103 protein-coding genes, 3 tRNA genes and 1 riboswitch (1 of these 107 cut by a window edge) are annotated in these 115,343 nt (G+C 55.9%); of the genes, 63 read left to right on the plus strand and 43 right to left on the minus strand.

What is annotated here, in order from left to right; genetic code table 11:
* Positions 1–138 precede the first annotated feature (138 nt).
* Entirely contained in the window at positions 139–699 is a 561-nt protein-coding gene (locus OHL19_RS04070; RefSeq protein ID WP_263356307.1) for an RNA polymerase sigma factor, read from the minus strand.
* Between the two features lie 360 nt (positions 700–1,059).
* On the opposite strand from OHL19_RS04070, the gene ppc reads away from it, so the two are divergent.
* Positions 1,060–3,921, plus strand: coding sequence for a phosphoenolpyruvate carboxylase (gene ppc / locus OHL19_RS04075; RefSeq protein WP_263356308.1), 2,862 nt, complete (start codon positions 1,060–1,062; stop codon positions 3,919–3,921).
* Positions 3,922–4,016: 95 nt separating this feature from the next.
* Here ppc and OHL19_RS04080 read toward each other — a convergent pair whose 3' ends face one another.
* From OHL19_RS04080 to tldD, 8 genes are all read right to left on the minus strand, one after another.
* The gene (locus tag OHL19_RS04080; RefSeq protein ID WP_263356309.1) at positions 4,017–5,576 is read right to left on the minus strand and encodes an outer membrane protein assembly factor BamD; all 1,560 of its coding nucleotides are present in this window, start codon (positions 5,574–5,576) and stop codon (positions 4,017–4,019) included.
* A 118-nt stretch (positions 5,577–5,694) separates the two neighbouring features.
* A complete protein-coding gene (gene rpe, locus OHL19_RS04085) occupies positions 5,695–6,366 on the minus strand; it encodes a ribulose-phosphate 3-epimerase (RefSeq protein WP_263356310.1) in 672 nt (223 codons plus the stop codon).
* A gap of 166 nt (positions 6,367–6,532) precedes the next feature.
* Entirely contained in the window at positions 6,533–7,429 is an 897-nt protein-coding gene (locus OHL19_RS04090; RefSeq protein ID WP_263356311.1) for a TIGR03435 family protein, read from the minus strand.
* A 16-nt stretch (positions 7,430–7,445) separates the two neighbouring features.
* Positions 7,446–8,765 carry an excinuclease ABC subunit UvrC gene (locus OHL19_RS04095; RefSeq protein WP_263356312.1) on the minus strand — a complete coding sequence of 440 codons (1,320 nt, stop codon included), beginning with the start codon at positions 8,763–8,765 and terminating at the stop codon, positions 7,446–7,448.
* Positions 8,766–8,776: 11 nt separating this feature from the next.
* Positions 8,777–10,177: a TldD/PmbA family protein gene (locus OHL19_RS04100; protein ID WP_263356313.1), complete on the minus strand. Its 1,401-nt coding sequence runs from the start codon at positions 10,175–10,177 to the stop codon at positions 8,777–8,779.
* Between the two features lie 122 nt (positions 10,178–10,299).
* Positions 10,300–10,608 carry a hypothetical protein gene (locus OHL19_RS04105; RefSeq protein WP_263356314.1) on the minus strand — a complete coding sequence of 103 codons (309 nt, stop codon included), beginning with the start codon at positions 10,606–10,608 and terminating at the stop codon, positions 10,300–10,302.
* A gap of 185 nt (positions 10,609–10,793) precedes the next feature.
* Positions 10,794–11,060, minus strand: coding sequence for a hypothetical protein (locus OHL19_RS04110; RefSeq protein WP_263356315.1), 267 nt, complete (start codon positions 11,058–11,060; stop codon positions 10,794–10,796).
* 43 nt (positions 11,061–11,103) lie between these two features.
* Positions 11,104–12,567, minus strand: coding sequence for a metalloprotease TldD (gene tldD, locus OHL19_RS04115; protein ID WP_263356316.1), 1,464 nt, complete (start codon positions 12,565–12,567; stop codon positions 11,104–11,106).
* Positions 12,568–13,036: 469 nt separating this feature from the next.
* On the opposite strand from tldD, the gene OHL19_RS04120 reads away from it, so the two are divergent.
* The gene (locus OHL19_RS04120; RefSeq protein ID WP_263356317.1) at positions 13,037–13,567 is read left to right on the plus strand and encodes a YfiT family bacillithiol transferase; all 531 of its coding nucleotides are present in this window, start codon (positions 13,037–13,039) and stop codon (positions 13,565–13,567) included.
* An 8-nt stretch (positions 13,568–13,575) separates the two neighbouring features.
* Positions 13,576–15,192, plus strand: a complete 1,617-nt coding sequence (locus OHL19_RS04125; RefSeq protein ID WP_263356318.1) for a hypothetical protein — start codon at positions 13,576–13,578, stop codon at positions 15,190–15,192.
* A 27-nt stretch (positions 15,193–15,219) separates the two neighbouring features.
* On the opposite strand, the gene OHL19_RS04130 is transcribed toward OHL19_RS04125, so the two are convergent.
* Complete coding sequence (locus OHL19_RS04130; RefSeq protein ID WP_263356319.1) at positions 15,220–16,368, minus strand: hypothetical protein; 1,149 nt, start codon at positions 16,366–16,368, stop codon at positions 15,220–15,222.
* 338 nt (positions 16,369–16,706) lie between these two features.
* Here OHL19_RS04130 and OHL19_RS04135 point away from each other — a divergent pair, with 338 nt between their 5' ends.
* Positions 16,707–17,489 carry a hypothetical protein gene (locus OHL19_RS04135; RefSeq protein ID WP_263356320.1) on the plus strand — a complete coding sequence of 261 codons (783 nt, stop codon included), beginning with the start codon at positions 16,707–16,709 and terminating at the stop codon, positions 17,487–17,489.
* 102 nt (positions 17,490–17,591) lie between these two features.
* On the opposite strand, the gene dusB is transcribed toward OHL19_RS04135, so the two are convergent.
* Positions 17,592–18,842 carry a tRNA dihydrouridine synthase DusB gene (dusB, locus tag OHL19_RS04140; RefSeq protein WP_263356321.1) on the minus strand — a complete coding sequence of 417 codons (1,251 nt, stop codon included), beginning with the start codon at positions 18,840–18,842 and terminating at the stop codon, positions 17,592–17,594.
* Between the two features lie 117 nt (positions 18,843–18,959).
* Entirely contained in the window at positions 18,960–19,190 is a 231-nt protein-coding gene (gene rpmE / locus OHL19_RS04145; RefSeq protein WP_263356322.1) for a 50S ribosomal protein L31, read from the minus strand.
* Positions 19,191–19,489: 299 nt separating this feature from the next.
* On the opposite strand from rpmE, the gene OHL19_RS04150 reads away from it, so the two are divergent.
* Positions 19,490–20,263: an ATP-binding protein gene (locus tag OHL19_RS04150; RefSeq protein ID WP_263356323.1), complete on the plus strand. Its 774-nt coding sequence runs from the start codon at positions 19,490–19,492 to the stop codon at positions 20,261–20,263.
* Between the two features lie 49 nt (positions 20,264–20,312).
* On the opposite strand, the gene OHL19_RS04155 is transcribed toward OHL19_RS04150, so the two are convergent.
* Positions 20,313–20,450, minus strand: coding sequence for a hypothetical protein (locus OHL19_RS04155; RefSeq protein WP_263356324.1), 138 nt, complete (start codon positions 20,448–20,450; stop codon positions 20,313–20,315).
* Between the two features lie 296 nt (positions 20,451–20,746).
* Between OHL19_RS04155 and OHL19_RS04160 the strand changes: the two genes are divergently transcribed.
* The 14 genes from OHL19_RS04160 to OHL19_RS04225 all read left to right on the plus strand — a co-directional run bounded on the left by OHL19_RS04160 (position 20,747) and on the right by OHL19_RS04225 (position 37,479).
* Positions 20,747–21,352: a DUF2393 domain-containing protein gene (locus tag OHL19_RS04160; protein WP_263356325.1), complete on the plus strand. Its 606-nt coding sequence runs from the start codon at positions 20,747–20,749 to the stop codon at positions 21,350–21,352.
* 269 nt (positions 21,353–21,621) lie between these two features.
* Positions 21,622–22,509, plus strand: a complete 888-nt coding sequence (locus OHL19_RS04165) for an OmpA family protein (protein ID WP_263356326.1) — start codon at positions 21,622–21,624, stop codon at positions 22,507–22,509.
* A gap of 225 nt (positions 22,510–22,734) precedes the next feature.
* A complete protein-coding gene (rfbB, locus tag OHL19_RS04170) occupies positions 22,735–23,814 on the plus strand; it encodes a dTDP-glucose 4,6-dehydratase (protein ID WP_263356327.1) in 1,080 nt (359 codons plus the stop codon).
* 185 nt (positions 23,815–23,999) lie between these two features.
* A complete protein-coding gene (hemE, locus tag OHL19_RS04175; RefSeq protein ID WP_263356328.1) occupies positions 24,000–25,118 on the plus strand; it encodes a uroporphyrinogen decarboxylase in 1,119 nt (372 codons plus the stop codon).
* Positions 25,111–26,082 carry a ferrochelatase gene (locus OHL19_RS04180; protein ID WP_263356329.1) on the plus strand — a complete coding sequence of 324 codons (972 nt, stop codon included), beginning with the start codon at positions 25,111–25,113 and terminating at the stop codon, positions 26,080–26,082. Before hemE ends, OHL19_RS04180 begins: the two co-directional genes overlap by 8 nt.
* 5 nt (positions 26,083–26,087) lie before the next feature.
* Complete coding sequence (locus tag OHL19_RS04185) at positions 26,088–27,002, plus strand: carbon-nitrogen hydrolase family protein (protein WP_263356330.1); 915 nt, start codon at positions 26,088–26,090, stop codon at positions 27,000–27,002.
* A 112-nt stretch (positions 27,003–27,114) separates the two neighbouring features.
* Positions 27,115–28,497: a Xaa-Pro dipeptidase gene (locus tag OHL19_RS04190; protein ID WP_263356331.1), complete on the plus strand. Its 1,383-nt coding sequence runs from the start codon at positions 27,115–27,117 to the stop codon at positions 28,495–28,497.
* Positions 28,498–28,762: 265 nt separating this feature from the next.
* Positions 28,763–30,355: a phytoene desaturase family protein gene (crtI, locus tag OHL19_RS04195; protein ID WP_263356332.1), complete on the plus strand. Its 1,593-nt coding sequence runs from the start codon at positions 28,763–28,765 to the stop codon at positions 30,353–30,355.
* A 55-nt stretch (positions 30,356–30,410) separates the two neighbouring features.
* On the plus strand, positions 30,411–31,910 hold the full coding sequence (locus tag OHL19_RS04200) for an aldehyde dehydrogenase family protein (protein ID WP_263356333.1): 1,500 nt from the start codon (positions 30,411–30,413) through the stop codon (positions 31,908–31,910).
* 25 nt (positions 31,911–31,935) lie between these two features.
* Complete coding sequence (locus tag OHL19_RS04205; RefSeq protein WP_263356334.1) at positions 31,936–33,474, plus strand: phytoene desaturase family protein; 1,539 nt, start codon at positions 31,936–31,938, stop codon at positions 33,472–33,474.
* Positions 33,475–33,509: 35 nt separating this feature from the next.
* The gene (locus tag OHL19_RS04210; RefSeq protein ID WP_263356335.1) at positions 33,510–34,325 is read left to right on the plus strand and encodes a lysophospholipid acyltransferase family protein; all 816 of its coding nucleotides are present in this window, start codon (positions 33,510–33,512) and stop codon (positions 34,323–34,325) included.
* Positions 34,322–35,524 carry a glycosyltransferase gene (locus OHL19_RS04215; RefSeq protein WP_263356336.1) on the plus strand — a complete coding sequence of 401 codons (1,203 nt, stop codon included), beginning with the start codon at positions 34,322–34,324 and terminating at the stop codon, positions 35,522–35,524. Before OHL19_RS04210 ends, OHL19_RS04215 begins: the two co-directional genes overlap by 4 nt.
* A gap of 155 nt (positions 35,525–35,679) precedes the next feature.
* Positions 35,680–36,339, plus strand: coding sequence for a hypothetical protein (locus OHL19_RS04220; protein WP_263356337.1), 660 nt, complete (start codon positions 35,680–35,682; stop codon positions 36,337–36,339).
* A 252-nt stretch (positions 36,340–36,591) separates the two neighbouring features.
* Complete coding sequence (locus OHL19_RS04225) at positions 36,592–37,479, plus strand: hypothetical protein (RefSeq protein ID WP_263356338.1); 888 nt, start codon at positions 36,592–36,594, stop codon at positions 37,477–37,479.
* Positions 37,480–37,602: 123 nt separating this feature from the next.
* On the opposite strand, the gene OHL19_RS04230 is transcribed toward OHL19_RS04225, so the two are convergent.
* Positions 37,603–39,786 carry an OPT family oligopeptide transporter gene (locus OHL19_RS04230; RefSeq protein WP_263356803.1) on the minus strand — a complete coding sequence of 728 codons (2,184 nt, stop codon included), beginning with the start codon at positions 39,784–39,786 and terminating at the stop codon, positions 37,603–37,605.
* 497 nt (positions 39,787–40,283) lie between these two features.
* Here OHL19_RS04230 and OHL19_RS04235 point away from each other — a divergent pair, with 497 nt between their 5' ends.
* A complete protein-coding gene (locus tag OHL19_RS04235; RefSeq protein WP_263356339.1) occupies positions 40,284–41,027 on the plus strand; it encodes a ComF family protein in 744 nt (247 codons plus the stop codon).
* 116 nt (positions 41,028–41,143) lie between these two features.
* Positions 41,144–41,740 carry an HNH endonuclease gene (locus OHL19_RS04240; RefSeq protein ID WP_263356340.1) on the plus strand — a complete coding sequence of 199 codons (597 nt, stop codon included), beginning with the start codon at positions 41,144–41,146 and terminating at the stop codon, positions 41,738–41,740.
* Between the two features lie 44 nt (positions 41,741–41,784).
* Here OHL19_RS04240 and OHL19_RS04245 read toward each other — a convergent pair whose 3' ends face one another.
* The 3 genes from OHL19_RS04245 to OHL19_RS04255 form a co-directional block, all read right to left on the minus strand.
* Positions 41,785–43,377 (minus strand): S53 family peptidase, encoded by a 1,593-nt coding sequence (locus tag OHL19_RS04245; protein ID WP_263356341.1) that lies wholly within the window; start codon positions 43,375–43,377, stop codon positions 41,785–41,787.
* Between the two features lie 287 nt (positions 43,378–43,664).
* Positions 43,665–45,302, minus strand: a complete 1,638-nt coding sequence (gene pgi / locus OHL19_RS04250) for a glucose-6-phosphate isomerase (RefSeq protein ID WP_263356342.1) — start codon at positions 45,300–45,302, stop codon at positions 43,665–43,667.
* A gap of 202 nt (positions 45,303–45,504) precedes the next feature.
* Positions 45,505–47,283, minus strand: a complete 1,779-nt coding sequence (locus tag OHL19_RS04255; RefSeq protein ID WP_263356343.1) for a M20/M25/M40 family metallo-hydrolase — start codon at positions 47,281–47,283, stop codon at positions 45,505–45,507.
* Positions 47,284–47,413: 130 nt separating this feature from the next.
* Between OHL19_RS04255 and OHL19_RS04260 the strand changes: the two genes are divergently transcribed.
* The 5 genes from OHL19_RS04260 to OHL19_RS04280 all read left to right on the plus strand — a co-directional run bounded on the left by OHL19_RS04260 (position 47,414) and on the right by OHL19_RS04280 (position 52,116).
* Positions 47,414–48,583, plus strand: coding sequence for an MBOAT family O-acyltransferase (locus OHL19_RS04260; protein ID WP_263356344.1), 1,170 nt, complete (start codon positions 47,414–47,416; stop codon positions 48,581–48,583).
* The gene (locus OHL19_RS04265; RefSeq protein ID WP_263356345.1) at positions 48,583–48,759 is read left to right on the plus strand and encodes a hypothetical protein; all 177 of its coding nucleotides are present in this window, start codon (positions 48,583–48,585) and stop codon (positions 48,757–48,759) included. Before OHL19_RS04260 ends, OHL19_RS04265 begins: the two co-directional genes overlap by 1 nt.
* Positions 48,760–48,776: 17 nt before the next feature.
* Positions 48,777–49,778 (plus strand): hypothetical protein, encoded by a 1,002-nt coding sequence (locus OHL19_RS04270; protein WP_263356346.1) that lies wholly within the window; start codon positions 48,777–48,779, stop codon positions 49,776–49,778.
* A gap of 95 nt (positions 49,779–49,873) precedes the next feature.
* Positions 49,874–50,818: a dihydropteroate synthase gene (gene folP, locus OHL19_RS04275; RefSeq protein WP_263356347.1), complete on the plus strand. Its 945-nt coding sequence runs from the start codon at positions 49,874–49,876 to the stop codon at positions 50,816–50,818.
* A 242-nt stretch (positions 50,819–51,060) separates the two neighbouring features.
* Positions 51,061–52,116, plus strand: coding sequence for an acyltransferase family protein (locus tag OHL19_RS04280; protein WP_263356348.1), 1,056 nt, complete (start codon positions 51,061–51,063; stop codon positions 52,114–52,116).
* A gap of 137 nt (positions 52,117–52,253) precedes the next feature.
* Here the strand turns inward: OHL19_RS04280 and OHL19_RS04285 are convergent, their stop codons facing one another.
* The 4 genes from OHL19_RS04285 to OHL19_RS04300 all read right to left on the minus strand — a co-directional run bounded on the left by OHL19_RS04285 (position 52,254) and on the right by OHL19_RS04300 (position 55,104).
* On the minus strand, positions 52,254–52,592 hold the full coding sequence (locus tag OHL19_RS04285; RefSeq protein WP_263356349.1) for a hypothetical protein: 339 nt from the start codon (positions 52,590–52,592) through the stop codon (positions 52,254–52,256).
* Between the two features lie 272 nt (positions 52,593–52,864).
* Positions 52,865–53,374, minus strand: a complete 510-nt coding sequence (locus tag OHL19_RS04290; protein ID WP_263356350.1) for a nuclear transport factor 2 family protein — start codon at positions 53,372–53,374, stop codon at positions 52,865–52,867.
* A 98-nt stretch (positions 53,375–53,472) separates the two neighbouring features.
* Positions 53,473–53,760: a putative quinol monooxygenase gene (locus OHL19_RS04295; protein WP_263356351.1), complete on the minus strand. Its 288-nt coding sequence runs from the start codon at positions 53,758–53,760 to the stop codon at positions 53,473–53,475.
* 27 nt (positions 53,761–53,787) lie between these two features.
* Complete coding sequence (locus OHL19_RS04300; RefSeq protein ID WP_263356352.1) at positions 53,788–55,104, minus strand: adenylosuccinate synthase; 1,317 nt, start codon at positions 55,102–55,104, stop codon at positions 53,788–53,790.
* A gap of 564 nt (positions 55,105–55,668) precedes the next feature.
* Between OHL19_RS04300 and mutM the strand changes: the two genes are divergently transcribed.
* Positions 55,669–56,559 (plus strand): bifunctional DNA-formamidopyrimidine glycosylase/DNA-(apurinic or apyrimidinic site) lyase, encoded by an 891-nt coding sequence (gene mutM, locus OHL19_RS04305; protein ID WP_263356353.1) that lies wholly within the window; start codon positions 55,669–55,671, stop codon positions 56,557–56,559.
* Positions 56,560–57,620: 1,061 nt separating this feature from the next.
* Positions 57,621–58,625: a response regulator gene (locus OHL19_RS04310; RefSeq protein ID WP_263356354.1), complete on the plus strand. Its 1,005-nt coding sequence runs from the start codon at positions 57,621–57,623 to the stop codon at positions 58,623–58,625.
* Positions 58,626–58,703: 78 nt separating this feature from the next.
* On the opposite strand, the gene OHL19_RS04315 is transcribed toward OHL19_RS04310, so the two are convergent.
* Complete coding sequence (locus tag OHL19_RS04315) at positions 58,704–59,042, minus strand: histidine triad nucleotide-binding protein (RefSeq protein ID WP_263356355.1); 339 nt, start codon at positions 59,040–59,042, stop codon at positions 58,704–58,706.
* An 18-nt stretch (positions 59,043–59,060) separates the two neighbouring features.
* Positions 59,061–60,386: a M48 family metallopeptidase gene (locus OHL19_RS04320; protein WP_263356356.1), complete on the minus strand. Its 1,326-nt coding sequence runs from the start codon at positions 60,384–60,386 to the stop codon at positions 59,061–59,063.
* A gap of 91 nt (positions 60,387–60,477) precedes the next feature.
* Here OHL19_RS04320 and OHL19_RS04325 point away from each other — a divergent pair, with 91 nt between their 5' ends.
* Together OHL19_RS04325 and OHL19_RS04330 are read left to right on the plus strand one after the other, a co-directional pair.
* Positions 60,478–62,238 carry a metallopeptidase TldD-related protein gene (locus OHL19_RS04325; protein WP_263356357.1) on the plus strand — a complete coding sequence of 587 codons (1,761 nt, stop codon included), beginning with the start codon at positions 60,478–60,480 and terminating at the stop codon, positions 62,236–62,238.
* The gene (locus tag OHL19_RS04330; RefSeq protein ID WP_263356358.1) at positions 62,238–63,887 is read left to right on the plus strand and encodes a metallopeptidase TldD-related protein; all 1,650 of its coding nucleotides are present in this window, start codon (positions 62,238–62,240) and stop codon (positions 63,885–63,887) included. Before OHL19_RS04325 ends, OHL19_RS04330 begins: the two co-directional genes overlap by 1 nt.
* A 55-nt stretch (positions 63,888–63,942) precedes the next feature.
* On the opposite strand, the gene OHL19_RS04335 is transcribed toward OHL19_RS04330, so the two are convergent.
* Together OHL19_RS04335 and OHL19_RS04340 are read right to left on the minus strand one after the other, a co-directional pair.
* Positions 63,943–65,283, minus strand: a complete 1,341-nt coding sequence (locus OHL19_RS04335; protein WP_263356359.1) for a voltage-gated chloride channel family protein — start codon at positions 65,281–65,283, stop codon at positions 63,943–63,945.
* Between the two features lie 12 nt (positions 65,284–65,295).
* A riboswitch (Fluoride riboswitch) is annotated at positions 65,296–65,366 on the minus strand.
* A gap of 66 nt (positions 65,367–65,432) precedes the next feature.
* Positions 65,433–66,248 (minus strand): septal ring lytic transglycosylase RlpA family protein, encoded by an 816-nt coding sequence (locus OHL19_RS04340; protein WP_263356360.1) that lies wholly within the window; start codon positions 66,246–66,248, stop codon positions 65,433–65,435.
* Positions 66,249–66,310: 62 nt separating this feature from the next.
* On the opposite strand from OHL19_RS04340, the gene OHL19_RS04345 reads away from it, so the two are divergent.
* The 3 genes from OHL19_RS04345 (at position 66,311) to OHL19_RS04355 (ending at position 70,115) form a co-directional block, all read left to right on the plus strand.
* Positions 66,311–66,499: a hypothetical protein gene (locus OHL19_RS04345; protein WP_263356361.1), complete on the plus strand. Its 189-nt coding sequence runs from the start codon at positions 66,311–66,313 to the stop codon at positions 66,497–66,499.
* Between the two features lie 176 nt (positions 66,500–66,675).
* Positions 66,676–67,626, plus strand: a complete 951-nt coding sequence (locus OHL19_RS04350) for a hypothetical protein (protein WP_263356362.1) — start codon at positions 66,676–66,678, stop codon at positions 67,624–67,626.
* A 395-nt stretch (positions 67,627–68,021) separates the two neighbouring features.
* Complete coding sequence (locus OHL19_RS04355) at positions 68,022–70,115, plus strand: radical SAM protein (protein WP_263356363.1); 2,094 nt, start codon at positions 68,022–68,024, stop codon at positions 70,113–70,115.
* Positions 70,116–70,407: 292 nt separating this feature from the next.
* Here OHL19_RS04355 and OHL19_RS04360 read toward each other — a convergent pair whose 3' ends face one another.
* Positions 70,408–71,307 (minus strand): hypothetical protein, encoded by a 900-nt coding sequence (locus tag OHL19_RS04360; protein ID WP_263356364.1) that lies wholly within the window; start codon positions 71,305–71,307, stop codon positions 70,408–70,410.
* Positions 71,308–71,648: 341 nt separating this feature from the next.
* Between OHL19_RS04360 and OHL19_RS04365 the strand changes: the two genes are divergently transcribed.
* From OHL19_RS04365 to OHL19_RS04420, 12 genes are all read left to right on the plus strand, one after another.
* Complete coding sequence (locus OHL19_RS04365) at positions 71,649–72,743, plus strand: A/G-specific adenine glycosylase (protein ID WP_263356365.1); 1,095 nt, start codon at positions 71,649–71,651, stop codon at positions 72,741–72,743.
* Positions 72,744–73,126: 383 nt separating this feature from the next.
* Positions 73,127–73,558 carry an OsmC family protein gene (locus OHL19_RS04370; protein ID WP_263356366.1) on the plus strand — a complete coding sequence of 144 codons (432 nt, stop codon included), beginning with the start codon at positions 73,127–73,129 and terminating at the stop codon, positions 73,556–73,558.
* 356 nt (positions 73,559–73,914) lie between these two features.
* A tRNA-Leu gene (locus OHL19_RS04375) sits at positions 73,915–74,001 on the plus strand.
* A gap of 129 nt (positions 74,002–74,130) precedes the next feature.
* Positions 74,131–74,937 carry an indole-3-glycerol phosphate synthase TrpC gene (gene trpC / locus OHL19_RS04380; protein ID WP_263356367.1) on the plus strand — a complete coding sequence of 269 codons (807 nt, stop codon included), beginning with the start codon at positions 74,131–74,133 and terminating at the stop codon, positions 74,935–74,937.
* 69 nt (positions 74,938–75,006) lie between these two features.
* Entirely contained in the window at positions 75,007–75,672 is a 666-nt protein-coding gene (locus tag OHL19_RS04385) for a phosphoribosylanthranilate isomerase (protein WP_263356368.1), read from the plus strand.
* A gap of 171 nt (positions 75,673–75,843) precedes the next feature.
* Entirely contained in the window at positions 75,844–77,073 is a 1,230-nt protein-coding gene (gene trpB, locus OHL19_RS04390; RefSeq protein WP_263356369.1) for a tryptophan synthase subunit beta, read from the plus strand.
* 20 nt (positions 77,074–77,093) lie between these two features.
* Entirely contained in the window at positions 77,094–77,918 is an 825-nt protein-coding gene (trpA, locus tag OHL19_RS04395; RefSeq protein WP_263356370.1) for a tryptophan synthase subunit alpha, read from the plus strand.
* 193 nt (positions 77,919–78,111) lie between these two features.
* Complete coding sequence (locus tag OHL19_RS04400; RefSeq protein ID WP_263356371.1) at positions 78,112–78,453, plus strand: chorismate mutase; 342 nt, start codon at positions 78,112–78,114, stop codon at positions 78,451–78,453.
* Complete coding sequence (gene aroF / locus OHL19_RS04405; RefSeq protein WP_263356372.1) at positions 78,450–79,466, plus strand: 3-deoxy-7-phosphoheptulonate synthase; 1,017 nt, start codon at positions 78,450–78,452, stop codon at positions 79,464–79,466. Before OHL19_RS04400 ends, aroF begins: the two co-directional genes overlap by 4 nt.
* Positions 79,467–80,339, plus strand: a complete 873-nt coding sequence (locus tag OHL19_RS04410) for a prephenate dehydrogenase (protein ID WP_263356373.1) — start codon at positions 79,467–79,469, stop codon at positions 80,337–80,339.
* A 186-nt stretch (positions 80,340–80,525) separates the two neighbouring features.
* A complete protein-coding gene (locus OHL19_RS04415) occupies positions 80,526–80,981 on the plus strand; it encodes a recombinase family protein (RefSeq protein WP_263356374.1) in 456 nt (151 codons plus the stop codon).
* A gap of 66 nt (positions 80,982–81,047) precedes the next feature.
* Positions 81,048–82,271, plus strand: coding sequence for a multidrug effflux MFS transporter (locus OHL19_RS04420; protein ID WP_263356375.1), 1,224 nt, complete (start codon positions 81,048–81,050; stop codon positions 82,269–82,271).
* Between the two features lie 61 nt (positions 82,272–82,332).
* Here the strand turns inward: OHL19_RS04420 and OHL19_RS04425 are convergent, their stop codons facing one another.
* The gene (locus OHL19_RS04425; protein ID WP_263356376.1) at positions 82,333–83,274 is read right to left on the minus strand and encodes a vWA domain-containing protein; all 942 of its coding nucleotides are present in this window, start codon (positions 83,272–83,274) and stop codon (positions 82,333–82,335) included.
* A 204-nt stretch (positions 83,275–83,478) separates the two neighbouring features.
* Here OHL19_RS04425 and OHL19_RS04430 point away from each other — a divergent pair, with 204 nt between their 5' ends.
* The 3 genes from OHL19_RS04430 (at position 83,479) to OHL19_RS04440 (ending at position 84,711) form a co-directional block, all read left to right on the plus strand.
* Complete coding sequence (locus OHL19_RS04430; protein ID WP_396126660.1) at positions 83,479–84,207, plus strand: ABC transporter ATP-binding protein; 729 nt, start codon at positions 83,479–83,481, stop codon at positions 84,205–84,207.
* A gap of 274 nt (positions 84,208–84,481) precedes the next feature.
* Positions 84,482–84,556 (plus strand) — tRNA-Gly (locus OHL19_RS04435).
* 80 nt (positions 84,557–84,636) lie between these two features.
* A tRNA-Cys gene (locus tag OHL19_RS04440) sits at positions 84,637–84,711 on the plus strand.
* A gap of 182 nt (positions 84,712–84,893) precedes the next feature.
* Here the strand turns inward: OHL19_RS04440 and OHL19_RS04445 are convergent.
* Positions 84,894–85,826: a hypothetical protein gene (locus tag OHL19_RS04445; RefSeq protein ID WP_263356377.1), complete on the minus strand. Its 933-nt coding sequence runs from the start codon at positions 85,824–85,826 to the stop codon at positions 84,894–84,896.
* Between the two features lie 258 nt (positions 85,827–86,084).
* Between OHL19_RS04445 and mdcA the strand changes: the two genes are divergently transcribed.
* From mdcA to mdcH, 8 genes are read left to right on the plus strand one after another with little or no spacing between them, the layout of a single operon-like run.
* Complete coding sequence (gene mdcA / locus OHL19_RS04450; RefSeq protein WP_263356378.1) at positions 86,085–87,737, plus strand: malonate decarboxylase subunit alpha; 1,653 nt, start codon at positions 86,085–86,087, stop codon at positions 87,735–87,737.
* The gene (locus tag OHL19_RS04455) at positions 87,737–88,660 is read left to right on the plus strand and encodes a triphosphoribosyl-dephospho-CoA synthase (protein WP_263356379.1); all 924 of its coding nucleotides are present in this window, start codon (positions 87,737–87,739) and stop codon (positions 88,658–88,660) included. The genes mdcA and OHL19_RS04455 overlap by 1 nt, the downstream gene beginning before the upstream one ends.
* The gene (locus OHL19_RS04460; RefSeq protein WP_263356380.1) at positions 88,647–88,943 is read left to right on the plus strand and encodes a malonate decarboxylase subunit delta; all 297 of its coding nucleotides are present in this window, start codon (positions 88,647–88,649) and stop codon (positions 88,941–88,943) included. The genes OHL19_RS04455 and OHL19_RS04460 overlap by 14 nt, the downstream gene beginning before the upstream one ends.
* Positions 88,940–89,812, plus strand: coding sequence for a biotin-independent malonate decarboxylase subunit beta (locus OHL19_RS04465; RefSeq protein WP_263356381.1), 873 nt, complete (start codon positions 88,940–88,942; stop codon positions 89,810–89,812). Before OHL19_RS04460 ends, OHL19_RS04465 begins: the two co-directional genes overlap by 4 nt.
* Positions 89,809–90,642, plus strand: a complete 834-nt coding sequence (gene mdcE / locus OHL19_RS04470; RefSeq protein WP_263356382.1) for a biotin-independent malonate decarboxylase subunit gamma — start codon at positions 89,809–89,811, stop codon at positions 90,640–90,642. Before OHL19_RS04465 ends, mdcE begins: the two co-directional genes overlap by 4 nt.
* 9 nt (positions 90,643–90,651) lie before the next feature.
* The gene (locus tag OHL19_RS04475; RefSeq protein WP_263356383.1) at positions 90,652–91,599 is read left to right on the plus strand and encodes an AEC family transporter; all 948 of its coding nucleotides are present in this window, start codon (positions 90,652–90,654) and stop codon (positions 91,597–91,599) included.
* A gap of 25 nt (positions 91,600–91,624) precedes the next feature.
* Entirely contained in the window at positions 91,625–92,275 is a 651-nt protein-coding gene (locus OHL19_RS04480; protein ID WP_263356384.1) for a malonate decarboxylase holo-ACP synthase, read from the plus strand.
* Between the two features lie 2 nt (positions 92,276–92,277).
* Complete coding sequence (gene mdcH / locus OHL19_RS04485) at positions 92,278–93,207, plus strand: malonate decarboxylase subunit epsilon (RefSeq protein ID WP_263356385.1); 930 nt, start codon at positions 92,278–92,280, stop codon at positions 93,205–93,207.
* A gap of 134 nt (positions 93,208–93,341) precedes the next feature.
* On the opposite strand, the gene OHL19_RS04490 is transcribed toward mdcH, so the two are convergent.
* The 9 genes from OHL19_RS04490 to OHL19_RS04530 form a co-directional block, all read right to left on the minus strand.
* The gene (locus tag OHL19_RS04490; RefSeq protein ID WP_263356386.1) at positions 93,342–93,833 is read right to left on the minus strand and encodes an RrF2 family transcriptional regulator; all 492 of its coding nucleotides are present in this window, start codon (positions 93,831–93,833) and stop codon (positions 93,342–93,344) included.
* 251 nt (positions 93,834–94,084) lie between these two features.
* On the minus strand, positions 94,085–95,500 hold the full coding sequence (locus OHL19_RS04495; protein ID WP_263356387.1) for a DUF418 domain-containing protein: 1,416 nt from the start codon (positions 95,498–95,500) through the stop codon (positions 94,085–94,087).
* A 13-nt stretch (positions 95,501–95,513) separates the two neighbouring features.
* Positions 95,514–96,449 carry an NADP-dependent oxidoreductase gene (locus tag OHL19_RS04500; protein ID WP_263356388.1) on the minus strand — a complete coding sequence of 312 codons (936 nt, stop codon included), beginning with the start codon at positions 96,447–96,449 and terminating at the stop codon, positions 95,514–95,516.
* Between the two features lie 8 nt (positions 96,450–96,457).
* Positions 96,458–96,940 carry a nuclear transport factor 2 family protein gene (locus OHL19_RS04505; protein ID WP_263356389.1) on the minus strand — a complete coding sequence of 161 codons (483 nt, stop codon included), beginning with the start codon at positions 96,938–96,940 and terminating at the stop codon, positions 96,458–96,460.
* Positions 96,941–97,154: 214 nt separating this feature from the next.
* The gene (locus tag OHL19_RS04510; RefSeq protein ID WP_263356390.1) at positions 97,155–97,610 is read right to left on the minus strand and encodes a DUF4126 family protein; all 456 of its coding nucleotides are present in this window, start codon (positions 97,608–97,610) and stop codon (positions 97,155–97,157) included.
* Positions 97,611–97,748: 138 nt separating this feature from the next.
* Positions 97,749–98,327: a TetR/AcrR family transcriptional regulator gene (locus tag OHL19_RS04515; RefSeq protein ID WP_263356391.1), complete on the minus strand. Its 579-nt coding sequence runs from the start codon at positions 98,325–98,327 to the stop codon at positions 97,749–97,751.
* Between the two features lie 197 nt (positions 98,328–98,524).
* Entirely contained in the window at positions 98,525–99,313 is a 789-nt protein-coding gene (locus OHL19_RS04520; protein WP_263356392.1) for an alpha/beta fold hydrolase, read from the minus strand.
* A 753-nt stretch (positions 99,314–100,066) separates the two neighbouring features.
* Complete coding sequence (locus OHL19_RS04525) at positions 100,067–101,236, minus strand: phosphatidylinositol-specific phospholipase C1-like protein (protein WP_263356393.1); 1,170 nt, start codon at positions 101,234–101,236, stop codon at positions 100,067–100,069.
* A 131-nt stretch (positions 101,237–101,367) separates the two neighbouring features.
* A complete protein-coding gene (locus OHL19_RS04530) occupies positions 101,368–101,991 on the minus strand; it encodes a hypothetical protein (RefSeq protein ID WP_263356394.1) in 624 nt (207 codons plus the stop codon).
* A gap of 158 nt (positions 101,992–102,149) precedes the next feature.
* Between OHL19_RS04530 and OHL19_RS04535 the strand changes: the two genes are divergently transcribed.
* Positions 102,150–103,934, plus strand: a complete 1,785-nt coding sequence (locus OHL19_RS04535; RefSeq protein WP_263356395.1) for a CocE/NonD family hydrolase — start codon at positions 102,150–102,152, stop codon at positions 103,932–103,934.
* A 3-nt stretch (positions 103,935–103,937) separates the two neighbouring features.
* Here OHL19_RS04535 and OHL19_RS04540 read toward each other — a convergent pair whose 3' ends face one another.
* Positions 103,938–104,159, minus strand: coding sequence for a DUF3185 domain-containing protein (locus OHL19_RS04540; RefSeq protein WP_263356396.1), 222 nt, complete (start codon positions 104,157–104,159; stop codon positions 103,938–103,940).
* Between the two features lie 199 nt (positions 104,160–104,358).
* Between OHL19_RS04540 and OHL19_RS04545 the strand changes: the two genes are divergently transcribed.
* The gene (locus tag OHL19_RS04545; protein ID WP_263356397.1) at positions 104,359–105,417 is read left to right on the plus strand and encodes a glycoside hydrolase family 43 protein; all 1,059 of its coding nucleotides are present in this window, start codon (positions 104,359–104,361) and stop codon (positions 105,415–105,417) included.
* Positions 105,418–105,423: 6 nt separating this feature from the next.
* On the opposite strand, the gene OHL19_RS04550 is transcribed toward OHL19_RS04545, so the two are convergent.
* Both OHL19_RS04550 and OHL19_RS04555 read right to left on the minus strand, forming a co-directional pair.
* Positions 105,424–107,379 carry a CocE/NonD family hydrolase gene (locus OHL19_RS04550; protein WP_263356398.1) on the minus strand — a complete coding sequence of 652 codons (1,956 nt, stop codon included), beginning with the start codon at positions 107,377–107,379 and terminating at the stop codon, positions 105,424–105,426.
* Between the two features lie 154 nt (positions 107,380–107,533).
* Entirely contained in the window at positions 107,534–108,733 is a 1,200-nt protein-coding gene (locus OHL19_RS04555; protein WP_263356399.1) for a pyridoxal phosphate-dependent aminotransferase, read from the minus strand.
* A gap of 215 nt (positions 108,734–108,948) precedes the next feature.
* On the opposite strand from OHL19_RS04555, the gene OHL19_RS04560 reads away from it, so the two are divergent.
* The 5 genes from OHL19_RS04560 (at position 108,949) to sixA (ending at position 111,874) form a co-directional block, all read left to right on the plus strand.
* Positions 108,949–110,154: a GTP-binding protein gene (locus OHL19_RS04560; protein ID WP_263356401.1), complete on the plus strand. Its 1,206-nt coding sequence runs from the start codon at positions 108,949–108,951 to the stop codon at positions 110,152–110,154.
* A gap of 20 nt (positions 110,155–110,174) precedes the next feature.
* Positions 110,175–110,402: a 50S ribosomal protein L28 gene (rpmB, locus tag OHL19_RS04565; protein WP_263356402.1), complete on the plus strand. Its 228-nt coding sequence runs from the start codon at positions 110,175–110,177 to the stop codon at positions 110,400–110,402.
* 3 nt (positions 110,403–110,405) lie between these two features.
* Positions 110,406–110,558 (plus strand): 50S ribosomal protein L33, encoded by a 153-nt coding sequence (gene rpmG, locus OHL19_RS04570; RefSeq protein WP_263356403.1) that lies wholly within the window; start codon positions 110,406–110,408, stop codon positions 110,556–110,558.
* An 18-nt stretch (positions 110,559–110,576) separates the two neighbouring features.
* The gene (locus tag OHL19_RS04575) at positions 110,577–111,191 is read left to right on the plus strand and encodes a hypothetical protein (RefSeq protein WP_263356404.1); all 615 of its coding nucleotides are present in this window, start codon (positions 110,577–110,579) and stop codon (positions 111,189–111,191) included.
* 125 nt (positions 111,192–111,316) lie between these two features.
* Entirely contained in the window at positions 111,317–111,874 is a 558-nt protein-coding gene (gene sixA / locus OHL19_RS04580; RefSeq protein WP_263356405.1) for a phosphohistidine phosphatase SixA, read from the plus strand.
* Here the strand turns inward: sixA and ppx are convergent.
* The 3 genes from ppx to OHL19_RS04595 form a co-directional block, all read right to left on the minus strand.
* On the minus strand, positions 111,826–113,400 hold the full coding sequence (gene ppx / locus OHL19_RS04585; RefSeq protein ID WP_263356406.1) for an exopolyphosphatase: 1,575 nt from the start codon (positions 113,398–113,400) through the stop codon (positions 111,826–111,828). The two genes, sixA and ppx, sit on opposite strands and share 49 nt — an antisense overlap.
* 253 nt (positions 113,401–113,653) lie before the next feature.
* Positions 113,654–114,616, minus strand: a complete 963-nt coding sequence (locus OHL19_RS04590; RefSeq protein WP_263356407.1) for a ferritin-like domain-containing protein — start codon at positions 114,614–114,616, stop codon at positions 113,654–113,656.
* Positions 114,617–114,627: 11 nt separating this feature from the next.
* Positions 114,628–115,343: the 3' portion of a ferritin-like domain-containing protein gene (locus tag OHL19_RS04595; protein WP_263356408.1), read on the minus strand. It continues 169 nt past the right edge of the window; only the last 716 of its 885 coding nucleotides appear in the window; its start codon lies off the right edge, out of view — the gene reads right to left on this strand; it ends in the stop codon at positions 114,628–114,630.

Consider the following 115,343-nt stretch of genomic DNA (forward strand, 5'->3'; position numbering starts at 1 on the left):
AACAAAGGCAAGGGCTAACAGCAGATTCCCTTCGGGAATGACAGACAGAACCGCAAGGGCAACTGCAACTGCTAGAGCAACAGGAACTGCAAGGGCAACTGCAACAGCAAGGGCAACGGTAACTCGCCTGAGATTTGCTTATGTGGCTTGGCTTGGGTGGCAGGTGCAGTCGAGGCAGCCGTGTTCGGCGCAGGTGCCGCAGCAGCGGATGAGCTGCTTGCGCAATGCGGTTCGTGCTCGATGGGCGCGGACTGCGGCATTGCCGGGAGTGATGTCGGCTGACCTGGCGTAGGTGGATAGAGCGGTTTCTCCGAGATCTACTTCGCGTAACAAGGTGGCGTAGGCAGGTGTGAGCCGGTCCAGCGCACTGGCGATACATTGACACGTCGTTTCGTGCAGAAGAGGCTCGAAGTTCTGAGATGGACTGGGCTCCGTTTCGAGCTCCTGTACCCAGCGTTCCAGAGCGGCTCCTTCGCTGGTGCGGCGGCGGTAGTGATCGATGATTGCATTGCGCAGAATGCGATAGAACCAGGCGACAGATGACTCCGCTGCGCGCAACTGGTTGCCTGTTTCAAGAGCGCGCAGATAGGCGATCTGCAGAATGTCTTCGGCGGTGGCGCGGTCGTTGACGCGGCGCTGGATGAAGCCGAGGAACTGGCGGCGCAGGCTGAGCAGCGAGTTGATTGGGCTTCCGGTCATTGAGTGTTCGTGATGCATCCTGGTTCAGAGGTCGGTTTTGGGGTTAGGTTTCGAGTTCAGTTCCGGGGTTCATTCAGGTTACGGCAGGAGGATTGGCTCCTGCCGTTTGTATTTGATGGTTGAAGGAAGCACCTAGTTGCGAGTGGGGCAATTGCAGATCGGGCCACATTCACAAGCTGAACCGCAGGGGCAGATGGTTGATAGATTTGTTCGCATGATGATTTCTCCTTGAACGTATTGAATTGGTTGGTACGTTCGAAATGGCTGACGCAGCGGGGCAGTAAACATTACACCCCTTCACGCCGGTAGTACCGATATTCAGTTCGAGGGGTACGGGGCATCAGGCATAATCAAGATACGATGGCGCTTTTGTGGAATCCGGAGAGCTGGTCGCAGCGACTGGCAGAGTTGCAGGCAGAGTCAGGGGAGCTGAAAGAGGCTCCTTTACGGCGTGATGTGCGTTCGCTTGGCATGTTGCTGGGCGAGGTATTGCGCGAGCAGGCTGGCGATGAACTGTTTATGCAGGTGGAAGAGCTGCGCCAGGGCACGATTCGGCGTCGCGAGGCAGAGGATCAGGGGGCGGAGGAAGCTGCCGCTGAACATGCCGCACGGGCGTTGGCGCTGGTGCATCGGTTGCCGGTGGATCGGGCGCTGCTGCTGACACGGGCCTTCGGGTTCTATTTTGAACTGATCAATCTGGCGGAGACCAATCATCGCAAGCGGCGTCGGCTGGCGCTGCAATTGACGGGCGCGGCAGGCAAGCAGCGCGGTAGTCTTGCGGGTACGCTACGGGCGATGCAGCGTGTTGGGATTACGGCAGAAGAGGCAATGGAGTGGCTGCGCAAGGTGCTGGTGGTGCCGGTGTTTACGGCGCATCCGACTGAGGTGGCGCGGCGCTCGGTGATGTTCAAGCGGCGGCGTATCGGTGAGTTGCTTGAGGAGTTAGATCGCATTCCAGTGCCTGAAGAAGATATGGCGCGGCTGGAAGAGGAAGTGCTGGCGGAGATCACTTCTCTGTGGCAGACGGATGAGGTGCGGAGCCGGCGTCCGACGGTGTATGACGAGATCAAGATGGGGCTGGACTACTACGATGTCTCCATCTTTGCGACGCTGCCCAGCCTTTATCGCGAGATTGCGGAGGCGTTGAATGCCGCCTACGGGTTGGAGCTGGAGGCGCACGATCTGCCCAAGGTGCTGGCTTTCGGTTCGTGGATTGGCGGCGATCGGGATGGCAATCCGTATGTCACTCCTGAGGTGACACGGAACGCGATTCAACTGGCGCGGGAGCACTTGCTGCATTTTTACGATGCGCAGTTGCAGATTGTGATCGATTTGCTGAGCACCTCGGCGCAACAGATGCCGGTACAGGATGCGGTGCGGGATCGCCTGGAGGAATACGAGTCGAGGATACATACGACTGAGGAGTCGTTGTATGGGCAGCGCTTTGAGTTCGAGTTATATCGACGATTTTTGATTTGTGTGCGGGCGCGAATGCGGTGCTCGCTCCACCAGCGGGTTGCTAGCCAGTCGAGTACGACTGCTGGTTTGCTTTCGACGATTGCTGAGTCCCAGGAGCGGATGGCGCAGGTGCTGCCGCCGTATGCATCCGCGGCGGAGTTTCAATCTGACCTGACGATTTTGCGGGATTCGCTGGCGGCCAATCGCGGATTGAGGATTGCGCGTAACCTGATCGATCCGCTGCTGCTGCTGGTGCGGACTTTTGGGCTGCACCTGCATACGCTGGATATTCGGCAGCATGCGAAGTTGCATGCGCAGGCGCTTAAGGAAGCGATTGAAGATACGCTTGCTTCGGAGCTGCCGAAGAGGCTTTCGGCGGAAACGGCCAATGTTCTCGATACTTTTCGCGTGATTGCAGAGGTGAAGGCAGGCAGTACGCCTGAGGTGATCCGGCATTATGTGATCAGCGGCGCTACGTGCGTGGAGGATGTGCTGACGGTTGTTCGCCTGGGACGGCTGACGGGCGTGAAGCTGGAGGGCAGCGCAGGCAATTCAGAGACGGGCAGCTCGGATCCGGGGCTGATGCCGGTGCCGCTCTTCGAGTCGATCGAGGATCTGCGTAATGCTGCCGAGATCTGCGGCGAGCTTTGGGCGCGCGAAGATTATCGGGCGTTGCTTGCGACCTGGAACGATACGCAGGAGGTCATGCTGGGCTACTCCGATTCGAACAAGGACGGAGGTATGCTGACGAGCACGTGGGAGATCTTCCGCGCGCATCGGGCGTTGCATGAGGTGGCGCGCAAGGCTGGCGTGCGGTTGCGGCTCTTTCACGGGCGCGGCGGCACGGTTGGCCGAGGCGGCGGACCGACGCATCGAGCTATTTTTGCGCAGCCGCTGGATTCGTTCGAGGGGCAGTTTCGCATTACTGAACAGGGCGAAGTGCTGAACTTCAAATATGCGGATGTGGTGCTGGCGGAGCGCAATCTGGAGCTGATGATTGCTGCTTCACTGGATGCGCTGGCGAGACCGAATGCGCGCGATCCTGAGGGGCACTTTACGGGCAAGCTGCTGCCGGAGTGGGAGCAGGCGCTGGATCGGCTTTCGGTGCTTTCGTATGAGTTTTACAAAGAGCACATTCTGGACGATGCGGGGCTGCTGGACTACTTTGAGCAGTCGACGCCGATGGGCGAGTTGGAACACGCAAAGATCGGTTCGCGGCCGTCGAAGCGCAAGGGCTCGCTGAGCCTGGAGACGCTGCGCGCGATTCCGTGGGTTTTTGGGTGGACGCAGTCACGGCTGCTGATTCCGGCCTGGTTTGGGGTGGGTCATGCGGTTGAGGCGTATCTTGCCGAGGGCGGTTCGCTGGCTACGTTGACGACCATGGCGAAGGAGTTTCCGCTGTTCATCGACCTGGTGCGCAATGTGGAGATGGCGCTGGGCAAGGCGGATCTTGGCACGGCGCGGCTTTACTCCTCGCTGGTTGAGGATATGCAGTTACGTGCGCGCATCTACACCGGCTTTGAAGAGGAGTATCAGCGGACGGTGGATGCGGTGCTGGCTATCACGCAGCAGACGGAACTGCTGCAATCCAATCCGGTGCTGGCGCGGTCGATCAAGCTGCGTAATCCGTACGTGGACCCGATGCACCTGATCCAGGTGGATCTGCTGCGGCGCAAGCGAGCGGGGGAGGATACTCCTGAGGTTAACCGGGCTCTTTCGGCTACGATCAGCGGGATTTCTGCGGGTCTGCGCAATACGGGTTGAGGGCATTGTCTTTGGGTTGAAACGACAGGGACAGGACAAACAGGAATGGCCAACTCATGATGAGTTGGCCATTCCTGTTTGCGGATTGAGAGGAACTAGAAGGGGTTCAGCTTGCTCAGACCCTTCTTCTTTTTCTTCTTGCTGGAAGACTCGTCGCTTTGATCCAGCTTGGGCTTTTTCTTGGAGGCCTTGGCGTCGGCTGGGGCCGCTGTATTCTGCGCGGGTGTTGAGCCGGACTTGACGTCGTTGACCTGCTCGGGTGCGGCTGCGGGAGCCTCTGCTTCGGGCAGCTTGGTTTCCGTGGGGCCGACGGATTTTACGACGGCATTGGGATCTTCTTCAGGCTTGGCTGCTGGAGCGGCGTTAGGAGCGCTTACGATGGATGCGCCGACACTATTGCCACTGCCGCCACTTGAGTCGGGAACATTCTCAAACTGCAGAGGAGCCTGGGGCTGGTCGGAGCGCGGCGGCTCGTTGGCTCCAGTGGGCTCGGCTGTCTTTCCTGCTTCGGCGGGAGCACCGGGCTGGCTGGCGCGGAAGGCGGAAGCGAAAATCTGCTGATTTTCCTTGGTGATTGAGGGAGCGATGGTCCGCGAGGGGGCGGTCATGGTGGGCTCGCCTACGTGGGCGGCTTCGACGACCAGAGGACCGTGCTTGATCAGGCCCAGAGTCTTGTCGGTGAAGCGAACGGGCTGGCGGCTGCGCTCTTCTGCATCATTCTCGGCAACGGCTTCCTGGGTAGGCTCGGGAACGGGCCGGTTCATGGCGACGAGACGGTCACGGGCATCCTCGACATGGGGAGCCATTGGGTAGCGGACGATGATTTTGCCGTAGGCTGCTGCGGCCTTGTCCAGATAAATCTGGTTCAAGCGTTCACGAACCGAGCCGGGAAGAGCTTTTGCGGCTTCTACGGAACGAGCTTCGCCGGAATAGGCGTCGCCGATCGTCAGCCAGAGCTGATCGCTTCTGCTGTAGAGGGGATAGGTGTCTGCGACGGTCTGCAGGCGGGCGATTGCTCCGGCCCAGTTTTCGCGGCTGGCATAGTACTGGCCGATGAGGAACTCGCGTTCGCCGAGGACTTCCTGGGTTTCGCGGAGCTTCTGCTTGGCGCGCGGTACGAGAGACGAGTCGGGGAACTGGTTAATCATTTCGCGATACGCCTGTTCGGCATGAACGGCGTTGTTGAAGTCGCGATCGGGTTTTTCCATCTGCATGAAGTAGATGTCGGCTACCTTCATCTTTGCTTCTGCCGCTTCGGGAGCCTGCGGGAAGAAGGTGATGAAGTCGTTGTACTCGGCCTCGGCCTGGGTGAGAGCGGCGGTGCCGCCTTCCTTGAACCAGCTATCGCCTACGGCCAGTTTGGCGCGCATCTGGTATTCCGACTCGGGGTAGGTGTTCAGAAGGGTCTGCAGGTCGAGCCGGGCTACGTCGAAACGGCCCTTTTTGAGCGCGATCATCGCCTTGTCGAACAACTCTTTGTCGGGCTGACGGCTGGAGACGTTGGCGAGCGGGTTGGCGCTCAAGTCCTGATTTTTCTTCGTTTTCGGGACCTTGGTCTTGGCCTGTGCCGGAACCATTGTCAGTGCCAGGGTGAGGATGCCGAGGGTCGCGGTAAGGCGCCCGGCGTTCCTGTTCAAGGTTTTCGTTGTAAACACCGTCATACCACCTCTATTTTGCTGTGGGCAGCCATGAGGTTCGCCCACCCTGCATCCTGAAAACTTGTCTGGGCGAATGTTCTACCGCCCTGTTGCCGATCTGATTGGCCGACTCTGCTTATGCTTCGCCTGATGCGATTTTCGCAACTGCCAGCAATTCGCGTGCATTCTGTTCGGCGCTGCCGTTGCTAAATACGGCACTGCCTGCCACGAGCAGATCCGCTCCTGCTTTGACGACCTGGGCGATGGTATCGTGAGCCACGCCGCCGTCCACTTCAATTCTAAACGCCAAGCCGAGCTCCTGGCGGATTTCTGCTAGTCTACGGATCTTATCCAGGGAGAAAGGGATAAAATTCTGCCCGCCGAAGCCGGGATTCACGCTCATGATGAGCACGTGGTGCAGCATGGGCAGGATATCGAGCAGGACATCGACGCGTGTAGCCGGATTGAGAACGACTCCGGGGTGCATGCCGTGATTCTGAATCAGCTCGATGGTGCGATGCAGATGCGGGCAGGCCTCGTAATGAACGCCGATCCAGTTTGCGCCTGCTTCGGCAAAGGCGGGAATGTAGTCGTTGGGATTGTCGATCATCAGGTGGCAGTCGAGCGGCAGGCTGGTGGCTTTGCGCAGACTTCTTACGACGGGCGGCCCCAGAGTGATGTTGGGGACGAAATGGCCGTCCATTACATCGACATGAATGACTGTGCCGCCGCCTCGCTCGGCCGCGGCTACTTCGTCGGCAAGATGCGCAAAATCGGCGGAGAGGATAGATGGAAGCAGTTCAACCATGGGTAGTATCTGACTCGCTTTCCGGCCTGTTTTCGGCACAGTTCCAGAGATTTCAAGTGTACCAGCCAGCGGGAGTTGGATTTCTACAGAAGAAGGCTGCCGGGTGGCTTGCACTCATTCTTCATTCTGGAAAGCGGGGCTGTCAGGCAATATGCCAGGCAAATTGTCAGTTCGGGGAGGGCCGTTCGGCGCTGTCGACTACAAGTGCGTTTACCGGTCCATGGGTTGGGACGAGCCGGAGGCCGAGTTGGTCCTGGATGGCACGAAAAAGCGGTGGGCTTGGAGCGTCCGCGGAGGCAACGGGAACATCACCGCCGAACTGCGTTTCGTCGGGGGCCCATTCGAAATCGAAATCATATCTGCCGGAAAGGCCGGTCTTGTCCACGACCGGGCGGTCGAGAATGGCTCTCTGCAGCAGTGAAGCGAACTCGCCCATGGTCGCGTTCCGTCCGGGAAGCACGATGCGCTGCGGATAGACTACGCCGGGGCCTACGGACGGAGGCGTATCGGGAGCGGCGGTGGGCTTGAGTTTTGGACCATCTTTGCTTACTTGTAATTCAAAGATGGAAAACTCCTTTGCTTCGCGATGGAAGGTGAGTTTGAAGCGGTCGACGAGGAGAGCCCGCAGCATAGTCATCTGCTCATTGCGGGTGGGCCGGATCTCGCTTGAAATTTCTCCCTGGACTTTGCCTGGACCTTCGCCCGGATGTTCGCCCGGTGTGACGGCGACGATGTTGTAGTGATCGGACTCGATCCAGTTTGGACCGCCGGAGATGGTTTTGGGGTTGAGGTCGTAGGCGGCGGCAATCAGCAGCTTGAGTGTGTAGTCTTTGGCCACGAATCGGTGGGCGTCCTGCATGGTGATGAAGCGGCCTTTTCCTTCGTCGGGGCCGACGGGCTTGATTGTGGCTACATCGAAGGCGTCGAATTTTGGTCGTTCGGCGCTGGGCTGGGGTTGGGATTGGGGCTGCGTTGGGGGCTGGGCGATGAGGCTGTATGGGGAGAGAAGAAGAATCGCGGCGGCGATCTGCCGGGCCGTTCCATGCATTGTTAAATGGGCCATGATGCTCTGCCTTTCATCAAAGACTCGTCGGGGGAAGGCCTGCTGGGGAAAGACTTGCAGGGGAAAGACTGGCTGCCGCTACGCGGCCGATGCTGCGCAGCATGGATTTCAGTGGCCAGGGCTGGTTTTCGCCGGTATGCGGAAAACAGATTTCGCCGATGCGTTTTTGCTGGGGACGGTAATACCAGCGAGTGACGAGCGCTAAATGTCCCTGCCGGGTGGTTGCGTTGGGCTGGGGACGGGTCGCGGCGAGGGATTCGAGGACGGACTCCAGGCGGGCTTCGAGGAGATCGCGATTTGCTTTTCGGCCGGGCTGGCTGGAGGTGCCTGGCGTGCTGGAGGTGCCGGATGGGCTGCCTTGGGGTTCGCTCTCGGGAACGGGCTGAATGGCCATCGGTTGGGCGAAAAGAGAACTCGATCCGGACTGCTCGTTTTGAATTCTCATGCCGAGGGTTGAAAAAGGCGCAGGGCCGCGCAGTTCGCCGTTCTCATAAAGAAAGACGGAGACTTCTTCGGGATTGGCTGACACCTGGAAGAAGCAGGCGCGGAGTTCGCTAAGGGGACGCACGATTTCGGCGGCGAGGGCGCGGACGGATTCGACGCGCTGGAACTGGGCGTGCAGGGCGGCGGCGGCTTCAAACTCCATTTGCTCGGAGGCGTGATCGCGCTGCTGGCCGATGATGGTGAGCTTGCTTTCGCCGCGCGTGGCGAGGAAGCTACGAACGGCATCGGATTCCTCGGCATAACGCTCGTCGGTGCAGCCCTGATAGCAGGGAGCGAGACACTTTTTCATTTCGGAGTAGACGCAGCCGGGATGGCTGGGATGGGGATCGAGATTTTCTTCGCAGCGGCGCAGGAGGAAGAGCTTGAGCACCTCTTCGCAATAGCGTTCGGCGGAGGTGCGAGATGGAAACGGTCCGAAGGCCCACTGGCTTTCTTTGAGGCTGGGGCGGTTGGTGATGGTGAGGCGCGGATAGGGATTGCCGCCGTGAAAGCGCACGAAAGCTGGGGGGCGCAGGTGCATGCGTTCCAGTACTTTTGCACCGTAGGCCTGCTCCAGCAGGCAGAATTGCAGCAGTAGCGATTCAAATTCAGAGCCGGTGATTTGCCAGGCGATGCGGCGGACGCGTGAGACCAGTTGCAGGCGCCGGGTTTGCCCGACGGCGGGGCGCAACAGGCGTTCGAGACGGCGGCGCAGGTCGGGAGTGGTGCCGATGTAGGGCTCGGCGGACTCGTCGGCTCCGTAGAGGGCAAAGACGGCGGCTTTGCGCGCGGGTAGCTGACGGAGCGCTTCAGCGGGGTTGGCGGCGTCGAAAGGGAGCGTTTGATTCAGCATGGCTGAGCCTCTCAGGCTCCCGCGATGGCCATGCCGTCGACGCGCAGGGTCGGTGCGGCGACAGAACTGCGGAAAACGAGATCGTTGCCGATGGCTGTGATGTTGCGGAACATCTCGCGGAGGTTGCCGGCGATGGTGATCTCTTCGACGGCATAGGTCAGTTCGCCGTTTTCTATCCACAGGCCGGAGGCGCCGCGGGAGTAGTCGCCGGTGACCATATTGGCTCCGAAGCCCATGAGGCTGGTGACGTATAGTCCGCTGGGAATGTCGGCCAGAATTTCTTCCGGAGTCTGACTGCCGGGCACGAGGTACAGGTTGCCTGCTCCGATACCGGGGCTGCCTGCCAATCCGCGCGTCGCGTTGCCTGTCGAGCGCATGTTCAGCTTGCGGGCGGTGTAGGTGTTGAGCAGGTAGGTTTGCAGGATGCCATTTTCGACGACAACGGTGCGACGGGTGGGCAGGCCTTCGCCGTCGAAGGGTGAGGTGCCGTAACCGCCTACTCCGTTGGGGAGAAGCATGGTGTGGTCATCGATGACGGTGAGATTGGCGGCGGCGATGCTTTCGCCGAGCTGGCCGACCAGGAAGGAGGCTGAGCGCCAGATGGAGTCGCCGGAAGCAGCCTCGAAGAGATGGCCGATGAGAGAGCGCGATACATCCTGCGAGAAGACGATGGGTACCTGCTGGGTGGGAACGCGGCGTGCTCCGAGATGGCGCAGGGCGCGGCGGGCAGCTTCTTTGCCGATGGACTCGGGGGATTCAAGGTCGGCGATGCGACGAGCGCTGCTGGACCAGGAATCGCGCTGCATGGAGCCTTTTTCATCCATTGCGAGCGGAACAGCGGATAGACCGCAGTAGCTGGAGCGATATTGGCCGAGGAAGCCGCGCGAGTTGGCGAGCACACGACGGCCGGTGGCCGCGTCGAAGCTGCCACCCTGGGAGTTGGTGATGCGGGGATCGGCTGCGAGTGCTGCTGCTTCGGCGCGTTTGGCGCGGTCGATGCGTTCGGCGGCGGGCAGGGAATAGACGTCTTCGTAATAGAGGTGCAGATCGTCCTGCAACTGGCCAAAGTCGGCGGGATCGGGCAGTCCGGCGAAGGAGTCCTCTTCGGTGACCTGGGCCAATGCCATTGCGCCGGATACGAGCTGAGCGATGCCGTCCGGAGTGAGGTCGCTGGTGGAGGCTGAAGCCGATCGCTGGCCCCTGAAGACGCGCAGGCCAAGGCCGCGGGAACCGGATTCCTGGAGTGTTTCCACTTCGCCCATGCGGACTGAGACGGAGAACTCATCTCCCTCGCTGACGATGGCTTCAGCGTCGGTGGCTCCTGCTTTGATGGCGCGGTCGACAACCTCGGCAGCCAGGGATTTCAGGTCGAGTTTGGAATTCGATTGGGACGTTGCGGCAACTTCAGACATGGCTTCACAGTATCAAAAACGGGGGGATGTATGCGGCTGGAGGAGCCTGGGCGGTGAGTTCACATGAAGGAAGAACCCGGTTTTGGGCCGGGTTCAGATTGGGTTTGGGGAAAAGCGGCGGGTTATTTGTGCGAAAGGTGGGGTGCGGAGTGTTCGGAGTCGTTTGATCCGTTTGATCTATCGAATCCGTCGGAGCCATGCTGCTTAACCAGCTTGTTGTAAATGCCTAAGAGCAAAAAGGGAGCGGCCCACTGGCCGACAAACAAGGCCCAGTCGGGTTTTCTGGCGATCTTGAAACCGGCAGACATGGCCATAGATGCCAGAGCGGCTCCGAGGTAGGCGCTGGAGGGAATCTGGGCAGTGTGTTTTTCGATGGAAGCGGTGAGCTGATCTTCGCGGGCTTCGCCGGGAAGGACGCGGTTGTCGGTCATACGGGTCTCCTTAATCTCGTTTGAGATCTCGTTTGGGATCTCGTTGGTAGCGCCAAAGTTATGGCGCTACCAACTGAGATGCCGAAAGGCAGGAGTCCTGGAGAGCTGCTATTGGTGTGGTCAAAACCGGAGTGGCTTTTTTCAATGAGCAGTGGGCAAAAGCTGGAAATGCCCAGTGCAATGAGCTAGTTCAGGGGCTTGGGGTGAGTCCGTTTTTCTCCGGCGAAACAATCGCCCAGGCTGCAGCCGGGGTTTTTGCTGAAGTGCTCGCCACGCTCTGCCAGTTCTTTTTCCGGGGCGGCGGCGCGCAGGCGTACTCTGCCCAAGCACTCCGGACAACGGAAGGTATCATCCTGCAGGCGTAACGCTTCTTTTACGGGCATGCGCTGCCATCCAAAAACGCGGCTATCGGCCGCACCATGCCATCGCTTTACTTCAACTTCTTCAACCATGTATATCCCTGCTTTCGGTTCATCCTGCGTTGCATCTCAGGTGTTATCGTCCGGTGCCGCCGACGGTCATTTTGTCGAGTTTAATGGTGGGCATGCCGACTCCGACAGGCACGCTTTGGCCGTTTTTGCCGCAGGTGCCGATGCCTTCATCGAGCTTGAGATCGTGGCCGACCATGGAGACATATTTCAGAGCCTCCGGACCGTTGCCAATCAGGGTTGCGTCCTTCACTGGGGCGGTGATTTTGCCATCCTCGATGAGGTAGGCTTCGGACGCTGAGAAAACGAATTTTCCGTTGGTAATATCCACCTGTCCGCCGCCGAAATTGACGGCGTAGAGGCCGCGCCGAACGCTGCGGATAATGTCTTCAGGGGAGTCGTCGCCGGCGAGCATGTAGGTGTTGGTCATGCGCGGCATGGGGATGCACTGATAGTTCTCGCGGCGGCCGGAACCGGTGTTGGCTGCGCCTGTGAGCCGCGAGGAGAGCTTATCGGTGAGATAGCCCTTGAGGATGCCGTTTTCGATCAGCACGGTCTCCTGGGTTGGCGAACCTTCGTCGTCGACGTTAAGCGAGCCGCGGCGACCAGCGATGGTTCCGTTATCAACGACGGTCACCTTGGAACTGGCGACAGACTGGCCGACGAGTCCGGCGAATGCGGAGGTTTTTTTGCGGTTGAAATCGGCTTCGAGGCCATGACCGACGGCTTCGTGGAGCAGGATGCCGGGCCAGCCGGGGCCGAGAACGACTTCCATTTCGCCTGCCGGTGCGGGGACTGCGCCGAGTTGCAGGATGGCTCCGCGGGCGGCTTCGCGAGCCAGACTTTCCGGGCTCTTGGAGCCGACGAAGATGTCCAGACCGCCGCGTCCGCCGCAGCCTCCGGAGCCGCGTGTGGTGTTCGAGTCGTCTTTCGCGATGACGAAGACGTTCAGGCGGCAGAGGGGCTGGGTGTCGGAGGCAAAGGCTCCATCTGATCCGGCAATGAGGATGCGCCGCAGCTCTTCGCTATAGCTGGCGCGAACCTGAATTACGCGTGGATCGAAGGCACGCGCTGCGCGATCGGCGCGCTGGATGAGATCGAGTCTTGCGGCCAGATCGAGGTCAAAACCGCCCAGCGGAACGGGGTAAAGATCGGCGACGGGTGCGTCGTTGAATCCCTGGATGGGCTGTTTGGATGGCCCTGAGGCTATAAGCGCAGCGGTCTTTGCTGCGTGGATCAGGCGTTCGGGGCTGAGATTGTCAGTGTAGGCATAGCCGGTGCGCTCGCCGGAGAGGACGCGAATGCCGCATCCGGCGCTGGTGCCCTGGCTGGCGGATTTGACGATCTGCTCATCGACACCGAGCGCTGTGGCTGTAACTGACTCAAAGTAAAGATCCGCGTAGTCTCCGCCTGCGGAAAGGGCTTCCCCGAGGCATCGTTCCAAAAGGCTTTCTGTAATTCCAAATTTCTGGAAAAAGTAGCGTTTGTGGCTGGCGGTCGGAAGTGGAGCGAGTATTGGAGAAGCACTCATCGTACTTATCAGTGTACGCCTGAGAGCAACAATTCACCGATTTGCTGTTGATTGGCAGGCGGCTGGGTAAGGCTACGGGATAAAGCGGCAGGTGCCCGATTCATTAAAATTAGGCGCGGAGTCTGCGTAATTCCAATGATCCCAGCCCCGAGGCGTAGCGCTCTTGATACCTGTGTATTCCGTAAGGAATTTGCGGGTGGAATCATGCTACGCTCCTAGCATGAAGAAGTTACTCGTTGCCACTCTCCTGTTGCTGGTTTGCGCAAGCCCTGCTTTTGCAGCGGGCAGACACCATCATCATCGTCGCCATCACCACCCTCATCACCGCGCGGCCTAACGCATACTCAGCCGTGTGATATACGTGGCGTAGAGCCCCGGGAGCGAACAGCTTCGGGGCTCTTGCCATTTGCAGATTTGCTTATAGCTCCCTGCTTTATCGACTGCCTACAAATCTGATAGCTTTGCCCCAATGACACTTTCTACGGACTTGCGCTATCCGGTTGGCCGCTTCAGTGCGCCTGCGAGTAAAACTTATGCTGATTTCACTGCCGCCATCGATGTGCTGAGGCAGTTGCCGCGACTGCTTACGGCTGCGGTCGATGGCCTGGACGACTCACAGCTCGACACACCTTATCGCGACGGCGGCTGGACGGTGCGCCAGGTGGTGCATCATCTGGCTGACAGCCATTTGAATTCGTACATACGGTTCAAGCTGGCTCTCACTGAGAATTGGCCGACTATCAAGGCTTATGACCAGGAGGCCTGGGCGAATTTGCCTGATTCGAAGATGCCGGTGCAGGTTTCGCTGGACCTTGCTACCGCGGTGCATGCCCGGTGGGTTGCGCTGCTGGAGTCGATGACGGAAGAGCAGTTTGAGCTCGGTTTTACTCATCCGATTTATGGAAGTATGACGCTGGCTCATGCGCTGGCGATGTACGACTGGCATAGCCGTCATCACGTGGGCCACATCAACGGCCTGCGCAGCCGGATGGGCTGGTAGTTCGCGTTATGGCCGTCGTCATGCCCGTAAGCAGCGAGGGTGAGCCTGCGTCCGCTACGGCCCTGGTTGCGGCCATTGAGGCATACCTGGCGGACCATGCGGCGGCTGCGGTGCTCGAAGATGGGCGCGTGCTTTTTGATCTGCGGTATGCGCGCTACTCCGTCGCGGAGGCTCATGGCCGCTGCGTATTGCAGTTCTGGAGCGAGGAGCGCAATGTTGTTCGCTCGGTGATCAGCAGTCAGCGACGGGCGGGTTCTCTGCGGCTGCTGACGCGGCGTATGGGTGCTCCCAAGCCGGTTGCTCTGGAACTGGTTCCGAGCAGCGATCGCCGCACGCCGACTGCTCGGGATGCGGCTCGCCGCCAGTACATGCGGCTGCTGGAGCGAGTGCTGCTGCGAAACTTTCCGGAATGGAAGCCGGATGGATTTCGTTCGGCTACCGATCTTGAGCACAGCTTTGGTCCAGCTTATGTTCGCGGGGTGTTGGTGCGCGGAACGATGGCTACGATGGCTGAGGCAGTTGTCGGCATCGGTGTTTCGGAGTCGTCTGCGATGGTCGATGGAGTGCTGACTCCTGGCCTGCTGTGGCTGGATCATTGTCGCGAACACAGTGTGGGCAAGGCTGGGCGCGGTCGCCACTTTGGCGGGCTCAGGATTATCGTGCCAGCGGGCGCGTGGCGAACTACTGCGGAGCGCATGGTGTGGCTCAATCATGGTGTAGCGAGCTTTCAACTCTTCACGCTGGATGAACGGTCGGAAGAGCTTGTCGCGATAGACTTTCGCGATGTTGGCAATATGGACTCACGGCTGGTGCACGCCTTTGATGCGCAGGCAGCTATCGAACGCGCCCAGGCTGGTGTGGCACGTGTGCTGAAGCTGATCCCTGAGGCGGCGCATGCGCGGATCGAGTTACGCGCATGCGCCGCGGCGGAGGTTGGCATGCTGCTGCATGGGCTGGAGTTTGCCCGTATACGTCAGAATGCTGCACGTTCTTTTGCTCGCGAGGATGAGATTGTTTTTGGTGCTGGCGCGAATGAAACGGTACTCGATGATGGGTCGGAAATGCTGTGCCGCAAGCTGCTGGAGCAGCTCTTCGATAGCCGCCATTCGGAGGGAGTGCATACGAATTCGCTCTTTCGTATGCAGCCGGAGCGATGGCTTGAATCGCGCATGCGCATGTCGATTGCGGAGTTGCTTCCTGCGCTGCGCGGTGAGTTTCTTTATTCGCAGGTGCCGGCGATTACTACAGGGGAACGCGGCATGCTCGACCTGTTGACTATCGATCGCAATGGCCGCCTGACCATCATCGAAGTAAAGGCAGACGAAGATATGCAGCTTCCGCTGCAGGGGTTGGACTATTGGATTCGCGTTCGCGCGCTGAATGCGGACCGGGCTATTGTTGGCAATCGCGAAGTTAGCGCATTCGAACGGCAGGGATATTTTGCGGGAGCCGAGTTAGCGAATCGTTCGCCTAAACTGCTGCTGGTTGCGCCTGCGCTGCGCATTCATCCGTCGAATGAAATTGTGCTGCGTTACTTATCGCATGAGGTGGACTGGGAGTTGATCGCAGTCAGCGAACACTGGCGTCGTGAGCTGAAGGTGGTCTTTCGCAAGCATGGTGCTTAGAGTATTTTGCCTATCAGGGAAAATGTTTTAGCGGCTCTTTTCCAATGCCAGTACGGAAAAGCCGGTGGCTGCATCGCTCATGAATTTTCCAATGTCGGAGTTGGGATCGCGCTTTACGTTGACTGACCAGGCAGGCCACTGGCCCTCGGCTTTGTTCTGATTGGCCAGTATCCACGATAGTCCGCGCCTGGATTCGACAGTCTTTCCCATACCGTTTTCTTCGAGCGCAAGCACGATGATGCCTGTCGCGTAACCGTCGCTGCGCAGGTCAAAGGGGGTGTTATCGTGGCGCTTCCAGGTGCCTTGTCCCAGGTCTGTGAGGCTCCAGCCGCCGTCCTCGTGCTGCTTTGTGTAAAGCTCTTTTGCCAGTGCGGCGCGTTCGGGATCGGTCATCAGGCCGGGCAGTTTTGAAGATGCCCACAGCAGCGTGATGCGATTGATGAGTGGTTGAGCTGCCGCTTCGCGGTGAAGATATCCGCGCAACAAAGTTAGATTGCGTTGAATCTTAGGGTCATTCCGATAGTTATCGGGAGCCATGCCGACGGCGAGCGCGGCCATTGCTGCGCCGTTGTATTCGCTCTCTGGTGCTTCCCAGGGAGAGAAGTGAAAGTCCTGCCAGATCCACGCACCGGCCTTTGCGCCGGTCTGTTCCTGCGATGTCCACATGCTCTCAAATGCTTTGCGAGTAACGGGCTGCAAGTGCCCTTGCTGCGCGTCGTATGCGACGAGAATCACAGCGTTATTGACTGCTTCAGCGTTGCGCGCTTCTTTGGTTTTGCCGGGGCCGTGCTCTGCGTCGGTGTAGAAGGTTGTCGCTTCCTTGCCTAAGTTGACGCGCTTGATGATGCTGTCGAGCATTACGCGTTCGGGATCGGACAGGTGTTGCTCTCCTAACTGTTCGCGCAAGGCGGGCCGCGCCAATGCATACGGGACCTGTGTGTGGCATGAGACGCAGACGGTGTCGTGATCCTTTTGCGCGTGTGGCCATGCCTGCCACCAAACTTCGCGACTGTCGAGATAGCTGGCCGCGGTAGCTTCATTCCATTTTTGATCAGACGGCGCATTGGCGGCCGATGAAGTATCGGAGTCTGGATGCGTGGCCGCGCTGGCTGCTGCGGTGAGAGCGAGAGACGCAATCAGCGGGAGAACTACGCGCGAGATGGATAGCTTGAGCATTGGCGCTCCATACGGGGACTCATAACGCAGAGGGGCTAACAAGGCAGAGACTAACTGGACCGCGACTAACAAGGCAGAGCCTTATGAGATCGGAGATTAGCACAGAATCGCATGTTATTGGCGAATTTTGGAGCTAAGTGAATCATGCGCCCTTCAGGGCTGTTTCGTGGAGCTGAGGGTTGCTTCGCTTAGAGCGTAGTTACAGGCCGCAAAAATATTGTCGAGCGTAGGCGGGCTCCAAGCGTCTGTCTGATTAGAAGTCGCCGTTTGAAAGTCAATGGGCACCAATCGAGTCGCTGGGAAGTGCTCTTTTTGAATGCATAATTTTGGAGGTAAAGATGCGATTGAATCATGATGCGCCTGTCAGGCGGAGCATAGGCTCTGCCCGTGTTTTTTCTGGGCTTTCGCTGGCCCTTGTGCTCTTTGTATCAAGCGGAGTTTTGCGGGCACAAACTACAGAGCTCAAGCCTGCGGAAGCGAAGCCGGTAGAGAGTTATCAGATCATTTACCTCACGAATATTACGCAGGTCAATGATGCGAACGAGATTCAGACTGCGCTGCGCAACATGCTTCCGGGAGCGAAAATTTACTACGTTCCATCGCAGAGCGCCATCACCATACGCGCGAATGCTGAAGATATGCAGGTGGCGCAGAAGATCGTATCGGATCTTAACCGGACGAGAAAAACTTACCGCCTCACCTATACGATCACCGAGATAGAGAATGGCAAGCGAGCCGATCCTCATCACTTTGAGATAGTGGTGATTGCCGGTGCGCGAACAACGCTGAAGCAAGGCAGCCGTGTGCCGATCGTTACCGGGACTTATGGCGAGAATGCACCTGCGCAGAGTTCGCAGGTGCAATATATCGACATTGGGATGAATATCGAAGCGTCCGTGGAGGAGTCTGTGGATGGGGTGCGGCTGCGTACGAAACTGGAGCAGTCGAGTGCTGCGGAGGATAAGTCTGGTATCTGGGCCCAGGATCCGGTGATACGGCAGATTCTGTTCGAGGGTACGTCTACCTTGACGCAAGGCAAGCCGCTCGTTCTGGGAACGCTTGATTTACCGGGTGGTGCGCGGCGTGAGGAGATTGAGGTTACTTCAGAGCTTGTTCGGTAGGGGCAAAAGGCTGAGGTGCGAGGGCTGATAAGGGTGGGGTGCTCGATGATGTTGTCGAGCACCCTTTTTCTTTATGGAAGCTGTGAGACGGTCAGCGGTGAATCAGTCGGCGCAGCTAAGCGCTGACTCGGCTAGGGCATCTTCGGGGAAGTAGTCGCTGTCTAAGATCGCTTCTTCATGGGTGGCGTTCAGACGGGCGTCGAAGAACTCATCTACTGCTTCGAGGACGGCTTTGCCTGTTTTGGACATGAAGATCTGCTGGCGGAGTTTCGACCCGCCAGCTACTCCGTGGGTGAACCATGACGCGAACTGCTTCATCTTGCCTGCGGTTTCGCCGTGGCGTGCATCGCGGGGCAGGGACTGGCTGGCTTCTGCGTCCTCAATCAGCATTTGAAAGTATGTACGGATCATGCGATAGCGGTCGGCCTCGGTTGGCCTGGCGTATGCGCCGGTCGCGGTGTATTCGGCAATCTGCCGGAAGATCCAGGGATTCGACGGGGCGGCGCGGCCAATCATTACCGCATCGCAGCCGGTCTGGGCGACCATGGCGGCAGCGTCTTCCGGCGTGCGGATATCTCCGTTGCCGATGACGGGAATTGTGACGGCATCTTTGACGGCGGCGATCCACTCCCAGCGGGCCTGGCCGGTGTAGCCCTGCTCGCGGGTGCGTGCGTGGAGCGCAACGGCGCAGAGGCCTTCTTCCTGGGCCATGCGCGCCAGTTCGACGCAGACGATGTTCGAGTCGTTCCAGCCGAGGCGAAATTTGACGGTGAAGGGGATGGTGACGGCTTTGCGGATTTCCTTGAAGATTTCGCCGATTTTGGGCAGATCGCGCAGCAGGCCGCTGCCGCCGTTGCAGCCAACGACGCGTTTGGCGGGGCAGCCGAGGTTCAGATCGACGGTGTCAAAGCCTGTGTCCTGAACAATGCGAGCGGCGTCGGCGAGTGTTTCGGCATTGGAGCCGAAAAGCTGCGCACCGATGGGGTGCTCATCATCGTAAAACGTCAGATAGCGCTTGCGTTTTGACTCGCGCATGCGCGAGAGGCCGTCCGCAGAGGTGAACTCGGTCATCAACAGTCCGCAACCGGATTGCTGATTGCTTACTTCGGAATCCACCGTTTCTGGAGATGTCGGGCTGGAGGCGGTGGTGAACAGGCTGGCATGGCGAATGAAGCGGCGAAAAACGGTGTCCGTGACGCCGACCATGGGTGCGAGCACCGTCGCCGGAGCCACGTGGACTCCGTTGGAGGCTGGGCCAATATGGAACTCGGCGGGCACGCGAGCCGTTTCGGGCATGGCGTGTTCGAGTGGATTGTCCCAGTTCTTGTTCACGGTAAAGCCCTTACCGGCCATCGGGGTTGCTCCGTTCTGACATCTTAATCAAAGCCTGACACAGCAAAATCAAAGCCTAACAACAGCAAAGCCCCCGCCGCAGCGGAGGCCCTGTCCTGGATGCCCGACTGCTGGCGCTTATTTGGTTGCGGCGGCAGGCGTTGCCTTTTCGGCGTACTTGCGGCGGAAACGCTCAACGCGGCCCGCGGTGTCTACCAGGCGCTGTTTGCCGGTGAAGAACGGGTGGCAGTTGGAGCAGATTTCCAGAGCGATCTTGCCCTTGTGGGTGGAGCGGGTATCGAATGTGTTTCCGCACGAGCAGTAAACCTGCGTCGTTTCGTATGTGGGGTGAATTCCTGGCTTTGGCATGACTTGAGATACCTTTCCTGCAATCTACTCAGTGTATCTTGGATTCGCATGGATGGCAATTGGATTCAGGCTGTTGTTTGTTGATCGTTTCGTGAGGTGAGGGGCATTTTCGGAACTGCCCGGACGCGTGCGCTCTATTTTGCGCTAGGCTGGTTCATGGGTGGTCGTTTTTCTTTGGGAGAAGCAGGTTCCCTTCGGGAATGACAGCCGGAAAAGCAAGGCAAGTTCAGGACAGAAAAGCAAAAGCGGAGTTCAGAGCTACAAGGCAAGAACTGAGTTCGGAATCAAAAGAGATTGCAATGGTTGAGTTGGCTACAGAGGTTTGCCCTAAGTGTGATGGGGCGGGAATGGTGTTGGCGATCAATGCTGCGGGCGTTCGCGTGGCGCGGGTTTGCGTGTGTCAGCAGGCCTTGCGCAATGGCTATCGGGTGACTGCGGCTCGGATTCCCAAGCGCTATCAGCACTGCACTTTGGACAGCTACGAAACCAGCTTTCGCGGGGCGGACCCATCGATGGGGCAGGCGCAGATGATGGCGCGGCGGTTTGTCGAGGCTTATCCGGTGGAGACGGACGGGCGCGGGCTGCTGCTTACGGGCGCAATCGGTATCGGCAAGACGCATCTGGCGGTTGGGATGTTGTTGGCCCTGGTTGAGGAAAAGGGTGCGCAGGCCTTGTTCTATGACTATCGGGAGCTGTTGAAGCAGATCCAGCATAGCTATAACCCGCAGGTCAATTCGACGGAACTGGATGTGTTGAAGCCGGTCTTCGAGGCCGAGATTCTGGTTTTGGACGAACTGGGTGCGCAGAAACCGACGGACTGGGTATGGGATACGGTCGCGCTGATTCTGAATACGCGGTATAACGACAAGCGGACGACGATCATTACAACGAACTATCCAGACATGGCGCCGGGCGGTTCCTCGGGTTCTGCTGCGCAACGCGCTACTCGCGAAGAAACGCTGGGAGATCGCATTGGTGAGCGTATGCGATCGCGGCTGGCTGAGATGTGTGTTCGAGTTGAGATGACGGGCGGCGATTTTCGCCAGAACGCCGGGCGGGCACGGTTCGGATGATTCGTCTTCTAGCCGGGCCAAAAACTGGCTAACAGGACCAGAAACTGACCTAGCAGGACCAGAAACTGACGAGGAAAAGCAGAATCGCTACGACTGTGGCTAGTTGATAGAGATAGTGCGCTGCCTTGTGCTCTCCGTAGGGAGGTTGCGTCAGCGTGACTGGTTGCTCGGAATAATGTGCTGGCATCGCTGGCTACCCTGGTATTTGACGGTTGATTGGTACAAGTCTGATGACCAGTTCGCATTTGCTGGCAGAACCGAAGGGGCCTATAGAACGAAGTCCCGCAAACTTAGCGGGTACATCTATGAACACGCTCGATACAAATTAGACGCGCGGCTATAGCTGTACGATGCCTGAAAAGTTGTCGAGTTTTATACGCTCCATATTTATTGACGGATTCCTGCATTTCTTCATCGGGTGTTCATCTGCGGATTGCGCTTGCTCACTTGAGTTTGCCTGTTGGGCCGAGAATTTTTGCGCTTATGCGGCGACCCTTGGCTGTTGAGGAATATCAATCGTTACGGTGTAGAATCTGCGGTGTGAATGCTCCGATACCGCCTGACCCACAGACCGAAATAAGCGCTTCCCCGATTGAAAGCAGAAGCGAGTCAACGGAGCGCAACTGGCTGCCGATGGGCATTGCTGCTGCCGTGATTCTGGCTATCGTGGGAGTGATGATTGTTCTTGGCGGCCACCGTAAGCCGACTGCCGCGTCTGCGAATGCTGGACCTGATCCGTATGCGGTGAATCTCTCCATTACAAATATGGTGATGAGTGAGTCGGGTAACCTGGCGGGCGGCAAAGTGACTTACCTGGATGGGCACATTGCCAATCACGGGTCCAAAACGGTGACTGGCATCGTTGCGCAGGTTATCTTTCGCAGCTATACGCACGAGGTGGCGCAAAAGGAGATGGTGCCGCTCAAGTGGATCAGCATGCGGCAACCGTATATCGATACGGAACCTGTTTCGGCCGCGCCGCTGAAACCGGGTGGCGAGCAGGACTTTCGATTAATTTTTGACAAGGTCTCGACTGACTGGGATGGCAGCTATCCGGAAGTTCGAATTTTGCAGGTCGATACGAAATAGATTTATCGATTTTCCGACCAGGTAAGCCTTTACTTGGTAAAAATTACATGATTCTGCAAAAAGTACATTCAACTTATTCCCGACTTTGGTTTTATTTCGTGATGGGATGTTGTTTTTGATTTGTAAGTTAAACATAAAAATACACTTACAAGATTAATGGTAGGTTGAACAAGTTTGGCATGGGCCTTGCAATGTTCTATGGCAAGCGGGCATGACCAGCTTCCTCTGTTTTTACTTCCAGAGAAGAAAAACGAACTTGGGAGATTCCCATGACAGTTTTGAGAACAAGTAAAAATTTGATACCAAGCCAGCTTGCTATTTTCGCTCTGGCATCCGCGTTATGTGTTTCTGCGTCTGCGCAGCAGGCAGCAGGCAGCACCAGCACCCCGCCTTCGGCAACGCAGCCCTCCCCCAACGCTCCAGGTAAACTGAGCGAACCGCCGAAGGAGGGGTTCTGGGGCCATGTGAATCCGTTTGCCCGTAAAAAGTGGGTAGACCGCCGCCTTGAGCCGGTCAAGGGTGAACTCAACGAGCTGGATGAAGTCAATGCCAAGAATGCTCGCGATATCAAGGATGTAGACAGCCGTGCGCAGGCCGGTATCAACAAGGCCCAGACGACTGCCGATGCGGCCAACCAGACAGCAACTGCTGCTGGAACACAGGCTCAGCAGGCAAACACGGTTGCCGGACAGGCGACCGGCAAAGTTCAAACGTTGAACGGCACGGTTAATGGTCTGGACCAATATGCCGAAAAGAACACTGTAACGATTCCTTTCCGCAGAGGTTCTGCTGTTCTTTCTGAGGATGCAAAGAAGCAGCTCGATGAGTTGGCCTCGAACGTCTCAGGTCAGCAAGGTTATCTTCTGGAGATTGAAGCTCACGCCCCCGTTGCGGGTGGTGCTGGAATTCAAAGCTCCGATCGGTTAGCGGCAGCGGTTAAGCGCTACCTCGTAACCCAACACGATATTCCCGTCTACCGGATGCACTCCGTAGCCCTGGGCAACGCCGCAGTCGCGGCGGCTGGCGATACGACAGATACGACGCCAGTGCACAAGAGCTATGTTGAGCTTCGCGTGATGGAAAACAGCTTGGCGGCCAAGGATGGGTCCACCCCCCGGTCAGATTCATCCGCGATTGGTGCGGCGCGACCCCAATAAGTCGCAGCCACCCCGAGGCTTCACATCCGCGCCACCGGCCACCTAGGCTGTTTGGCCGCCAAACAAGCTCTCGCAACACGAGAGAACCAAGGCAACTTGGCCCCCGATCGCATCGGGGGCCGTTTTTTTTGTGCTTTGTGCTGCTGATGTTAAGAACATGTTCTTTTGTGCTGTAGCACCAATCGGTCATAGATTCCATAGATTCTCGCGGGTACACTTGGGTGGATGCTTACACACGAAAGTCCCATTCTTGTAACTGGTGGAGCTGGATTCATTGGCTCGCATTTCGTCCTGGACTGGTTTGAAACTGTCGGTACGCCGCTGGTCAATCTGGACAAGCTTACCTACGCTGGAAATCTGCGCAATCTGCTGCCTGTCGCGGACAGGCCGGGTTACACGTTTGTGCGCGGCGATATTCAGGATCGTGAGCTGATCGACAAGCTGCTGGCGGAGTTTTCACCGCGCGCTATTGTGCATCTGGCGGCCGAGAGCCATGTGGATCGTTCGCTGATCGGGCCGGGAGAATTTCTCAATACCAATATCAATGGGACATTTGTTTTGCTCGAAGCGTCGCGCGCTTATCTCGATAAGCTGGACGCGGATGATTGCGCTAAATTTCGTTTTCTTCATGTCTCGACGGACGAGGTTTTTGGATCGCTAAAGCCGGGCGATGCGCCGTTCGAGGAGACTTTTCCATTTCGCCCGAATAGTCCTTATGCTGCTTCGAAGGCGTCGAGCGATTTGCTTGTGCGAGCCTGGGGCAAGAGCTATGGATTTCCGGCTATTGTGACCAACTGCTCCAATAACTATGGTCCATTGCAGTTTCCGGAGAAGCTGCTGCCGCTTATTTTGACTCGCGCTATTGCAGGCGAGCCTCTGCCGATTTATGGCGATGGTATGCAGGTGCGCGATTGGCTTTATGTCGGCGACCATGTTGCCGCGCTGCGGGTTGCGCTGGAGAAGGGCGTTCCTGGACAGACTTACAATATCGGCGGCTGGAATGAGCAGGCCAACCTGGATACGGTCAAGTTGCTTTGTGCATTGCTTGATGAGTTCCTGCCGGATTCGCCGCATCGTCCGCATGCAGATCTGATGATTTCTGTTACGGACCGCCCGGGCCATGATCGCCGCTACGCGATCAACGCGACCAAGGCAGAGCGTGAGCTTGGGTGGAGGCCCAAGGAGACCTTTGCCACGGGGTTACGCAAGACTGTTCGCTGGTACCTGGACAATCAGGCGTGGGTGGAAGAGGTGACCTCCGGTGCGTATCGCCAGTGGATGGACCAGAATTACGGCGACCGATAACGCTTCTTTACTTGCACCAGGCCTGAGTCTCGAACGGGGCTCAGGCTTTTTTGCGCTATTTCCGGCGAGGGAGGGTGGATTTGCGTTGGGAATGATCGCGAGAAAAGCAATGCGATGTTTAAATGCCCTGTGCTGGCTGGCTTGTACTGACCGAGTTGATACGCAACATCTAAAATGAATGGAGTATGACTTCTTTGATTGATACCCCAGATATTCCGTTGGATATGACAGGCGGCAGTCGTTTTCTTCGCGCCTGCCTACGTAAGCCTACGGACCGCCCACCGGTATGGTTTCTGCGCCAGGCAGGGCGCTACATGGCGGAGTACCGCGAAGTTCGCAAACATCACACGCTGGTTGAGATCTGCAAGCGCCCGGATCTGGCATCTGAGGTGACGATCACTGCGGCGGAAAAGCTGGGTGTGGATGCGGCGATTATCTTTGCCGATCTGTTGCTGCCGCTCGAACCGATGGGCCTCGATTTCGAATTTGTTGCGGGCGAGGGTCCGTTGGTGCATCATCCGCTGCGGAGTGCAGAGGCGATTGATCGCCTGCGCACGGATCGCGCCGGGGCGCTTGAATATGTAGGCCAGGCCATCGAAAAAGTGGCTGCGCATTTTGGCGACCGGATGGGGATTATCGGCTTTTGTGGAGCGCCGTTTACGCTGGCGAGCTACATGATCGAGGGTGGTAGTTCGCGCAATTATATTTTCACCAAGCAGATGATGTATTCGGAGCCGTATGCCTGGCAGAAGCTGCTGGATAAGCTGGTGACGGTGCTTGTCGCCTTCTGCAAGCAGCAGGTCGATGCGGGTGCGGATGTGATCCAGATTTTCGATAGCTGGGTTGGTTCGCTTGGGGTCGAGGATTATCGCGATTATGTTTTGCCGGTGACCAAGCGGCTCGTTCGTGCGGTGCAGGAGTTGGGTGTTCCGGTGATCTACTTTGGTGTGGATACGGCCAGCCTGTTGCCTGCGATGCGTGAGACTGGCGCGGATGTAGTTGGCCTTGACTGGCGTACGCCGCTGGATGAGGGATGGAAATCGTTGGGCTATGGTTGCGCGGTGCAGGGGAATCTCGATCCGATCACGCTTTTTGCTCCTGAGCCGGTGCTGGAAACGCGCGTGAAGCAGATTCTGGCCCAGGCGGCGGGCAGGCCTGGACACATCTTCAACCTGGGGCATGGGATTGTTCCCGGTACTCCGGTAGAGAGCGTGCAGGCGGTGGTGAAGATGGTGAAGCAGCACTCGCCGAAGTATGCTCGTCTTGAAGTCAAGAATGAGATACCTGAGGTGCCGCTTGGCTAAGCGAGCGGTTCTTCTCCTTGCGCATGGAACTGCGGGTAGTCTCGATGAGATACCGGAGTACCTGCGCAATGTTGTGAGCGGCCGCCCTATGCCGCAGCACGTCATTGAGGAGATACAGCATCGTTATTCGCTGATCGGTGAGCCGAAAGGCCACAGCCCGCTTACGGATCTCACGCTGCAGCAGGGCGCGTTATTGCAGGCAGAGATTGGTGCTGCGGTGTATGTGGGCATGCGCAACTGGCGGCCTTATATTGCGGATGTAGTAAAGCAGATGCGGGCTGACGGCGTGGATGAAATCGCGGCTATCTGCCTTGCTCCGCAGAACTCGCGTACTTCTGTGGGCCTTTATCGCCGTGCTGTATTGGCGGAGGCTGCTGGTATCAAAGTCGACTTCATCGAGGGCTGGGCGGATGAGCCTTTGTTGGCCGATGCTTTCGCGGATCGTCTTCGTGGCGTTCATCAGCAGTTATCGCGTGAAACTGGCCAGTCGGTTGCCGTGATTTTCACGGCACATAGTGTTCCTTGCCGGACGATTCAGACTCCCGTGGTTTCAGAGGGGCAGCCGGTTCTATGGCCTACGACGGGAGCAGTTCCAACGCCCGATCCATACGCGGTTGAGGCGAAGCATACTGCGGAGTTGGTAGCTGAGCGTATTCCTGAAATTACCGCATGGTATTTCGCTTTTCAGAGCCAGGGTGCCAGTGGTGGTCCGTGGATTGGGCCTGGAGTGGAAGCGACGCTGGATGCGTTGGCAGCGGAGGGCGTCAAGACGGTTCTTGTGCAGCCGATTGGTTTCCTCTGCGATCACGTCGAGATTCTTTATGACATTGATATTGCCTTTCGTGAACACGCTGCGAAGCTGGGAATTCGTCTGGAGCGCCCGGAGTCGTTGAACGATTCGCCGATCCTCACGCAGGCCCTGGCCAAACTGGCTCGCGAGAGTTTCGCGCGGCTGGCAGGTTAGCAGATATGGCGCGCATCATTGCAGCAGCCCAATATGCAGCTCTTGCCGGAGACCTGGAGGGAAACCTCGAACGGCATCTGCGCTTTGCGGCAACCGCAGCCACGCTGGGCGTTCAACTGCTGGTTTTTCCCGAGCTATCGCTTACGGGCTATGAGATTGCTCGCGCCGATGAACTGGTGGTGAATCCTCACTCGGCAGTGCTCGATCCATTGCGGGCGATTGCGAAAGAGTCGTCCATGACGATCGTTGCGGGCGCGCCGGTGCGGTTTGGCTTGAATGATCTGCATATCGGCGAATTTGCATTTTTGCCGGATGGGCATGTGGCGGTCTACACGAAGCGTTATCTGCATGGCGCAGAGCGGGAGATATTCACGGCGGGGCAAGGTGGGCCGATCCTGCACCTGGGGCGCATCGTGCTGGCGATGGCTATCTCTACTGATATTTCAGAGCCTGGCCACGCTGCCAATGCAGCAGCGAATAAAGCGAGTGTGTATGCGGCGAGCATGCTTGTGAGCGCCACCGGGTATGAGCTGGATGCAGCGCGTTTGCGAGGCTATGCGAAGGCCCATGCGATGACTGTGTTGATGGCGAATCACTCTGCTCCTACGGAAGGTTGGGCAGGCGACTGTACGGAAGGCTGGACATCGGCAGGCCGCAGCGCGATATGGGATGAACAGGGCAGTTTGGTCGTTGCCAGTCCGGATGCGGAAGAGGCGCTTGTGCTGGGCCGCCGTCGTGGGCGCAAATGGGAAGGCGCGGTCTTTCCGCTTCGCGAGCTTATGTCCGCGCAGCCGAATCCACCGGTGAATCTGCCGGTCACGGATGAGGCTCCGGTAGTCCCGCTGGAGGTTAATGCTGCGAAACCGGTTGCCGAGCCTGTCGCTGCGCCAACGCCGGATCAGGGCAGCTTATTTGGATGATACTGTTTTGGGACGCGCGATTCGTCATGCCAGGGATTCGTCATGGCAGATGGATGCGATACATTGGCAGTGATTCAATAGTCCCATTCAGTTCATACCCAGGAGCACAACATTGACTCTTTCCTCATTGCCGCGTTCTCTCCGGCTTTTCTTTACTGCCGTTTTTGTATGCAGCGTTGCCAGCGCTATTTATGCGGTTGCACAGACATCTGCGCCAGCCGCAAAGCCCGTGCCAACGGTGTACATCAAGGCAGGTCATCTCTTCGACGCCACGTCAGACAAGCTGCGAGATGATGTTGTGCTGGTAGTTGAAGGAGAGCGTCTTACGCGTGTGGCTGCTGCGTCTGAAGTCACGATTCCTGCGGGAGCAACTGTGGTTGATCTCTCCAAAGACTGGGTGTTGCCGGGATTAATCGATTGCCATACACATCTTGAAGTGCGCGCGGATCAGTATGATCCGATCAACGAGGTGCGTTTTACGCCATTCATGGGCAGTTTTAATGGCGTGGTGAATGCGAACAAGACTTTGCTGGCGGGGTTCACGAGCGTGCGTGATGTGGGTTCGCAGCCATTCTTCGCAGTTGATCTGCGCAAGGCTATTGATTCAGGATTTATTCCCGGGCCTCGCGTTGTCGCGAGTGGTCCGGGTATCTCGATTACCGGCGGGCATGGGGATATGAACGGCTTTGCGCCTGCGGTCAGCAACAGCATGTATCCGGCGGAAAAGGACTATGCCATTGCAGATGGTCCTGATGAAGTGCGTAGAGTTGTTCGCGAACAGGTGAAGTATGGCGTGGATGTGATCAAGATTCTCGCGACAGGCGGCGTGTTATCGGCGGGGGACAAGCCGGGCGCGGAGCAGTTCACTTATGAAGAACTCAAGGTTGCTGCTGACGAGGCGCATCGCGCGGGTCGCAAGATTGCTGCTCATGCGCATGGAACGCAGGGCATCAAGGATGCGATTCGTGCCGGTATTGACTCGATTGAACACGGCAGCCTGATCGATGCCGAGGGCATCCAGATGATGAAGGAGCATGGGACGTATCTTGATGCTGATATTTATAACGACGACTACATCCTGGGTAAGGCTGGGGAATTTGGATTGCCGCAGGAGATGATTAATAAAGAGAAGATGATTGGCAAGCTGCAACGCGAAAACTTCGCGAAGGCAGTTGCTGCCGGTGTGAAGATTTCGTTTGGCACGGATGCGGGCGTTTATCCGCATGGGGATAATGCGAAGCAGTTTCACTACATGGTCAAGTTTGGCATGACTCCGGCGGGTGCGATCCATGCTGCGACTTCGAGTGCTGCGGATCTGATTGATCGCTCCAAGGATGTGGGCACGCTTGAAAGCGGCAAGTACGCGGATTTGATTGCAGTCATGGCGAATCCCCTGGATCGCATTGAAGTGCTGGAGCATGTGAGCTTTGTGATGAAGGGCGGCAAGGTATACAAGGACGAGCTTGGAGCGGCTGTTTCGACAGCGAAGCCTTAGCTAGAATGCAGGGGCACTGTTTGGGAAATAGTGACTCTTATTGAACGAAATCTCACCACATCAAAAAATAGAACGATCTTTGCGCTCGCTATAAAACTCCATCTCGGGACGAAAGGCTTTTGAGGCTTCGTGACGGATAGAGTAGGTAGCGAGCGCATCTTATTTGTTCTTGTTGGAGATACAAGGCAATCAATCCCGGTATGCGATGCAACACGAAGCGAGTTACTCAGCGTCCAATAGCTCAGGTGTTGTAACCCAGTCCCCTATGAAAATAAGTGCTACATCAAAAAAATCGGACAGGGTTATTATCATCGGCGCCGGGCCGGGCGGATTAGCTACTGCGATGTTGCTTGCCAAGGCCGGCCTTGAAGTAACGGTGGTCGAGAAGCGCGGCACGGTCGGTGGACGTACCTCGACAATTGAGCAGGATGGTTTCAGGTTCGATACTGGGCCGACCTTTTTTCTTTATCCGCAGGTGCTGCGCGAGATCTTCGCTGCTACTGGTCACTGTCTTGAAAAAGAAGTGCCGATGTATCGGCTCGATCCGCAGTATCGATTGGTGTTCGGTGGAGGGGGGAAGATCGATGCAACGCCTGATGTTGAAAAGATGAAGGCGGAGATTGCCACGATCAGTCCGTCCGATGCTTCGCGTTTGGAAAACTACTTCCGCGACAATCGTGAAAAGCTGCAGCGATTCGCGCCAATCCTGCAATCGCCGTTCGAAAGCTGGCGTGATCTTGTTCGCCCAGAGATGCTGCGCATGTTGCCGCTTGTTCGCCCGTGGCGTTCGCTGGATTCGGATCTGCGCAAATATTTCAAGGACGAGCGTGTGCGCCTGGGCTTCAGTTTTCAGTCCAAGTATCTAGGCATGTCGCCATTTTCTTGTCCTAGTCTCTTCAGCATTCTTTCTTTTCTGGAGTACGAGCATGGTGTCTTCCATCCAGTGGGCGGATGCGGTGCGGTCACGCTGGCAATGGCTCGCATTGCGGAGAAGATGGGCGTGAAGATTCTGCTCAATACGGCGGTTGAGGAGATGCTCTTTGAAGGCCGTAAAGCGGTTGGTGTGCGAACGGAGCATGAGACTCTTCATGCAGATGCAGTGGTGGTGAACGCCGATTTTGCGCAGGCCATGCAGCGCATGATTCCGGATGGTTTGCGTCGTCGGTGGACGGACAAGCGTATTGCGAAGAAGCAGTTTTCTTGCTCTACATTCATGATGTACCTGGGCATCGAAGGCCGCTATGACGATGTTGCTCATCACACGATTTATCTTTCCGGGGACTATCAGCAGAACCTTCGAGACATTGAGCATGAGCATACGTTGACGACTAACGACGCAAGCTTCTATGTGCAGAACGCGTGTGTCACCGATTCAACGCTTGCGCCTGAGGGGATGAGCACGCTTTACGTGCTGTTTCCATGTACGCATGAGACGAGCAATGTGGACTGGGGTGTGCAGGAAGCGGGCTTTCGCAATCAGGCTCTGCGACAGTTAGAGAAGATCGGTATTACGGATGTAGAGCGGCGCATTCGCGTGGAGCGGCGGTTCACTCCGGCGACATGGAACTCGGAGTTTCATTTGCACCTTGGGGCCACTTTTAGCATGGCTCACAGCTTGAGGCAGATGCTGCATCTGCGTCCGCATAATCGCTTTGAGGATCTTGATGGTGTCTACCTGGTTGGCGGCGGTACACATCCTGGCAGCGGGTTGCCGGTTATCTTTGAGTCAGCGCGTATTACTTCGCGACTGTTATTGGAAGACATGCAGCTTGAGCCGGGATGGAATTCTTCAACGGCGCATGAGGGCGAGTTGCAGGGCAGTGTTGAAGGGAACGCGCTTTATGAGCCTGCTCACTAGTTCTACTTAACTTTAAGATCGCTTAAATTGAGGATCCTGGAGATTCCATAGCAGAGTGGAAATTGCGAGCGATACAATGCAGCAGGTGAAGCCATCCGTGAGAACCGGGTATCTGGAAGGCGTGGCGCTGGCCCAGAGGGCATGGGCTGAGACGCCGCTTAGCTTGCGTGCTGCCCTGATGGGCAGGCTGCGCAGGCGTATCGCATCCGGTGCGGTGGAACTTGCTGAGACGGTGCCGACAAATCTAGTCGGCGCGCTTAATCGAAGTGTTGCCGATACGCTGGTCTCCGAGGTGTTGCCGCTGGTTGAGGCTTGCCGCTTTCTGGAGTGCGAAGCCGCATGGATACTGGCTCCAAAGCGTCTGGGCAGGCGTGGACGTCCGTTGTGGCTTGCTGGTGTTGATGCCGAGGTAGAGCGTGCTCCGTGGGGAATTGTCCTGGTGCTGGCTGCGGCGAACTATCCGCTCTTTCTTGCCGGAGCACAAACGCTGCAGGCGCTGGTTGCGGGGAATGCTGTGTTGTGGAAGCCTGCGCCGGGTACGGAAACCGCGGCGTTTGCGCTGCGCACTTTGCTGATCGAGTGCGATATGAATCCGGAGCTGCTTACTTTGCTGGGCTCGAATATGGAGGCGGGAGCGGATGCGATTGCGGCTGGTGTAGATCATGTGGTGCTGACGGGTTCTGCGGAAACGGGCACGGCTGTGTTGCATCAACTTGCGGATACGCTGACTCCGGCGACGATGGAACTGTCGGGCTGTGATGCTGTTTTTGTGTTGCAGGGAGCGGAGATTGAGCGTGTGGTGCAGGCACTGGCGTTTGGCTTGCGCTTCAATGGATCTTTCACCTGCATGGCTCCGCGTCGTGTTTTTCTGGTGGGAATGGGCGAGACGGCAGTTGCAGATTTTGAGGCCCGGCTGGCTGGCGCGTTGATGGATGCTGCTCCGGTTCCGATCTCAATCAAAACATTTGCGTTGCTTCGGGAACTCATTGCCGATGCAAGGAAACAGGGCGCGGAGATACTACTGGATGGCATTCGCGGTGAGTCTGCGGCCTCTCATGCGGTGGGCGCTACGTTGATTGCGCGGGCTACGCCTGCGCTGCTCTCGATGCAGACGGATATCTTTGCGCCAATCCTGAGTGTGATGCGCGTGGCTGATATGGACGAAGCGTTTGCTGCGTGTGCTGCCTGCGCTTATGCTCTGACGGCTTCTGTTTTTGGACCGTTGCGTGAGGCGCGTGTGTTTGCCGGCAAGCTACGTGTGGGCAACGTGCTTATCAACGATATTGTTGCGCCTACTGCTGACCCACGCATTCCGTTTGGTGGGCGAGGGCGTAGCGGCTTCGGTGTTACGCGTGGCGCCGAAGGGCTGCTGGCAATGACTACTCCGCGCACAATTCAGACGCAGCGGAGTCATTCCATGCGCGCGTACCAGGCGACAGGCAGCGAACATATTCCGCTTTTTGCTGGTCTTACAGAGATGCTGCATGGCAGCAGTCTGCGTATGCGCTGGGCTGGTATGAAACGTATGCTGGCAGCCGCGAGAAAACTGAAATGATGCACGTGATTTACAGGAGAAACGAATGCGCATCGCAGTCATAGGATCGGGCCTCGGCGGATTGGCCGCTGCAGCAACACTGGCCGCACGAGGCTATCAGGTTGAGGTCTTCGAGAAGAATTCGTGGCTGGGCGGCAAGGCGGCGGTGCTCCAGGAAGAGGGCTTTCGCTTTGATATGGGACCGACGATCCTGATTCGTCCTTCGGTGTTGCGTCGTATCTTTTCGGAGGCGGATCGCAAGCTTGAAGACTATCTCGACATGGTGCGCCTCGATCCGCAGTGGCGGTGTTTTTTCGACGACGGATTGGTTCTGGATCTTGAAGACAATCTCAAGGCGATGGCTGCTTCGCTGGACAATATCAAGCTGGGCATGGGCGATGGCTTTTTGAATTTTCAGCAGTTATCGGAGCAGTTACACACGATCAGTAACAAGTTTTTTTTCTGGAGACCAGTTGGCTCCATGATGGACACGCTCGATCTGAAAGGTGCGTTTTCGATCGATGTGCTCAAGGACGTGATGCGCATGCGGCTTGGGCAGACAGTGGGCGGAACTATTCGTGAATTCATTCCGGATGCACGTGTGGCGCAGATGCTTGATCACTACACGCAGTATGTCGGTTCTTCGCCGGATGCGTCGCCTGCGATTCTATGCGCGATTGGCCACATGCAATCGGAAGAGGGTATCTGGTATCCGATGGGTGGTACGCGGGCGGTGCCTGAGGCACTGATCAAGTTAGGGCGCGAACTTGGCGTGAGTTACAACACGTCTGTTGAGGTCGAGAGGATACTTATCGAAGACGGCAAGGTTTCCGGGCTGGTGACGGCGGAGGATGAAAGACATAGCTTCGATGCCATCGTATCCAATGAAGACGCGGTTCGGACTTATCGCGAATTGCTTGGCGGGGATCATGCGAAGAAGTTCGATAAAGAGCGGGAGTATGAACCGGCCTGCTCTGGTGTGGTGCTTTACCTCGGTCTCAACAAGCGTTACGAGCATCTGGCGCATCATTGTTTTGTTTTCTCGCGCGATCCAGAGGAGGAGTTTCATCATATCTATGACCTGGGCAAGCTTGCGCCGGACCCCACCTGCTATCTTGCGTCGACGACTCGAACGGAGGCAGCTACGGCACCTGAGGGCGGTGACGCGCTGTACGTCCTTGTACACACGCCTTATCTGCGCCCTGAGCATAACTGGGAGGCGATGTTTCCTGAATACAGGCAAGTTATTCTCGACAAACTGAAACGAACTGCTGGCATGCCGGATATCGAGGAGCGTATTGTTTTTGAGCGAGCACTTACTCCTGTGGACATTCACAATCGGTACAAGGTGCTGAATGGCGCGATTTACGGTCTATCGAGTCATGGGCGCTGGAATGGCGCGTTCAAGCCATCCAATCGCCGTCGCGACCCGGAGGGACTCTTTCTTGCTGGAGGAGCTGCGCATCCTGGCCCTGGCATGCCGATGGTACTTATGTCGGGCTGGATCGCCGCAGATGCTTTAGATCAGCAGTATCGCGCTGGGCACGGTGCAGGGTATTGTGAAGAGGCGGTTGCGTCGAAGTAACGAGACGCGAGCGAACGGGATCTCAAGACGGACGTATGACACGAACCCAGGTGAATCCGGCGCACTTCGTTGAAGAGCTGAGAAAGCCATCCCAGCGTGCCATCGGCCTGTTTTCGATCTATCTGCGCTGGTACATGCGACGTCATTTTTATTGTGTGCGTGTGGCCAATGCGGGACGGATTCCGTCACAGGCTCAGCCGTTGATTTTGTTTGCCAACCACCCGTCCTGGTGGGATCCGCTGACGGTGATGCTGTTGGGGCAGATGCTGTTGCCGGGGCGTGAGCACTATGCGCCGATGGATGAAACCTCACTGAAGCATTACGGGATTTTTCGTCCGATGGGCTTCTTCGCGGTCGATGGCGCTACTGCGCGTGGTGCTGCGCAATTGCTGCGGGCGGGTCGCCAGATTCTCTCTCGTGCAGGATCGGTTTTGTGGATTACGCCGGAGGGGCAATTTCAGGATGTGCGCAAACGTCCGGTGATTTTCAAGCCCGGCCTGGGCGCGCTTATGACGCGAAGCGGAAGACTGACCTGCGTTCCGATTGCGATTGAGTATGTTTTCTGGAATGAGCGCCTTCCGGAGATCGTGGTGAACATTGGCGAGCCGCTGGAGATTGCAGATGGAGGAATGGAAGACGCGCGCACGTGGACGAACCTGCTGTCCTATGCCATGTCGGCAACGCTGGATGAGCTGACTATGCTGGCTGTGGAGCGCGATCCGGATGCTTTTGAGGTTATGCTTTCGGGGTCGGCGGGAATTGGCGGTATCTATGAGCTTTGGAAGCGGTTTACCTGCGCAGTCACGGGCCGTCCCTATCATCACGATCATGGGAGCCTCCGCAAACGATGAAGCAGCCAGCCTCTGATCCGCTTGTATGGGCAGCTTTTGTTTGCGTGATCTTTGCGTTGCTTCCGGCGGTGATGTTCGCAATCAACTTTCTATTTTTCAGACGGCCTGGGCGGCCATGGAATCGACGACTGCTGCCGTCTGTGTCGGTGCTGATTCCGGCGCGCAATGAGGAGCTGTCGATTGCTACCGCGATGCAGTCTGTGCTGGCTTCGCGTGGAGTTGAGCTGGAGCTGATTGTGTTGGATGACGGCTCAACGGATCGCACGGCGGAGATTGTTCGAGTTGCTGCGGCTTCGGATTCGCGTGTTCGATTGTTCGCTGCGCCTCCGCTGCCTGACGGCTGGAATGGCAAACAGTATGCGTGCTGGGTACTGGCTTCGAAGGCGCGCTATGAGGTCTTCTGCTTTCTGGATGCGGATGTTCGGCTTGGTTCAGAGGCGCTTTACCGGATGCTTGGGGAGATTCATTATCTGCCGAAGATAGGTCCGGTAAAAAAGCCCGAAACGCTTCGGAAAGAAGTACGCGAAAAGGCACTGGTCAGCGGCTTTCCGCGCCAGGAGACGGTTACTTTTTTTGAGTGGTTGTTGCTGCCGCTGATCCATTTTGTTCTGCTGGGTTTTTTGCCGCTGCCGGGCGAGCGGTGGACCAATATGCCTGCTTTCGCGGTTGGTTGTGGGCAATTTCTGATGGTGCGGCGCGAGCCGTATTTTGCCACGGGAGGCCACTCGGCTATATCCACTACGATGCATGACGGGCTGTTGTTGCCGAGGCTTTTTCGCAGTCGAGGTTTTCAGACCGGCGTCTACGATTTGAGCAAAGATGCTGCCTGCCGCATGTACACAGGCGCGGACGCAGTGTGGAGCGGGCTTTCGAAGAACGCAACGGAGGGCATGGCTTCTCTGCTGCGGCTGCCGATCTTTACGGTCCTGCTTTTTCTGGGTCAGATTTTGCCGCTGCCTTTGCTTGTCTGGACATATCTGACGAACGATCTCGCGGCGGAGGGTCTTGCGTGGATAGCGTTGATTCTTAGTTATGCTCTTCGAATCGCCCTGGCTGCGCGTTATCGGCAAAGCTGGAGCGGGGTTGCCGTCCACCCGCTGGGAGTGCTGGTGCTGCTTGCGTTGCAGTGGTCTGCGTTAGGGCGCAAATTGCGAGGCCGTCCTGCTACATGGAAGCAGCGCGAGTACCGGATGGAATAAGGATTGCTGCGGTATTCGTTGCTACGGTATGTGGTCTATAAGGAACGGAGGCTGTGATCCTGCTGTACCTTTCGTTCGTCCAAAAGAAAAGCTGGGCGTCCAGAAGAAGAGACGGGCAATTTTGTCCTTGAGGTGAGTGGAGTTTGGGCGAGTGTATGCGCATGATTGGTGCGGCTGTAGTTGCGCTGGCGATTTGGTTTGGGACGGTTCCTGCGTTGGCCAGTGCTACTCCTGCTCGGAATGAGGCGCAGGCGCGGCAGCAATATTCGGAACGGCTGGGTGTTGCGCGGGATGCTTATTTCAAGGTGATCACGAACAACGATCGCGATGCGGATCGGCGGGCACATGCGGCGCTTGCCGAGTTTGAGAGAGAGTATCCAGGCGATCCTATTGGCAAGGCTTATCACGGCAGTTTGCAGTTGCTGGATGCGGCTCACGACTGGGCTATCTGGAATTTGCATAAGGAAGCCGCTGAGGGGCTCAGCAGGTTGGACGAGGCGGTTACACAGGCTCCTGACGAGCCTGAGGTGCGGTTCATTCGGGCGGCTACGAGCTGGCATCTGCCTAGCTTTTACCACCGAAAGGCGCAGTACGAATCGGACTTTGCTTTGCTTGCTCCGCATGCTGAAGAAGATGCTCGCGATGGCAGAATACCTCCTGCGCTGGCTGCTGCCGCGCTCAATTACTGGGGGCAGATCCTTGTCGGCCGCAAGGACAATGCGAGCGCGAGAGCTGCATTTGCGACAGCGATTCGAATTGCGCCGCAGAGCCCGGGCGCTGTGGATGCGGGGTTGAGGTTGCGCCAGCTTCGGTAACGGGATGAAAAATCTACCTACCTGACTGGAGATTTCTTCCGTTCCTCATATCGGGCTGGGCTGGACCAGGTTGGCTGCGTTTGCGGCCGGCTACGGGATTATCAATAAAATCAATAACTTACTGCTGGCTGTTAGCGGTTTAAAAGAGCGCTGCATTTGGCCACTTGATTGCAATGACGTTTGGGAAGAATATATATGGCACCGTGAGAGCGGTGGCTGGACCGAAAGGAAATTGCGATGAAGGATACTTCCATGTTTCTCATCAAAATTCTTGCTGTGATTCTCGTTGTCCTTTCCAGCATTCCACTTTTTGCGCAAGAGACAAATGTGCTGCTGGCGGCTGACACCCACGTGATGCCTGCGATGATTACCGATTCTGCGGATGCGGTTGATGTCGATGTGGCGAGTCCTAAAATCGCATTGAGCGCGGTGAGCGGCGAGCTTTTAAATAAGCTGGATACGAAGACGGCAAGGGTCGGCGACAGCGTCATTGTCAGGACGAGGGTTACGGTGACGACGGCTGATGGCACCACGATTCCCCAGGGGGCGCGGCTGGTTGGCCGGGTTACCGAGGTACAGGCGCATGGTGCGGGCAGTGTGGATTCACGCGTGGCGATTCAGTTCAACCGCGCGGAGCTGAAGAACGGACAAGGGCTGGCGATTCGCTCGGTGATTCAGTCTGTTGCTCCTCCGGCTACGCAGATTACGGGATCGTCCGTGCAGGCAGACGATGCTGGCGGCAATACTGTAGTTAGAGACAATCATGTTTCGGGCGGCGAACGGACGGGCAATCCCGCAGTGGGCAGCGAGGGCGGAAGCGTGGCCAACGCAGCTACCAGCAGCGCTTCGGGAGTGAGATCGATGGCGGACGGCGCGGTGAGCTCCAGCAACGACCGGTGGATGAAGGTGAATACCAACGGGTCTGTCCATCTGGATAGCGTGAAGACGGTAACGCCGGGCAGCAACGTGGTCGCACACGGTACGGCGATTCATGGTGTGTCGCTCTCGGCGGATGCGGCGGGATCGGCGGCGAGTTCGGACTCCGCTTCAGGAATGTTCTTTGCTACGAAACAGAACATTCGTCTTGATGGTGGAACGCAATTTGTACTGGGTGTTGCGACGGCTGCTTCGATCCAGTAATTGCCGGTAATCGCGAATTAATTGATGGGCGTGGAACGCGCGGCACGGTTATTCAAAATCCTGAGCAATGGCCCGTGAATCAAGGCCATCGTTCAGGATTTTTTGCTGCTCAGGATTTGCTGCTCAGGATTTCTTGAGGGGCTTTCTGGCGAAGTAGAACAGGGAGAAGGCCAGTGCGGCGAACATTACTACAGAAATCCAATCGTGGTAGAGGAATGTGCGCGGGAACTGGATCGGTACCTGGTTGCCGGTGATTGATTCGTAGGCTTTGATTGCCACGCCGATCAGCCCGATGATTCCGCCTGCGGCGATGAGGCCGGAGGCATACAGGGAACCGGGACTGACTTCGCTTTCTTCCGTGCTGTGTCCGGCTTTTTCAAGAGCGCGATCTACCAGGAAGCGAACGACTCCGCCGACGAAGATGGCCAGGGTGGTGCCAATCGAAAGATAGGCTCCGACTGCGAAGGAGAGCGATCGAATCCCGAGCAACTCTACGGCAATCACGAGGAAGACTCCCATCAATACGAGTCCCCAAGGCAGCTTTTGGGTGAGGATGCCGTTGATTACTGTGGCCATTAGACGGGCCTGCGGGGCGGCGGCGTTTTCGCTGCCGATGCCCTGAATCCATTGGACTTCAATGCGGCCTGTCGCGGGGGAGTAGAGATACTTGCCATCGGCTAACTCGGGCGAGCCGAGAGCATTGAGGACTACGTATTCGCTGGGATTGTGGGTGGTCGTGATTTTGTTTGCGTCCACTACGGAGATCTTTTCGGGTAGCTTGGCACCCTGCTGCACGTTTACGCCGGAGTGGGGAATGTTGATGTTCCAGACCTGCTGGGCGGAACGGAATTCCTGAAAGGCGGTGTTCATGGCGGAGAGCGTAAAGCCGATCACTACTGTTGAAACGCAGACACCGATCATCAGGGCTATCTGCTGTAGTCGAGGTGTTGCTCCGATCAGGTAGCCGGTCTTGAGATCCTGGCTGGTGTCGCCGGAGTTTGAGGCGGCGATGCAGACTGCGCCGCCGATGGTGATGGCCAGTGCGCCGTAGGCGGGAGCTGTCCAACCCTTTACCAGGAAGATGGCTGAAGTCGCCATCAGGGTGGCAATCGTCATGCCGGAAACCGGGCTGGCCGAACTGCCGATCAGGCCGACGATTCGCGAGCTTACGGTTACAAAGAGGAAGCCGAAGACGACGATCAGCAGCGAAGCAGCCAGGTTGGCCCATGCTCCGACGAAGGTGCCCGGGACCGGTTTGAATTGCAGGAAGAGAAACATGATGACGATCAGGGCGATTGAGCCTCCGATGACTACGCTCATGGGCAGGTCGTCTTCGGTGCGAATGGCCTTGGTTTTGGCGGTTCCTGATTTGCGCATCTTGCCGAAGGCGCTGGTGAGTGCGCCGGTAATGGTCGGAATGGTTTTGATCAGGGTGATCAGTCCGGCGGCGGCTACCGCGCCTGCGCCCATGGGACGGATGTAGGTTGACCAAAGCTCGCTGGGGCTCATGAGGGCGATGGGCTTGGTGCCGGGATAGATGGCGTGATCCAGACCGGTGCCAAAGAAGTGAATCAGGGGCATCAGAACCAGCCACGAGAAGACGCCGCCGGCGAAGATGATGCCGGAGACTTTGGGTCCGATGATGTAGCCAACGCCTAGATATTCCGGGGTGGCGTCGGCGCGAATGGCTGCACCTTTGAGAATATGCTGCGGGCCCAGGTCCGGCTGGTAATCGGGGGTGCCAGGCCATGCGCCGAAGAGATTTTCATTTTGAAAGAGGGTGTAAACGCCGCCGAGGCCGAGGCCGAGAAAGACTCGGCTGGCGAACGATCCGCCGCGATCCCCGGCCAGCAGAACATCGGCGCAGGCGGTGCCTTCGGGGTAGGTGAGCGTTCCGTGCTCCTCGACGATGAGTTGGCGGCGGAGGGGAATCATGAAGAGCACTCCCAGCCATCCGCCAACCAGGGCGAGGAGGAAGATGCGTGAGTACTCCAGATCAAAGCCCAGAAAAATCAGCGCGGGCAGGGTAAAGATCACGCCCGAAGCGATCGACTGACCTGCGTTGCCGGTGGTCTGGACGATGTTGTTTTCGAGGATGGACGACTTGCCGAAGACGCGCAGGATGCTGATTGAGAGCACCGAGATCGGAATCGAGGCAGCGACCGTAAGTCCAGCGCGAAGGCCAACATAGACTGTGACGGCCCCAAAGATGATTCCAAAAAAGCAGCCCAGAAGGATGGCGCGCAACGTAAATTCGGGGCGGCGTTCGTTGGGAGAAACATACGGCTGAAAATCGGGCACAGGCAGGGCCTCCGAGGGCGGGTTATTGCGAATATACGAGATCAGGCGGCGAAAAGAGAATTCGCGGGTTTCTGTGCTGGCCGGAATGTGTGCCTGCGATGGGAAATTACGGGGAGGAAGACTGTGAGCGAGAAGATGTAGCTTTCTGCATACGCGTCTGCGTATACTGTTGCACAAAGGCAGCGCGGACCGGCTTGCCTCGATTGAGGTGCGACTTCAGTAGCGACCCTCGTTCTCCAGATGTTGTTTTATCGCGGAATATCTCCGTTAACGGAGTCTCGCTTTGGCGCGCAGCGGTTCCTGTGCTCCAATCGCAGATGTTCAAAGTCCCGATCCGTTCCATGAAACTCATCGGCGATGTAGTGAATACTGTTTTCCTCCCTGCCGCATGTTCTCTCTGTTGCACCCCTCTGCACCGACTCTCTGACGCACCAATCTGCGACGCATGCTGGGCTGAAATTCCGGGCCAGCGGGAAAATTGCTGTCTTCGTTGTGGCGAAGATTTGTTTACTCCTGCTTATGCTGCGAATGCTGAATTGAATCAGTGCCGCGCCTGCCGCATGGCTCCTCCTGCGTTTGTGCGCGCCGTGAGCTATGGGGTTTACGAGGGCACAATGCGTTCGGCGATTCATGCCTTCAAATATGACCGCATTGCGCCTGCTGCACGTGGGCTTGGCAAGCGGCTGGCCGTGGCGATTGCACGGATGGCGCCTGAAGGTTTTGGGGCGAATGATGATTCTCGGACGAATGTAACGCCGGGCAACTTGCTGGTTGTTCCGGTGCCGCTGCATGGCGAGCGGATGTCGCATCGTGGTTTTAACCAGGCACGTGCGCTGGCCGTGGAGGCTTTGCGGATTTTAAGGCGGACTCATCCAGAATGGAGATTGGAGATGTCATCCAGTTCCCTTGTGCGACAACGATCCACGGAAAGTCAGGCTGGGTTAACTCCCCGCCAGCGCCGCCTGAATTTGCGCGGCGCTTTTTTTGTCCCTGACTTCGAGACGGTTCGCGGCCGTCACGTTTTGCTGGTGGATGACATTTTTACTACCGGGGCAACTGCGCGAGCATGCAGCAAGACGCTGATCGAGGCGGGAGCAGCTTCGGTTCGCGTAGCAACGCTGGCCCGGGCTCAGCGGCGTGTTCCGCTACGCGCGGCGGATGATCAGAAGTATGTCAACGTGCCGGGAAAAGGCAGATTTTTTGCTGCGGCTGGTTCGGCGCAGGGCGGGGAAGTAACCGTCAATTAACACCACACGAGTAGAACGACAGCAAGTGCAGTACAAACTACGAAAGACAGGAAGAGCAAGACAGGCAACCAGATAGACAACTTTTACGAGGGGAAGCGATGTCGCTTGGAAAAGCTATGATCCATGCACGGAAGCAAAAGTCACTCGCAAAAGCGGCGGCCCATGTCGGGGAGCAAAGCTGGACGCAATCGAGCCAGGTTCTACAAATGCCCGTACTGGTCCTGAACGCCTCTTATGAGCCTATCAACATCTGCGGCGCACGTCGGGCGCTGGTGCTGGTACTCAAGGGCGTCGCCAAAACCGAGGAAGAGCATGGCTTGACCCTGCATGCTCAGCGCAGCCGTATGGCCATGCCGTCGGTCATTCGTCTTCTGGAATATCGCCGCATTCCTCACCAGACACGTGCTCTCTCGCGAAAGAATATCCTGCTGCGGGATCGCAATACCTGCCAGTATTGCAGCGTGGTTTTGCCTTCGGGAGAACTCACGCTGGATCATGTGCTGCCTCGTTCGCGCGGGGGGAATTCGACATGGGAAAACCTGGTCGCCTGCTGCCACGGGTGCAATCGCCGCAAGGGTAATCGGCTGCTTCATGAATTGGACGATATGAAGTTGCTGCGCGAGCCGCGTCCGTTCAGCCTGCATACCAGCCGCCAGATCATGCGCATGTTGGGTCGAGGGGATGATCGTTGGCGTAAATACCTTTTTTATTAGGGAGAAGCCGGCCAGATCGAAGGCACGAATCTGGCCGCTATTTGTCAGGAAGCGGTTGTTGTTGCCGGGGGCGCGGTCAGCAGCGTCGCCAGAGTCGATCCTATCGGCGAACCTAGTCCGGTACATGGATCCCATCCCGGTCCGGCAGAATACGAACCGTTACTGCCCTCGGTGATGTCGTTGAATCCGTTGTCCGGCGCCTGCAGCGCGTAGAGGCTGGGATTGAGATATCCGAGGCGGGTATTGAGTTTCTGATTCAACAATGCAATCAACCCTGCCCACAGTGGAGCGACTGCGCTGGTGCCACCGACAACGCCCTGCTGGCCATCTACCAGGATGTTGTAGCCGGTGTCGGGATCGGCGTCACCGGCTACATCCGGAACGCCGCGTCCGGTTTGTCCAGCAGTGGCGGATTGGTAGCTTGGCAATGCAAAGACGGTGCTGTATCCGCCGCCGGTAGCGCCGCCGCCAGAGCCATCGTTCCAGACCGTTTCGCTGGTGATCGAGCTGTTAGATGACTCCAATGTCGTGCCGCCGCAGGCGAGAACATGTGGGCTGGAGGCAGGAAAATCGACGTGGTTTCCGCCGTCGGTATCGCCATCGCTTGAGCCGTTATCGCCTGCCGCTACGGTAATTGTCACGCCGAGCGCGGCGGCTTCCTGCGCGACCTGATCCATTGCCTGCATGGACTGCGATGTCCAGCTATCTTCGGGGCCACCCCAGCTTATGGCGATGACGGAAGGATTGTTGGCGGTGTCATGGACTGCGGTGCTTATCGCGTCCTGAAAGCCCTGCGAGGTATTCGGCGCGAAGTACACGACGATATTGGCTCCGGGTGCGACGGCTCCGGCGACTTCGATGTCCAGCAGAACTTCTGCATCTGCGCTGTTGGCGTTGGTCGGGCTGTTGGTGCCCTGATCGACTGAGACGACGGTCACTTTAGGCGCAGTGAGGTTCAGCGACTTGAAGAAGTTGGTGATGTCGGCGGGTTTGAATCCACCGCCCAGCTCGATGATGCCGATTGTCTCGCCTGTCCCGGTTACGCCCTCGGGAAAGTTGTAGAGTTGCGCGACCTGTACAGGCGAATACGAAGTGCTGGCAGGGGCGGCATCGGATACTCCTGTCAATTTTTCTGCCAATTCTCCTTTAAATCCACGACGGCGGATGTGCGGCTTGGCCTGGGGACGATTGTCCAGACCGAAGACGCCTTGCACTATGTCCGCGAGTTCGGCGGGGAGATGGATGGATCCGGTGCGCCCGCGAAACTTGCCTTTGGGATGTTCATAATCGTTTAGCGTGACGCCGAAGGCCTTCTCCATATTGGCGGTGGTTCCCATCAGCGTGATCGTGCGGCGGCGAATCTCGTCCTCGTTATTGCTGGTGACGACCTGAAGCTGGTTCTGCTGGGCAAACTCGTGGATCCGCTGCACCTGCTCCGGCTCGGCACCATAGGCGGAGGCGAAGTCGCCGTGGCTCATGATGCGGCCCTGCAGGTCGCTGAGACGAAGCTGCCGGCGCTGCTTGAGCACGACAGAGACCTGGATCAACTGGTTGGGATCGGTTGGGCCAACCAGCGTGGCGCCATCTGATAAAGATTTTTCGCTTCCAGGAAGTGCAATCCGATTTGATTCTGCCATCTCTGTGGGCTCCTTCGGGTTAAGACTCGCTCGACAGCTACTCTAGCGGAATTCCTCTGGGACAACCGTGTGTATGTGAACAATTAATTTCCACAAGCGGCGCGAAGGATTTTGGCGCTGCTTTGCGCTCTATATATGTAGGATGCGAATTTCTCTCAGGTCGTAAGATCTAAGGCTGTATGCGGAGAAGTTTTACCCCTGGCCTTCTCCTGGCCAACGAATTCTTCGAGCCGGGCGCCCTGGGTACAGACAGGATGGGGCGCCCGCATTTTTAACATCGGCTCGAACTACTTCCGCTTGTGTTCGCGATATCGCTTGATCAGCGCATTGGTTGAGCTGTCATGCTTCAGCACGGGCTCTTCGGCGCTTTCAAGTTCAGGGATGATGCGCTGGGCCAGTACCTTGCCCAGCTCGACGCCCCATTGATCAAACGAGTCAATCTGCCAGATTGTGCCCTGCACAAAAACGCTGTGCTCATAGAGCGCAACGAGCTTGCCCAGGGTTGCGGGTGTCATCTTCTCCGCCAGAATTACAGAGGATGGACGGTTACCTTCGAAGGTGCGATGCGGCACAAGCCAATCCGCTGTACCCTCGGCGTGGACCTGTTCCGCAGTCTTGCCAAAGGCCAGTGCTTCAGCCTGGGCGAAGACGTTGGACATCAGGAAATTGTGATGGTGTCCAAGTGGATTGAGGGATTTGTAGAAGCCGATGAAATCGCAGGGAATCAGCTTGGTTCCCTGGTGAATCAGTTGATAGAAAGAGTGCTGCCCATTGGTTCCGGGCTCGCCCCAGATGATGGGGCCGGTCTGGTAATCGGTGGTGCGCCCATCGAGGGTGACATGCTTGCCGTTGCTTTCCATGTTCAGTTGTTGCAGGTAGGCAGGAAAGCGCTTGAGGTACTGGTCATACGGCAGCACGGCAACTGTTTGCGCATCGAAAAAGTTGTTGTACCAGACGGTCAGCAGGCCCATCAGCACAGGCAGATTTTTCTCGAATGGAGTCGTGCGGAAGTGCTCGTCCATCTCGTGGAAGCCTGCGAGCAGCTCGCGGAAACCATCTGGCCCGACGGCTACCATGGTTGAAAGGCCGATCGCTGAATCCATCGAGTAGCGACCGCCGACCCAGTCCCAGAAGCCGAACATGTTCGCTGTATCTATGCCGAATTTCGATACCTCGGCGGCGTTTGTCGATACCGCAACGAAGTGCTTCGCGACTGCGGCGTGCTCTTTTAACTTAGCCAGTGCCCATACGCGCGCGGAGTGCGCATTGGTCATGGTTTCCAGCGTGGTAAATGTCTTTGAAGAGATGATGAACAGCGTCTCTTCGGCGTCGAGGTCATGTACTGCTTCTGCAAAATCGGTGCCGTCCACATTGGAAACAAAGCGGAAGTTCAGCTCGCGAATGCTGTAGTGACGGAGCGCTTCGTACGCCATTACCGGGCCGAGGTCGGAACCGCCGATGCCGATGTTGACGATATTGCGAATCGGCTTGCCTGTATAGCCGGTCCACGAGCCGCTGCGAATGCTGTCTGCGAACTTTGCCATCTTGTCGAGCACTTCATGTACGGGAGGTACAACATCGGCACCATCCACGAGGATGGAAGCGCTCCGGGGTGCGCGCAGGGCGGTATGCAGCACGGCGCGATTTTCGGTGATGTTGATCTTGTCGCCGCGGAACATCGCTTCGATCTTGGCGCTTAGGCCGGACTCTTCAGCAAGCTGGAAAAACAGCTTGAGCGTTTCATCTGTGATGCGGTGCTTTGAGTAATCGAGAAAAATGCCGACGGCTTCGGAGTTGAGGCGCTCGCCGCGTGTTGGGTCCTCCGCGAAAAGCTGGCGAAGAGGGGTGTTGCTGATCGTTGCAAAGTGCGCTTCCAGTGCTTTCCATGCCGCTAACTGTTTCAACGGAGTAATGCTCGTGGTCATTTTTTTCTCCTGCAAATGTTTGTCGAGTGATCTATCGGGCAGTTCATAAAGGATTGCTTGATGAACAAGGTTTTTGTCTCTCTCACCGCAGGATTATACTCCCCACCCGCGCCAGTGAAATGAAGCGAAACGCGTCCCGGGAGAGACAGCAATGCCCGCGTGTGTTTGGATTCACGCGGGCATTGAGGAGGTGCAACTGCTTTTATTTGGTTGCCGGAGCAGCCTCAGCGCCAGGGAAAATTCCCTCCAGCGGCTTGCGTAGTTCCTGCTCCTGCCCGGGGTTTGGAAGCGGTTTGCGGGGGAGCATCTTGTCGCGTTGCGCAGCGTTGTAGAGGAAGATTGCTTCGACGACTGCAATCTGCTTCAGGTCCGCAGGCTGCAGGCGCTCGACTGTGTCTTCGTTGGAGTGATGGGTGCGGGTCTCATAATCCATATCGTCCTGGATGAACTGGAAGCCCGGGATGCCGACTGCATCGAAGCTCAGGTGATCCGTGCCGCCGGTATTGCGATTGGTGACGGTGGATACTCCGAGATCTTTCAGCGGAGCGATCCACTGAGCGAAGATCGGTGCGATGGCGGTGTTGCCCTGGGTGTAGATTCCGCGAATCTTGCCGGTACCGTTATCGATGTTGAAGTAGCCGGAGATCAGCTTCTGTTCCGGCTTGACGGTGAGCGGCCCGGTGGTGCGGCGCATGTATTCCGGGAGCACAACCTGGTCTGGAGCCGTCGAAAGCTGCGCCGAACCGAAGTGCTGCGTGACATAGCCCTTCGATCCGAAGATGCCCTGTTCTTCGCCGGTCCAGAGTGCAATGCGGATGGTGCGGCGCGGCTTGATGTCCAGCGCTTTCAGGATGCGGACAGCCTCCATTGCAACGACGGTTCCGGCGCCATTGTCGGTTGCGCCTGTGCCTGCGATCCAGCTATCCAGATGGCCGCCAACCATCACTACCTGCTCCTTGAGCGAGGGGTCTGTGCCGGGAATCTCAGCAACGGTGTCGAAGCCATGTTCATGCTCCCCGGTTACACGGGTCTCGACGTCGATCTGCACGGTTACGGGGACGTGCGCCTGGGTGAGGCGGTAGAGGCGTCCGTAGCTCTCGATCGCTGCAACAGCTACGGGAATCTTTACTTCTTTACCGGCGATGTATGGTGTGCGGCCCAGTGTCGCACCGTTGTCGTCAAAGAAAGTGCCGCCGGAACCGCCTCCGTTCTTGGCATCGCGGCTGGGCTCGATGACGGCTGCAACCTTTTCATCGGCGAAGAATTGCGCAATCCTGTCGATGAGTTTGTTGCGCTCAATGTAAGCGGCAATACGCTTCTGTACATCGGGACTCACGCCGCCGCTGCCAGCGGTTACGGGGAAACTGGCAAGGTCTTCCAGCTCCTTGTCTGTGTAGCGCGTGAACAGGGCTTGATCTACAGGTGGAACCTCACGCATGGCGCCAAAGAGCACGATCTTGCCGGCCAGCTTACCCTTGTAGGTGTCAAAGTCCTTTTCACTCTGAAGGCTGACAAACGCTACATCGCCGGTTACCGGTCCGGGTGTCGATGGGGACCAGGGTGTTGCCTGCAGGATCAGCACGGCGGTATCGGGAGTTACCATGCGCGCCCAGGTGTTCAGTTGCTGCCAGCCTAGGCCAAACTCGCCCCAGTCTTCCAGGCGAGCGTTTTGCAGGCCGATCCTGGTCAGGGTGTCGCGAGTCCACTCATTGGCCTTTTTCAGGTTTGGCGAACCGGTCAGGCGAGGCCCGATCCCGTCCATCAGCGCGCTGGCAAACTCCATCACATGCGAGTGATTGAAGCCTTCGTCGCGAATCCGCTGGTAGGTGGCAATGTCGAGGGTCTCCGTCGCGGGCTGCACCTCGGTGTAGGGGTCTGTTGTGGTTGGAGCGGGAACTTTAGGTTTACTTTCGGCAAGCATCTGCAAGGCTAATCCTGCGATTATTGCGGCCGCAAGCAGGTTTTGTCGTTTTGCTAACATTAGAAGTTGCTCCATTTTTAAGTGTTTGTACGCGTTTGATGAATTGTAGGTCATGAGTCCGCTGCTGTACGGATAGAAACATGCGTCGTGATAGATTGAAACCATCCGGTGTCTCGGAGAACATCCCCCATTGATCTTTAATACCTTTAGCTACTATTTTCTTTTTCTGGTCCCTGCCGCGGTTCTTTTTCGGCTGGTTCCTCAGTGGTTGCGACCCTGGATTATCGTTCTTTTCGGCAGCGGATTCTTTCTCTACTTTGCGTACGACATGGCTGGATTCTGGGGCGCGGCTTGCCTGCTCATTTTTATATGGGAAGCGCTAGTCAGCCGTCTTTATCAGCCGTCTTCGCGGTGGTGTATTCTCGGCATCCTGCAGAGCGTGATCCTGCTTGGGATTTTTAAATACTGGAACTTTTTTACCGGCCTCTTCTTTATCCACTCGGCCAATCCTTTTCACTGGCAGGGAGCGTTTTTGCCCCTCGGCATATCCTTCTTTACTTTTGAGTTCTACCACTACGCATGGGATCGCCGTGCCGGGAAGACGGAAGCTGGAACGCTTGGTGAGTACCTGGCTTTCATTCTCTTTTTTCCCACGATGGTTGCTGGGCCGATCAAGCGCTACCAGGATTTTCTGCCCAAGCTGCGCCGTCAGCCGACGGAGTGGAATAACGACTGGGAGCGCGGTATTACGCGCATTCTCACGGGACTGGTGAAGAAGTTTGCTATCGCAGATCTGCTCACTGCGTGGACGGATCATCTGAATGCGCATGATGTGCTGCTTGCGGATCGCCGTGTTCTGGCTTTCTGGGCGCTGGCTTATGGCATCAAGATCTACGCTGATTTCTCTGGCTATTCAGACATCGCTATTGGTTCTGCGCGTCTCTTCGGTATCAAGGTTCCGGAGAATTTTGACTGGCCTTACGGACGCCGCAATATTCAACGCTTCTGGCAGTGCTGGCATATTTCTCTTACGCGCTGGCTGACCGATTACGTCTACATTCCTCTTGGTGGATCACGCGTCTCAACGCCGCGCATCTATGCGAATGTGATTGCGGTCATGCTGGTCAGCGGCCTGTGGCATGGGGCGGGGCTCAACTTTATCGTCTGGGGATTGTGGCATGGGGTACTGCTGGCGGGGCATAGGTTCTGGCGCCAGTTCAAGCCGGAACCAAGTACGCATCCCATGGTGGTATTTTCCAGCCGTGTGGCTACGTTCATTCTCGTCAATGCAGCATGGCCGCTCTTCTGCATGAATTTGCCAACTGCTATTCTCTTTTACAGGAGGCTCCTGGTCGGCTGATGCTAGATCCCTTACGCGCTGGAATCGAATATCTTTGCGGCGAGCGCGATGACGCTCCTCCGCTGCTTGCGGGCCGATTTGCCTGGATACCCCGCTATGCTGTGTGGGTGGTAGCCATCCTGTTGATCTACGCCTTTTCAGGCCAATCTTCCAAGTTCATCTATATCGACTTTTAGTCATGACTCCAGATGCCATGAATTCATCCGCTCGATCCACCAGGCATGCCTTAGTGCCACTGCTTGTGGTGGGCGTGGGACTGTTGATTGTCGTGAATCTGCTTATCTCGGTCTGGACTCATAGCCTGCCCTACTATCAGAAGCTTGAAAAGATACGCAACTCGCACGATCCCAACCTGCTCTTTGTAGGGAACTCTCTACTCGATGGGCGCGTGGATGAGAAGGCCATCGCCAGCGTTGCGCACGATCACGGCGTCTCCTATGTTGTCCTTAACTCTGCGCTGGGTGCGTCTGAGCCACCTGAGCAACGGTTGCTTTTTCAATATGCAGTTGCAAAACATTCGGGCATTCGGACCCTGGTGGTTGGCGTATTTGATTTTCAACTCACGAAACCTGATCATGCATCGGTTAGTGACTTGACCGGGAACCGCATGATCGGCATCGATCGCCGTTTCTCCGCTTCACAGGTCGCCGCAGTCTATAACTTTGGGATGCCTGAGCGTGCCGAGCTTGCAATTCTCAGAGCTTTGCCTATGGCGGCGAATCGCGCCAATACATGGAAGTATGTTGAGCTGCTGCGTCGCTCCATGTCTTCTCTTGGGATGCCGAGTGCTGCGACAAACAGTATGGGCCGCGTGGCAGATTTTGCTGCGCTTGAGGCGCGCTCGCCACAGGCTTTCGATGCGAAAGCGCAGGAGTTTCTCAACCATCCTGACCACTTCAATAGCAGCTACGAATCTGTGTTTACCCAGGCGCGCAAGGCGGGTATGAACGTTGTTATTGTGATCATGCCGATGACGCCTTCCCATGAAGAAGCCTTTTATTCACGGCCAAGCTGGAGCCAATATATGCAGTCGCTCACAGCTCTGGCGAACCAGCGTGATATCCGCGTCATCGATGCCAGCGAGTGGTTTTGCACGCAGCGTTATTTCGTCGATCATCTTCATATGACCAGCGAGGCTGCTCACGAGTTCTCTGTACGCCTGGGCAATGAGCTTTCTCAAGCGGGCAGCAAGTAGTCGTCTGGTTCTGTATTCCTATCTCTTCGCGGGAACAAGCTCATCGCTGCTATTTGTGCTTATAGGATGATCTTGTAGCGAGAGAGTTGCCATCAATGGAACCAACCGGATCAACGGAATCAACGCGGCCATTGCATCGAGTGTTGACGACGTGGCGCACGCGTACGCGGATGCTTGAACTGGGGCGCCGCACGCTGATCATGGGCGTTGTGAATATTACGCCGGACTCCTTTTCCGATGGTGGTCTGTATCTAGATGTGGAACGCGCGATAGAGCATGCGCTTCAGCTTCTGGATGAAGGCGCGGATATTCTCGATCTTGGTGCCGAGAGTACGCGGCCTGGTTCTCGCGCCGGGAAAGATCCGGCGGTGAGTGCAGAGGATGAGCTGGCGCGGCTTCTGCCGGTGCTTGAGGCAATTCTCAAGGCGCGTCCCGATACGGTGATCTCGGTCGATACATACAAGTCCGTGACGGCCCGTGCGGCGGTGGCTGCGGGCGCGGAAATTGTGAATGACGTGAGTGGTTTTCTGTGGGACCCGGAGATGACTGCGGCCTGTGCGGAACTCGGTTGTGGCGTCGTACTGATGCATACGCGTGGCACGCCCGAGGAATGGCGCACGCAGGCTCGTCTGGAAGGCGCCGCAGTGCTGCCGCTGGTGCAAAACGGTCTTGCGGCCACGCTGGAGTCGGCGCAGGCAGCAGGCATCGCTGCGGAGGCAATTGTGCTGGATCCTGGATATGGGTTTGGCAAACGTCTGGGCGAGAACTATGCGCTGCTTGCGCGGCAGGCGGAGTTGCTGGTTTTGGGACGGCCTCTGCTCGTCGGACTCTCCCGCAAGTCGTTCCTTGGACATCCCATGGCGTCCCTATACGGTGCTCCGGGGCAGATACCGGCCGGGTCGCGTGAGACAGCCAGTGTAGCTGCGCTTACGGCGGGTATTCTCCTGGGGGCTTCGATCGTTCGTGTGCATCTGGTGCGTCCGGCTGTTGAAGCTGCGCGGGTGGCGGATGCGATCTATGCAGCCTGGCGGCCTATTTAACCTGAAATTCTTCGAACTTAAGTTGCAGCGACCGGGCCCGCAAGGGGCAAGGGATTGCAGTTGTGTCTCGGGTATACTCACAAAAAAGCTCGCGGTACCCACAGGTATCCATAGGCATTGCTATTGGAGTCGTCGCTACGCCGAGGTTTTGTTCTGGTTGTGTTCGCGAGACACTGAAACAAAAACGAGGGCTCGTACATTCACCGTAGAGCTGTCAAAAGTTATCCAGAGTTGGGGCAATCATGCATAGCAAACGGAACTTTGGGCTCGATCTGCTTCGAACCCTGGCGATTACCTCTGTCTTTCTTGCCCATGGAGTGAGTGCGCTTGATAGCCTCAGCGTCGGAGTCGATCTCTTTTTTGTCTTATCAGGGTTTCTGATTGGCCGGATCTACTTTCGTCAGCAGCGCAGCGGTGATTTCAAGTTATGGGGTTTCTGGGTGGCACGGTGGTGGAGAACGTTGCCTCCTTACATAGCAGCTCTTGGGCTCTTTGTACTGGCTGAGCGGTGGATTCCGGGGAATCCTGTCGAGTGGTATTACCTGTTTTTTCTGCAGACAATCCTGGGATTGAAGGGCTTCGGTCCATCCTGGAGCCTTTGTGTTGAAGAGCACTTCTATCTGGCGCTGCCGCTTCTGGCTCTGGCAGCACAGGCAATTTTCGGTACCAAGGTCTTCAAATGGATTCTTCCGCTGGCCTTCTTTGCGCCTTTAATCCTGCGGGCTGTGTGCATTGCTTATGTGGGCGGAGTGGCTCATATGCCGGATCAGTGGTATCGATTGACACCGTTTCATTGCGATGGCTTGATCGCCGGTGTTTATCTGGCGTATCTGTTTGTCGAGCAGCCGGAGTGGTTTGAAAAAGCGCGCGTCCCGTCCTGGGTATGCGCTCCTCTTGTGCTGGTGGCAATGATCGCATCCCGCTTCTTTGCAGGAAGCATGTTGTTTGAAACGCTGAATGCAACGTTGGAAGCTATTGGTTTTGCGGCATGGCTGCGCCTGGCCTACGACCTTGCGTGGGAACCAGTTTCGTTTGCCGGTCGCACGATGGAGAAGATTATTCGGGGGCTGGCTCTCGCGTCTTACAGCATCTACCTGATTCATGTGCTGGTCATGAGCGATCTGCGCGTTTTAGTGGCTTCCTGGCCGCGTGGAGCTGCCAAGTCGGCATTCATCCTGGGTTTCACGCTGGTTGTTTGCATCGTATTTTACTTTCTGTTTGAGAAGCCAAGCATTGTGACTCGCGACCGTTTTCTGGCGCGACGAAAGCAGGCTCAGGAAGTTGTTACGCCTTCCTGATGCGTACGCCAGGCATGCTGAGCTGGCGGGATGCGATGGATGTGTAGACAGGAAAAGATAGTACAAGCTGAAACAGGAACGCCTGCCAATGCATTGGCAGGCGTTCCTGTTTCAGCTTCACAACTGTTAAATTTTAGTTAAGCCTCGGCTTCTTCCAGGGTGTCGCGGTCCATATCGAACTGCCGTGTTGATGACCACTTTTCGAGATAGACGATGCCCATCAGCAATCCGACGAGGAAGACTGAAACGGAACTGTACTCCATGATCGTAAGCCGAGTATCTTCCTGTGCGGTCTGGTAGATGATTATTCCGTGGACATTGCGAGGAGTCATGCGCAATTCGTTTGGCGCTGGGGATTTAGGCAACGTCTCAAGATAGTCTGTCGAAACCATTGCACTGAATATCAGGCCACCAAGCCCGGGAAGCAGAAAAAGAAGTGCGAAGAATTTTAGGACTGCCAGATTGGCGCGTTTCATATTCGACTCCATGACTTTTCATATTGAACTTGAACCCGTCTTGAGGGTCTGTTCGAGATGAGACAGTCTTTAGTGGGGAATGACGGAGATCCGTTTCACCCTCGCCTGGATGAACTGCTTATGACTAGGTAACGCCCTCTTTTAAGCGCTGTCAACGCATTAAAAAGTAATCGCATTTTAAGAATCAGTAACTATTTAAAGGTTCAAAACTTAGCTAATAATTCGTTTTAGCACCGTCAAAATTTACTTGCGGTTGGACTTATATCGAGCCGTTATTTTCGCTCGCTGTCCTGAATGCGGCTGGCTTCAAAACTCACGATCTTCCACTGACTCTGAGGGTTTCTCACGTAGACGCGCGTGTAACGGTATTTACCGGAGATCCCTTTTTCATCCCTGGTTCCGGTCAACTCAACCTGCGATGTCACTACGGCAGTCAATCCGTAGACGCGAACTTTGCGATCTGAAATTGTGAGGTCTGTCAGTTGAATTGTGCCGGTGCGCAAGCTGGTTACAGCCTGCTCTTTGGTCTGGATTGCACCGTTCGCTGTGATGCCGGTGTAGTCGTCCGCGAGCAGTCCTTCGAGGGCTGTGCTGTTGCGTTTGATCATGGCGGTACGCCAAGCTTCTTCTAAAACTTCAATCTCGTGACGGTATTCGTGACGCTGGGCGCGTGGAAGCGGATGCTGCGCGGGGCCTGCAAAGAGGGGAACTGCGACAACCCCCAACATCAGCAGCAGGAACCCTGCTGCCAGGACGATTCGGAAAGGAGACTTGGCAACCATATTCGTAACGAATCGTAGACTTGGACGCGACTCCAGGTCAAAAGGAATCCGTGGGGGCCGAACCTGCAAGAGCAAAGATTCGGCCCGAAGCCTTATGACTAGAAAATTGCCGTTAGGTTTTCTACTGCCCGTTCGCGCATTCGCTGGTAAAGTCCGCCTACGGCCAGCTTCTGAAAATGCGCAGACGCCCGGTGCGCTGCCAGTGATTCCTGATCCTTGTACTGCTCGTAGATCACTACCGTGTCAGGGTCGTCCTCCACCTGGTGGGGTATGTAGCTGACGCAGCCTGGTTCCTGGCGCGAGGCCTCGGCCAACTGGCGCAGCGTCTCGGCCATGTCTGCGCGCTCCTCGGCTGCAAATTTCAGGCGAACTATAAAGCTGACCATAAATTTTTCCTCTTTCGATGAATTCAGCTACGCGCTTAGAGCTGCCAGGGTATCCGCAAATTCAGGCAGAACCATCGTTTGTTCGCGATCGGGACCGGTGGAGACCATTCCGATTTTGGCTCCGCTTTCCCGTTCCTGAAAGCGCAGGTATTCCTGTGCGGCTTTTGGTAACTCGCCGAATTCGCGAATGCCTTCCGTGGATTGCTGCCAGCCCTTCAGGGTTGTATATCGGGGCACGATCGACTCTAACCCTTGCACATCCGCAGGTATCAGGTCGGTGAATTTGCCGTCAATCTCGTAGCCGATGCATACAGGAATCTCTGCGAGCTCATCCAGTACGTCCATTTTGGTCACAACCAGCCACTCTGTACCGTTGACCTGGTTGGAGTAGCGCAGCAGTGGGATATCCAGCCATCCGCAGCGCCTGGGGCGACCAGTTACGGCGCCGTATTCGTTGCCGCGAGCGCGCAGGGTGTCCGCAGAGCTGTCGTGAATCTCTGTTGGGAACGGACCCTCGCCTACGCGAGTTACGTACGCCTTGGTCACGCCAATCACGGTGCCGATGGCTGTGGGGCCTACGCCGGTTCCGGTTGCGGCGCCGCCTGCGGTAGCTGACGACGAGGTCACAAATGGGTATGTTCCGTGGTCGATGTCCAACATCGTGCCTTGCGCGCCCTCAAACATGACGCTGCCACCCTCGGCAATCACCTTGTTCAGCAGGTTGCCGGTATCGGTCACAAAGGGACGAACCTGCTCGGCTGCCGCGGCGTATTCGTCGAACATCTTCGCGGGGTCGATGGGTTCGCTACCAAAGAGAGCGTGGACGATGGCGTTCTTTTCCGCGCAGGCGTTCTCGATGTGTGTTTGCAAAATCTTTGGATTCAGCAGATCGACGACGCGCAGACCGCTGCGGGCCATCTTGTCTTCGTAGGCTGGGCCAATTCCGCGGCTGGTCGTTCCGATCTTCTGCCGTCCCGGCGCGCTCTCTGCGGCCAGCTCGATCATGCGGTGGTAGGGCAAAATCACCTGTGCACGATTCGACACGTACAACTGGTTGTCCACATCGACACCGAGATCGCGGAGCTTGGAGACTTCTTTCAGAAACGCAATCGGGTCCAGCACTACGCCGTTGCCGATTACGCCTTTGCATCCTGGGCGCAATACGCCGCAGGGAATCAACTGCAGCACGAACTTTTGGCCGTGAATTATCACGGTGTGCCCGGCATTATGCCCGCCAGCGTACCGCGCAACGGCAGCAAACTGCCCGCTCAGTACATCCACAATCTTGCCTTTGCCTTCGTCGCCCCATTGGGCGCCGAGCACTACTGCTGTCTTCGCTCGCATGAAATCCATTTCCTGGGGTTGCCCATTTTTCAGCCGTTCGCCCTCGGTTGACGAAGGTAAACACGGCTTTCCGGGCCAGACCATCCTGCCGGGCCTCGTACTGAGACCCTTTTCGTCAGGTCTTTTTCTTGGAATAGCGGCATCCCAAATCCGGGAGTACCCCCTTGAATGATATACCGGAGTCGCCCGATCGATATCAAAAGGTTTACCGGTTCCTGGTGGTGGGTGGGTTTGGGGTGATTGTCTTTTGGGGTGGGGGAGGCAGATTTTCTTTGGGTGTGATGGTTGGAAGGACAACGGCAAAAGGCTAACAGCTAACAGCAGATTCCCTTCGGGAATGACAGACAGAAAGGCAAGGGCAACGACAACAGCAACTACAAAGGCAAGGGCAACGACAACAGCAACTACAAAGGCAAGGGCAACGACAACAGCAACTACAAAGGCAAGGGCTAAGGGCAAGAACAATGTTCTGAACGTTCTGAATTTCGATACTGCATGCAAACTGACTTACTGCCGCATTTTCGGATGCGTCGAATTTTGGTGGATTCCATCTACACTTGAGAGATGCCTGAGCTGCCAGAAGTCGAAACGATCGCTCGCGGAGTGCACGAGCGCCTCAAGGGAGATCGCATCGTCGATGTCTGGTTTGGCTCGTATCCTCAGCCGTTTAAAACGCCGCCTGCACAGCAGGCAGCCGGGCTTGAGGGCCGGGTGATCCTGGCTGTTCATCGCACGGGTAAGCATATTGTTTGTGAGCTGGGAGATGCTGGCGACCGTCCAGGCTCGGCTTCATCCGATCCAACTGCCCAACAGTCAATGACACAACGGCTAATGACACAACGGCCAAAAGCTCAGTGGATTGTTCATCTTGGGATGACCGGACGGCTGCTGGTGACTACTCCGGATGGGCCGGTGGCGCCGCATACACATGCTCGCCTTACGCTGGCCAGTGGCCGGGAGATGCGTTTTGTGGACCCCAGGCGTTTTGGCCGCCTTGAATTTCGCGATCTGGGCCGTTCGGAGGCTTTTACAGGGCCAGGTTCTGAGCCTCTCACGATTACTCCTGAGGAATTTGCCGATCTTTTTCGGGGCCGCAAGCTGGCTATCAAGGCTGCGCTGCTTAACCAGACGCTGCTCCACGGAGTCGGCAACATATACGCCGACGAAAGCCTGTTTCGCGCGGGAATCCGCCCCAAACGCATGGCAGGCCGCCTCACCCGCGCTGAACTTTTTCGCCTCCACACGGCTTTGCTGGAAGTGCTGCACCATGCCATCTCACTGGGCGGCTCATCGGTTTCGGATTACGTGGATGCGGATGGTGTGCGCGGCTTTTTTCAGTTGGAGCACCGCGTCTATATGCGTACTGGTCAGCCTTGCCTGGTCTGCTCGACGCCTATCCGGCGGATTCTGCTTGCGGGCCGAGGGACGCATTTTTGTCCTGTCTGCCAAAGCTGATCTGGCCTGAATAAACTTCCATCTTCCATATTGTGTAGTTTGCTGAATCTGGAATCTCTTGTTTTTAGAATATTTCGATCCTGGCCCTGTCTGTAAGTTGAACAAAACAATCAATCGTGAGTTTGGCGCATCGATTGCTATATTCAAAGTGCCAGTGATGTGTAGCGACTGTGATTCACTCCAGTTTGCTGCAACTCAATGGGTTCCGGTAAGAGACGGGCGCCAACTAAGAGCGCTGTCCAGCCGGAGCCACATTACCAGAACCGGGGAGTGATCCTAGAATCACCCAACAAGGTTCTAAACTCTGGGAGGCCAGTGCCCAGGAATTAAATTCAGTGATTTAGTTGCGAGAGACAGAGCGCCACACCGCCAAGCGGGTGGCGTTTTTGCCTGTAGGGGCGAAACTGCGTCCCGATTCGGGTTCTGAATAGCCTAAGGCGGTTATCAAGCAGTTATTAATCGGAATCCACCTCTTGCGCTCCCGGGGCGGTAGCTGCAATACTCGGGCGCAGTTGGTGTTTGCTGAGAAGGAAAAGAACAGTTCGATTTGTTTGTCGTCTTGCCAGCACCCCAGCTTCCCTGTACTATCGGAATTGCCTGTAGAGCAGCTAATAAGCGCCTCCTCAGCCGGGTTGATCGGGCCGAGTAGAGCTGCAAGGTTGCGATACAGTCCTAGTACGCTGTTTACCGCGTTGGCTAACATCCACGCGCACTCTACAGCGGAAACCGGTTTTCCGGGAGAACTCAGCAGACAGTGAGTTTCGTGAGGTCCCAGTCGAGTGAAAGCTCCGCATGACCCGCGTCAGGAAGACCAGGCAAGCTTCGAGCGAAAGTCCGGAGCGTCGGAAGCAACAACAAGGCATCCGGCAAGCGAGTCTTCTATTTGTTTTGAACATACCTGCATCGGACGGTGCTGAAATTCGATCCATCTGCGAACTATCATTCAGCAGAAACCCGGTCACTTCAGCACAGGACGTATTGACAGGGTACGCAGCGCCCAGACAGGCCAAGGCTGCAAGCAACCCTTTGGATTCTTTGATACAGCACCAGGAAGTGCAAGCATGACGACAGAACCGACGCAGCCCTCCTCCGAGGCAGGGCCAGCCCAGGCGAGTGCGCCTGGGCAGTCGCAGGGGCATCGGCGCCGCCGACGCCGCCGCAAAACCAAAGCAAATCTCGCAGCTCACCAGAATCAGCCTGGCGTGAACTCCTCCGGACCGAGTCAGCCCGGTCTATTTGAGGGTGCTCAGCCGGTGGCGGCAAATCCTGCTCCTCTACAGCAGGCCCCACGGCCTTCCGCGCCGCAGCAGGGAAGCTCAAATCATGGCCAGGGTCAGGGCCAGAATCAGGGGCAAGGCCAGGGCGGTGGCGGGCGCAAGAAGAAAAAGCCCAGGCCTCAGCCGGCTTTCCAGGCTTCGCCGGGCAACAGCCTCAACGGGGCGAATGGCAATGGCGGCAATGGTGGCGGTCAGGGCAAAAAACGCGGCAAGCAAAAAGGTCCGCGCCAGTTTGTCGGCCCAATGGATCACAGCTATCGCGTGGCCAATGGGAATATCGCAGATGGTCCGCCTTCGACTATTCCTTTTCAGGGCAACGGCCACGGCGCTTATTACAATGACGCTCCGTCGCGTGGCATTACACCAACCATTGCTGCCGATGCTACGACACGCATTTTCTTCTTCATAGAGGATTTGTTTTTCCTGGCGAAGATCCAGGAAGCCAGCCGCAAGCTGGGCGTGAAAGTGGAGTTCGTCAAAGGCGACAAGGAAGTACTGGCGCGCATCACGGACGGACCGGAAAACGAGCGCCCTGCGCTGCTCGTCTTCGATCTGAACAATGCAGCGGCCAAGCCGTTGACGATTATTCCCAAGCTGAAAGCAAAGCTCAAGAAGTCGGTCTCTATCATCGGCTTCCTCTCTCATCTGCAGGGCGACCTGAAGATGAAGGCATCGGAAGCGGGTTGCGACACGGTTATGCCGCGTTCCGCTTTCTCGCAGAGCCTGCCTAACCTTCTCCGCCGTTACGGTATGGAAGAGGAAGAGGATAACTATCCGCAGCCGATGTAAATCGAGCTGCAAAAAAGCAAGAGGCGCTTCCGCTGGGAGCGCCTCTTGCTTTGTATTGAAAGCGAATCTGGCCAGAATTTAGCCCGGAGGCCAAGCCATGCTGCGTCCACCGAGTAGATGAACGTGCAGATGATCGACTGTCTGGCCGCCGTCTTCGCCGGTGTTGATGACGGTGCGATAGCCGCGTGTCAGGCCCTTTTCTCGCGCGATTTCAGCCGCGACCCAATGAAGATGGCCTACCAGGGCGGGATCTTCCCCGGTTATTTCGAGGAGCGAGGCGATGTGCTTTCGAGGGACGACCAGCACATGCACTGGCGCCTGCGGAGCAATGTCCGCAAAGGCGTAACACTGCTCGTCCGAGTAGACCTTTGTTGAGGGAATGCTTCCGTCGATGATCTTGCAAAATAGGCAGTTCATAGCCTCACCAGTGTATCCCTACGGTTTGGAAAAGAACGTCGGCGTTTGCCCGGCAGCCCAGGGATCATAGTGCGCCGCAAACGTAGACCGGCTCTGAATGGATGGATGATCCGAGATCCAGAATTCAACAAATTTGTTTGGATCTGGATCGTCGAGATATACCTCACCCAGTTGCTGGAACGCGGCAACTGCCGTTCGCTGCGGATCGGCTACGATGCCGTGAATCGCCTCCTGGCCGTAGACATCGGCCTCATGCTCGATGTGCCGGCTGGCGAAGCTGGTGATAGGCTCCGTCGCTACCTGCAAGGCCATTACTACCAGAAGCAGGACTGTGAGGCCGGGCAGGCTGCCAATGGAATCGACATGCCAGCGTACTCCAAACCGGCGCACCAGCCAGGCGCTGAGGCTGGCGGTAAGCCAGAAAAACATGAACATCCCAACGGTTGCCAGCGCTAGTCCTTTGGGAATGTGGTTGAGTACGTAGTGTCCGCTCTCATGCGCAAAGGTGAAGAGAATTTCGTCCTCGGGCATTCGGTCGGCTGTCGTATCCCAGATGACAATTCGCTTGGAAGCACCAATGCCCGTTACGTATGCATTGAGTCCATTGCTCTTTTCGCTGGCTTTCATCAGAAACATTCGTTCAGGCGGAATGCTGGTGCCGGTGCGAGCGACGACGCGCTCCAGATCGCGAACCAGTGCGGGATGTGACTGCGCCAGCGGTTCGTATGTATCGAAAAGCGGTTCGACCAGAGCGGGTAGCAAAAATGTTCCCAATAGCATGATGGGGACAGCGGCCGCCCAAAACCACAGCCAGTAGCGGCGTTGGGACCAATCCCAGCGCATCAGGCCCAACGCCAGCATGAGCAGGGGAGTTTCGAGAACCACTGCCAGCCCCAGGGCTTTCGCCATATCCAGCAGCCACGCGCCCCAGCCTTCCACGCTGATGCCGTAGTGGAGCGAAACCGCGTGTCCAGCGACGGCGAAGGGAATCTCGCCCACGATAAACACTGCAATTACCAGCAATGCTGAGTAGATTCCGCCCTGTAACCACCAGAGCCGCGACCTGCGCGCAACCCAATCGGCCAGTTTTGCGGCGGTTCCGCTGGCCAGTAGCAACCATAGGACTGCCAGCCCCCAGAGTTCGAAGCCGAAATGCAGGAAAAGCCGCTCCCGCCCGAGCACTATGGCCTTGGCCAGCTTGTCTGGAGGCAAATGGTAGGTCGTATAGGCTTCGCCGGTTCCTGGGCTCTGCGCAATCAGGGACGAAGCAAGCGCGATTCCTATTCCTGCAATGAAAAAACTTCTTCTAAAACTCTGTAGCCACTTGCTGCCGCATATTCTCACGTCTTCAACTCCACCCTGCCGCACTATCTGCGACAATAAACGCACAGAAACGGTTTACGCTTGCCTTTCTCACCTACTCATGAAACCAACTTTGCTGGCAGCTCTTAGATTGCTTCCTGGCGGCGTCCGGATCGGGCGAATCGCCGGTTCCTGCGCCCTCCTGCTTCCACTTACTTTATCTTCAGCGCTCAAGGCGGAGCAGCCATTGCCGCCACTGCTGGATACCATGACCGGCGAGTTGACTCGCGCCATGAGTACCCTGGGCAAGAGCACTGAGAACAAGGCCAGCGAAAAGCAGATTCCGCCTTACTTCCTCAGCTATTCCGTTGCAGATGCGACCGGGGTGACTATTCGCGCTCAATATGGTGCGCTTGCCGATTCGGAGAGCAACCATCAGCGTGTGGTGGATGTGCAGGTCCGCATTGGTGATCCCAAGCTGGATAATACCCACGGAACGCATCGCGCGTCGGCTGTGAACACGCTCCAACTGCCGCTGACCGATGATCGCGAAGCGCTGTCGCGTTCGCTTTGGCTGGCAACGAACAGTGGCTATGGCGCCGCGCTGGATAACTATCTCCGCGTCAAGACTGAGGCCGAGGTACGAGCCAAGGAAGAAGATTCCTCTGGAGATTTTTCTACGGAGTCAGCGCAGGTAAGCGTGCAGAAGCCCGCGCCTGCGCCGATCGTCAACAAGGCAGCGTGGGAAGATCGCGTTCGATCGCTCTCGAAGATTTTCCGCGAATATCCCGATGTTTATCAGAATGTGGTCATGCTTACAGCGCAGAGTGAGACGGACTACTTTGCATCGTCTGAGGGTTCGCGTCTTGCCAGTCCGCATCAGGCGGCGCGCCTTATTGTTTTCGCTGTAAGTCGCGCCGACGATGGCATGGATCTCTTTCGCGCGCAGACATTCGAGGCTGAAACAGTCGACAAGCTGCCCGCGCAGCCTGAACTTGAAGCGGCCTTTCGCGAACTGGGTAAAAGCCTTGAGGATCTTCGCAAAGCGCCGTTGACGGAGCCTTTCAATGGTCCGGCGATTCTCTCGGGTCGTGCTGCTGCGGTCTTCTTCCATGAAGTTCTCGGCCATCGTCTTGAAGGACAGCGACAGCGCGGTGATGAAGAGGGGCAAACCTTTACCAAGGAAGTGAACAAGCCTGTTCTGCCAAGCTTTCTGTCGGTTTCAGATGACCCAACGCGTACATCTTTTGGCAGCACGTGGCTTAGCGGCAGCTATGACTTCGATGATGAGGGACAAAAGGCGAAGAAGGTCGATCTTATCCAGGATGGTGTGCTGAAGACCTTCCTCATGTCGCGTCTTCCGATTGCCAGCTTTAGTAACTCCAATGGTCATGGCCGCGCCCAGACTGGCCATGTTCCCAATGGAAGACAGGGCAACCTGATCGTGACGTCAACCAAGTCTGTGCCTGAGCCCGAGTTGCGCAAGATGCTTATCGACGAAGCAAAGAAACAGGGTAAGCCATACGGTCTCTACTTCGAAGACATCTCATCGGGATTTGCTGTAACTACGCGCAGCTCGCCACAAGCCTTCTCGGTAATACCGCTGGTTGTTTATCGGGTATATGTCGATGGTCGTCCTGATGAACTGGTTCGTGGCGTCAGCATCGTTGGCACGCCGCTGGCTGCGATGAAGCGTATTCTCGCTACGGGCGACAAGAGTGAAGTCTTCAATGGCGAATGCGGTGCGGAGTCCGGCTCCATTCCAGTGTCTGCTGTGGCCCCGGCTATGCTGCTTACCGAAATCGAAACGCAGAAGCAACAGCAGGGAACGCAGCGTCCGCCAATCCTATCTAATCCCAGCGCAGTTATTGCGGCAGCAGGAAAGGGAAACTAATGAAGAGATTCGTAATCCCTTTCGCAGCCCTGGCGCTTCTAACATCAAGCCTCATTGCAAATGCTGAGCCTAGCCGAGCCGATGCGGAGAAAGATCCCGTTCTCAAGGCAATGCTGGCTGAGCTTGATCGCAGCCGTGAGCAGCTACAGCTGAAAGGTTTTGAGAAGCCGTTCTTCATTCAGTACCGCATTGAAGATATCGAGGACTATCAGACCAAAGGCGACTTTGGCGCGAGTGTTGGTGAAGACAATCATCATCAGCGCATAGCCCGCATCACGGTTCGCGTCGGCGATTACAAAACGGATAGCTCCACTGCACGCGGCGATGGGGCTGTTCAACTGGCCGCGCTGGATAACGATCCACTGGCTCTGCGCGCCTCGCTTTGGCAGGCGACGGATCAGGCGTATAAGGATGCGCTCTCAGCTTATGCGCGCAAGCTGGCCCAGTTGAAGCAAGTGCAGACTCCGCCACAGGCCGATGATTTTTCGCATGAGTCGCCTGTCATTTCGCTTGAAGATACCGTGAGCCTCAAGGTAGATGGGCCGCAGTGGGCCAGGCGTGTCGCAGCGGCCAGTGGCCTGTACCGCACAGATGCATCGCTTAAAGCGAGTGAAAAAGATGTGCAGTATGCCACGGCTATGTTCCATGCGCGGGCTGCAAATATCTACCTGGTCAACACCGAGGGCACCATCGTTAGAAAGGGACAGACCTCGTTTGAGGAGTCCTTTGCTGTGGGTACGCAAGCGGCGGATGGAATGCATCTCGATCGCTCTTACGCCAGTAACGGTGAGGTTCTCAAAGATATTGATTCACCGGAGGCTTTCACCGCACATGCAGTAAAGCTCATCGCGTCGCTGTCTGATCTGCGCAAGGCTCCGCTTGTCGAAGAGGAATATCACGGGCCTATCCTGCTCTCTGCAGATGCCTCTGCCGACGTTATGCATGAACTCGTAGCGCCTAACATAATTGCGACGCGTCCGGATCTTGGTACTGAGGCTCGCACGAAGGGCGCGTTTGCTTCGAGTTATCACGCACGCGTGTTGCCTGAGATTTTCAGTGTTATCGACGATCCGGGACTGCGTACTTTCAAGGGCAAAAATCTTGTTGGAGCGTATACCGTTGACGATGAAGGTGTCATCGCTCAGCCGGTAAAGTTAGTCACGGACGGACGGCTTGAAAACTACCTCATCGGGCGGGAGCCGGTGCGTGATTTTCCCAAGTCGAACGGTCATGGGCGCGCTGCCCTCGCTGGTCCCGCGTATCCAGCTATCGGTGTTTTGCAGGTCTCTGCAAAGGACGGGATCGACGATGGCGAACTCAACAAGAAGCTGCTTGCGCTCGCTAAAGATCGCGACCTCAAGAGTGTTTATTTTGTCGAAACTCTCGGCCCAGAACTTACGCCACGACTGCTCTATCGAGTGAGTGTCGATGGTACGCGTGAGCTGGTTCGCGGAGCTACGCTCGACGATCTCGATCAGCGGACTTTGCGCTCTGGCATTGTCGCTGCAGGCAAAGAGCCTTTCGTGGCCAATTACATCGGAGCGGTGCCTGAGACCGTTCTCGCACCGGCTTTGCTTTTTGACGATGTAACTGTTCGCCGGGCCAATGAGAAGAATGACAAGCTGCCGTTCTATCCGCCACCGAGCTAAAGAGCTTTGATTATGCCAGGCTGTTTTTGCAGCCTGGCATAACTGATTACTTAGATTAATCAGAGTTAGGCGGCGTTGCTTCGGCACGTATCTTGTCTAATTCAGATGTTGAAAGGCTATCCACGCCGTGCCTCCAGCCGTGTTTGCTGTGGCCCAGCCGCTGCGCTGAATAAATGCCAGCGTGCCCTGAAAAAAGATAGCTTGCTACGCATGCAATCACCGCATAACTCCCTGCTTCAACACCGAATAACTCAATCGCCATGAGTGAAGAGGCAATCGGGGTATTTGCTGCACCGGCAAATACTGCCACGAAACCCATTCCTGCAAGCAGACCGGGTGGCAGCGGCAATATCCACGCAAGCGCATTCCCCAGGGTCGCGCCGATAAAAAACAGTGGTGTGACTTCGCCGCCCTTGAAGCCAAAGCCCAGTGTTACTGCGGTAAACAGGAGCTTCGCTGCAAAATCATATGCGGGCAGATGTTGCGAAAACGAATCCACAATCATCGGAATACCGAGTCCGATGTATTTTGTCGTTCCTATCGAAAACACGGCTGCCGCGACAATCGCGCCGCCTACAAAAGGCCGCATTGGCTCCCAGCGGATTGTCTGCTTGCTCCACTTTGTGATGGTGTGCGTCAATCGTGCAAACAGCATGCCCACGAGTCCAAAAGCTATGCCGGCAGCAATCGCTGCGAGGAAGCCAATCCAGTTCATGGCGGGGATTTCTGTTACTCGATAAGCGGTATGTTGAACGCCCCAGGCATGGGTCGCGTAATCCCCTACGAACGAGGCTACAAGGCAGGGGAAGAGGGCGCTGTAGCCGACGCTGCCGATGGCCAGCACTTCAATGCCGAAGATTGCGCCTGCCATCGGCACTCCAAACACGGAACCGAATCCGCCGCTCAGGCCAGCCATTAGTAGAATGCGCCGGTCCCGCGCGTTTAGCCCGAGAGGCCGCGTCAACTGGTCCGCCAGCGAAGCGCCTGTCTGGAGCGCGGTGCCTTCGCGTCCGGCCGATCCGCCAAAGAGATGCGTGATCACCGTACCCAGCAAAATCAGCGGTGTCATGCGCAGTTGCAGGGTAGCTTTCGGGTCGTGAATCTCGTCGATGATGAGATTGTTTCCGCGCTCAACGGACTTGCCGAAGTAGTGGTAGAGCAGACCGACGGCGAGCCCTGCAACGGGCAAGAGAGCGATCATCCACTTGTGGCTTTCACGCACATCTGTCGCCCATGCCAGTGAGACCAACAGCAGTGCTGAAGCTGATCCGGCGAGCACTCCTACCGCCGCGGCAATCAATAGCCAGCGGACAAGGCTGAGGAATACGCGCACTTGTTCTAAACGCATGGGACCGGCGTTTGCGAGCGGTGCGAGACGAGCAAAGATTTTGGGCAAGTATCCTCCTACAGAATCGTAGGAGTCATCAGCATGCGCGGGTTGCGCAGCGGTTCGGGGCGAACTCCATCACCCTGAGAATGTACCCGTAGAGTACCAAGCGTCTTCGATCGGGTCAAACAAATCCTGCGGTTGAGCTATCGGCGAGATCAGTCCAGCCGTACCAGGTAGGCATCGCCTTCGACTGGCCTGATTCGCTTGGCCAGCATCTCTGCCGACTCTCGGTTATCACCAGCAGGACGAATTCTCACCCAGTATCCAGTTGGTCCGGAAAAATCGATTACCTGTGCCGTGTTGTACTCGCGCTCCAGTTGCTCATGCAGCTTCACAGCTTTGCCCTCGTGCTCAAACGCGCCAATCTGTACGCACCAGCGGCCGCCTACGTCGATTGATCGGGGGGCTTCATACACATCCACACGCACCGTTGCGAGACCTGCGCGATATACGCCTGTGGCCTTTGCCGATGCCATGGAAAGGTCGAGTGTGCGCCCCTGTACAAAGGGGCCGCGATCCGTCACGCGCATTGTCGCCGACTGGCCTGTCTTCTCGTTGGTCACGGTAATCAGCGAGCCCATGGGCAGTGTGCGATGCGCCGCGGTCATTACGTTTTGATCGAATACCTTGCCATTGGCACCAACCCGATTATGGTAGGGCGGTCCGTACCAGCTCGCTACGCCTTCTTCGGAATAGATTGGCTTGTGACTCGCCACGTATTGCTCGTCATCGGCCGTAACTACGCTCGGTGGAGGAGGTGCGGGCGCTGGCCTGTAAGACGGTTGCCGGGACTGAATCGGTGGGGGCGCGGGGGCGTTTGCTATGGGAGCGTATTGATGATGGTGGCAGCCTGCGAGCCCGGCCATCATGAGTCCGGTGATCATGAGTGAGGCAGCGCCCAGCAGCGCGGATCTGCGCCTTGTTTCACGCTGCGGCAGCATCTCTGCCACGGCATATTGCCGGGCACTCAACGCGCGGACCCTTCGCTCGTACTTGTACTCGAACTCGGGGCATCTGATTTAGGCGTGTATGGATGCAGAGTGTTGGCCAGCTTCTCCAAGTGCCCCGCCAGCAATCGCAGAGCGCCGCTCGACTCTCGCCTTACCTGTGGAACCACGACTCGGTCAACGTAGGCTACTGCGCTGCGAAGTTCGTAGGCAACGTCATCGACGGCCTCTTCGACACGCTGGCCAAACCCGCTTCCGTACGGATTTCGAGATGAAGCATAATCCTGCATATACGATGCGACCTCGCTTTAAGTCTGGGCATCGCGTGCGCTCTAGTCAATGGGTTTGGCGGCGAATCGGGCTTGCGGGGTGCCGTAAACATTACTCCTGCGCGGGGATTTCCGGAGCGGGCTACCTTTTTCACTTTTTTTACATCGAAAGGTGAAGCAAGATGAAAATGATTCCAGTGAAGCCCATCAAACTCAACGAAATGTTTTTCTCCACCGCTCCCACAGGAATCTCTGTGGTCCTTTTCGGTTGCCTCGTATTCAGTTTTGCAGCTCCGACGATGGCGCAGGAGGCGCATTTTTCCACGCCTGAGCCTGCCGAACTTGTGTCGCTGTATGAGGCATCCGCTGCCCGAGAGCCTGCTCCGCTACTGGTTACGGACGAGCAGCAGGCTGCACCCTCCAATACATCTTCCAATGCATCCGGCAATCTGCCGGATGAGCCAAAACCGGCGAATGCGCACACGAAAAAAGAGTGCCGCTTCATGCCTTGTCCGTGGCCGAATATGGATTGGTACAAGAGCTTTGTGAATGGGCCCCAGGTGAAGCCACTTACGCCAAAGGAAAAAGGCTGGCTGGCGCTGCGGAACTTCGTCGACCCGTTCAACGCTGTCACGATTCTTGGCGAGGCGGCCATCTCGGTTGGCGCGGATTCGCACTCTGCCTATGGCCCGGGTATGCCGGGTTTTGGACGATACGTGGGCGTCAGCTACACAGAGGATCTGACCGGGGAATTTTTCAATACCTTCCTGATTCCGTCCATCATGCACCAGGACCCGCATTATCACCGCATGCCTACTGCGTCCTATCAGCGCCGCATCTTCCACACGGTTGCGCAGGTGGTCTGGACCCAGGGCGACAATGAAAAAGGCATGCTGAACTACGCGAACCTGGTGGGCTACGCCATCGACGATCAGATCGCCAATCTCTATGTGCCGGGCCGCCAGACCAACGGAAGTGCTACGACCCAGCGCTACTTCATTGGACTGGCCACGGCACCGATCTCGAACCTGATCAGCGAATTTCTCCCGGACATTGCCAGCCATATCCATGTGCAGGTGGTTGTTGTGCAGCGCATCGTTAATCAGGTGGCTCTGAAGAACAATTCTGACTAGGTCATTTCTCCTAACGGCATATTCTGCGCGGTATATTCTGCGCAGCGTCTGCCTGCGCGGCTTTTCATCAAGAAAAGCCGGCACTTTGCAAGTGCCGGCTGGTACATTGCAATAGGAGAAATGCTCCAGGGGATGGCGGGGTCTTTCGCTCGCCGTCATTTCCCGCGCGGAAAGAAATTGTTAGCCCATGTTTTAGACCCTCCCGCTCCGCGCCCGCTTGTCGCCGTTCAGACGCAGATTTCGCCATTCACTGCGTGGACTTTGAATTGACCCGCCTTACCGATTAACCTACTTATGAGTCAATAGCCTCCGATCCTGCAATCAAGTTGGACAGAGGCCGCACCGGACGGGTTTTTACTGTCCGCGACCACACCTTTAAGGAGATTCCAGCGCCGATGTCAAAAGCGAGTAAATACGCAGAGAAAGCCGTCGTCTACGCAGCTAAGGGTGCGTGGGCAGTGTTCGAGCGCCTCAACAGCATCAACCCGAATGCGTCCATTACCCCCAAGTGGAGCGACAAGCCTCTGCTCAAGAGCTGGCAGAAAGAGAAGCCTCCCCTCGGATGGCCTCGTTCGACCGATTCGCTCTGCCCGAAGTGCGTACCGGAGATTCGCCAGCAGATTCTCGACGGCAAGCTTCCGCACGAAGTTCTTCTCAATGAGAAGGTTGGCGAAATCAAGGCTCAGATCATCGAGCGCGATGGCTCCATCTATATGGTCAAGGATTGCCCCAAGCATGGTCACTTTGAAGATCTGATGTCTCACGACACGGCCTTCTTCCGGCATCTTGAAGAGACCTTCCCGGGCCGCGACATCCGCGCTCACAATGATGAGAAGCTGCACAATCACGGCACGTCCACCGTTACCCACGGCCGCGGTTCGGTTCTCACCATCGATCTCACCAATCGCTGCAACATGATGTGCGATCCCTGCTTCATGGATGCAAACCAGGTCGGCTTCGTTCACGAACTCACCTGGGATGAAATCAAGACCATGCTCGACAACGCGATCACCATCAAGCCGCGTCGTCAGATGAGCGTGCAGTTCTCGGGCGGTGAGCCGACCCTGTCGCCTTACTTCCTCGATGCTGTCGCTTACTCCCGCAAGGTTGGTTACAACAGCGTTCAGGCTGCTTCGAACGGCATCGAGTTCGCCAAGAGCAAAGAGCTTTGCCGCGCTGCTGCTGAAGCCGGACTTCGCTATGTCTACCTGCAGTTCGACGGCATCGGCAACGCTGCCAACTCGCACCGCAAGGTCGGCAACCTGTTTGACGTCAAGCTGCAGGCCATTGCCAATCTGCATGAAGCCGGTGTGGATATCGTGCCCGTCACGACCATCATCAACGGCATCAACAATGAGCAGGTCGGCCGCATCGTTGAGTTTGCGCTCGACAACCCCAAGACCATCAGCTTCCTCAGCTTCCAGCCGGTTTCTTTCACTGGCCGCGATGAGGACATCAGCGACGATCGCCGCCTGGCGCAGCGTTACACGCTCAGCCATCTCGCGCACGACGTCAAGAATCAGACCGGCCTCGGCGAACCGACGCGCGACTGGTTCCCTATCAGCTTCATGAGCACCTTCTCTGACTGGGCCGATAACGTTCACGGACCCAACAACGACTGGGGCCAGCTCTCCTGCGGATGCCACCCGAACTGCGGTATCGGCATGGCGCTGATGATTGATAAAGAAACCAAGGAAGCTGTTCCCGTAACCGCTTTCCTGAATGCAGATCGTCTTGCCAAGGATGTAGCCAAGGTGAACGATGCCGCTCGCGGCAAGTTCCTCTCCATCTTCGGTATCACGCTTGCTCTGCTTCGGAACTACGATCCGTTCAAGGCTCCTACCCACTTCACGATCAGCTCCATGATGAAGAAGATGGACAAGAGCTTCGGCGCCACCGGTAAGGATTACGGCAGCGTCAAGGGCGACCGTACCCTGGCGGACATCGAAAAGCGCCGCGCCGATCGTTGGAACTTCCTCTTTATCGCCGGTATGTGGTTCCAGGATCTGTTCAACTACGACTTCCGCCGTACTGAGCAGTGCATCATTCCTTACGCCACGCAGGAAGGCGAAATCAGCTTCTGCGCTTACAACACCGGCGTAGGCTGGCGCAACATCATCGAGAAGATGCACATGACTGCTACCCTCACCAAGTGGTACGAGGAGCACGGTCGTCATGAAATCTTCGCCGGTGGTAAAAAGGTCGGCATGGCTGAGCCGGGTCACAAGCTCCAACTGAACATGGAGCACGTCAACTCTGAAGCTAATCACACGCTGGACGATCTCGGCATTGCCAAGAACTCCCGCGAAGAGAAGATTCGCGCCCGCGACGAAAAGATCAAGGCCGACGCCGAAAGCGCTCGTATGGCCAAGCTCTATCGCGAGCATGTTCTCGGTGAAAAGCCAATCGAAGGCCTGATCCGTCTCGACGCTATCGCTCCCGCGAAGCCTGTCGCAACCCGCAGCGAAGAGCCAGTCGCAGGCGACTAGTTCCAGCCGCTTCACGCAAAAAGGCCGTCCGTTGAGGACGGCCTTTTTGCGTCTGGTGACTGTTTTAATGTCTGGGTATCGAAGGTTTTTGTCGTGGGTCAGTTTGGAGTGGAGAAGCAGATTCCCTTCGGGAATGACAGCCAGAACTGCAACTGCAAACTGCAATTGCAACGGCCAGGGCTAAGAGGAAAGGCAATGGCACCGGCAATTTCTAAGGGGAAGAGATGACAATTCTGCAAAAAGAAAGGCCGCTCTCACCGGAGCGGCCTTTCTTTTTGCGAAGGAGAAACTCTTACTTGGTCCAGCCGCTTGGCCTGGTTCCAAAGCTGTATGCCACGCCAAATGAAACGATTGGATAGAAGCGGAGCAGATTTACGTCGTCCTGGTATTTCTTCACCTGAACGGCCAGATCGGCCTGGGCTGTGGGGTCGGTGGCTACATTTACGCAGTTTTGGCCCTGCGCATCGCATACATACCCGTTCAGGGCCAGCGAGAAGGTGGGAGTTTTTGTAAATGCAGCGCCGATCTCAAAGGGGAAACTGAAATGGCGTCCTGAGCGAGGAATCGTGTTGCCCCATCCGGTGGTCATCGTGAAAGCCGGTGATCCGTTTCCGAGCCCTACAAACCCGATGCCTCGCACTGCTTCCGCGCCCTTCGCGGAGTAGTAGTTGTGGTCGTTCAACGAAAAGCTTGTGCCCGCCTGAGCCAGGAAAGTCGCATTCGCACGGTTGAGGTTGTAGAACTGCAAGCCGGGGCTTAGGCGGAATCCCTTGTGAAACGGGTAGTAGTCGGCCGATACCCCCGCCGAAGCAAGGTGGATGTTGGCATTGATGTTGAAGCCCTGCGCGCTGAAGTTGTTTGCCGTGTATTGGAAAAAGTTTCCCGAAGCGCGAAAGTTCACGTGCCGGGTTAGGTTGGTAGAGGCCTGTACGCCTACGCCAAGCGGGGAGATATTTGCACCCAGGGCGACACGGGAAAACGGCCGCACACGGTCCGACACCGGGCTGGCTGGGGTATAGCCTCGGACACTGCCTGCTCCGGCGAAGAATGGAGCGCTGATTTCAGTCAGATCTGGAGTGAAAAAAGGCTGAAATCCCGATCCCGTTGTGAGGCTACTGGATTCGCTCGACGCTGCATGACCCTGCGAAAAGCAGGATGCAGAGAGAGCGAAGATAGCCGTAGACGCGATCAACAGAGCAAATCTTGAGCACAAAGAGAATATTTTCAAAGGAAGCTCCAATGGGGGAAATTACCTGTGCAGTTCCAACGTCCTGCAAATCCCCTGCCTACTTTAGGATGCGAAGTGCGATAGGGTGCAAGGGGAATTTCCCAAATTTCAGTTACTTGTTTGCACTAAAGTTACATTACCAAACACTGGCCTCTTCTTTTGTCGGCTCAATCTGTATTTAACTTGAGAGGCGGCGAGGACCGGAGAAAGATCGGGCGTTGGTTATCGGTGTGGGTTCCTTTTTGGAACTGTCCAACTTAACTACTAAAATTGGATCTACAGGCAGCAGACTGAAGGATATTTCCGTGGCGCAACTACCCTTTAACATCCTCGACCAGGATAGCGATTCCGCATCCGGGACTCTGCATGAGTTGCGCCGCTGTTTGCTTGCCTGGTATGGCCACAATCGCCGGGATTTACCCTGGAGGCGCACTGCGGACCCTTATGCTGTGTGGGTCTCTGAGATCATGCTGCAGCAGACGCGGGTAGCGGCAGTGCTGCCGCGCTACGAAGATTTTATGCGCAACTTTCCGTCTGTCGAATCCCTGGCGAATGCTGCAGAGGCTGATGTTCTCGCACTCTGGAGCGGCCTTGGCTATTACCGTCGCGCGCGGATGCTGCATAAGGCCGCGAAGGTGGTTGCTTTCGAGTATCGCGGTGTCATGCCTCTCGTTGCCGCCGAGCTGCGAGCGCTGCCCGGAATAGGTGCTTACACCTCCGCAGCGATTGCCAGCATTGCCTTTGGTGAAGCTGTTGCTGTGGTTGACGGAAATGTCGAGCGCGTTGTGCAGCGGCTGGCAGGGTGGGGCAGTGAGTCCGCTTCGGGTCAGGCTAAGCTGGCGCGGGACGTCGAGCTGATGGCTAATCGGATTCTCGACCCTGGCCGCCCTGGCGACTTCAACCAGGCGATGATGGAGCTGGGAGCGACTGTTTGTCTTCCGCGCAATCCTAATTGCCTGCTGTGTCCGCTTGAGGGGTTTTGCCAGACGCGCGGCGAACATCCCACACGTCCGCGGGCAAAGATGCGCAGCCAGGACGCAGCTTACGCTCTCGTCGTTCGGACGGGGAGCAAAGGCCGTGAGGTACTGCTGGATCAGCGTTCGGACGATCAATCCGTCATGCCGGGCATGTGGGAGTTGCCGGGCATGCGCGACCTGGCCAGGCCAAACGCAGATGTGCGCCTGTCCGTACGCCACGCGATTATGCAGGTCAACTATTACGTGCGTATCCACACGGTCTTTGAAGAGGATGTAGACGAAGTCATCCTGCCTGCCGGGCGGAGGTGCTGGGTTCCGTTGAAGCAACTGGGAACCTTGCCTCTGACGGGCCTGGCACGCAAGGTTCTGTTACGCGCGAAGCTGGCTGAACTGGCTACAGTCGCCGAAGTAGCAGATGCCTAAGTCTTCAAGATGTAGAGCTGGATCCTTTGATCCTGTCCGGTTCTGCTCTATCCTGCCCAATTCTGTTCGATCATGATGGCCGTACGTCGCATCCTGTACAGGCTTGTTCTGGGACGCGAGTGAAGGGCGCATGTGAAAATTCAGGGTCGAATGCTGCTGGCCTCTCGCGAAGCATTTCGAGAGATTAGCATGGATGGTGTGATGCTTCCGCTGTTAGTCGGGGGTATTTTCTCACGGTTCCATGTAACCGCCGGGAACTGGTTGGAATCAAAGCGGTGTAATTCAACAACACGGACGGTTAGCCCGGAATTGCAGGCTGCCGGACAAGGCTTCATCTGTACGAACATCCAGCCCCAATGGGCAATAAGGAAAAAGGAGCAATTATGGCGAGCAAGGCAAGTGCAGTCTGGACAGGTTCCCTCAAGGAAGGTAAAGGCACCATCAGCACCGCAACCGGAGTTCTCTCCAATGCGAATTACTCCTTCGCAACCCGCTTTGAAGGCGATGCCAGCGGTACCACTCCGGAAGAGTTGATCGCAGCCGCGCACGCAAGCTGCTTCTCCATGGCTCTGGGCGCACAGCTCGGCGGCGCAGGCTTGACTCCGACCAAGATCGAGACGCACGCTGCTGTCACGCTGGCCAAGGTTGGCGATGGCTTTTCCATCACCAAGATCACGCTGAGCACGACGGCCGACGTACCGGGCGCAACCAAGGAAGCTTTCGACACCGCCGCTGCCAATGCCAAGGCCGGCTGCCCCATTTCGAAGCTCTTCGCCAACAACACCGAGATCGTGCTGGACGCGAAGCTGGTCTAAGCTGTCTGATCAATCCGGGTTTCAGGAATAGCGGCGGTCTCCATTTTTTAGGGGGTTGCCGCTATTTTTTGGATTTTTGGGGTGGGTGCTGGGTGTTGGGGAGATTGTTTTCTGGGGAGGGAGAAGCAGATTCCCTTCGGGAATGACAGCCAGAACGGCAACGGCAAAAGCAAAGGCAACGGCAAGGGCAAGGGCAGCGGCAAAAGCAGCGTGAGGGCTAGGGCAAAGTTCAGCGTTTTGATGCCGAATGCTAGCTGATCCACTCCTGTGGGATGGCCCTCCTTGACATGGAGGCGCGCTTTTGCGAGACTCGAACTTGCTGCCAATCTGGTTTAACGGCCAGATGCAATGCCCGTGCCGAAGTGGCGGAATTGGCAGACGCGCATGGTTCAGGTCCATGTACTCGCAAGGGTGTGGAGGTTCAAGTCCTCTCTTCGGCACCAAAAAGCAGCAAGATTCAAATGCCCCGGTCTTCCGGGGCTTTGTTGCGTCTGGGCTTATCACGTCTGGGCTTGTTGCGTCTGGATGCGTGCACCTTTTTGAACGGATTATGAATCTATACTGGAATCTATATGGCTACTCATCTCGATAAAATCCTTATTACTACGCGCAACACCGTTATTGCATCCCAAAAGCAGGTTTCTGTCGCGGAGTTGGAAAAACTCGCGGCTCAGCACCAACCCCGCGGCTGGTCTAAAGCCCTTAAAGCCAAAGCCGTAACCGGCCCGGCAATTATTGCTGAATTGAAAAAAGCTTCGCCCTCCAAGGGGCTTATCCGCGAAGATTTCGATATCGAGTGGCTTGCCAATCGCTATCAGGCTGGGGGGGCGGCGGCTTTGTCCGTCCTCACCGATGAGCCTTATTTTCAGGGCAGCCTGCGTAATCTTGAGCTTGCTTCGGCGGCTGTTTCCCTGCCTTGCCTGCGCAAAGACTTCATGGTGGACGAGTATCAGATCCTGGAAGCCCGCGCGCACGCTGCGGACGCCATTCTGCTGATCGCAGCCGCTCTTGAAAATCACGAATTGCTTCAATTCACTCGAACTGCGCGTGCGTTGTCGCTCGACATTCTCTGCGAGGTTCATACTGGCGAAGAGTTGGACCGGGTGCTTTCGCTCTCAGATTTGCCTGACGCTATCGGTGTGAACAACCGCAATCTTGCAACCTTCGAGGTCCGGCTCGACACCTCGCTCGAACTTATCGAACGGATTCCAACATCGGTTGTCCGAGTAGCGGAGAGCGGTATTGGCACGCATGCGGACCTATCCAGCCTGCGCTCGGCTGGTTTTGATGCCTTCCTGATCGGAGAGAGCCTGATGCGCAAGCCTGACCCGGCTGTGGCTCTTCAAACACTGCTTCAAGAATCGGCCGTAGCCGGGTAGAAGCCAGTTAGCTCCCGCTTGCGGTCGTGCAAAGCATGGCCGCGAATTGGGTCATAGGAAGTGTCGAAAATGAGTCTCTGGATCAAAGTCTGTGGCAACACTTCGCTTGCCGACGCGCAACTGGCCGTCGATGCAGGCGCGGATGCTGTGGGCTTTGTCTTTGCGCCAAGCCCGCGGTGCGTTACTCCGGAACAGGTATCCCGGATTACGCTGCATCTGCCTGCGCATGTGGAGAAAATCGGTGTCTTTGTAGACGCAGACATTGCTACGATCGCTGCGACGGTAAAACTGGCTAACCTGAGCGGAGTTCAATTGCATTTCTCCCTTGATGCAAGCAATTCTGAACTGAGCGCTCAGCTTCGGCAGCAGTTCGGCCCAAGCCTGCGGCTGCTGCAGGTGATTCATTTTGGAGAAGAGGCGCGGGCGCAACTCCAGGCGGTCGGCGCAGACCTCAATATCGATGGCGTTCTCGTGGACTCTCGCACCGCAACCGCCGTGGGTGGGACCGGTATTCCTTTCGACTGGAACTCTGCTCGGGCTACGGTCTTCACAGAGGACAGGAGGCTGAGGCTGATTGCTGCCGGTGGCCTCAATCCTGCGAATGTCGCGGAAGCTATTGCTACGCTTCACCCCTGGGGCGTTGATGTGGTCAGCGGAGTAGAGTCAGCACCTGGTCATAAGGACGCGGCTAAGGTCACGTCCTTTATTGCGAATGCTCGTTCTGCGGCGCGTTAACTGATTGTGTCTTTTGATAGAGACTTCGATGCGCTGAAAATAGTTGAAAATGACGCTACTCCAGCCGCTATCGCCGGTGTGTCAGGTGCTCTTTAAGCCCGGATGAAAGACAAATGGAACCTTGTATACTTGAGGGGTGCAACCGCACTTGGCCTGCGCAGGAGCTCAATCATGGCATCGGCAATTTCCCCCGAAACCTCCATCCATCATTCCACGCCAGGTCGTTTCGGAGTCTATGGCGGTCGCTATGTTCCTGAGACGCTGATGGCTGCACTCGAAGAGCTTGAGCAGGCTTACGAAGCTGCGAAGGCCGATCCGGAATTTCAGGCGGAGCTGGCCGATCTGCTGATGAACTTCGCAGGGCGCGTAACTCCGCTTTACTTTGCCAAGCGCCTCACCGAAGATCTCGGTGGAGCGAAGATTTATCTCAAGCGCGAAGACCTGCTGCACACGGGCGCACACAAGATCAACAACGCTCTCGGCCAGGGACTGCTCGCTCGCCGTATGGGCAAGAAGCGAATCATCGCCGAGACCGGCGCGGGCCAGCATGGAGTAGCCACGGCTACAGTTTGTGCCCTCCTCGGCATGGATTGCATCGTCTATATGGGCGAAGAAGACATTCGCCGCCAGGAGTTGAATGTTCTTCGGATGCGGCTTCTCGGCGCGGAGGTTCGCCCTGTCTCTTCTGGTTCGAAAACTCTCAAAGACGCCGTCAATGAAGCTCTTCGCGACTGGGTTACCAACGTCCGCGATACTTATTACATTCTTGGCAGCGCACTTGGGCCGCATCCGTATCCGACGATGGTGCGTGATTTCAACCGCGTGATCGGCATCGAGATTCGTGAGCAGATTCTTCAAAAAGAGGGGCGTTTGCCCACCGCCGTTATCGCCTGCGTCGGCGGTGGATCCAATGCAATCGGCGCCTTCCATGCTTTTCTCGAAGACAAAGATGTCCGCCTGATTGGAGTAGAAGCGGGTGGCCGGGGCAAAGGTCTCGGAGAACACGCGGCTCGCTTTGACGGCGGTAGGCCCGGTGTCCTGCAAGGCACCTATTCCTACGTGCTGCAGGATGAAAATGGCCAGGTGTCTTTGACGCATTCTGTTTCAGCCGGTCTGGATTACGCGTCGGTTGGTCCGGAGCATGCTGCACTGCATGACTGTGGCCGCGCGGAATATGTCTCGGCAGACGATAAACATGTCCTCGAAGCAGTTGTGAAACTTGCTCGCAGCGAAGGTATTCTGCCGGCTCTCGAATCTGCCCACGCGGTTGCCGAGTGTATTCGCATTGCCCCGACGATGGCCCATCATGACATACTGGTAGTCAATCTTTCTGGACGCGGTGACAAGGACATGGGTATCCTCGCACGCGAATTGAATATCAAGGGAGCCTCGGGCCTCTGAAGCCCGGATAAAGCAAACCGATGGCGATCCAGTTCCAACAACATCCCGGTCTCGTTGTGTACCTCACAGCAGGAGACGCCGGGCTACAGCCGAAGACCAGCAAACCGCAGGGGACTGGCGCTGATCTCTCCGCTACACGCGAGATCGCTCTTGCAGCCATCGACGCTGGAGCCGACGTGATCGAACTCGGCGTTCCCTTCAGTGACCCTTTAGCCGATGGCCCGGTAATTCAACGCGCCAGCGAACGGGCACTTGCCCGCGGCACCCGGCTTATCGATGTTCTTGCCCTCGCTGCTGACCTGCGTAAGGCTCGTCCCGGCGCAGGCCTCGTGATCTTTTCCTATCTCAATCCAATCCTCAGCTACGGACTGGCGCGGTTTGCCGACGCAGCCGCAGCGGCTGGAGTCGATGGCGTTCTGCTGACGGACATGATCGTGGAAGAAGCGGCTGAATACATCGCCGAGATGAAACGGGTGAATCTCTCCCCTATCTTCCTCGCCGCACCCACGAGTCCGGATGAACGGTTGCAGGCCATCGCCAGCCACTCCAGGGGATTTATTTACGCTATCTCTCGCACCGGCATCACTGGCAGGCAGCAGAACATTGCCTCAGATGCCGCCCAACTCGTTGGCCGCATCCGGCGCTGGACCAAGCTGCCGATAGCCGTCGGGTTCGGCATCTCGAATGCGGATCACGTGGCGCAAGTCGCGGATTTTGCAGATGCGGCGGTTATCGGCAGCGCAATCGTCGAGTTGATTGAACAATCAACCGAGGAGCAGGCACCCGGCGCAGTGGCTCGATTTATCAAGGGTCTGCGCCAGTTTCACGCGGTGCAGGCCCTTTAACAGCGACCGCCTGGGGCAGCCAGATCAAGTGCTCCAGCCGTAGCTCGACGAACCCTTGCAGGCGGCAACCTGTCCGGTATAAGGACGAGATTGCCGTATAGTTCAGGCTTGACTTATTTCTCTTGCACCCCAAAGCCGAGGCACTTTGCCGGAGTTTTGGAATGAAGGCGCAAAGAGCATTACGAGGCAGATCATGACGTTGGAAGAATTACGGAAACAGATTGATGTACTGGACCGCCAACTTGTAGACCTTCTCAGCAAACGTGCTGAGGCCGCTCTCGAGGCTGGCCGGTTAAAGGTAGCTACTTCGCTGCCTATCTATGAGCCTTTACGCGAAAAGACGATCTACGAGAATATTCGCACCGCCAACCAGGGCCCGTTGCCAGATATCGAACTGACCAGCATCTTCGAGCGCATCATCGACGTAATGCGTTCGCTGCAGAAAAATGAGTTGGTCAATAAGAGGAATGCCCAGGCATCCGTGCCAGGCCAGGGAGCAGGCGTGCAGTCGCCCGAGACGGGGAACAAGCAATGATCGTAGCAATGATGGAACACGCAACAGAAGAACAGATCAACTACGTAATCGAAAAAATGACCGAAGCGGGAGTCAACGTACACCGCACCACGGGAGCAACTCAGAGCATCCTAGCCGGGGTGGGGCCAACGTCTTCCCTGGATATCGAAGAATACAAGCTATTGGCTGGAGTTCTTACCGTTCATCGCATCAGCTCGCCCTACAAGCTGGCTGGCCGCGGGTTCCGCCCTGAAGGTACGGTTGTCGAGTTTGCCAACGGAGTTAAAGTCGGTGGCAACCAGGTTGCCATCATGGCCGGCCCCTGCTCCATTGAAAGCCGCGAACAGATCTTCCTCGTCGCCGAGCAGGTCAAGGCGGCCGGAGCATCTTTTCTGCGCGGCGGAGCCTACAAGCCACGGAGCTCGCCGTATGCCTTCCAGGGCATGGGCATCCCGGGCCTCAAGCTTATGCGCGAAGCTGCCGATGCACACGGTCTGCTTGCAATCAGCGAAGTCATGGAGATCTCCCAGATCGAGCCGATGCTGCCTTACATCGACTGCTTCCAGGTCGGTGCGCGTAACATGCAGAACTTCAACCTGCTTCGCGAACTAGGTAAAGTCCGCAAGCCGGTTCTGCTGAAGCGCGGCATCGCAGCCACGATCGAAGAGCTGCTGCTCTCCAGTGAATACATTCTCGCTGGCGGCAACTACGACGTTATCCTCTGCGAGCGCGGCATCCGCACCTACGAGACCTACACCCGCAACACGATGGATATCTCTGCGATTCCGGTCATCAAGGCGCTCTCGCATCTGCCCATCGTCGGCGATCCATCGCACGGTACGGGGCGCAGGGATCTGGTTCCTGCCATGGCCAAGGCTTCGGTTGCGGCTGGGGCAGACGGCATCATCGTCGAAGTTCACCCCAACCCGGACAAGGCCGTTTCGGACGGGGCACAGACGCTCTTCCCGGATGTCTTTGCCAAGCTTGTAGGGGATCTCAAACTGATCGCAACCGCTGTGGGCCGCAGCGTCTAAATGACGCAGCAACTGGAGCGAATCCTGATCCTAGGCACAGGCCTGCTCGGAGCATCGACAGGCCTGGCCTTGCGTTCAGCCGGCTATAGCGGTTCCATCATCGGCTGGGATAAAGACGGCACACAATCCCACATTGCCCTCGGTGCCGGAGCAATTGATTCCGTTACCTCAAACCCTGTAGAAACTGCACGCGAGAGTCAGCTCATCCTGCTGGCTACGCCTGTTTACGCCATCCTCGACTGGATGAAGCAGCTTGCCCCTGTGCTCACCAACGACCATCTTGTGACGGATCTCGGCAGCACCAAGGCGCAGATCACCGAGGCAGGGAACCAGCTTTTCAATCAGCGTGGCCGTGCGGGGTTTCTTGCCGGGCATCCTATGGCGGGCAAAGAAGTCAGCGGAGCCCAGGCGGCAGAGGCCAAACTTTTTCAGAACGCCGTCTGGATTTTTACGACAGATGAGAACCAGCCGCCGTTGCAGCCCGACGCCATGCACCATGCCTCGGAGTGGCGTGCCTGGGTCGAGAAATTCGGCTGCCGCACGCTCGATCTCGATGCTCATCGCCATGACGAACTGGTGGCCTGGGTCAGCCACCTTCCGCAGTTCCTGTCGACAGCTCTCACGGCGCTCATTCAGGACGAAGTCGGCGATGCGCCTGAATTAACCGCAGTTGGTGGACGCGCTCTTCGCGAAATGACGCGCCTCGGCTCCAGCCCCTACTCCATGTGGCGCGATATCGCCCTCACCAATACGGAAGCTATCGCAGCGGCAATCCATGCCCTCGAACAGCGCCTCGCCCATCTCCGCGAAAACCTCCGTACGCCGGAGCTCCGCGAAGAGTTTGAACAAGCTAACCACTTCCGCAAAAGCTAGTTTTTTGAGTTCACGAGCCGTCCAAATCCGAACATCGATTTGCGGAATTGGACAGAACGTCCCCTGATATCCCGGCATTCCAAAACTCTACGCCTGATAAATGAATGATTTGCGTTGTCCATGCTGTGGCCCCGCAATTGCTAATTCCATGCCACGCAGCAACAATCTCCACCACGGAGGCCCACCATGTCTCATTTCGAACGCATCCGCGATGTAATCTCCGGCCCCTTCAGCCCGGAAATCATGCAGCAACGCATGGCCTCAGGCTGGCAGCTTGTTTCGATCGAGTGGCGGCGCGAACTCCCCGCCTCAGAGAGCCCCAGCGAAGGCGCTTTCAATGAAGATATTCCCTATGGCCTTCGAATCTCCGACGATTGCCAACGCCTAGAAGTCCACCCTGCCGAAAATCAGGCCCTGATGCTTATGATGGAGCTGCTGGGGCAGGATTTCCCTTACTCCAGTATCGTCAGCGACCTCAATGAAAAAGGCTTCCGCACTCGCGATAACAAACAGTGGACGCGTGTTGATGTCTTCAACATGATGCCGCGGCTTATCGAAGTAGGCCCACGGCTTTTTGCCTCGGAAGAGTGGAAAACACGCGGCAAAAAGTTCTTCCATCCGCGGGAGACCCCGTTCTCCTAGGTTGCTCGATCCCTGGCAACTCGATCCCAGGCTGGCGAGCGGTCTTCAAGTATTCTAGAGTTACGGATGACCGCTCCTCAACGCAATACCACATGGATTCTTCTTCTACTCGGCTCGCTTTGCGTCGTTACGCCTTTTGCGATCGACATGTATCTGCCTGCCTTTTCTACTATCGCTACAGAATATAAAACCACTACCTCCGCCATCTCTCTATCGCTCTCGACTTACTTCGTTGGCTTCGCTATTGGTCAGATGATCTATGGGCCGCTGCTTGACCGCTACGGCAGAAAGCGCCCGCTCTATGTGGGGCTCATCGTCTATGTGATCTGCTCCATTGGCTGCGCGATGGCCACAGACCTCAGAACGCTTGTGATCTTTCGCTTCCTTGAGGCCCTTGGCGGCTGTGTTGCGCAGGTGGGAGCAATCGCCATGGTTCGCGACTTTTTCCCTGTGAAAGAGAGCGCCAAAGTCTTTTCTCTGCTCTTCCTCATGATTGGTGTTTCGCCGCTGCTTGCGCCGACCATCGGCAGCACTATCGTGGCAGGCTTTGGCTGGCGATGGATCTTCGTCCTGCTGGCCACGATTGCCTTCACTATCCTGGTGCTTATCTTCTTTCATTTGCCCGAGGGGCATCCGCCGGATCACTCCGTACTGCTACACCCACCCCACATGCTCCGGAGTTTCTGGCTTATCTTCCGTAGTCCGCAGTTCCTCACCTACGCGCTCGCTGGAGCTTTCTCGTTTGCGGGTCTTTTCGGCTTTGTCGCAGGCTCGCCAATCCTCTTCATGGATGGCTTTCACATGACGACGAGAGCTTTTGGCATGACCTTTGCCGTGCTGGTTATGGGCTTTATCGGCGGCAATCAGATGAACGTTTTGTTGCTGCGCAAGTTCACCAGTCAGCAAGTTTTTCTGGCTGCGTTGTTGCTTCAGGTCGCCACAGGGATTCTCTTCTTTTTCGGCATGCGCAGCCACCTGCTGGGCCTGGCGGGGATGATGGTGTTGTTCTTTGTCTTTCTCACTTGTATTGGCCTTACCTATCCCAATGCAGCAGCCATCGGACTGGCTCCGTTTTCCAGCGATGCAGGCCGCGCCTCCGCTCTGCTCGGCTTTTTGCAGACCGGTACGGGAGCGCTCATCGCGACCAGCATCGGGCTGCTCGGAGTCCATGCCGTTATCTCGGCGCTACCTGCAACGGCGCTTCTCGCGCTGGTGATTCTGCTGATTGGCAGGCCATTTATTGGGGTAATAGTTACAGGCGAGCAAAACGAAACCGCCCTGCTGCACTAGCAGGGCGGTTTATCGGCAGGTGCTTCGATTGAGGATGATAGATGCGAGTCTGCTCGGGCAATTACTCCTGCGCAGCGCCCTGACGGTACACAAACACCTGCCCTGGAATATCTACGCTTGATCCCGGCACTTTCAACTTCAGCCGCATGTTCGTTACCTGTGGCTTGCCGCTGAGGTTGGTCACAAAGCTCAACTCGTACTGGTTAAGCAGCCTGCGATTCAAGTCCTCAAGGTAGGGCTGAAACGATACGGGATTGCCGATCCCTTCCCAGTAGGAGCGTCCGCCGGTTGATTGTGTTACCTGCAGCATCAGGTTCTGACCGGCATTGTTTTGATACAGGGTGTTGTTCGCACGTCCCTGATCGCGCCAGTAGATCGTGTAGATAATGAGTCCAGCCCGCACGGAGTCGGTAATCGCCGCCTGCAGATATGGATCATCCGGATCAAAGCGACGTTCGTAGTTGTCTACGCCGTCGGTTATCGCGATCACTTCACGCCGCGCAGTGCGGTCGTTTGAAGGCCAGCTCTTCGCAAGATCAGAGATGCAGAAGTAGGGACTGGCATTCAGACCCGGTACGCCACCCGGCAGATGAAGCCCCTTCAAGACCAGGGCACGATCCGTCGATAGCGGAGAAGCAAAGACCGAGCGTCCATTTTGCATGTACGCGATCCCTACTTTCGCATTGGGCGGCAGTCGCTGAATGAAATGCGCAATTTCTTCCATCTGGCTTCCAAGGCCATTGCGCGCGCCGCCATCGATCAATACCACCATCTCCAGGCCTGCCTGGGGTCCAAGCGGCTTAAAGCTGGTGATATCGGCCTCTTTGCCGCCTACCTGAAGTTTCAGTCCCTGTGTGGAGACGCTTGCAGGTGCGCCGTCCTGTTTGGGCAGAATGGTTATCACGGCCTGCCCCTGCCCCTTTTGTTCATATTGACCAAACGCTGGCGCCGCCAACAAAAGTGCACCAGCCATCATTCCAACAGCGACTCTAAGTTTCGACATTTGGAGTTACTCCCTTTGAAGTAGACACGCAATCACCACAAAAGTTGACTCTGCCAACTTCGCCTACATCTTTCTAACAATTTAGATGTATTGGACGGTCGATTTGTCTCCGTTGCGGGAACATAGTGACAATTGAATTACCTGCAACAAGCCGTGCCGCCCGCCATTTACAATCAATCCGTGCAGACTGATTCGTCAAACGCTATCATCCAGGCCGAAAACCTTACCAAGGTCTATCGCTCCGGCCGCATTGAAGTCCCAGCCGTCCGCGGCGTCTCGTTCAGTGTCAAGCGCGGTGAATTCATCGCCATCGTTGGTCCGTCGGGTTCCGGCAAATCCACGCTCTTTTACCTCCTCGGAGGTCTCACCCGCGCTACCACCGGCCGCGTGATCATCGACGGCGTCGATTTTGCGACGTTGAACGATGCTGAACGCACGCGCCTCCGCAAGCAGCGCATCGGCTTCGTATTTCAGCGGTTTAACCTGCTGCCGACTTTGACCGCCATGGGCAACATTGAAATAGCCCACGACATCAGCGGCCAGAAGAAGCCTCTCGATCACGCCTATCTCGATTCACTGAGCGAGCTGCTCTCCATTCGCGGCCGTCTCGATCATCGTCCGAGTGAGCTTTCCGGTGGGGAACAGCAACGCGTAGCTATTGCCCGTGCGCTCATCACCAGGCCTGCAATTGTGCTTGCCGATGAACCGACCGGCAATCTCGACACCAAGAACTCTGACGCTGTGCTGGCGATGCTTCGCCGCTCCAATAAAGAGCTGGGCCAGACCGTTCTCATGATCACCCACAATCTTGAGGCTGCTGCCATTGCTGACCGCATCCTCCAGGTTCGGGACGGCGAGATTGTCTCCACAGTGAGCACTCCGCACGCAGTCTTTCCGACAGCTACTCCGAGCGCTTATATTCCTGATCTGTAACGCATCGAGACCTGGAATCCATCAGGTTTTCTGCTGTCGGTTGTCCAGGTACTGCCTTTTGGGCTTTTGAATTGAGGAGATCGGTGATGGTCAATTCAGGACAGGGGCGGCTTGAATGGGCAGCTTGATCGGAATGGGGAACAGTCAGGGGCTGGGTGGCTTGCTGGTAAGGCTTTCAGTCCTTTTGGTCCGGCCTAATCCAGCATCTGCACCGAATACAGGGTGGCAAAGTTTGACCCCGCCAGCCCCAGCCGATATACTCACTAAGTAACAAGCGGGAGTAGCTCAGTGGTAGAGCATCGCCTTGCCAAGGCGAGGGTCGCGAGTTCAAATCTCGTCTCCCGCTCCATTCCGCCCTCCGGCCCCAGCCGGATTGGCTACGGTAGGAATGGAAGATTCACCTCAAATCTAATAGATCTGCCTTGCCAAGGCGCGGTACCCAAGTGGTAAGGGAGAGGTCTGCAAAACCTTTATGCGTCGGTTCGATCCCGACCCGCGCCTCCAAATCCTAAAATAATTTAGCAATTAACGACCAGTGAGAAAACCTGGTTGACCCGTTGCGGAATAAGCTGCGGAGTAAATTCTCCTGCTCTTACTGGATTGACAGCGAATTCAGCAGAGATTGCGTCCCTACCAGGGCTTGGCTGGCGCGATACCTTTATCGGGCATACTGGCGACTCAATCGGTTAGCTTGTTCCCGATAAGGATTCCAACAGTGCCGCCAGATCCCGCTTGAGATAGGACAGCTTGGCTCGCACATCCTGAAGCATCGCCATCCTGTCTTCCAGGTCATCAATGCTGAGGACCTGATGCTGTGCCGGCATACTCGTGACGTGGTCGATCTTTACTTGACCTGCGGGAGTGCTGGGCGGTGGATCAAGACGTTTGAGTTCAAGCCAGGTTCTGACGAGCCTCTCTTTGCGCGTGATGTGATCCGGATCGCTTGGAGCAACTTCATTCAGGAATTGCCAGACGATCGGGGGATAGTTACTGGTTGAAAGTACAGGCCGGTCGAAGAATTGCGCCAGCATGTTTGAATCGGTTTCAAGAACGCGGGATTCCCCCTTCTGTGCGTGAATCCCATACAGTGCGAGTCCCGCGGCCAAAGCGCCTCCGGTTATGCCTGTTCCAGCCGCTGCCGCGGTCTGTTTTGTCGAGAGTTGTAATCCTGCGCTTGTTCCTCCGAGTCCTCCGCCTACAAGAGCGCTCCAGAGGTTTGCACGGGTCACGCGACTGTCGCGTCGATCAGCGAGGAAGCCTCGCACTTCCGTCGATCGGGCAATCTCGTTATCAATTTCTGCCAGGGTGGCATCAATCTGCAACTGAACGGTGGTCGTTCGCTCGACGATTCGTTGATGCAGCCACAGAATTCTCCATTGCTCAGGCGACCCGGGCAAGCCATCTTGAGGTGCATGATGGAGTTCGTTGAGCTCTGCGCTGATCCCGATTAACTGCGCGGTATCGGCGACGGGCGCGATCGCTGAATTTAAAGAGGCATTCGAATTTCCCACGCTGCCACTCTGGCCCTGGACACTAGCGGAGAAAAGAAAGCCAAGCAGCGCTATGAGCTTCCACTTGTGTTTCATTGGTTCAAGAATGCCATGCGATTTGGAATACATAAACGACCTTCCGAAACTCTCAACCTGAACGCTACAATGGCGTAGATTTGCTCTTGCGGGGATACCTCTGGCCAGCTGCATATCCCGTAACGAATATCATATGGATGCTCATACGATGCAGGAAGTCCAGCCGAGCGCTGCCGGTGAATTCCTGTTGGGCGCTCGCGATTAAAAATTTTTATCACTGTAAGAAAAAACTCAAAATCCTAATCCATCGGAAGTAGCTCTAACTGTCAGTGAAGACGAAAGGAACAGCGAATGAGTGAGCAACAGCAACGGCCGACGTCGTGGACGACTCGTCGTGACGAGAAGGCGCGACGCATGCAGGTGGTCAAACCCTGGATGAATGGTCCGGTATTGGCGCAGGGCAAGATAGTCGAGGCTCTCGAATCGGTCATCGCAGCCAACGACCGGATCGTGATGGAGGGCGATAACCAAAAGCAGGCTGACTTTTTGTCACGGTCCCTGGTGCAGGTCGATGCGAAGAAGGTTCACAATTTGCACCTGATCATCTCAAGCATCAGCCGCCCGGAGCATCTCACCCTTTTCGAGTTGGGCATTGCAAAGAAGGTGGATTTTGCGTTTGCAGGACCTCAAAGTCTTCGTGTTGCTCAACTGCTGGAAGATGGCATTTTAGAGATCGGTGCAATTCATACTTATGTCGAGCTATACGCCCGGCTGCTTGTCGACCTGATTCCCAATGTCGTGCTGGTATGCGCAGAGCAGGCCGATCATGAGGGCAACCTGTTTACCGGACCCAACACGGAAGATACTCCGGTGATTGTGGAAGCTGCTGCGTTTCACGATGCGATCGTGGTTGTTCAGGTGAACAAGATTGTCGATAAGCTTCCGCGTGTCGATATTCCGGCGTCATGGGTGGATATTGTCGTAGAAGCCGACAAACCCTTCGCAGTGGAGCCGCTCTTTACCCGTGACCCCCGTCACATCAATGACCTTCAGATTCTTACTGGGATGATGGTCATTCGCGGCGTCTATGAGCGACACCAGGTGCAGTCGCTCAATCATGGAATCGGCTTCGATACTGCCGCTATCGAACTGCTGCTGCCGACGTATGGGGAGTCGTTGGGACTTCGCGGGAAGATATGCAAACACTTCGCGCTCAACCCGCATCCGACGCTTATACCTGCTATCGAGAGCGGCTGGGTCCAGAGCATTCACTCTTTCGGCAGTGAAGTTGGAATGGATGACTACATTCGCGCCAGACCCGATGTCTTCTTTACGGGCCGCGACGGGAGTCTGCGTTCCAACCGCGTTCTCTGTCAGCTTGCTGGCCAATACGCTGTTGACGCCTTTATTGGAGCGACGCTCCAGATGGACGGCGATGCCAATTCATCTACAGTGGTAACGGGTCGCCTTGCCGGTTTTGGCGGTGCGCCGAATATGGGACACGATCCTCATGGGCGCCGTCACTCAACACCTGCGTGGCTCGATCTCAAAACCGATCCAAGCCCGCTAGCGCGCGGTCGAAAGCTTGTTGTGCAGACGCTGGAAACGTTCTCTAAAGGTGGGGTTCCTGCTTTTGTTGAAACGCTGGATGCGGTCGAGGTCGGAAAGAAGGCAGGCATGCCTATCACTCCGATCATGATCTATGGAGACGATGTCAGCCACGTCGTAACGGAGGAAGGGATAGCTTACCTCTATAAGACGGCGGGTATTGAGGAGCGTAGGCGTGCACTGGCGGCTGTTGCAGGCATTAGCCCGGTAGGTCTGAAGGCGAAGCCTGCTGAGACGGCAGAGCTTCGTCGCAAGGGCATCGTTGCGTATCCGGAAGACATCGGTGTGCAGCGGCTCCAGGCGAACCGCTCCTTGCTCGCTGCCCGCAGCATGGAGGATCTGGTTGCATGGTCCGACGGCCTGTATCAACCTCCAGCCAAGTTCAGGAACTGGTAATGGCAAAGATGATCCAGGTTACGAGACAAGCCGCACCTGTTCGAGAAGCGTTTGCAGCCGAGCATCTTGCGGAACTGGCGCGACAATCGCTGGTGGCAGAGGTTGAGTTAACTCCAAAGCCAGGGCTGGTCGATCGCAGAGGATCAGGCTCGCACACCGATCTGTCCTTAGATCTCATGCGACGATCTGCCTCGGCTATCGCTCCCTACTTTGCCGACATGGTTGCCGCTTCGCAGGCGATGCCTATTGGCCCGGTCTTGCGCACAGAGGTAGCTGCTATCGGAAGGGCCGCTGAGGCAGCGATGCTTCAGGTGACTAATGGAAGCAACTCGCATAAAGGAGCTATCTGGATTCTGGGGCTTCTTGTCACTGCGGCAGGCTGTCGTTACGACGCTGCACAACCAGAGATTATCGCGCGGGATGCGGGCTTTCTCGCGCAACTGCCAGACCGTGCACAGCCCCAACTTGTATCCCACGGAGACGTCGTCAAAGCTCGCTATGGCGCGACCGGCGCACGCGGCGAGGCGTATTCCGGGTTTCCTCATGTGGTGCGTGTTGGTCTTCCCGCTCTGCGTGCGGCAAGAAAGAAAGGCTGCACGGAAACGAATAGCAGATTATCCGCGCTGCTTAACATTATGGTTCGGCTGGACGATACCTGCGTTCTATACCGTGGCGGAGCCGAGGCGCTGACAGCGGTACAGAGCGGCGCTGCGGACGTGCTTATCGCCGGAGAGCCCGGAAGCATTGCGGGAGATCAGGCAATGAGGCGGCTTGATGAGGATCTCTTCCTGCGGCATGTTTCTCCCGGTGGGAGTGCGGATCTTCTGGCTGCCACTCTCTTTCTGGATGCCCTGGAGCGCAATCAACACACGGTAGAAGAGGACGACAGTCTTTCGGAGGAAAACAACTATGGAGCAAATTGAGTTCGACTATCCGGCGGCGAAACGTCGCATCGCTAAAAAGGCTCATGTTGGAGTCGTAGGCTCCGGAGACATGGAGGTTCTGATGGAGCCGGCTCCGAGCGAAGGAGCTCACGTCTCGATCACAACCAGCGTGGACGGCTTTCAGGACTCATGGAAGGCCGTACTCGACCGCTTCTTCTCAAAGTTTGATGGTGCTGTTCGGATTCACATCAACGATGCAGGAGCAACACCGGGCAGTGTTTTGCTGCGCCTGGAACAGGCAGTGGAGGTGATTAGCCAATGAGCCAGACAAGTATGATTCCGGAGTTCGTAAGCCGCAATAGCTTTATTGAGCTTGATGGCCGCAGACGAGCCCAGAGCTTGTTCGATAAGGGCACCTGGAAGGAGCTGGTTGGTCCATTCGATCAGATGTCTTCTCCGTGGTTGCCAATGCAAGGCATCGCTCCACAAGCTGACGATGGTTGCATTGTGATCAAAGGAAAAATCGGTGGGATGCCTGCTGTGGCTATTGCGCTTGAAGGAGCATTTCAAGGTGGCAGCATCGGCGAAGTTTCAGGTGCGAAGATGACTGCCGCTTTGGATTTTGCAACGAGGGATTCTGAAGCGGGCAAAAGGACTGCCGCGATTCTTTTACTAGAGACGGGTGGCGTGCGCTTGCAGGAGGCCAACCTTGGCCTGGCAGCGGTAGCTGAAGTGATCTCCTCGGTCCTTGCCTTACGTCCGCATGCTCCAGTCATTACTCTCATTGCCGGTACGGTGGGTTGCTTTGGAGGGATGTCCCTTGCAGCCGGAGTATCGAGCTACATTGTCATGACCCGCGAGGCGCGCCTCGGTCTCAATGGCCCTGAGGTCATCGAGCAGGAGTCCGGTATCGACGAGTTTGATGCTTCGGACCGAGCACTCATCTGGGCTATTCATGGTGGCGAACAGCGCGTTGGCATGGGCCTGGCCGATGCTCTTGTCGAAGATGACGCCGAAAAGATCAGGACAGTCATTCAAGGATATGTTCAGGCTGATCTGAAACCCGAATACAGAAGCCAGCAAGTAGATCTATACCGTGACCGAATCGCTGCTTTGGATACGTCCGAGCAGATCGATCCAAAGAGCCTGCGTCAGAAGTGGGGCAACAAAACAACAGGAGAATCGCGATGAGCGAACAGATTGGATTACGCGGCAGGACATGGTTCCAGGCTTTAACAGAGAACAACCAAACTGCATCTGGAGATCCCGGTACTGTTCTCGCGTCTGAAGCCAGGATCGGCGACGAAATGGCGTTGTTCCTTGCCGTAGTTCCAAATCCATCCAGCCGATTTCCCTGCGTACGAGAGGGACAGGTAGGTCTCGAAGAGGCATTTGCCTTAGCCAGCCACCTGCGTCGGATAATCGCCGAAGATCGCGAAAAGGCAAAAGATCAAAAGCGGCCGATCATTGCGATCGTCGATGTAAAGAGCCAGGCCTATGGGCGTCGTGAAGAGACAGCGGGAATATTCTTCGCTGCTGCAGCCTCAGCGGATGCCTATGCTTCGGCGCGAACGGCAGGCCATCCGGTCATTGCGCTCGTAGCGGGACATGCCTTTTCCGGTGGGTTTCTCACGCATGGCTACCAGGCGAATCGTATTCTCGCCTTTGACGACTCTGGCATCATGATTCACGCAATGCACAAAGAAGCGGCGGCGAGAATCACTCGTCGATCCGTCGCCGAACTTGAGCAACTCGGTCATGAGATTGTGCCCATGTCCTATGACGTGCGGGACTATGCCAAGCTTGGTCTGCTTCACAAGCTGCTGCATGTGAATGATCCTCTGCATCCTACGGTAGCCGATATCCAGGCCATCAGGCTTGATTTGATTGATGCTATTCGGGATGCACGACATGGTGCGACCGACCTCAGCAATCGCCTTCAGGCCGAAGCAGCAAGGCAAACACGGAAGGCTGGAATTGCCGTTCGCGCTGCGCTGGAAGCACAGTGGCAGAGCGCATAAGGAGCGGTTGTGACGAAGGTTCTTGTTGACACTCTCGTTCCTATATTCGTTGGTCTGTTGCTGGGTTATATAGCTGGCCGACGAGGCATGATGGACAATCAGAATGTCCGAAATCTGATTGTCCTGGTGATGAACTTTGCGATCCCCTGCGCTTTGTTCTCAACCATTATCGGGTCGTCACGAGCTGTTTTGCTTCAACATATTCCTGCGGCATTGATGATCACCCTGGTCTTCAGCGCTCTTTACCTTATCAGCTATATCTGGGCGCGCAGAGGACTGGGCATGTCGCTTTCGGATGCGTCAGTCCTGGCTCTGACTATCGGCTTTCCGAATTCGGCCGCAATTGCTTTGCCCTTATTCAGGGGAGCCTATGGCGCTGAAGCAACCGTCACGGCTGCATTGTCGATCGCTATTGGATCGATCACTATCTCACCTCTCACACTGGCTCTGCTTGAGGCTGACAAGCAGTCCGCAGGGAATGGAATTTCAATAGGGCGAATCTTTCGCAGTTTTCCTCGCGCTCTTATTCGTCCCGTTGTCTGGGCTCCGCTGCTCGCTCTGATTGGCGTCTTCTCTGATATTTATCTTCCGTCTTTCGTTGCAGGAACACTTACCACTCTGGGCAGTGCGGCAACTGGTTCCGCTCTCATCCTTACCGGTCTGGTCGTCTCTGCACAGAGCTTTCGGTTCAGTGGCAGCGTTGCAATCACCACGGTTCTAAAGCTGGTGGTGCAGCCTCTATTTGCCTTATGCATGATGTTGTTATTTCGTATGGATCACAATGATGTACGTAACATCACAGTCATTAGCGCGATCCCTGGCGGTTTTTTCGGCCTGGTATTTGGCAAAGGATTCAACGCTACGCCGGAAGCTGCCAGTTCTGGATTGATTGGCACTTATCTCATGGGCTGGCTCACGCTGGCACTATGGATGCTTCTAGTCGCGAGGTTCTTTTAAGTAGCCGGGTTTTTCTAAGTCACTCATGATTTCTATCGCTCAACATTCGCTTCGGGTACACGACCTTCTTCTGCTGCGATCAGGCGTTGTAATCTCTGCGGATGGGAGCAAACCTGCGTGGGTTACGTCATTCGAGTCGGGTGATCTCTGGGTCGTGGTGCGCCGAGCCACCGCTCCAAGCGGATTCGTCGCTGTAGGTATCCGAGGCGTCCACAGGAACCAGCGCTGGGGCGGTTTCGCTGCTCTCGCTGATGTCAAAGAGAGGCTTCATCCTTCGCAGCTTTCCTTTCGTATGGCGCATCGCACGCGTATCGCAATTCCTGCTTTGGCGACCCTATCCTGGCTCGAAGGACAACTGGAGAGATCTGCACTGGATTGGGGGCCGGTCGGTAGTGTTGGCTTTGAACTGGCGACAGGTCAGCAAGTTGTAACTGGAACCAGCGATCTCGATATTGCGCTGTTCGCTCCAACACGATTTACCAAAGATGCTGCTCGCGATCTCTGGTCCATCATGAGGTCAGCACCAGGAAAAATTGATGTGCGTGTTGAGACTCTTTGTTGCGGGTTTTCGCTGGAAGAATATGCTCGCGAGGAGACAGGGCAAGTCCTTGTACGATTGCCGGAAAGCCAAAAATTTGCAATCGATCCTTGGAGCGTTTCTGTTATGAAGGACTAAGGATGAAAACCGCAATACTTTTTCCCGGCCAGGGTTCACAGAAACCTCAGATGCTTCACGAACTGGTGCAGCATCCTGCTATTGCAGAAACTTTGTCTGAGGTTAGCGAAGTCTTGAGCCTCGACGTCCGAACGCTTGATACGCCTGAAGCTTTGCAATCCGCGGTCTCGGTTCAACTGGCGATTTTGACGGCCAGCGTCGCCACTGCGAGAGCGCTTCAGCAAAGCGGGCTTGAACCGTTAGCTGTTGCGGGTCTCTCGGTCGGAGCATTCTCCGCAGCAGTTGCAGCAGGCTCTATATCGCTCCCGGATGCTGTGCAGCTGGTACGTTTTCGCGCTGAAGAGATGGAGCGGATGTATCCGGCAGGGTATGGTCTATCTGCCATTGTTGGTCTCAGTGAAACGCAGGTGGCTAAGTTAGTCGAGGCCGAGAATAGTAAGGAACATCCTGTCTTCGTGGGGAATATCAACGCGCCGAGACAGATTGTTATCGCAGGATCGAATGAGGGTATGGAGCTAGTTTTGCAAAAGGCGCGCGCGCAGGGAGCGCGTAAGGCAGAGCGTCTGGATGTGCCTGTGCCTTCTCACTGCGCTCTGCTGCAGCCGGTCGCGGACTCTCTTCGCCTTCAACTTCAATCGATATCCGTGAAAGATCCGAAGCCTATCTATCTGGCCAATGTAACGGCAAGAGCCGTGCGTACCGCGCAGGGAGTTGCAAGGGATTTAGCCGATAACATTGCCCACGGAGTTCGATGGTATGATGCGACCACCGTCGCACGGGAGCTTGGTTGTGAGCTCTTCCTCGAAGTTCCGCCCGGACACACTTTGAGCGATTTAGCCCAGGAGAATCTGCCCGAAATCAAGGCTCACACGATCACTCCAGAGACATTCAACAGACTACTGAATCTGGCGAAGAATGAAGCTACATCGTGATTTAACGCTAAGTTTGTTGACTTACTTTGTTGGTTTGCAAGGTGCGTCTCCGAGGCTGGAGTGCAAGGTGCTTTGCCGCCGGTTTTATGTCAATGCCTATGCCATAAATATCGGCAAGAGCACGCAAAGGGGCTCTAACTCCGGGATGAACGTGATCGCGTCGTCTTGGCTCGGGTCTTGGTTGCAGACTTGGTTACGCTTGCGCGGTTTTGTAACTCCTTCAAGGCCTGGAGGAGTGTGTGTCTTTCTAGCATTGAGAGAACTGCCTCTTCTGCATCATCAATGAGTTCTTCGAAGTAGCCGCGAACGTTTGAACTGACCAGGCATCGATGCGGAATCCCCGTTCGTGGCACCCAGATTTTTTTGTCCATGACTATGGAGCGATAGATATCGCGTAACGTGATCTGGTCCGGTGCTTTGGCGAGGCGGACGCCTCCATTTTTGCCCATCATCGAATGTACGAGTTCGTCTCGTACTAGCGGCACAAGAAGCTTCCGAACGAAGCTCGGATTTGCGCCGAGACTCTGGGCGAGCTGCGAAGAACTCAATTGTGAGACCGACTCCTGTTGTGCCAGCGCGAGGCTGAGCATCATCTGGAGCGCAGTCGGAAACCGAATGTCGATCATGCTGTCGAATCCTTGTACCGCCGATGTGCGGAGACAAAAAGGCGCGATGAAATGAGCGCGATCTTATCTGTATGCATTCTAGTTGCAGATAATCAATACAGCCAGTACAGGATCAGGTCGGTAACCTGGTCACTATCCCCTTCCATCATCCCGTGCCCATTGGCCTTGATGCCCCGAGTTGTGCGGCGACAAGATCATTGCCATTGTCGCCATACAACTGGGCTGCACGCTAATCCGCTGTCGTTGTTGGTTTATACAGCGCGGGAGAGCATGGATTGTCTCTTCCAATACGTGAGCGAACGCCATAGCCATTCCATCGGGCCAAAGTTGAAATAGCGCAGCCAGATAGAGCTGAAGACGAGATTGAAGGTCCACATGGCAAGCACGACATAGTAGAGCTGGTAATACTCCAGTTGACCGTACAGCTTCCATGGACTGCAGAGGAAAACGAACTGGAGGATGATACTAGTCAATAGATAGTTGGTAAGCGCCATCTGGCCGACAGCAGCGAGAGGTTTCGTAAGCGATCGAAGGAGACCACTTTTAATTACGATGAGTATCACGGATGCTGTGGCTAAAGCTCCACCGATGCGAGTCAGGTTAAAGGGGAATATGATCCAGAGTGAGTAGATTCCCGGCGCAAAACCCGAATGCCATAGCTTGAAGAGACCCATGAACGTAAGAGGAATAGACACTAGAAAGCCAATGAGCGCGGTCCAGATGTAAGTCCTGTAGGAAAGCTCTGCTGTCAAGAATCGATTCTTGATGAGAGCCATGCCGATCAGCATCATGCCAAGGGAATCGGTGTAGATAAATCTGTAATAAATTTCACTTTCAATGTGACCTACTCTTTGCGCTCCACGCTTGATATACGCTACATATCCCTCGTTGCGATCTCTTATCCCATCATCGATTTGCTTTCTATCTGTTTTCTCGGGGATGAGTCTATCGGCCCAGGCATGTAACTCATATTTCTGAGACTCAGTGAGTTGCTTATGTCCTTTTTGACTTTCAAGAGCAGCAGAGGCCTGCCAGCTCAAGATCACATCATCAACTCCGTGCGCAAGACGAAGAAAACTATAAGTAGAAAGCACCAGCGAAATAGATATGCCTGCTATTAAGAGTGTGCGAGGTTTCAGATGTCGGCATGGATAGAGAAACAGCAGAGACGTAATGGCATAGAAGTAGAGAACATCTCCGTCCCAAATCAAGTAAGCATGTAGCATGCCGAAGAGTGCCAGCCACATATTTCTACGTAGGAATATGTCTGCCACTGTTTTATATGCACCGCGCTCTTCTGCGCGACGGGTTAAGAGTATGACTCCGGCGCCAAAAAGCAGCGTAAAGATGCCGCGCATCTTACCTTCGACGAAGGTCCAGTTCAGATATGAAAGAACCAGATTGAGGTGGGCATGTGAGCCAAGGAATGCCGGCTTTAAAAAACTGGTTGGGAAAGGATTGGGCATCACTGGTACGGCGAAGCTAAATATATTGCTTAGCAAAATGCCAAGCAACGCAAAACCACGCAAAGTATCCATGCTGGAGATGCGCTCTTGACGTGTAACAGCCTGAGCATATCCCGGGACCGGGCCAGCTAACTCCTCATCTGGAGAAGATCTGAATGTTATGTCTCCTGTATTCGTTGTAGATTCTTTCGTCTGTATCATGTGCGTCCTCTTTCTATTTATGGAGATGACTGTTCGCTTCGAGAACTATCTTGCCTGGGGCATTCCTCCCATTGCGAAGCGCCTGCTGGGCTATCGCAGCCTCGGCCAGTGGATAAGTTGCGGCTATAGGAATAATCAGGACCCCGGCTTCAACGAGTTCGACAAGCTTCGTCAAGTCTGCTTGATTCGCCCGCGCAAACACCGTCTTTACGCCTGGCGCTGCTCCGGCGATCGAGCATGCGCGCACACCTGTTCGGCCTATCTTCGCGTTGAGAGAGAGAACTCCTCGTCCTGCGCAATCGAGGATAGCGTCGTAGCCTTCCGGAACGATTCTGCGGACGTCTTCGACAAGTTGGTCTCCATACAGAACGGGTTGAACGCCGATCGAACGCAGGTAGTTATGGTTGATCTCTGAAGCGGAGCCGACCACTTTCGCTCCCAGAGATACCGCGATCTGCGCTGCAATGGAGCCGACACCGCCCGAGGCTCCATGAATAAGCAAAGTCTCCCCTGCCTGGATGTCGAGTGCATGGACAATTGCCTGATAGGCTGTGAGTCCCGCGAGCGGTAGAGCCGCAGCCTGCGCCCACGTAGCATTGCGCGGTTTCCGTGCAAAGGAAGAGACGGCGGCTGAGACCTTTTCAGCATAGGTACCATGCCTAAGGATTTCTTCTCGCACGAAGCCGATCACCTCATCGCCGGGTGCAAATTCCGAAACACCGGCTCCTGCGCGTTCCACGATACCGGCAACGTCCCAGCCTGGAATCACAGGAAACCAGGCGTCCATGATGCTGTCCCCGTGACCCTCTTGAAGTATGTGGTCAGCAGGATTGAGCGCGGCCGCTTTCACATGAATCAGAATGTTCGTCTGCGAAAGCTTTGGCTCCGGCACATCCGTGTATTCAAGAACTTCAGGCCCGCCGTACTGGCGGTAGATAATTGCCTTCATATCCAGCCTCACTGTCCTGGAAATGCGAGGGGTATGTCTAAAACAATGCGAAGCGTTTCAAACTTCCAGACACCATCGATACGGCGCAGAGTGGGGCGATAATATCCCGACTCGATTGGAGTCACAGTTCCTTGTGCGCCAGTTACTCCTTCAGGCCATCCAGTGGCGGGACGCTCTTTACCGACGACATTGAACACAATAAACTGGGCGTCCATCTGTGCCTCATCGCCGTTGACTTCGATAATAGGGTCATGCGTCGTATGGTGACTCCAGCCTCGTGGGGGATGTGGGCGCATCATATTGGCGACGGCGCCGACGATTGCATCGTGGCCGACAAGCACGCCAAGCGGCTGGAGATCTCCTGAATTGCTGTAGAAAATCTCTACGCGACCATCTGGCGTAAATTGTGCGGCTACTGCGGCGCCATTCCTGGCATCTGTTCCTCGCACATATTTTGCTAAAACCTGCTGTACCGCTCGTTCGTCAGTCATTTGTGTTCTCTCCTGTTCCGCTATGCTGTGCGGACCTATCTTTGGAATAGTTAAGTCTTATCCAATCAAGGAAGGCAGCTAATATGTATCTATAATAAAAACATATTGTGCACGCAAGTGCAACTGTCATGAATGCATATGGATTCTCTACTGAGAAAAACAACCAACGAGTTCTCGATCGCGTCGAAGAAGCAATCGAGAACTCGCATTCGGGCTAGCGCAATGCTACGAAGGCCAGAGCAATACCAATGACGTCCTCAAGCAACGCCGCAGGCAGATCGTTTCCAAACAGTTTTGCAGCGAGGGCTCTGCCCTTGGCGCCAGCGAGTGTTCCGACTACGCTGCCAATGATTCCGGCAATGATTCCCATGATGAACTGTCCACCCGAGAGTCCGATGGCTGCTCCTGTAAGCGCACCCATCACCACGCGTGCGATAAATTGAGGAGGTACAAGGCGGCTGGGGGTTTTGGGCATCTTGTCATTGATGATTTCGCCAAGGGATAGCAGGCTAGTGATGTACGGTGTGAAGCGAAAGCCCAGGAAGGAAAGCCAGGTTCCCTGAAGCTGGAGTTGTCGGCCACTGGCAGCCCAACTTACCGCAGCCAGGCCAAGAAGAGCTCGTAGACCGCACACGAAGCCCAACACAAAAGCAGAGATCAAAACAGTCATTTTCGTTCTCCTTTAGAACGGCGATTTTGTGAACCGCCGGGTAGTGGGGCAGAAGCCCATTCGGAAGTTGCGACCGACTAGTCGAAAGATATACTCGGCAAAACCAGAAGCCTCATGTTGAAGTGAGCTGAGAAACCTTCAGACTCTGGATCGAAAACAAGTTAGCGCTCCTCCCGTGACAGAGCTGAATAGGTCGGGGGAGTTGAATGCTCGTGCGGAGATCATAGCCCCATGCAGCAACGCAACAAAACTCTGCGCCTCTATCTCCGCACTCTGCCGCAGGTAGATCGTCCCGAGGCTGGTCCCTTCTTTGAGAGTAGTTTTCACCCATGAGACGAGAACGCAGAAGTGTTGCTGCACCTCGATCTGGATTTCATTGGGCAGAGCCGGTAGCTCGGCACTGAGCAGAGCGGCAATATAGATTGGCCGATGATTATTATGAACACACTCCGCCAAATGATGGACATATAACTTGAGACGCCGCATTGGGTCAGTCACGTTATCGTCCAGACTTCCAACTGCCCGGACAAGACTTGCACGAGATTCCTTCAGCGTCGCAACAACAAGATCCACCTTGGACGGAAAGTGATGGTGAATGCTTGCTTTGCGGATGCCAACTGATTCGGCGATGTTCGCATAACTGAAGCCGAAGTAACCCCTCTCAGCCATCAGATCATGTGCCGATTCGCGTATTCGACTTGCGGTATCGTTGTTCATAGCGAGCGGGCTATCTACTAGTAGGACCGAGCGTGGCGTTTTTTTTACTGGTTTCAGCGTCGGAAATAGCACTCGACGCAAGCTAAAATCGATCACGCACTCAGAGCATTTGTTCGATGGCCTCATGCGTGAATGCATCGCTTCCTCCTGTGCCGCTCAAAATCAGCGAGACTCGGAGAAAGCGATGCATGACAGCGTTATTTCGAGCTGGCCTTTGATGCCGCGTCGATAATCACATCCGCAACCTTTGCCGGCTTGGAGAGCATGATCACGTGGCTGGATGGAACGGTGATGGTTGTCGCGCCGATTTTCTTTGCGAGAGATGCTTCGAGAACAGGTGAAATTGCCCGATCATTCGCGCCAACGATGAACCAGGATGGCTTGGACTTCCAGGCTGGATTCGTGACCTCGCCCTTCATTGCGGCGACATTTGCAGGTATCTGAGTTGCAGTCAGAATCGCAATCTCTTTAGCGGAAAGATCCTGCGCGAAATCCTCTGCAACACCCTTAGGGGTCAGCTTAAGGAAACCTGTTTTATCGGGACGTAGCTCCGCGCCGATCGGTGTTGGAACACTCATAATAAGGCCGAGAGCGGATTCACCCTTGTCTGGGGCGACGGCCGATACATAAACGAGGCCGGCGACCTTCGGATCGTTTCCCGCTTCGGTGATCACGGCTCCACCGTAAGAGTGACCGACGAGCAATACTGGCCCATCCTCAATGTCAATGGCGCGCTGCGTTGCCGCAACGTCATCGGCAAAGGATGTGAGGGGGATCTGCACAGCAACGACATGCAGGCCTTTCGCCTCGAGCAGGGGAATCACTTTCGCCCAGCTCGAACCGTCAGCCCATGCTCCGTGAATGAGCAGGACTGTTTTTACCCCTGATGGGGTCTGCGCTTGTGCCGTCTTGACGGCGGTGCTGGCGATCACGAGCACTGCGGCGCATGCTACCAAAATATTCCGAATAGACTTCAATGTTTGCACTGTATTTCTCCTTGATGAACTGAGGATCCGTACTAGACGGCCATGAAACGAAGACGATCAGCAAGCGCTCGCCTGCTAATACGTAGCGTAGAGACGCGCAAGACCGTACGCTACTATCACTTTGTATAGTTATGTCGTTTGTGTCGGTTATGGGCTGAGCGGGAAAGCAGAATTTTAATGCAGCATTTACTCGCTGTCTTATCCAATTTCTAAAGCTAATCTCTGATCAACATCATCACGACTAGCGTGGCGCAGGCCGCCACACATTCAGAATAAACTTAAGCGCTTGCACTGTTTGTGCCTGATCAAGAGCAGATACAAATGAGACTCGAAGTGTTCTCCTTGTCTCATTCGGACTGTGCTAAAAGCACACAACCCTGTTCAAAGAATCACACCGCTGCCTTATTCCATCTCTGAAGTTAGTCTTTGATTAGAACGCAATCTTGGCAAAAAGCAATGCTATTTGGCAAATCCTGATTAATTATTGCGCAGCGATGATCCTATATAAGAATTAGCGTAACCATAGTATCTCCGGCACGAAATTGCCGTTAATCGGAACATTTGAATTCTCTGGATAGAACGCGCGTTCTGACGCTGAAAGCGTCGGCCAGATGGACCGATTCGATAACTCAGTGAAGTATTTGCACTCAACAAATATCTAAAGATAGAACCCCATGTCTTTATATGAGACATGGGGTTTCGTATTTATGAAATTAGACATGAATCTAAGTCCGCTCATCTTTCGTGTCGAGCTTACTTAGCGGAGTCAATTTGGCAGGATGTCGTGCTGTTTGCCGGATTGCACCGTGCAACAACTGCCCCGGGCAGAACAACCACGTAATGTCCTGGCCACTGCGCAGGCTCATTTATCGGATAGTCCGTGCTTAGCATCTGAGCGCCGCTTGCCATCGCTGCATCTCGCATCGTCGTGTCGTTGATGCGCGCCTCTTTCGTATCGCCGTCCGTACGCGCGCGGATGAGATATCCCTGGCGCACGAGCGCGGTGATCTCTGAAGCGGGTCCATTGTTGCGTTCAACAAACGCCGCATCCGGTTCGCCAGGTGTTGCATTGGTGAACAGTACTCGACCACGCAACGATGGATGACCGGCAAGATAGACCGGCCCAACAGAGTGCTGGTCCATGAGAAAGACAACCTTGCCGCGAGCGCTGGCAAGCGTGGGCCAGTTGCCGGCGAGCACGGCCTGATTCAGCGTTTCGTAGCTGCCACGAACATCATCCGGAACAATCAATTCCTGAGGCGAGAACACCGAACGAATCTCGGCATCGAGCGCATCGAAGGTGCTTGTAGTGAATGTTTCCGGCTCGGTGAGATGCAGCCGTGGATCTTCCTTATCCTGCTTGGTTTCAACGAGAATGAAGATCGGAATATGACCAGGGTGGGCCAGCGACCATTGACGCACCTGCTGCAGGCAGCCGACGAAAGGCTGACACGTGCTGCGGTAATCGATGTCCTGAACGTGCATCACCTTGATCCCAGGCTTGCTCATCAGGCCGTTGGGATCGAAGTCGGGGTCAGCAGGCAAGTGGGCATTCGCCACCATCTGGGGCCCGGCAGGGTGTGCATAGAGGCCACCCTTGCTGTCTGCAAATACATCCAGCTCGATCTGGCGTACGCCGCTATCAAGCTGTTGCGAGAGCGGCTGATGTTTATATTCCAGGCCCTTGTAATCCTCTGCGTGGTTTGCCTTCCAGAGCTTGGTCTCGCTGGGTGCAATGCCTGCGTGATAACTGTTGTGTGTGCCAATCACCTGGATCTGGTTGAGCTTCAGGGCTCCTGTTGTTTGAGCCAAAACAGGAGAGATTATCAGTTGGCTTCCTTTTGCGAGGACGATGGCCGCGATCAAAACTGCGAACGAAATTGTAATCCGAGATGCGAAGAAGGTGCGATAACGAGGGGTCATATAAAGAGTCCTTTTAAACATCACTCAGAATATAACTTCGTGGCACTCCTCAATCTTTAATTTATAAACACAACAATTTGAAAACAAGGCGATGGCCAACGTTTGAACGTCAGCCATCCGCCGCGATTTTGCTACTGTGGCAGTGTCGTGTCGCCCAAAGGCTGTACGCTTGTGACCTGCCAGCCGCTATTCGACTTCACAATTGTAGCGGTGGCCGTCTGCTGCCCTGAAGTGTCCGCAGCAATATTAGGGAACGCGGTTTTCATCTCCGTTGTCGAGGCCCAACTTGGCACGTTCGCAACGTGCAGATGGTAGTTCACGCTGTACTGTGTCGCATCGGCATTGTCGGCGGGCGTAAAGCTGTCAATCGTAGTCGCCTCGCGATGGCCGAAGCAGAAGTTGCCATATCCCGGCTGCGTCTGATCCACGGTCCATGTGGAGCGCCCGAGATCTGAAAGATCATAGTCATTGACCTGTTTCGAACCGATCAGGAAACGCTTTTTCTCGGCAGACTTTCTCATCAGCAACCCGGCATCCGTCAGAGCATCGTAGCCTTTTGTCTGCTCATCATTTGAAGTATCAGCCTGCGCCGGAAACTTCTTTGCATCCGGCCACACGCACTCCTGCCGTGAGCTGTAATAGTTGTTGATCGCAGATTTGAAGGCGCTCTTATCCACCATGTTCGTCTTGCGACATCCCGCGGCCATCACCATCGCACCACATATTGCCAGACTCAAAACACGTTTCGCGTACATGTAAAATCACCTCGAAGTCTTGGATGCAGAAATTGAGGCTATCTACTGCTCAACCTTTGCGTAAGACTCGATATACTCTGATGTCGGCGATTATTCGTGTCTGTAATCGCATAGAAACGCATTTGTCTCTGTCCCTTATTTCCATAGAGGTTGCGCCCATGCTCAAGAAAACCATCAGCTTTCTCGTTCTAGCCATCGTGTCTATCAGCAGCGCATCAAGCCGCGCTCAATCCGTGGGAGGTGTAATCGTGGAGCATAATGTCCCGATGAAGACACGCGATGGCATAACTCTGCGAGCGGATATCTATCGCCCAGATGGACAGGACAAGCTCCCGGTTCTATTACAGAGGACGCCATACAACAAGGCGGTAGGCGAAAGTTTTGGCCGCATCGCGGCTCTTCGAGGCTACCTGGTAGTCATGCAGGATGTGCGCGGCCGTTACGCATCCGAAGGCGACTGGTACCCTTTTAAATATGAGACGAATGACGGCTATGACACCATAGAGTGGGCAGCAGCTCTGCCTTATTCCAACGGCAAAGTCGGCATGTTCGGAGGCTCGTATGTTGGTGCCACGCAGATGCTTGCAGCCATCGGCAAACCACCGCACCTGGCTGGCATCTGCCCTGTCGTTACAGCCAGTAATTATTACGAGAATTGGATATACCAGGGAGGAGCATTCGAGCAGTGGTTCAACGAATCCTGGACCTCCAGCCTGGCGCAGGACACGCTCGACCGCACCATTCGGAAGGCGACTAACGCCGTCGTTGCAGTCTCTGTTCTTCCGCTTAAACAATATCCCATCTTCAATATCACCCCTCCCGCCAATGCCAGTGAATTAACAACGCAGCTCGCGCCCTACTTCAATGATTGGCTCGATCACCCTGTCTACGATAGCTATTGGAAGCAGTGGGCAATTGACGAACAATACAACTCCATTCAGGTGCCCGCACTTACGATTGCGGCCTGGTATGACATCTTTCAAGGCGGCTCTCTGCATAACTTTCAAGGATTGCAGGCACATGCTGGCAACGCGGACGCGCGCAAACAACAGCGATTAGTTGTCGCAATTGGTGGCCACTCTGGTGGTGGACGCAAGATAGGCGCGATGGACTTCGGTCCGGCTGCCGCAGAGTATGACGAAAACAGCATCATGCTTAACTGGTACGACTATCTCCTGCAAGGTAAGCAGAACGAGTTCGCAACGCAAAAGCCCGTCAAGCTATTTGTAATGGGCACGAATCAATGGCGCTACGAAGACAGTTGGCCTCTGCAACGCGCCAAAGAGACGCGCTACTTTTTGCACTCCGGCGGCAAGGCAAACACGCTCGCTGGCGATGGAACCTTTACGCCAAGCGCGACCCAGCAGGATGTATCCGATAGCTATGTCTATGACCCAATGAATCCTGTTCCGACCGTGGGAGGGCCGCTATGTTGCGATGCCGAGCATCTTGCGCCTGGTCCAAGAGATCAGCGTCCTGTAGAGACGCGTCCTGATGTGCTCGTTTACTCCACGCCGGCACTCGATCAGGACATCGAAGTTACAGGTCCCATAAGTCTCGATCTCTATGCCAGCTCAACTGCAACCGACACAGATTTTACTGCGAAACTGGTGGATGTAGCACCCGATGGCTTTGCGCGAAACCTTACAGAAGGCATTCTTCGCGCCCGCTTTCACGATTCCACGCGCGACGAACCAAAGCCTATTGAGCCTGGAAAAATTATCGAGTACAAGATTGATCTCTGGGCCACGAGCAATGTCTTTCTCAAGGGGCACAAAATTCGTCTCGAAGTCAGCAGCAGTAACTTCCCAAGATTTGACCGCAACCTCAATACCGGGAAAAATGCATCTACCTCCGACGTTGCAGTGAAGGCAACCAACACCATCGTGCATGATGCTGCGCACCCCTCGGCACTGATCCTGCCCGTGGTGAGCGCACAATAGCCGTTATTTGCTGCGCACGCCAACGACAACCAGTGCCACTCCACCCACGAGCGCAAGCGTGCTGAGCAATGGCGGGATTGGCACTGACTTTTTCTGCTCGTGCTGAACTTGTAGGGGGCCCAAATCGACGTCTTTCTTCTCGTGGGTGAACGAGAAGCCTCCCATGGAGAACCCAACAATTCCAAGCAGAATGAGCAAGACCCCTACAATGGTCGCGGCTTTCATATACGTACACCTCTCCTGTGTCCTATAGGCACAAGAGTTTCGATGCCGCTCCACTGCCATACGAAGGCCAGATGTGATTCTTATTGCTCACATTGGTGCATCCCTGCTCGGTAGTCAATAGTGTGGGTACACTGATTGCGTATATCGAAAACAAGTTGCAGCCTAATGTTTCAAGCAGGATTCAATGGGGAGTGAAGCAATGAAGAAGCCAGCATTTGTGGAGTTGTTTGTCCTCGCCTCTTTGCTCATCGGTACTTGTATTAGCGCGGCACAATCGAAGCTGCCTGCGGGCACATTCAAGAATCCATTACTCTCTACAGGCCCCGATCCATGGGTTATTCGCTATGGCGGCTTCTATTACTACATGAATAGCACTGGCACCAATCTCACCATCCGCAAGACTTCAGACATCACTGACCTCGCACATGCCGAAACAAAGATCGTCTGGACGCCGCCATCCACAGGCCCGTACTCGAAAGATCTCTGGGCACCTGAGCTGCACCGCTTCGATGACAGGTGGTACATCTACTTCGCTGCTGACGACGGCCCTAATGAACATCATCGTATATACGTTGTCGAAAATACCGCAGCCGATCCACTCGACGGTACGTGGGAGTTCAAGGGCAAAGTATCCGACGCGACAAACAAATGGGCCATCGATGCATCTGTCTTTGAAGATCACAACCAGCGCTACATCCTCTGGTCAGGATGGGAAGGAGACACTGACGGCGAGCAGCGTATCTATATCGCGCATCTCAAGAATCCGTGGACTGTAGACTCTCCGCGCGCAATGCTCTCGTATCCTCAATATCCATGGGAGCGTGTTGGTGATCTACTCGATCGTCCTGCAATGCCGCATGTCAACGTGAATGAGGGCCCGGAGATCTTGCAGCATAATGAAGATATCTTTCTCGTCTACTCTGGCTCGGCCTGCTGGACCGACTATTACGCCCTTGGAGTTATCCGTGCGAAGTCAGGCACCAATCTTCTCGACCAAGCTTCATGGATGAAATACGATCATCCATTCTTCAAGCAGGATCGCGAAGCGAAAGTTTTTGGCACAGGCCACAACGGCTTCTTCAAGTCCCCGGATGGCAAGCAGGATTGGATTATCTATCATGCCAATCCTGCATCAGGAGAAGGATGCGGTGATCATCGCTCCCCTCGCATTCAGCCGTTCACGTGGAACCCGGATGGTACTCCAAACTTCGGCAAGCCTATTGCTACGGATATTCCGATCGAGAAGCCTTCGAATTAACCGTGCTTACTCCACATGCACCACTGGCAGTTCCACAAAGCTGGAGTGAAACACACGCTGCGTAGCTTTCTTATAGTCACCCGGCTTCGCGAAAAAAATGTTCGGCACAAAGGTCTGTGGGTTCCTGTCGTACAACGGGAACCAACTCGATTGCACCTGCACCATGATCTTATGTCCGGGCAAGAACACATGATTTACATTCGGCAACGCGAACTTGTAAAGCTCCGGACTATCCGCAGGAATAGCCTTTGCTTCAGCTAGGCTTTCGCGATAGCGTCCGCGGAAAATATCCATCGCCACAGCTAGCTGATATCCGCCCATCTCCGGCTGTCCTGCAACTTCATCGGGATATACATCGATCAGCTTCACTACCCAATCTGAATCCGTACCGCTCGTCGATGCAGTCAGATTCGCAATCGGCTCTCCACTGATTTGGATCGGTGCTGTCAGTGCTTCAGTGGAATAAGTCAGCACATCTGTACGCCCAGAAAATTCGCGCTGATCATCCACCAGCCATCGTACCCAGGAGAGATTTGGCGTATACCCTACCGGCTCACTTGGCCGTGAACGAAACGGCACTGGCTTTGCAGGATCGGACACATATTCTTCATAACTCGACAGCAATGTTTCTCCTGCTTCCGACTCATCAAATCCAAGCTTTCCCGCAGCCTTTAGATAGAGCGGCGTGGCTTTCTGTGTACATCCTTCAGCACAGCCAGAGGGCCATGTTTGCAGCCGCTCCCACTTGTTGGCGCCAGTAACATAAGCTGTCACGGGAGCTACTTTCATCGCTGGTGCATCATCCTTCAAGTAATGCGCAAGAAAAGGTGCGAGTATCTCTTCGCGAAAATACAATCCAGTATCACTATGAAATTTGATCGCTCCCAGCGAACTGGCTTCTTCAATCTCCTGCCCGTGATACCAAGGCCCCAGCACCAGGAACAGGTTGCCATTCTTCTGCGACTTCAGCGCCTTGTATACGGCGATGGCTCCATAGATATCTTCCTGATCCCATTGCCCGTCCACTATCATTGTTGGCACGGTCAATTGTTGCTTCGCCAATATCTGATCGACGGCCTGATCACTCCAGAAAGCGTCATACGCTGGATGCGCTGCAACCTTCTTCCAGAATCCGATCTGATCCATGCCTCTTTGTCTCGCTAATTCTCCAGCTGACCCTGCCCGCATGTATGTGTCATAGTCATCAAAAGTGCTCGTCAGCCAATGTGCATCATTCGTCCGTGTTGCTGCCTGCTCGTAGATGTAAGGAATGTTCTGCTGTCGAAAAGCTCCATTGTGAAACCAATCATCCCCGCGCCATCCATCCACCATCGGATTCATCGGTACAGCCACCTTTAACGCTGGATGCGGATGCACCAATGGCATCAGCGACAGATATCCGTCATACGAAATCCCCAGCACGCCGACCTTCCCGTTCGACTCCTTCACATGCTTTACCAGCCAGTCGATCGTGTCATAGGTATCTGTAGACTCATCTACCGGAGTAGGGTTCAGTGGTCCATGGAGTGGGCGATTCATCACGTAATCGCCCTCACTGCCGTACTTCCCGCGAATGTCCTGCACTACGCGGATATATCCGCCAGCGACAATTGTCTCCGTCGCATTGTCATAGCCCCACAGGCTGCTTGCCAGGTGAACACTTGGAGCATTCGTGGTCAGCACATCAGCGGAGTAGGGGGTACGCGTCAACAAAATACCCTCATGCTTTGCGGACTTAGGTACGAGGATTACTGTATGCAGCTTTACTCCATCCCGCATCGGAATCATCTCGATACGCCGAGAGTAATCCGAGCCTGCATCGGTGGGCTCAAAATGCTCAGGAGTCTCACTGGGATAGTTGGGATATTTCGGAGCCGTCTGTGCGTCAGCAACTGCGCCGATAAGTGCCAGAGCAAACAACATCGAAGCCAGAGGACGGGAAGAGCGGTATAGAGAAGCCATGCAGCCACACCTCGAAATGGGTTATTCGCAACTTAACACATCACCCTGGAGATATGGCTGTAGATGTTTATAGCGATGAAAAGGCGCGGCTTTAGCTTCAGCCGCGCCTACCATGCATGTTAGAAATCAAGGAGCTCAGATACAAACGGACACTTTACCGAAGCGTTCTTAAACGCGCGCAGGCATCATCGAGATCCTTGTCTTTTTTGGCAAAGCAGAACCGCAACAAATCCTCACCGCGCCCGGCTCGAAAGAAAGCCGATCCGGCCACGGAAGCCACGCCAGTGCGCGCCAGCAACTCACGAGCTTTCTTCGCTGCCGTTTCTCCAGGAATTGAACTTGCATCCGCCAAAATGTAATATGCACCGGCGGGAACATACGGCGTAAGCCCCGCATCGGTAAGCGCCGCGACAATCCGCGCGCGCTTCAGCAGGTGATCTCCAGCCAACTCGGTATAAAACTCGGCAGGCAGGCTTTCCAGTCCTGCAGCGGCACCATGTTGCAATGCCGAAGGAGCGCAAACATACGTCAAGTCGTGAAAATAACTGATCGCACCGAGCCACTTCGCATCGGCAATCAGATATCCAAGCCGCCATCCGGTAACCGAAAACGTCTTTGAAAATCCTGAAATCAAAATCGTGCGCTCACGCATTCCCGGCAACGTGATCGGGCTCACATGCTCCGCATCTCCATAGACGAAATACTCATAGATCTCATCCGTAAATAGAAACAAACCGTTCTCGACGGCGACCGCGGAAAGTGCCTCCAACTCGGCGCGCGTAAAAATCTTCCCGCTGGGGTTCGATGGAGTATTGATCACAATCGCCCTTGTCTTCGGAGTTACAGCAGCCTTCAGCGCCTCCACATCCAGCGCCCAGTCCGCAGTTGTCTCCGCCGGGAAAGCCAGCGGCACAATCACCGGTGTCACGCGCAGCGACTTCAGCGTGCTCACATGGTAGCCATAGAATGGCTCAAACAAGATCACTTCATCACCGGGATTCAACAATGCCATCGCCGCCGCATGAAACCCGCCCGTAGCCCCGCTCGTCACCAGTACTTCTTTATCGGGATCGACATCGATGCCATTAAAGCGCTTCATCTTCCCGGCTATTGCATTGCGAAGTCGTGCAATGCCATCGAGCCGCGTGTAGATATTATGCCCACCCTGGATCGCAGCAATCGCTGCCTGTGCCACGACTGCCGGCACTTCGGTATCGCAAATCCCCTGCGCCAGATTTACGCCTCCCACGCGATCACACTCCATACTCATCGCACGAATCTCAGACTGCAACGCACGCGGCGCAAGTTCACTTAGGCGAAGCTCAGGAGCAAGAGAAGAGGTCGTAGGTGTCATAGAAAAGAGATCCAATCTTCAGAAAATTACGTACGGATATCACAATGTTACAAGCCACCCCCATCTCCCGTCCGTGGAATTCACCTAAACCATCGTTAGAATCTTCTGCAGCCAATCCTCAATGCGCACTCAAGCGAGCCGAGGAGCCGTTCCCGATATTGCTCTTGCTGCAAGAATTGCATGTTTGTTATTGATTATGTATTATCATTTACATAATGAATCTGCTACCCACTACCGTTCTCTCTGGCTTCCTCGGCGCAGGCAAGACGACCCTGCTAAATCATGTACTCAATAATCGGGCAGGGATGCGGGTTGCGGTCATTGTCAACGACATGAGCGAAATCAACATCGATGCTCAGTTAGTGAAGCAAAGCGGCGCTAATCTTAGCCGCACGCAGGAGAAGTTAGTCGAGATGACGAATGGGTGCATCTGTTGCACCCTGCGCGACGATCTTCTACAGGAGGTATCGCGACTTGCCCGCGAAGAACGATTCGACTATCTGCTTATCGAGTCAACGGGCATCTCTGAGCCGCTTCCGGTAGCAGCTACTTTTACCTTCATTGACGAGAAAGGGGACTCGCTCTCCAGTGTGGCTAAATTGGACACGATGGTGACTCTTGTCGACGCGACAAAATTCCTGGACGATGTTCGATCCATTGACGATCTACGGGACAGAAAGGTGGCTCTCGCCAACGAAGATGAGCGCACTGTCTCTGATCTTCTTATCGACCAGATTGAATTTGCGAATGTAATTGTCATTAACAAGACTGACCTGGTGAGCGCTGAAGATCTCGGCCGTCTCGAAGGAATTCTTGAGCATCTCAATCCTGCTGCCAGGCGTGTTCGCGCCGTGCGCGGTGAAGTACCGCTTACCTCCATATTGCATACCGGACTCTTCGATATGGAGGAGGCAGAGTCTTCCGCCGGATGGGTTCGTGAGTTGAATGGCGTGCATACGCCGGAGACGGAAGAGTATGGTATTTCGAGCTTCGTCTATCGTGCGCGGCGTCCTTTTCATCCAGAACGATTCGAGACTGTGACGGATGAAAGCTTTCCCAATGTGCTTCGAGCCAAGGGGTTTATCTGGCTTGCATCCTGCCACGATGATCTGATTCTTTTCTCCATTGCCGGTAGTACATTGGCCGTCGAGCCGCAGGCGCAATGGCTCGCAGCAGATATGGGGGATGAAGAACAGGATGCCGAAACGCAGGAGTATCTCAAGGATGTTTGGGAGGCTCCGTATGGAGATCGGCGGCAGGAGATTGTCTTCATCGGAGCAGGCATCGATCGCGCATTGTTGGAGGCAAGGTTGAATCAAGCTCTGCTCACTCCAGAGGAGATGGCCGCAGGGCCTGAGGCATGGCAAGAGCTCGCCGATCCTTTCTCTGAAATGTTTCGCGATAGAGAAGCAGCGGCTTAGGCATAGAGAGGAACATCGTCATGGCAAAAGAATGTCTAATCACCGGTAAGCGCCCCGTTGCGGGCAATAAAATCTCACACGCTCATAACAAAACGCGGCGGCGTTGGGAACCAAATCTGCAATGGAAGCGTGTCTGGATTCCAAGTGAAAACCGCTTCGTTCGTATGTGTGTAAGCACGCGCGGGCTGCGTACGATCAGCAAACTGGGAGTAGAGGCAGCTCTGCTTAAAGCGAAAAAAAGAGGCTGAACAATGCGAACAATTATCAAGCTGGCTTCAACCGCGGGTACTGGCCATTTCTACACCACGACCAAAAATCCGAAGCTTCAGAGCAGCAAACTTGAGCTGAGAAAGTATGACCCGGTGGTCCGCAAACATGTTCTCTATCGAGAAGCCAAAGCATAGTCATGGGCGAGTATGAGCATGTCCGGCAATAGTTCGAGATCGGTATTGCCCTCCGCCGTCAGGCGACGGGGCCGCGCGCTTCTGCATCAGCAGTGCTGGCTGTGGGGCAGGGACATCAAGCGTGCGGAGGGCAATCTGCTGCTTCATTACGGCTTCGATCGAATCCGCGAGCCTGGGGGTACGTCCGGTTTCAGCCAGTACACCCTATCCCTGCCCGGAAATCTATATGTGCGCCTATGGGGTTTCGGAATCTATTTCGGATACGCCGAGGGGGTATTTCTCAATCGTTTCGACTTCGTTCCGCGTGCCACGAGCTTGCAGGATGGATGGCAGTCCCTGGAGATGACAGGTCTTCCGCGCGCGCAAGACCTGTCTCTCTTTCCATCCGTACTTCGCTGGATGAGCAGTTACGAGAAGAGGGTTCTTGAAGAGTGGGGGCCGGAATATAGAGCCACATCACTCGCGGGATGGAAGACTCGCATCGCTGTAAAGGATATTTCAGTCGGGTGGCTAGGGCTGGCACAGCAAGTAGAGAAGCTGCTCTACCGCCTGCAGCCTCTGAATCCGTTAATGCGTATTACATCGTTGCCGGTTAGTGCTGAAACACGCCTGTCTTCGGCGCACACACCGTAAATAAAACAGATACCTCCGTAGGAGTGTCCTCGGCGGCAGTATAGATGAATTAGATTGTTACATTTATGTTAAAATCATTCTTGCGAAGGCAGTATTCCAACCCCAGGCCTCGCCCGATTAGAGCTATGAATCTTTACCTTATGCGCCACGCAAATGCGGGCGTTCCACGTGAAAATCCCGTCCTCGATGCCAAGCGCGGCCTTGTCAAAGAAGGCAAGCAGCAGTGCATGTTGATGGCTGGTGTTCTCACTGCGCTCAAGGCGCAGGTGGATGTCATCATCGCCAGCCCGCTTAAGCGCTCGCTCCAGTCTGCCCAGTTTGTCGGCACTGAGATTGGCTTTGAATCCAAAATCATCGCTTCGCCAGCCCTAGCGCCTGATGGAGATTACGCCGCATTCCAGCATCTCATCGCTGAATACGCTGATCGCGAAGGAGTCCTGGTCGTGGGCCACAATCCTAATCTGCACCAGTTCATTGCCAAAATTCTGAACGGCAATGGTAATGGCTCAGCCCATGCTCCTCTGACTGGCAACGGATGTATCCGTCTGCGCAAAGGCGCCATCGCACGCATCGATATGGCACGCCGCCCGGCACAATTGCAATGGATGATCGATCCGCGGCTTGCGCGCGTCATCTACAGCAGTGTGACAAAGAGTTCGCGTCCAAAGACGTCGCGAAAATAATCCGCTTCTTTACGCAGCGACCATAGCTCCAGCTCTGCTCCCGTGCGCCCCTGCTGCAGCTCCAGCAATACCCGCTTGGGGTAGACGCGCGCCGTTACGCGTAACACGTCTGAAGCACGATCCTGATTGAGCGCTCGCGCCAGCCGCAGTAGCACCACGCTGCGCAGCACGTTCGCGTGCTCCTCCGGCAGAATATTGCGCATGGCTCGATCTCCCGGCTGCGGACGAGTCTTGCCCAGGTATCGTGCAATCGCCGAAACAATCGTTCGCTGCTGCCAGGTAAGCCCGTAAATTTCTGAGCTTGAAATAATGTACTGCGTATGCCGGTGATGTCCCTGGTGATTCAGAAACTTACCTGTCTCACTCAACATCGCCGCCGCAGCCACCCAATCCGAGTACTCATCGGGCAGCTTGTGCAGTGTCGCCAGATCGCGAAACAACTGCACCGCATGCGCTTTCACCGGCTCGGCCTGACGCAGATCCACGCCGTAGCGCCGCGCCGTAGCCAGCACGCTCTCCCAGCGCTCCTGCTCGAACTGCTGGTGAGCCATCGCGCGATCATCCTGCTCGGCCAGCATCTGGGCTAATATGCCATCGCGCAGACCTAGATCCGAGTAGCGAAACCCGGCCAGATTAAAGGTTTCCAGCAGCTCCGCATAGACACATGCACCGGCCACAATAATCTCCGCCCGCTTCGGTCCAATGCCCGGTACCGCGGATCGTTCCGCCATGGTCATCTTGCGCAGCTTGGTCGCGAGCATCCGAACTTGTCTCTGCGTCGTAATCTCCACCTGCGCAGCCTTGGTTTTTCGAGCGGTCTTCGGTTCCGGTTTGACCAGAACGGAGTGCGATTCCGCCAGCGCCGCTGCTGTTCCAGAGGTAGCAATCACCAGCGGCACAGTTCCCGGATTGATCCGTCGATGCGCGCGACGCAACTCCCGCGCAATGAACTGCTTCATCCGCGCCAGGCCTTCTTCTGAAGCTGGATCGGTCGGAATAAACTCCTGCGTCAGCCGCACTGCTCCAAGCGGAAGGCTGACCGTTTCCTTGATGCGTTTATGCTCGCTCAGCGTGATTTCGCAACTGCCGCCGCCTACATCCACCAGCACGCATTTGCCGGCCGTACCAGGCTCGTTGGTCATCACGCCGCGATGAATGAGTCGCCCTTCTTCCAGCCCGGAGATGATCTCAATCGTCCAACCTGTCTCCGCTTTAGCCCAGGAGACAAAGGCCTGGGCGTTCCGCGCATCGCGCATGGCTGCGGTGGCAACGACGCGAATCTGGTCCACTCCGTGCGTTTGAATGGCGCGCTGAAACCGTTTTAAGGCCTTTATTGTCAAAGCCATTGCATCCGGAGAAACCAGGCCTGTTTCAAATACGCTGGTGCCCAGACGTGTGACTTCGCGATCCTCGTGGAGCGTCTTCAGGCGATGCGCCACGGCTCTCGCAATCTTTAGCCGGCAGGAGTTCGAGCCGATATCGATTGCGGCAAATGTGGCGGCAAAGCTGGCAGTTTTTGTAGGCATTGATCGAGTGACAAGGCCCAGTATGCATGGCCTATGGCAACAATACACCACCGAAATCAGGGGTGATTTTCGTCCCAGCATTGGCTCTGGAAATTTTCTATACGAGGCAAATTTGAAATCATTTTGAAACCAGGGACAGGTATAAGCTGCAAACTATGCGGGCTGTGTAAGAGAGTTACTGTTATTGCCTGGATCTAAAAAAAACAGGTGGTTCCCAGCGGGGATTTAGTACCGGGAACCACCTGGCTAAAAATTAACTTACTTTGCCGTTGAGGCCGTTGGGGAAGAAGCCTCCCTTGGTGCCGCTTGGGCTGGCATAGACGATGTTGAGCACCTGTTGCGCCGTGCGACTGAAGGCGATGCTATTGGAATCCGCATTGACGATGGTCGATGCGGTGAAGGTCGCGCTTGAGCCGTTGAGCGCGTCCTGGGTTGTCGTGAGGCCAATATCATCGTTGCCTGTGCCGTCGAGTGTGGCGCGCAGGTTGCTGATCTTCGTGGCAGTTGCGGCGATGCCCGCACCTGGATTCGCCTGATCCATACCCCATAGAATCGTCCGGATCAAGCCTGCGTGATAGGCCTCGACCGCGAGAATTCCGGCTGCAGCAGTGAGATTTCCGGCATCGGTAAGCGAGCCTGCCGCACCGTGATACGCGGTGACGCCCACATCTTCAAAGATGTAAGAGCCAAGCAGAAAAGCTACATCACTCGCGAAGGGGTCGAAGGCTGCTCCGATACCAGCCGCGGAGGCTGCTGCGTTAAAGCTGTTGAAGAGATCGATGTTCGGTTGTGCGACAGCCGAAGCACCGAGAGCGCCGCGTAGAAAAGTCACGTGCTTCTGCTCTTCGCTGGCGATCTCCATTGCATAGCTGGCATTGACTGGGTCAGAGAAGGGAACCTTGCAACTGGTAAAGCCACCGGGCTTGACGGTTACTGTACCGCCGCCCGTTGTGGCCGTGCCTGCGCCAATGCCAAGGCCTACCTGATCGATGGTCATGCCTGTGGATGCCAGCGTGTAATACTCCGCTTCGAGGTATTCGAGGTTGAGCGCGAAGTTGAGGTAATCCGCATCGGTGAGCGTTGCCTGTGCGTTGGCACTCTTGCTGGTGGTTGCAGCCAGCACGATGCCTGCGAGGGCAGAGCCGCCCATCATCATCATTCTGCGACGGCTAGTGACGATCACTTCGTCGAGTATCTGGGTTTCTGTGGTTGCCATGTCATCCATCCTTAAGCGGCGGTTGCTTTGATGTTTCCGTTCAATCCGTTGGGGAAGAATCCGCCCATGGACAGGTTTCCGTCAGCGCTTGCATACACGATATTCAGCACCTGCTGCGGAGTGCGCGCGAAGGCGATTGCCGTAGTTGGATCGGCAGCTACGATCGTCGTCGCGGATAGCGGGGTTTCGTTGCCGCCGCCCAGCGTCGCGCGAAGATTGGAGATCTTGTTTGCCAGGGCTACGTAGTTGCTTCCTGCCGCGAGGATCAGGGTACGAATTTCCGCTGCGTGATAGGCTTCCACAGCCATGATGCCTGCTGCTGCTCCCAGGTTCGTCTTATCGGTGAGCGCGCCAGCCGCACCGTGGTAAGCGGTCACGCCTACGTCTTCAAAAACGAATGCGCCAAGCAGAAATGAGTTGGGGTCGGCAAACGGGTTAAAGGTCGCGCCGATGCCCGCTGCCGATGCGGCCGCATTGAAGCTGTTGACCAGATCGATATTCGGCATGGGGACAGCAGACGTGCCGAGAGCCGAGCGCAGAAAGCGAACATGATTCAGTTCTTCCTGGGCGATCTCGTAGGCATATTCCTTCTGGATCGAGGAGGTGAAGGCTACCTGCGAGCCGCCGGTGACAGTGCCCGCACCCGAGCCCATGTCGGTTGAAGATAGCCCGGAGCCAGTTGCCGCAATCAGATAGAACGAGGCTTCAAGATATTCGAGGTTCAGCG

Source organism: Acidicapsa ligni, from assembly GCF_025685655.1.
Lineage (GTDB): Bacteria > Acidobacteriota > Terriglobia > Terriglobales > Acidobacteriaceae > Acidicapsa > Acidicapsa ligni.

Bases quoted from the DNA above. Each gene is read 5' to 3' on its own strand.
- OHL19_RS04425 (WP_263356376.1), bottom strand. From the start codon at position 83,274: ATGTCGAAACTTAGAGTCGCTGTTGGAATGATGGCTGGTGCACTTTTG.
- dusB (WP_263356321.1), bottom strand. From the start codon at position 18,842: ATGGCCGGTAAGGGCTTTACCGTGAACAAGAACTGGGACAATCCACTC.
- OHL19_RS04315 (WP_263356355.1), bottom strand. From the start codon at position 59,042: ATGAACTGCCTATTTTGCAAGATCATCGACGGAAGCATTCCCTCAACA.
- OHL19_RS04545 (WP_263356397.1), top strand. From the start codon at position 104,359: ATGAAGAAGCCAGCATTTGTGGAGTTGTTTGTCCTCGCCTCTTTGCTC.
- OHL19_RS04130 (WP_263356319.1), bottom strand. From the start codon at position 16,368: ATGCTCAAGCTATCCATCTCGCGCGTAGTTCTCCCGCTGATTGCGTCT.
- trpC (WP_263356367.1), top strand. From the start codon at position 74,131: ATGGCTACTCATCTCGATAAAATCCTTATTACTACGCGCAACACCGTT.
- OHL19_RS04240 (WP_263356340.1), top strand. From the start codon at position 41,144: ATGATCCATGCACGGAAGCAAAAGTCACTCGCAAAAGCGGCGGCCCAT.
- OHL19_RS04210 (WP_263356335.1), top strand. From the start codon at position 33,510: ATGACACGAACCCAGGTGAATCCGGCGCACTTCGTTGAAGAGCTGAGA.
- OHL19_RS04110 (WP_263356315.1), bottom strand. From the start codon at position 11,060: ATGGTTGAAGAAGTTGAAGTAAAGCGATGGCATGGTGCGGCCGATAGC.
- OHL19_RS04465 (WP_263356381.1), top strand. From the start codon at position 88,940: ATGAGCCAGACAAGTATGATTCCGGAGTTCGTAAGCCGCAATAGCTTT.
- OHL19_RS04100 (WP_263356313.1), bottom strand. From the start codon at position 10,177: ATGTCTGAAGTTGCCGCAACGTCCCAATCGAATTCCAAACTCGACCTG.
- OHL19_RS04135 (WP_263356320.1), top strand. From the start codon at position 16,707: ATGCGATTGAATCATGATGCGCCTGTCAGGCGGAGCATAGGCTCTGCC.
- OHL19_RS04265 (WP_263356345.1), top strand. From the start codon at position 48,583: ATGCTAGATCCCTTACGCGCTGGAATCGAATATCTTTGCGGCGAGCGC.
- mdcA (WP_263356378.1), top strand. From the start codon at position 86,085: ATGAGTGAGCAACAGCAACGGCCGACGTCGTGGACGACTCGTCGTGAC.
- OHL19_RS04415 (WP_263356374.1), top strand. From the start codon at position 80,526: ATGTCTCATTTCGAACGCATCCGCGATGTAATCTCCGGCCCCTTCAGC.
- OHL19_RS04255 (WP_263356343.1), bottom strand. From the start codon at position 47,283: ATGTTAGCAAAACGACAAAACCTGCTTGCGGCCGCAATAATCGCAGGA.
- OHL19_RS04070 (WP_263356307.1), bottom strand. From the start codon at position 699: ATGACCGGAAGCCCAATCAACTCGCTGCTCAGCCTGCGCCGCCAGTTC.
- OHL19_RS04495 (WP_263356387.1), bottom strand. From the start codon at position 95,500: ATGATACAGACGAAAGAATCTACAACGAATACAGGAGACATAACATTC.
- mdcE (WP_263356382.1), top strand. From the start codon at position 89,809: ATGAGCGAACAGATTGGATTACGCGGCAGGACATGGTTCCAGGCTTTA.
- OHL19_RS04155 (WP_263356324.1), bottom strand. From the start codon at position 20,450: ATGCCAGCACATTATTCCGAGCAACCAGTCACGCTGACGCAACCTCCC.
- OHL19_RS04525 (WP_263356393.1), bottom strand. From the start codon at position 101,236: ATGACCCCTCGTTATCGCACCTTCTTCGCATCTCGGATTACAATTTCG.
- OHL19_RS04290 (WP_263356350.1), bottom strand. From the start codon at position 53,374: ATGGTTGCCAAGTCTCCTTTCCGAATCGTCCTGGCAGCAGGGTTCCTG.
- OHL19_RS04370 (WP_263356366.1), top strand. From the start codon at position 73,127: ATGGCGAGCAAGGCAAGTGCAGTCTGGACAGGTTCCCTCAAGGAAGGT.
- OHL19_RS04215 (WP_263356336.1), top strand. From the start codon at position 34,322: ATGAAGCAGCCAGCCTCTGATCCGCTTGTATGGGCAGCTTTTGTTTGC.
- OHL19_RS04500 (WP_263356388.1), bottom strand. From the start codon at position 96,449: ATGAAGGCAATTATCTACCGCCAGTACGGCGGGCCTGAAGTTCTTGAA.
- OHL19_RS04460 (WP_263356380.1), top strand. From the start codon at position 88,647: ATGGAGCAAATTGAGTTCGACTATCCGGCGGCGAAACGTCGCATCGCT.
- OHL19_RS04385 (WP_263356368.1), top strand. From the start codon at position 75,007: ATGAGTCTCTGGATCAAAGTCTGTGGCAACACTTCGCTTGCCGACGCG.
- rpmG (WP_263356403.1), top strand. From the start codon at position 110,406: ATGCGAACAATTATCAAGCTGGCTTCAACCGCGGGTACTGGCCATTTC.
- OHL19_RS04090 (WP_263356311.1), bottom strand. From the start codon at position 7,429: ATGGCCCATTTAACAATGCATGGAACGGCCCGGCAGATCGCCGCCGCG.
- OHL19_RS04410 (WP_263356373.1), top strand. From the start codon at position 79,467: ATGACGCAGCAACTGGAGCGAATCCTGATCCTAGGCACAGGCCTGCTC.
- OHL19_RS04270 (WP_263356346.1), top strand. From the start codon at position 48,777: ATGAATTCATCCGCTCGATCCACCAGGCATGCCTTAGTGCCACTGCTT.
- OHL19_RS04160 (WP_263356325.1), top strand. From the start codon at position 20,747: ATGCGGCGACCCTTGGCTGTTGAGGAATATCAATCGTTACGGTGTAGA.
- rpmB (WP_263356402.1), top strand. From the start codon at position 110,175: ATGGCAAAAGAATGTCTAATCACCGGTAAGCGCCCCGTTGCGGGCAAT.
- OHL19_RS04445 (WP_263356377.1), bottom strand. From the start codon at position 85,826: ATGTATTCCAAATCGCATGGCATTCTTGAACCAATGAAACACAAGTGG.
- OHL19_RS04350 (WP_263356362.1), top strand. From the start codon at position 66,676: ATGAAAATGATTCCAGTGAAGCCCATCAAACTCAACGAAATGTTTTTC.
- OHL19_RS04285 (WP_263356349.1), bottom strand. From the start codon at position 52,592: ATGAAACGCGCCAATCTGGCAGTCCTAAAATTCTTCGCACTTCTTTTT.
- rpmE (WP_263356322.1), bottom strand. From the start codon at position 19,190: ATGCCAAAGCCAGGAATTCACCCCACATACGAAACGACGCAGGTTTAC.
- OHL19_RS04205 (WP_263356334.1), top strand. From the start codon at position 31,936: ATGCGCATCGCAGTCATAGGATCGGGCCTCGGCGGATTGGCCGCTGCA.
- OHL19_RS04165 (WP_263356326.1), top strand. From the start codon at position 21,622: ATGACAGTTTTGAGAACAAGTAAAAATTTGATACCAAGCCAGCTTGCT.
- OHL19_RS04505 (WP_263356389.1), bottom strand. From the start codon at position 96,940: ATGACTGACGAACGAGCGGTACAGCAGGTTTTAGCAAAATATGTGCGA.
- trpA (WP_263356370.1), top strand. From the start codon at position 77,094: ATGGCGATCCAGTTCCAACAACATCCCGGTCTCGTTGTGTACCTCACA.
- mutM (WP_263356353.1), top strand. From the start codon at position 55,669: ATGCCTGAGCTGCCAGAAGTCGAAACGATCGCTCGCGGAGTGCACGAG.
- trpB (WP_263356369.1), top strand. From the start codon at position 75,844: ATGGCATCGGCAATTTCCCCCGAAACCTCCATCCATCATTCCACGCCA.
- OHL19_RS04345 (WP_263356361.1), top strand. From the start codon at position 66,311: ATGCAGAGTGTTGGCCAGCTTCTCCAAGTGCCCCGCCAGCAATCGCAG.
- OHL19_RS04220 (WP_263356337.1), top strand. From the start codon at position 35,680: ATGCGCATGATTGGTGCGGCTGTAGTTGCGCTGGCGATTTGGTTTGGG.
- OHL19_RS04105 (WP_263356314.1), bottom strand. From the start codon at position 10,608: ATGACCGACAACCGCGTCCTTCCCGGCGAAGCCCGCGAAGATCAGCTC.
- ppx (WP_263356406.1), bottom strand. From the start codon at position 113,400: ATGCCTACAAAAACTGCCAGCTTTGCCGCCACATTTGCCGCAATCGAT.
- crtI (WP_263356332.1), top strand. From the start codon at position 28,763: ATGAAAATAAGTGCTACATCAAAAAAATCGGACAGGGTTATTATCATC.
- OHL19_RS04125 (WP_263356318.1), top strand. From the start codon at position 13,576: ATGGCCGTCGTCATGCCCGTAAGCAGCGAGGGTGAGCCTGCGTCCGCT.
- mdcH (WP_263356385.1), top strand. From the start codon at position 92,278: ATGAAAACCGCAATACTTTTTCCCGGCCAGGGTTCACAGAAACCTCAG.
- OHL19_RS04245 (WP_263356341.1), bottom strand. From the start codon at position 43,377: ATGGCAGAATCAAATCGGATTGCACTTCCTGGAAGCGAAAAATCTTTA.
- OHL19_RS04300 (WP_263356352.1), bottom strand. From the start codon at position 55,104: ATGCGAGCGAAGACAGCAGTAGTGCTCGGCGCCCAATGGGGCGACGAA.
- OHL19_RS04480 (WP_263356384.1), top strand. From the start codon at position 91,625: ATGATTTCTATCGCTCAACATTCGCTTCGGGTACACGACCTTCTTCTG.
- rpe (WP_263356310.1), bottom strand. From the start codon at position 6,366: ATGGTTGAACTGCTTCCATCTATCCTCTCCGCCGATTTTGCGCATCTT.
- OHL19_RS04540 (WP_263356396.1), bottom strand. From the start codon at position 104,159: ATGAAAGCCGCGACCATTGTAGGGGTCTTGCTCATTCTGCTTGGAATT.
- OHL19_RS04535 (WP_263356395.1), top strand. From the start codon at position 102,150: ATGCTCAAGAAAACCATCAGCTTTCTCGTTCTAGCCATCGTGTCTATC.
- OHL19_RS04590 (WP_263356407.1), bottom strand. From the start codon at position 114,616: ATGGCAACCACAGAAACCCAGATACTCGACGAAGTGATCGTCACTAGC.
- OHL19_RS04095 (WP_263356312.1), bottom strand. From the start codon at position 8,765: ATGCTGAATCAAACGCTCCCTTTCGACGCCGCCAACCCCGCTGAAGCG.
- OHL19_RS04560 (WP_263356401.1), top strand. From the start codon at position 108,949: ATGAATCTGCTACCCACTACCGTTCTCTCTGGCTTCCTCGGCGCAGGC.
- OHL19_RS04295 (WP_263356351.1), bottom strand. From the start codon at position 53,760: ATGGTCAGCTTTATAGTTCGCCTGAAATTTGCAGCCGAGGAGCGCGCA.
- OHL19_RS04355 (WP_263356363.1), top strand. From the start codon at position 68,022: ATGTCAAAAGCGAGTAAATACGCAGAGAAAGCCGTCGTCTACGCAGCT.
- OHL19_RS04150 (WP_263356323.1), top strand. From the start codon at position 19,490: ATGGTTGAGTTGGCTACAGAGGTTTGCCCTAAGTGTGATGGGGCGGGA.
- OHL19_RS04185 (WP_263356330.1), top strand. From the start codon at position 26,088: ATGGCGCGCATCATTGCAGCAGCCCAATATGCAGCTCTTGCCGGAGAC.
- OHL19_RS04510 (WP_263356390.1), bottom strand. From the start codon at position 97,610: ATGACTGTTTTGATCTCTGCTTTTGTGTTGGGCTTCGTGTGCGGTCTA.
- OHL19_RS04310 (WP_263356354.1), top strand. From the start codon at position 57,621: ATGACGACAGAACCGACGCAGCCCTCCTCCGAGGCAGGGCCAGCCCAG.
- OHL19_RS04120 (WP_263356317.1), top strand. From the start codon at position 13,037: ATGACACTTTCTACGGACTTGCGCTATCCGGTTGGCCGCTTCAGTGCG.
- OHL19_RS04515 (WP_263356391.1), bottom strand. From the start codon at position 98,327: ATGAACAACGATACCGCAAGTCGAATACGCGAATCGGCACATGATCTG.
- OHL19_RS04550 (WP_263356398.1), bottom strand. From the start codon at position 107,379: ATGGCTTCTCTATACCGCTCTTCCCGTCCTCTGGCTTCGATGTTGTTT.
- OHL19_RS04400 (WP_263356371.1), top strand. From the start codon at position 78,112: ATGACGTTGGAAGAATTACGGAAACAGATTGATGTACTGGACCGCCAA.
- folP (WP_263356347.1), top strand. From the start codon at position 49,874: ATGGAACCAACCGGATCAACGGAATCAACGCGGCCATTGCATCGAGTG.
- aroF (WP_263356372.1), top strand. From the start codon at position 78,450: ATGATCGTAGCAATGATGGAACACGCAACAGAAGAACAGATCAACTAC.
- ppc (WP_263356308.1), top strand. From the start codon at position 1,060: ATGGCGCTTTTGTGGAATCCGGAGAGCTGGTCGCAGCGACTGGCAGAG.
- OHL19_RS04280 (WP_263356348.1), top strand. From the start codon at position 51,061: ATGCATAGCAAACGGAACTTTGGGCTCGATCTGCTTCGAACCCTGGCG.
- OHL19_RS04225 (WP_263356338.1), top strand. From the start codon at position 36,592: ATGTTTCTCATCAAAATTCTTGCTGTGATTCTCGTTGTCCTTTCCAGC.
- hemE (WP_263356328.1), top strand. From the start codon at position 24,000: ATGACTTCTTTGATTGATACCCCAGATATTCCGTTGGATATGACAGGC.
- OHL19_RS04555 (WP_263356399.1), bottom strand. From the start codon at position 108,733: ATGACACCTACGACCTCTTCTCTTGCTCCTGAGCTTCGCCTAAGTGAA.
- OHL19_RS04420 (WP_263356375.1), top strand. From the start codon at position 81,048: ATGACCGCTCCTCAACGCAATACCACATGGATTCTTCTTCTACTCGGC.
- OHL19_RS04490 (WP_263356386.1), bottom strand. From the start codon at position 93,833: ATGATCGACATTCGGTTTCCGACTGCGCTCCAGATGATGCTCAGCCTC.
- rfbB (WP_263356327.1), top strand. From the start codon at position 22,735: ATGCTTACACACGAAAGTCCCATTCTTGTAACTGGTGGAGCTGGATTC.
- OHL19_RS04575 (WP_263356404.1), top strand. From the start codon at position 110,577: ATGTCCGGCAATAGTTCGAGATCGGTATTGCCCTCCGCCGTCAGGCGA.
- OHL19_RS04455 (WP_263356379.1), top strand. From the start codon at position 87,737: ATGGCAAAGATGATCCAGGTTACGAGACAAGCCGCACCTGTTCGAGAA.
- pgi (WP_263356342.1), bottom strand. From the start codon at position 45,302: ATGACCACGAGCATTACTCCGTTGAAACAGTTAGCGGCATGGAAAGCA.
- tldD (WP_263356316.1), bottom strand. From the start codon at position 12,567: ATGAGTGCTTCTCCAATACTCGCTCCACTTCCGACCGCCAGCCACAAA.
- sixA (WP_263356405.1), top strand. From the start codon at position 111,317: ATGAATCTTTACCTTATGCGCCACGCAAATGCGGGCGTTCCACGTGAA.
- OHL19_RS04530 (WP_263356394.1), bottom strand. From the start codon at position 101,991: ATGTACGCGAAACGTGTTTTGAGTCTGGCAATATGTGGTGCGATGGTG.
- OHL19_RS04330 (WP_263356358.1), top strand. From the start codon at position 62,238: ATGAAGAGATTCGTAATCCCTTTCGCAGCCCTGGCGCTTCTAACATCA.